Source organism: Streptomyces sp. NPDC086023 (genome assembly GCF_044540325.1).
Taxonomy (GTDB): domain Bacteria; phylum Actinomycetota; class Actinomycetes; order Streptomycetales; family Streptomycetaceae; genus Streptomyces.
Map to the genome: position 1 here is coordinate 1 of NZ_JBITRX010000006.1, position 111,421 is coordinate 111,421.

Genomic DNA, 111,421 nt, shown 5'->3' on the forward strand with positions numbered 1-111,421 from the left:
GAAGCTAAGCCTTTCAGCGCCGATGGTACTGCAGGGGGGACCCTGTGGGAGAGTAGGACGCCGCCGAACAATCATTGTGGGAAAGCCCCGCACCTTCTGGTGCGGGGCTTTTCTGCGTTTCAGGGCCGGTCCGGGGCCGTTTAGGGTCGGGGCATGGGCTATGAACTCGTCATCTTCGACAACGACGGCGTGCTGGTGGACAGCGAGCGGATTTCCAACACGCTCCTGGCTGCCTACCTGACCGAGCTGGGGCACCCCACCAGCTACGAGGACTCCCTGCGCGACTACATGGGTGCCGCCATGCACCGGGTGCACGAGCTCGTCCTCGCGCGGACCGGCCGCCGGCTGCCCGAGGGGTTCGACGACACGTTCCACGCGCGCGTCTTCGCCGCCTTCGAGCGCGAGTTGGAGGCCGTGTCCGGGGTGCGGGAGATGCTCGACGGGCTGCGCGCGGGCGGGACGGCGTACTGCCTCGCCTCCTCCGGAAGCCACGAGCGGATCCGGGTCGGCCACCGGAGCGCCGGGCTGACCGGGTACTTCGACGACGCACGCATCTTCAGCGCCGAGGACGTCGGCAAGGGCAAGCCCGCCCCCGACCTCTTCCTCCACGCCGCCGCGAAGATGGGCGTCGCGCCCGAGCGGTGCGTGGTGGTCGAGGACAGCCGGCTCGGTGTTCAGGCCGCGGTGGCCGCCGGCATGGACGTGTACGGGTTCACCGCCATGACCCCCGCCGACCGGCTCGCCGGGGCGACCGGACTCTTCGCTTCCATGGCCGAGCTGCCGAGGCTGCTGAAACTGGCCATGTGATCCATCTACCCACCGGTAGTGGCGAGGCCTACGCTGTGCGGCCATGACAGACGTGCGCCTGCGCCGCGGCCGGGCTTCCCTGGCGGTCAGTTTCTTCGTCCAGGGGGTCACCTTCGCCCTCCTCGTGACGCGGATCCCCGCCATCCAGGACCGGTACGGGATATCCGACGCCCTGCTTCCGGCCTTCCTGGCCGCGGTGCCGATCCTGGCCGGGGTGTCGAGCGTGGCCACCGAGAAGCTCGTGCGCAGGGTTCCGCCCAGCGTCGTGCTGCGGTGGAGCCAGCCGCTCGTGCTGCTCGCGCTCCTCGGGGTGGGCGCCGGATCGCAGATGTGGCACGTGGCCGTCGCGCTCGGCGCCTTCGGGCTGGCGGTCGGCGCCCTGGACGCGTCCATGAACATGCTGGGCGTCAGCCTCCAGCGCGAGTACGGCCGCAGCATCATGCTCGGCTTCCACGCCGCGTACAGCCTCGGCGGCATCGCCGGTGCCTCCGCGGCCTGGGCCGGCGCCCACTGGCACCTGTCGCTGTTCGTCTCCTACCTGCCGGCCGTCGTGCTCCTGCTGCCCGCCGCGCTCGTCGGGTCCCGCTGGTACGTCGACCAGGGCCGGCCCGAGGCGGCCGGCGGGGGCACCGCGGCGGCCGGGTCCTCGGGCGTCGCGTTCAAGCTGCTGCTGCCGCTGTGCCTGGTGATGGCCTGCGCGTACATCGGCGACTCGACCGTCGCGAACTGGAGCGCGAAGTACCTCCAGGACGTCCTGGGCAGCTCCGAGCAGCTGGCCACCGTCCCCTACAACGTCTACATGGTCACCACGCTGCTGGGCCGGGCCGTCGGCGACCTCGGCGTGCGCCGCCTCGGGGCGGTGGCCGTGGTGCGCGGCGGGACGCTGCTCGCCGCCGCCGGCTTCGCGGTCGTGGCCGTCGCCCCCGGGGCTTGGACCGGTATGGCCGGGTTCACGCTGCTGGGCTTCGGGCTGTGCGTGATCGTGCCGCAGACCTTCGCGGCCGCGGGGCGGCTCTTCCCCGGGTCCTCCGACGCCGCCATCGCGCGGCTCAACATCTTCAACTACGTCGGCTTCCTGGTCGGTTCCCCGCTCGTCGGCGCCCTGGGCGACGCGTGGAGCTACCGGGGCGCCATGCTCGTACCGATGGCCCTCGTACTTGTCACACTCGGGTACGCCCGCTCGTTCGGCTCCGAGACCGCCCGATACGGTGGCGGGCATGAGCGGGCGCGCGCTGTTGATGTGGGACGAAGCGGTCACGGGGTATGACTTCGGGCCGAGCCATCCGATGGACCCGGCGCGTCTGGCGCTGACCATGGGCCTGGTACGGGCCTTCGGGCTCGACCGGGAGGTCGAGGTACGGGCGGCCAGGGCGGCCGGTGACTCCACCCTGCGGCTGGTGCACCGCGAGGACTACGTGGCCGCCGTGCGGGAGGTGTCGGCCGACCCCGGCGCCGCCGACGGCTCGTACGGCCTCGGGACCGTCGACGACCCCGCCTTCCACGGCATCCACGAGGCCTCCGCGCTGATCGCCGGGCAGTCCGTGGCGGCCGCCGAGGCGGTGTGGCGCGGCGAGGCCGCACACGCCGTGAACTTCGCCGGCGGGCTGCACCACGCGATGCCGGGCGGCGCTTCCGGGTTCTGCGTGTACAACGACGCCGCCCTCGCCATCGCGCGGCTCCTGGAGCTGGGCGCCGAGCGGGTGGCGTACGTGGACGTCGACGTGCACCACGGGGACGGCGTGCAGGCGGCCTTCTGGGACGACCCCCGCGTGCTGACGGTCTCGCTGCACGAGCACCCCAGGACGCTCTTCCCGCAGACCGGCTGGCCGGAGGAGACCGGCGGTGCGGAGGGCTCGGCGGTGAACGTGGCGCTGCCGGCCGGCACCGGGGACGCGGGCTGGCTGCGGGCGTTCCACGCGGTGGTGCCCGAGGTGCTGGCGGAGTTCCGGCCGCAGGTGCTGGTGACCCAGCACGGCGCCGACACCCACTTCGAGGACCCCCTCGCGCACCTGGCGGTGTCGCTGGACGCCCAGCGGGCCGTGCAGGAGGCCTGCCACGCGCTGGCCCACGAGCACGCCGACGGGCGCTGGCTCGCGCTGGGCGGGGGAGGGTACGCGATCGTGGACGTCGTACCGAGGTCGTGGACGCACCTGGTCGGCATCGCCGCGCACCGGCCCGTGGACCCGGAGACCGCCGTGCCGGCGTCGTGGCGGGAGGCTGCCTACGCGCGGACGCGGCAGTTGGCGCCGGGCCGGATGACGGACGGACGATCCGTCAGCTGGGCGGACTGGGATGCCGGTTACGACCCGGCGGACCGGATCGACCAGGCGATCCTCGCGACCAGGCGGGCCGTCTTCCCGCTGCGGGGGCTGCTGGCCTGAAGGGGGCGCGTCCCGGCCCGGATCGCGGCCGGAAAGAGTTAGGCCAAGCGTGGGCCGTATCCGGTGTTCCGGTGCCGGCACCGGGCCGGTGCGGGAGCATCGAACGGTGTTGAGCACCGCCGCGCTGCGTGCGCATCTGCTGGCCGCCCGGTTGGCCGGGCCCGTGGCGACCTCCCGTGAGGAGAGCCTGCGCAGCTACCGCCTGTTCGCGGCGCGCGATCCGCGGGCGCTGCTCGGGCTGGACCCGGAGTGGGGCTGGGGCGAGGGCGACCTGCTGGCGCTGATGGCCGACAAGTGCGGTGTGTCGGGGGATCCCCGCCACGTGAGCGGCCCGGACGTCATCGATCCGGAGCGGACCCTGGCGGCGCTCGACGCGTTCGCGAGCCGGTTACGGCAGGTGGCGGCGGCGCGGGCACCCGTGTTGTTCGGCACCGGTCATCCGCACCGTCTCCTGGGGTTCTACGTCAGTTTGGCGGAGGCGCTGTCGGCGGCGGGATGTGAAGTCCTCACCCCGGCGCAGGGGTGGGGTGTCGACATGGCGAGCCGGTTCGGCGTACGTCCGTACACCCTCGATTACGTACGGGGTGTCGCCCTCGTGCGGGAACCCGGAGCGCGGCCGCCCGGGAGTGCGACCGGCGCACACACGCACTCGCCGCTCCCGGTTCGGGTCGCCCTGGGGGCCCTGGCCGACTCCGGAGGGCCGCTGCCGGCGCTGGTCGTCGGCGATCACGGATGGGTCTGCGGCGCAGGTCAGCTGGGCTTCGAGGCCATCGGGCTGGCCGACACGGACGACCCGGCGCTGTTCGTCGGCGAGGCCGAGGGGCGGGTGTCGGTGGCCGTTCCGCTTGATGACGCCGTGCGTTCGGACTACTACCGTCCGCTCACTCGCTACTTACTCGATCGGGCGAGTCTCGCGGCCTGAGCCGGTGGCCGCAGCTCCTCTTCCCCACTCGTACCACCCGCCCCTACTCTGGGAGTGAGCGCGCAACGACGAGGAGTAACCGGAGGGGAAGCCGGTGCCCGTCAGGTGCGGAAGGTCAAGGTGTGTCATGGCTGCTGGCGAGAGGCCTCTCAGCGAGGTTCAGTTCCTGACCGTGGCGGAGGTCGCCTCGGTGATGCGAGTGTCGAAGATGACCGTGTACCGCCTGGTGCACAATGGCCATCTGCCCGCGATCCGAGTGGGCCGGTCCTTCCGGGTCCCCGAGAACGCGGTCCACGAGTACCTCCGGGAGTCCTACGTGGGGGTGGAGACGGCCTGACGCCTCCCCTCGGTTAACAGGCTCGGAGCTCGGGCGGGTAGGCTAGGCCGACGTAGGTCGTGTGGGCCCAGACGCCCCGCACCAGTGAAGAGAAGTGAGCGAGGGTAGTCGTGGGCTCTGTTATCAAGAAGCGGCGCAAGCGGATGGCCAAGAAGAAGCACCGCAAGCTGCTCAAGCGCACCCGCGTCCAGCGCCGTAACAAGAAGTAAACGGCGTCTGTACGTGTTCTCCGCGGCCCCTCCACCATCCTTTGGTGGAGGGGCCGCGGTGTATAAGGGCCCAGGGAACGCATGCCCGCGCGGGCCGCTCGCGGCCGCGCGTCCGGCATCGAAGGGGAGGCGCTGATCGTGGGCAAGGTCGTGCTGGTCACCGGGGCCGCCCGGCAGTTGGGCACCCGCTTCGTGCGGCGGATCCAGCGGGACCCGGACGTGGAGCGGGTCATCGGGGTGGACACCGAGGAGCCCGACCGGCGGCTCGGCTCGGCCGTCTTCCTCAAGGCCGACATCAGACAGCCGTCGATCGCGCGGATCCTCGCCGAGCACGCCGTGGACACCGTCGTCCACCTCGCGGTCACCGGCAGCCCCCCGCTGGGCGGCGGCGGCCGGACCTCCGTGAAGGAGGCCAACGTCATCGGGACCATGCAGCTGCTCGGCGCCTGCCAGAAGTCCCCGACGGTCCGCCGGCTGGTCGTGAAGTCGACCACGAGCGTGTACGGGGCCGCGCCGCGCGATCCCGCGGTGTTCACGGAGACCACCCAGCCGAAGGCGCTGCCCGGCGGAGGGTTCGCCAAGGACGCCGTCGAGGTCGAGGGGTACGTACGCGGCTTCGCGCGCCGCAGGCCCGACGTGGCGGTCTGCGTGCTGCGCTTCGCGAACATCCTGGGCCCCCGCGCCGACTCCGCGCTGGCCGAGTTCTTCTCGATGCCCGTGATGCCCACGGTGCTGGGCTACGACCCGCGGCTCCAGTTCGTCCACGAGGACGACGTGGTGGACGTGCTGGAGCTGGCCTCGGGCGAGCCGCGGCGCGGCACGCTCAACAGCGGTACGTTCAACATCGCCGGCGACGGCGTGCTGCTGCTCTCGCAGTGCTCGCGGCGGCTGGGACGCCCGACGGTGCCGCTGCTGCTGCCCGCGGTCACGTGGGTGGGCCAGGCGCTGCACACGGTGGGCTTCGCCGACTTCTCGCCGGAGCAGATCCGGCTGCTCACGCACGGGAGGGTCGTGCAGACCACGCAGATGCGCGAGGTGCTGGGCTTCGAGCCCTCCTACACCACCGCCGAGACCTTCGCGGACTTCGCGCGGAGCCGCGGGCCGGGGCTGCTGCCGCCGGAGGCGCTGGGACGTACCGTCGACCGTCTGAGAGGGGCGCTGTTGTGATGGCGGATGCCAAGGTCATCCCGTTCGACGAGGACCGCGAGCGGCCGCGCAGGGCGCCGCGGCGCGGCCGGCCCGGCGGGCGGCGGGACGGGCGGGAGGCGTCGGCGCCGGTGTCGGTGGTCGCTCCGGAGGTTCCGGAGGAGGAGCCCACGGGCCCCGGCGAGCCCGCGGCGGCGGCCGGGGGAGGCGCTGGGGCGGCGGAGGGCTGGGACCGGCGGATCGCGAGCGGACTGGCCTTCCTGAGGCGCCGTCTGACGGGCGAGTACGAGGTCGACGAGTTCGGCTACGACAAGGAGCTCACCGACCAGGTGCTCATGTCGCTGCTGCGGCCCCTGTACGACGGGTACTTCCGGGTCGAGGTGAAGGGCGTCGAGAACATCCCCGCGGAGGGCGGGGCGCTGATCGTCGCCAACCACTCCGGGACGCTGCCGCTGGACGGGCTGATGCTCCAGGTCGCCGTGCACGACCGGCACCCGGCGCAGCGGCACCTGCGGCTGCTGGCCGCGGACCTGGTGTTCATGCTGCCGGTCGTCAACGAGCTAGCGCGGAAGGCCGGGCACACGCTGGCGTGCGCGGAGGACGCGCAGCGGCTGCTGGAGGCCGGGGAGCTGGTGGGCGTGATGCCCGAGGGCTTCAAGGGGATAGGGAAGCCGTTCGGCGAGCGGTACAAGCTCCAGCGGTTCGGGCGGGGCGGGTTCGTCTCGACGGCGCTGCGCGCGGGTACCCCGATCGTGCCGTGCTCGATCGTGGGGGCGGAGGAGATCTACCCCATGATCGGGAACGCGAAGACGCTGGCGCGGCTGTTCGGGCTGCCGTACTTCCCGGTGACGCCGACCTTCCCGTGGCTGGGGCCGCTGGGGGCGGTGCCGCTGCCGACGAAGTGGACGATCCAGTTCGGGGAGCCGATCCCGACGGACGGGTATCCGCCGGAGGCGGCGGAGGACCCGATGCTGATGTTCAATCTGACCGACCAGGTGCGGGAGCAGATCCAGCACACGCTGTACAAGCTGCTGGTGCAGCGGAGGTCGGTCTTCTTCTGAGTGGCAGGCCGCCTTGGCGGTGTGCCGCGTTGACCGCATGCCGAGGGGTGGGGCGCCGGTTCTCCGGTGCCCCACCCCTCGTGCGTGTCCTACTCCGCGTCCTCCGCTCCCAGGCCCAGGCCCGGGAGGATCCCCGGGAGGATGGGCGGGAGGGTGATGTCCGGCTTCGGGGAGGACGAGGACGTGGCCGGCGGCGTGGTCGTCGACTCCTTGGGCGGGTCGAGCAGGTCGCCCGTACCGCCGCCGAGCAGGCCTTCGGAGTCGTCGTCGCGCGAGTCGCTGGGCGCCGGGCGCTCCGGCGTACGGCCCTGGGCGTCCGGGGACGCCGACGGGGCGGCGTGCCGGCCGCCGGGCTCGGCCCGGCCGGTGCCCTGGTCCGCGCTGCCGCCGCCGGCCGACTTGGCCTGGCGGTGCTGCTCGGGCGTCTTGGGCAGCAGCGACTGCAGCGGCGCGACCTCGTCGTCTATGGCGTCGAAGACCGAGTTCACCTCGTCACCGACGTCGGTGAGCTGGGCGGGCAGCCGCTCGCGCAGCTGTCCCCAGGCCTCGCGGTGCGAGCGGGAGAACGAGGACAGCGCCTGGATCGCGCCCAGGGAGCCGTCCCGCTCGTACTCGGCGTGGAGCAGGCGGTGGCCTTCCTCGGCGTCGTGCTTCATCCCGGACAGCGCGCGCCTGATCTCGCCCAGCGATTCGTGGTCGAGCGCCCCGGACCTGCCGCGCTCCATGAGGCGCCGGGCCTCGTGGAGCCTGGTGGAGGCCTGGTCCAGATAGAGCTCGCCTCGGTCCGAGTCGTCCTCGGCCATACCGAGTTTGAGGTCTTCCATCCCGCGCTTCACGGGGTAGAGCGAGTCACCCGGCAGTGCGTCGGTACTGGCAGCGGCGACTCCGCTGAAGGCCCCCGCGGCCACACCGACGGTGAGACCGCCCGCAGCGATGCCCTTCGACCAGCGGGAGCGGGGCCGCAACTTCCGGAGCGAGGTCGCCCGGTGGGCACCACGGCCGGTCCGCTGTTCGGGCACCTGAGGGTCCGTCGAAGCACCCGCTCCGAAGGTTCCCTCCATCACCATGGTCTCCATGGCGGCCACGAGCTGCGCTCGCTGCACCACCTTGACCTCGGGGTCCAACTCCGGGCGCGGTAGCGCGTCGAGCACGTTCGCCAGGGCCAACATCCGGTCGAAATCAGCCGGTTCAGCCGGGTCGGCAGGCGCGTCGGGCTGCTCGGCCGCCGTCTCCGCGGGATCGGAGAGCGTCCGATCCTCCAGGGCCTGGGCGAAGGCGTTCGCCCGCCGGTGCGCCGAAACGTTCGCGATCACTGGCGGCACCTCCTCTCGTCATGACGATCGACTCTCCTGTGTGTCCGGATGGTTGCCCGGCTTGAGCACATCCACTCTTTCGAGTGAGCGACCGCAGGCAGGGCGTGTCCACAGGGAGTCTGCATTCCGCACAACGAGCGGCGCGGCACTTGGGTTACGGACGAAGGATGATCGGACCACAGCGTCATACAGGGGTCACCGGATGTGAGTTGGGATCAGCGGGCGTCGTCCGGCAGCAGTCGGGCCAGCGTGCGGACGGCCCGGTACTGGAGGGTCTTGATGGCACCCTCGTTCTTGCCCATCACCCTGGCCGTCTCGGCCACCGAGAGGCCCTGCAGGAAGCGCAGCGTCACGCACTCCTGCTGCTGAGGATTGAGTTTCCGTACGGCCTCCAGCAGGGCCGCGTTGGACAGGGACTCCAGGACGGAGTCTTCGGGGCTGCGCTCGACCTCGTTGGCGTCGAGCATCTCGCCGGTGGTCACCTCCAGCCGGAACCGGCTGGACTTGAAGTGGTCGGCGACCAGGTTGCGCGCGATCGTCACGAGCCAGGCACCGAAGTCCCGGCCCTGCCAGGTGAACGTGGAGATGCGGCGCAGCGCGCGCAGGAAGGTCTCGCTGGTGAGATCCTCCGCCGTCGCCTTGCCTCCGACGCGGTAGTAGATGTAGCGGTAGACCGTGTCGCTGTACTGGTCGTACAGCCGGCCGAAGGCCTCGGCCTCGCCGTTCTGGGCACGTTCGACCAGGTCCATCATGCGGGCGCTGTCGCTGTCCGCGGTGGGGCGGCGGGCGGTCGACGTGCTCGCACCGGTGCTGCCCCGGCCTCGTCTGCCCACGGTCGCTCCGCCGTCGGCCAGGGCGTAGCAGGGACCGGCAGGGCCGATTCCGGCGGGGACCGCGGCGGCGAAGGCGGGTACGGCGTACGCGGTGGGGACGAAGCCGCGCAAGTGGCCCAGGACCGTTGCGCGGAGCGTAGCCAGGCCCGAGGCGTCAACCCCGACAGGTGGGTACACGGGACTCCCAGAGGCAGAGCTTCCATCACGTGCAGTGCGGACCGTTGACTCGCCGACCAGTGGTGGGGCGACGGAGAGGGGGGCCCGTATGCGTTTGAGGAGAATAACGCTTCGTACAGGCAGCGCTACACCCAGTTGCTCAAATCATCGATTCCGACACTTCTGTTGCGTGTCGAGGGCATATTCGATCGCTGATAGTGATCGACTGGCGATCACTTCTGTACGCGGAATGCCTGCTTCCAGGGCGTGTTGTGGCCGACTCGAAAGCACCCGTGTGCCCCGCGTGTCCTGCGGGCAGAACCGGGGGAATGCCCGTCGTACGGGCGGTGGCGGCGGGGGTCCGCGCGGCCGCTACCTGCGGCGCCGGTGCAGGGCGACCGCGGCCGCCGTGCCGCCCGCGAGGGCGCCCACCCCGGCCGCCGCGGGGATGCCGACCTTCGCCGCCTTGCGGCCGGTCCGATAGTCGCGCAGCCGCCACTCGTTCGCCCGGGCATGCCTGCGCAGTTTTGTGTCGGGATTGATCGCGTACGGATGTCCGACCAGCGACAGCATGGGGATGTCGTTGTGCGAATCGCTGTACGCGGCGCAGCGCGCCAGGTCCAGGCCCTCGGCGGCGGCGAGGGCGCGTACGGCCTCGGCCTTCGCGGGGCCGTGCAGCGGCTCGCCGACGAGCCTGCCCGTGTAGACGCCCTCGACGGACTCGGCGACCGTGCCGAGGGCGCCGGTCAGGCCGAGCCGCCGGGCGATGATCGTGGCCGTCTCGACCGGGGCGGCCGTGACGAGCCAGACCTTCTGGCCGGCGTCGAGGTGGGCCTGGGCCAGGGCGCGGGTGCCCGGCCAGATCCGCTCCGCCATGTACTCGTCGTAGATCTCCTCGCCGATGGCCATCAGTTCGGAGACGCGGTGGCCCTTGACGATGGAGAGGGCGCTGTCGCGGGCGTCCTGCATGTGCTCGGGGTCCTCGACCCCGGCGATCCGGAACCAGGCCTGCTGCCAGGCGAAGCGGGCGAGTTCGCGGCGCTGGAAGAACTCGCGCTTGTAGAGGCCCCGGCCGAAGTGGAAGATCGCCGCGCCCTGCATGACGGTGTTGTCGAGGTCGAAGAAGGCGGCGGCGCGCTCGTCCCCGGCGACGGGGAACTCCGGTTCCTCCGGTGCCGCCTCGGGGGCCGCGAGCTCGGCGGACTCCGCGTACTGCGCGGAGGTCTTGCGCGCGGCCTCGGCGGAGGCCTCGCCCGCGAGCACGCTCCGCGCGGTCGCGGGGCGGTTACGGCGGGTGAGCCATCCGGGAGCGGCCATAGGGCGAGGATAGCCATTGTGTTCGGGTGTTCCCGAACCGTGCGGAAACGGCTGTGTGAACACTGGCGACATCGGACCGGCCGGTCCGCACCGCGGGCGCCGCGCGAGAATGGCCGTATGAGTCCTCTGCTGCGCCGTAAGGAAAAGAAGGCTCCCGGGGAGCGGATGGTGACGCTCATCGGGAAACCGGGCTGCCACCTGTGTGACGTGGCGCAGGAAGTCGTCGAGAGGGTGTGCGCGGAGACGGGCGCCTCCTGGGAGAAGAAGGACATCACCCAGGACGAGGAGCTCTACCGCAGGCACTGGGAGCAGATTCCGGTGGTCCTGGTCGACGGTGAGCAGCACACCTTCTGGCGGGTGGATCCGGAGCGGCTGCGGAAGGCGCTGGCCGGCTGAGTTCCGGTTCCGGGGCCCGGCGCGCGGTGCGGTTGCCGTTCCGGGCGATGTGAGCGGCATCGGGGGCGTGCCGAAGAGGAGTGTGTTCCGCTTTGCCCCCGTCGGGATGAGGACGCGCGGCGTCGGCCGGTAGTTCCCGCAGCTCGTGGCCGGAACGCGTGACCCCCATCACTTTGGTCGGACAAATTGGACACAATCTTTGTGCACGCGTTCACAAAGACATAGCCTGCTGTCGACGGGGCGGTCATGGGACAAACGACCGCCTGCAGCCCCGCTCATCCCGCAGGAGCATCGTGGCAACTGGCCGAAATCACCGACCGGCGACCCGCAGCCGAGGCATTCCCGAGGCCACTGTCGCCCGGCTTCCGCTGTACCTGCGGGCCCTGACCGCGCTGTCCGAGCGCTCGGTGCCCACGGTCTCCTCGGAGGAGCTCGCCGCGGCCGCCGGGGTCAACTCCGCCAAGCTGCGCAAGGACTTCTCGTACCTCGGCTCCTACGGCACCCGCGGTGTCGGCTACGACGTCGAGTACCTCGTCTACCAGATCTCCCGTGAGCTGGGCCTCACGCAGGACTGGCCGGTCGTCATCGTCGGCATCGGCAACCTCGGCGCCGCCCTGGCCAATTACGGCGGGTTCGCGTCCCGTGGTTTCCGCGTGGCCGCGCTCATCGACGCCGACCCGGCGATGGCCGGGAAGCCGGTGGCCGGAATGCCGGTGCAGCACACCGACGAGCTTGAGAAGATCATCGACGAGAACGGCGTCTCGATCGGCGTCATCGCGACCCCGGCGGGCGCTGCCCAGCAGGTCTGCGACCGGCTGGTCGCCGCCGGCGTCACCTCCATCCTGAACTTCGCGCCGACCGTGCTGTCCGTGCCCGAGGGCGTCGACGTGCGGAAGGTCGACCTCTCCATCGAGCTGCAGATCCTGGCCTTCCACGAGCAGCGCAAGGCGGGCGAGGAGCCGGCGGGCGGTGCCGCGGTGCCTTCCGCCGCCGCCCCGGCCCCTGCTGCGTCCACTTCTGCCGCTCCGGCCACCGCCGCTCCCGCATCCGGCGCGCCGCGTCCCGCCGCCGCCGGCGGTGCCGCGACCGGTGCCGGGCGCAAGGGCGGCGGCCCGGAGGGCGACGTACCGGCGGTGATGCCGGCATGAGTCTGCTCGTCGTTGGGCTGAGCCACCGCAGCGCGCCGGTCAGCGTGCTGGAGCGGGCCGCGCTGACCGCCGACGCCAAGGTGAAGCTGCTGCACGACACGCTGGCGGCGGAGCCGGCCACGGAGGCGGCGGTGCTCGCCACGTGCAACCGGATCGAGCTGTACGCGGACGTGGACAAGTTCCACGCCGGCGTCGCCGAGCTCTCGACGCTGCTCGCGCAGCACAGCGGGGTGGCTCTGGAGGAGCTGACCCCGTACCTCTACGTGCACTACGAGGACCGGGCCGTCCACCACCTCTTCTCGGTGGCGTGCGGGCTGGACTCGATGGTCGTCGGCGAGGGCCAGATCCTGGGCCAGATCAAGGACGCGCTCGCGCTGGGGCAGGAGCTCCACACCGCGGGCCGGCTGATCAACGACCTCTTCCAGCAGGCGCTGCGGGTCGGCAAGCGGGCGCACTCCGAGACCGGCATCGACCGGGCCGGGCAGTCGCTCGTGACCTTCGGCCTGGAGCAGCTGGCCGTGGACGTGCCGGTGGAGGCGTGGGCCGCGGGCAAGCGGGCGCTGGTGATCGGCGCCGGCTCGATGTCCTCCCTGGCCGCGGCGACGCTCGCGCGGGTGGGTGTGGCCGAGGTCGTGGTGGCCAACCGGACCCTGGAGCGGGCCGAGCGGCTCGTCGAGATCCTGGGGGAGAAGATCGCGGCGCGGGCCGTCGCGATGGACTCCGTCGGGCGTGAGCTGACACGAGTCGACGTGGCGGTGTCCTGCACCGGAGCCACCGGGCTCGTCCTCACGGAGGACGACGTGGCCGCCGCCGTCGGTTCCGTCCGCGCGGAGCCCTCCCTCTCCGAGACCGCGGGCTCCGCCCCCGGCCCCCGCACCCCCGGCCCGGTCGTGGCCGCCGATCCCGCCGTCGTCGCGCGGCTGGCCGAGGCCGCCGCGCGGCTCGGGCGCCTCGCCGACGCGGGTGCCGCCCGTACGCTGACGGCCGAAGCCGCCGACGCCGACGCGTGCCCCGTCGACTTCGCCCCCGCGGGAGCGAGCGGGCGGGCCGCCATCGCCGGGGTCGACGCCAGCTCGCTGGAGCTGCACGGGGCGTGGGCCGACCGGGCCGAGGCCGCCGGGCGGCAGCCGGTGCGCCGGGCCGCCGTGCCCGCGCAGGCCGGTGGTGCCGTACGGCTCGCGCTGCTCGACCTCGCCATGCCCCGGGACATCGACGCCGCCGTGCACCGCATCCCCGGCGTGCGGCTCGTCGACATCGAGTCGCTCGCCGAGGCCTCCGCGGACGCCCCCATGGCCACGGACGTGGAGCTCGTCAAGGAGATCGTCGCCGACGAGGTGGCGGCCTTCGGCGCGGCCCAGCGGGCCGCGCACATCACCCCGACCGTCGTCGCCCTGCGCGCCATGGCCGCCGAGGTCGTGGCGAGCGAGGTGGCCCGACTCGACGGCCGGCTGCCCGATCTCGACGAGCGCCAGCGGGCGGAGGTCACCCAGACCGTCCGCCGCGTCGTCGACAAGCTCCTGCACGCGCCCACCGTGCGGGTCAAGCAGCTCGCCAGCGAGCCCGGTGGCGCCGGGTACGCCGAAGCACTGCGGGAACTCTTCGACCTCGACCCGGAGACGGTGGCCGCCGTCAGCCGCGTAAAGAACACAGGACCGGCATCATGAACTCAGCGAACTCAGCCCCTGACCAGAGGCCCCTCAAGCTCGGGACGCGGCGCAGCAAGCTGGCCATGGCCCAGTCCGGGCACGTCGCCGACGCGGTGCGCGCCCTGACCGGCCGGCCCGTCGAGCTCGTGGAGATCACGACCTACGGGGACGTCTCCCGCGAGAACCTCGCGCAGATCGGCGGCACCGGCGTCTTCGTGACCGCCCTGCGCGACGCCCTGCTGCGCGGCGAGGTCGACTTCGCGGTGCACTCCCTCAAGGACCTGCCCACCACGCAGCCCGCGGAGCTGGTGCTGGCGGCCATCCCGCGCCGCGAGGACCCGCGTGACGTCCTCGTGGCACGCGACGGGATGACCTTCGAGCAGCTGCCCGACGGCGCCCGGGTCGGCACCGGTTCGCCGCGCCGCATGGCGCAGCTGAACCACTACGCCCGGCAGCTCGGCAAGAGCATCGAGACCGTCGCCATCCGCGGCAACGTGGACACCCGCATCGGCTTCGTGCGCAGCGGCGAGCTCGACGCGGTGGTCCTGGCCGCCGCCGGCCTCAACCGCGTGGGCATGAGCGCGGAGGTCACCGACTTCCTGTCGGTCGACAACGTGCTGCCCGCCCCCGGCCAGGGCGCCCTGGCCATCGAGTGCACCGCGGACAACGCGGACCTCATCGCCGTGCTCGGAGAACTCGACGACCCGCACACCCGGGCCGCCGTGACCGCCGAGCGTTCCCTGCTCGCCGCCCTGGAGGCCGGTTGCAGTGCACCTGTGGGTGCGCTCGCCGATCTTCTGGCCGACGGCCAGGTTGTCAACGAAATGCGCCTGCGCGGCGTCGTCGGCACCACCGACGGCTCGACGCTGGTGCAGCTGTCCACCACCGGTTCCGTGCCCCAGTCGTACGACGAGGCGCTGGCGCTCGGCCGCGAACTCGCGGACGAGATGCTGGCCAAGGGCGCGGCCGGTCTGATGGGGGAGCGAGCACTTTGAGCCCCACAAGTTCCACCACCTCCGCGCTTCCGGCCGTCGCCGTCCAGGGGCACGTCACCTTCCTCGGTGCCGGCCCCGGCGACCCGGGACTGCTCACGCTGCGCGCCGTCGAGGCGCTCGGCGCGGCGGACGTACTGATCGCGGAGCCCGAGGTGCTCGACGTCGTACGCACGCATGCGCGGGCAAATGTCGACACGCCGCAGCTGACGGTCGCTGACGAGGCGTCAGCAGCCGCCGGTGTGCCGGTGATCCGGGACGCCGCCAATCTTGTCATGGAGGCCGCGCGCTCCGGCAGGCGGGTCGTCCGTGCGGTCACCGGCGACCCCGGCCTCGACGGCAACGCCGCCGAGGAGATGCTCGCGTGCGCCACCGAGGGCATCCCCTTCGAGGTGGTCCCGGGCGTCGCGACGGCCGTCGGCGTGCCCGCGTACGCCGGTGTCCCGCTGCGCGACACGGCCGGCACGGACGTCCGCTTCGTGGACGCCCGCACCGCCAACGCGCGCTGCTGGACCGAGGCCGGCACGAGCGACTGCACGCTCGTGGTGTCCGCGACCCTGGAGACGGTGTCCGCCGCCGCGGCCGAGCTGGTCACGGCGGGCCGCAAGCCCGACACCCCGCTGACCGTCACGGTCGCCGGCACGACCACGCGCCAGCGCACCTGGACGGCGACGCTGGGCTCCATCGCCCAGGTCTTCAAGCAGGGCAAGGTGCTCCCCTCCCCGGAGGGCCACCGCCCGGTGATAGCCGTGGTCGGTGAGCACAGCACGGCCGCCCGCCGCGACGAGCTGGCCTGGTTCGAGTCGAAGCCGCTGTTCGGCTGGCGCGTCCTGGTCCCGCGTACGAAGGAGCAGGCGGCCTCGCTCTCCGACCAGCTGCGCAGCTACGGCGCGGTGCCGCACGAGGTGCCGACCATCGCCGTCGAGCCGCCGCGCACCCCGCAGCAGATGGAGCGGGCGGTCAAGGGCCTGGTCACCGGCCGGTACGAGTGGATCGCCTTCACCTCGGTCAACGCGGTCAAGGCGGTGCGCGAGAAGTTCGAGGAGTACGGGCTCGACGCGCGCGCCTTCGCGGGCATCAAGGTCGCCGCGGTGGGCGAGCAGACCGCCGCCGCGCTGGTCGAGTTCGGTGTGAAGCCGGACCTGGTGCCGAGCGGCGAGCAGTCCGCCGCGGGGCTGCTGGAGGACTGGCCGCCGTACGACCCGGTCTTCGACCCGATCGACCGCGTCTTCCTGCCGCGTGCCGACATCGCCACCGAGACGCTGGTGGCGGGCCTGATCGAGCTGGGCTGGGAGGTCGACGACGTCACGGCGTACCGCACCGTGCGGGCGTCGCCGCCGCCGGCCGAGACCCGCGAGGCGATCAAGGGCGGCGGCTTCGACGCGGTGCTCTTCACGTCGTCGTCGACGGTGCGGAACCTGGTGGGCATCGCCGGGAAGCCGCACAACGTGACGGTGATCGCCTGCATCGGTCCGGCCACGGCGAAGACCGCCGAGGAGCACGGGCTGCGGGTGGACGTCCTGTCGCCCGAGCCGTCGGTCTCGAAGCTGGCCGAGGCGCTGGCGGAGTACGGGATCGCTCGGCGGGAGGCGGCGAAGGCGGCCGGTGAGGCCGTGGCTCGCCCGAGCGAGCGTCGGCCGGGGGCGCGGCGCCGCCGTACGACCTGACGGTCGGGGGCGGGGGCATTCTGAGCTCCCGCCCCGCGGTGTCCCCTCCGGGCTCCGCCCGGGCGCGGTGCCGGGCCCGTGCCGGGTGCGGTGCGGGCCGTTACCGGGTGCGGGTGCGTTGCCCTGCGGGGCTGGTCCCTCCCCCAGCTACCGCTGGGAGGTGCCCCCAACCCGCCCTTCCTCCGTTCCTCCCCCAGCTACCGCTGGGAGGTGCCCCCAGCTCCTCAAACGCCGGAGGGGCTGGATATGCCGGAGGGGCTGCATTTGCCCCGGGGCTGCGGATGGGCTCGCGGCGCGTGGGCCGGGGCGCTGGATTTGCCCCAGGGGCTGGGGATGGGCCCGCGGTGCGGGTGCTGCGGACCCCGGTGGGCGGGAGAAGGGTGGGTAAGGGGAACGTTCCCCGGGGGCGGCGCCTACGCTGGGGGCGACCTGTTGCAAACCCACCCAGAGGCGAACATGAGCGTGTACGGATCCTTCCCCGGCTCGCGGCCCCGCCGCCTGCGCACCACTCCCGCCATGCGCAGGATGGTGGCCGAGACCCGGCTCCACCCGGCCGACCTGATCCTCCCCGCCTTCGTGCGCGAGGGCATCAGCGAGCCCATCGCCATCTCCGCGATGCCGGGCGTGGTCCAGCACACCCGTGACTCGCTGCGGAAGGCCGCCGTCGAGGCGGTCGAGGCGGGCGTCGCCGGGATCATGCTCTTCGGCGTTCCGGCGGACGAGAACAAGGACGCGGTCGGCACGGCCGGCACCGAGCCCGACGGCATCCTCCAGGTCGCCATCCGCGACGTGAAGGCCGAGGTCGGCGACGACCTGGTGATCATGTCGGACCTCTGCCTCGACGAGTACACCGACCACGGCCACTGCGGCGTGCTGGACGCGGACGGCCGGGTCGACAACGACGCCACCCTGGAGCGGTACGCCGAGATGGCGCAGGTCCAGGCCGACGCGGGCGTCCACGTCGTGGGCCCGAGCGGCATGATGGACGGCCAGGTGGGCGTCATCCGCGACGCGCTCGACGAGACCGGCCACGAGGACGTCTCGATCCTGGCCTACACGGCGAAGTACAGCTCCGCCTTCTACGGCCCCTTCCGCGAGGCCGTCGCCTCCTCGCTCCAGGGCGACCGCAAGACGTACCAGCAGGACCCGGCGAACGCCCGCGAGTCCCTGCGCGAGCTGGCGCTCGACCTCGAAGAGGGCGCCGACATGGTCATGGTCAAGCCCGCCGGCCCCTACCTCGACATCCTGTACCGCGTCGCGGAGGCCGTGGACGTCCCCGTCTCCGCGTACCAGATCAGCGGCGAGTACGCGATGATCGAGGCCGCCGCCGAGAAGGGCTGGGTCGAGCGCGACCGGGCCATCCTGGAGACCCTGACCGGCATCAAGCGCGCCGGCGCCGACACGATCCTCACCTACTGGGCCACCGAGGTGGCGGGCTGGCTGCGCAACCAGTAGCCCAGCGGCACGGGCGGGCCGCCCGGAGCGTGCGAGGGCGGCCGTACGGGTGCACGCTGGTATCAGCGGCCCCGGAGGTGATCGCCATGAAGGACGCTGTCGGATGGCACGTCGACCTGGAGTTCCAGGAGGACAGCAAACGCACCCGCGCGGCTGCCCTCGTCCGCCTGCCGGACGGGAGCGAGCTGCGCTCGCACGGCTACGCGAGCCGCCACCCCAGTGACGGCAACCAGCCCAGGGTGGGAGAGGAAGTCGCGGCGGCCCGCGCCCTCAACGACCTGAAGGAACAACTGCTCACCAAGGCGCACGACGAGATCGACGAGGCATCGGGCCGGACCTCCTACCCGATCACCCGCTGACGCGCGTCGGACCGCGGTGCAGACGGACAAGGGTGGAGGCGAGTCCGTCATGTCGGATCACCAGCACATCGGATGGCACGTCGAGACGGAGTTCGAGGACGAAGGCCACCGCACCAGCGCGGCCTGCCTCCTGAGACTCGCCGACGGTACGGAGTTGAAGGCGCGCGGGTACTCCCTGCGCCACCCCTCCGACCCGGAGCAGCTGAGGGTCGGGGAGGAGATCGCCGGCGCGCGGGCGCTGATGGACCTCGCGTCGCAGCTGCTGGAGAAGGCCCATGGGGAGATCGACGAGATGACGGGCAAGCACTCGTACCCGATCAACCGCTGATCGCTCCCCTGGTGGGTGAGGGAAACCGGGACGGCCCGGGCGCGTGCGCCCGGGCCGTTCTCGTACCGGTACCGGTCAGGGGCGGGCGTCCGCCGGGGGTTCGGTGGCGATGGTGGCGGCGGCGTTGTCGCCGTCACCGTTGTGGTGGCCGCCGTTGCCGCCGGATCCGTTGCCGTTGTTGTCGTGCTTGCCGTTGCCGTTGCTCTGCCATTCGATGGCGAAGGCCTCGGTGGCGCCGGTCGGAGCGGCCGCCCCCACGAGCGCGCCCCCCGCCGCGTAGACGCACGGGCTCTTGGTGTTCTTCGGGCAGGGAGCCGTGGCTCCGGCGAAGCCGCGGTGCGGAGTCGGCAGCTGGGGCAGGGTGGACCAGGCGTTCGTGGCCGGGCTGTACGCCTCGAAGGTCCGCAGCGAGTTCGCGGCGTCACCACCGCCCATGGCGTAGACGCAGGTGTTCTTCATGCCGTCTGGGCAGGGGGCGGACGAGGCCGCCAGTTCGTCGCGGGCCGTGGGCATGTCCGGTACGTGCGACCAGGCGTTGCCGGCGGGGCTGTAGACCTCGACCGACTTCAGCTTCCCCGAGTCGTTGCGGCCGCCGATGGCGTACACGCAGGTGCCGTGGTGCTTCGACTTGGCCGGGCACGGTGCCGTGGCCCCGGCGTGGGCCGCGCGCGCGGTGGTGAGGGGAGCGAGCGTGACCCACACGCCCGTCTTGGGGCTGAAGGCCTCCACCGAGGTCAGGTGGGTCTTGAGGTCGAGGCCCAGGCCTCCGAAGACGTACACGCAGGAGCCGCTCAGGCCGAGGCCCTCGGGGCAGGGACCGGTCGCCGAGGCGGCGAGGGTACGAGGCGTCTTCAGGCCCGGCAGGGTGATCCAGGTGTTGGTGGCGGTGCTGTACGCCTCCACGGTCGTGGTTGCGGCGTCGGTGTTGGGCACCACACCACCCGCGGTGTACAGGCAGTCGCCCTGCACCCCGTTCGGGCAGGGGGCGGTGGTCGCCGTGATGCCCTCGCGGGCGGTCGGCATCTCGGGCAGCGAGATCCAGGTGTTGGAGGCGGGGCTGTACGCCTCCAGGACGTCGAACGCCTCGGTGCCGCCGACGGTGTACACGCACGTGCTCGTGAACCCCTGTGGGCACTTCGCAGCCGCCCCGGCCAGATGGGCCCGCGCGGTCGGCATGGGGGGAACGGACACCCACACGCCCTGCGCCGAGGCGGTGGTCGTGGACAGGGCGAGGAAGGGGGCCAGGGCGAGGACGGCGAGCCGTCTCAGGCCCCGGGAGCGGAAGGGATGCATGGGACCTCCACACGCGGCCGATGGTTCGCTACTCACCATCACGCCGGGTGCGCGGAGCGTCGCGCGGAGCGCGGCCGAACGGCTCAGTACCGGGTCCCCTGCGGGGTGCTGCCGGTTCTAGCGGGTGACCCACCCGGTCAGTGCCGCCCACGCGTGGGGTGCGAGCCGCAGCTCGGGGCCACCGGTGATCTTGGAGTCCCGGACGTGGACGGCGGTGGGGCATGTGGCGACCTCGACGCAGTCGCCGCCCTGCTCAGTGCTGTGGCTGGACTTGTGCCAAGCGATGGCGACCTCCAGGCACTGGCCGCCGTCGCTCCCGCTGTAGCTGGACTTGAACCACTTCAGTGCGGTGCTCATAGCTCTCCTAGCAGGCGGTCCAACAGGCCCCGTGTCTCGCCGGGGTTGAGGGCCTGAGTCCGCAGCATCGCATACCGGCGGGCCATGATGCTCACCTCGTCTCCGTCCGCGATGAGCTGGCTGCCGCGCTGGCTTTCGGAGTAGCCGAGGTGTTGGTGGTCGGGGGTCTCCAAGAGCGTGAACGGGCCATCGAGGGCTGAGTGGTTAGGCTGGCTGAGCGGCATCACTTGGACGGAGACGTCAGGGAGTCGTGAGCAGGTGATGAGGTGCTGGAGCAGCTCCGCGTGGACCTCGGGGCCGCCGATCTGGTGGCGTACGACCGGCTCCCAGATGACGAAGCTCAAGGTGGGCGGGGACTCGCGGCGGAGGATCGCCTGCCGCTGTAGACGATCGGAGGTCAGCTCCTCGATCTTCTCGTCGCGGAACGCCGGAACGCGGCACCGGAAGACGGCCCGCGCGTAGTTCTCGGTCTGGAGCAGACCCGGGACGACCTGGTTGTCGTACCAGGAGAGGGCGATGGCCTCCTTCTCGCATCGCATGTACTGCTCGGCCCACTCCGGTACTCGGTCCACGGGCGGCAAGTGGGCCACAGCGGCGGCCAGCACCCCGCCCGTCTTTAGAACGGCGTCCATCCGCTCGGCCACATCCGGCATCAGGGCGCGTCGCCCCTGCTCGATCGAGCCGATCGTCTCCTCGTCCATGCGGAGCCGACCGGCAAGTTCACGTTGCGTCATGTTGTTCGCCCGGCGGAGAACGGCCACCTGTGCCCCCACCATCTTCAGGGCAGTGCCGTTCCTCGGTACGCGTTTCCTCGGCGCCATGAATCCGAACTCCCCACCTGCGCCCGTGCCATGCCCGTACCAACCCGTACCAATGAATGGGTACGGGTCGGCGCACTGTTGGAGCGTAGTCACGCACCGCGACGATCGCCCCGTGAACATCGACACTCAACCCGCCCTGATGAAGGAGCGGTTCTTTCCGCGCTCCCGGCAGACCGTCCGCGCCGCACGGCACTTCGCAGCCGAGACGCTCGATGCGTGGGGCGTCCACGCGCGCCGGTACGACATGCTGCTCTGCCTCAGCGAGCTGGCCACCAACGCCCTGCGCCACGGAGTGCCTCCCGGGCGCGGGTACCGCGTGCGGCTGCTCGGGTACGACGGCGGCGTCCGGCTGGAGGTGCACGACAGCGGGCCCGGGCTGTCCCGGACGCGGGTCGGGGCCGGGATGGGGCTCGTCCTCGTGGCGGCGACCTCGGACCGCTGGGGCGCGGTGCCGAGGTCGCCGGGGAAGACCGTGTGGTGCGAGTTCGACGCGGAGGCGCGGCCGCCGCTACGGGCAGAGCCGGCCCGGCTTGGGGTAGCAGTCGTCCGGCGGGTCGACCGGGCCGCCGGGACGGAAGTTGGACCACCACAACGGGGTGCTGGCGGACGAGTAGACGATGAGGTTGCCCTCGTTCGAGACGGCCAGGTACGCGCCCGGCCGGCCCGCGGTGCCGCTGTTCCACAGCGGCCGCCAGGCGGCGTCGTACGCGACGAGGTTCCCGTCGCCCTGCATGTAGAAGTACGTGCCGACGCCGTACGTGCCGCGGGCGGTCCAGATCGCGGTGCCGTGGTGGTACAGGACCACGTGGCCGTCGGTCTGCTGGACCAGGGACGTGTTCCCGTCGGGCGAGGACCAGGACTGGCCGCGGGTCAGCCCGCTGTTGCCCTGGATGATCGTCTCGGTGCCGTTGACGGTGGCGGTGGCGGCCGTACGGGCCGGCGCACCGGCCGCGTGGGCGGTGGCGGCCCCCAGCCCGGCCGGGGCCAGGGCGAGGACGGCGGTGGCGGTCAGGACCGCCAGTCTGAGGCGGGTTCGGTTCATGCGGACTCCTGTGCGGTGTGATCCGGATGGACGCCGGAAGACTCGCAGCGGAACCGGCGCCGCAGCAGGAGGAATTCGGCCGGGTGCGGATACGTCCGGAAACGCGGACTTGCGGAGGTTCACGCCGCCTGCCGGGGATTTGCGCGGTCAGGCCGCGCACCCGGCCCGCTCACACGTCGAGGATCCCCGCTCGCCGCATCCGCAGTTCGGATCGCACGAGTTCGAGGAGGCGCCCCGACCAGTTGCGGCCCCGGCCGCCGTTGTCGCCCCAGAATTCCGAGGTCATGTCGTCGTAGATCACGGTGGCGTCGTCCGTCGCCAGCAGGATCTCGGCCAGGTCGGGGTGCTGGTCGTACTTGGCGCGCAGCAGGTGCGTCATGACGGCGGTCCGGACGTGCTCCCAGTCCTCGCGACGGGGTGCCCCCGCCGCGAGCGTGCGCGCCGCGAGGGCGTTGTCCGCCGCCGCGACCGTGTGCCGAGCCTCCGGCTCGGCGACCGACAGGGCCCAGTAGGCGTGGGCGACGGAGGGGTAGTCGGAGTCCGCGACCCTGATCGGCGCGGGGTAGTCGTGCCGCAGGCCGAGCCTGCCGGGGTCGGCCACCGGCTCGCGCGGAAACGAGTGGTACAGCTGGACGGCCGGTGCGTGCGGTGCCGCCGGTCCGTCCGCGGGCACCTCGGCAGCCCGCTTGGCCCTCCAGCGGGCCTGCTCCTCGAAGTACGCGAGGGCCCTGTCGTAGCTCTGCTGGGTGACCGTTCCGTCGTACGGGAGGTAGGTCCGGCCACCGGGCCCCGCCACCAGGACGCGCAGCGGCCAGTCCTTGCTGTCCATGTCGCCCAGCGCGAAGCGCCGCTGGGACTCCGGGACGGCCAGGAACGCGGCACGGGCCGCAGCCCGGTTCTCCTCGGTCCGGTCGGCGAGGAAGGCGTCGACGGCGGCCAGGCAGCGGTCGGTCGAGTCGGGCCGCCCGTTCAGCTGGTCGATGGTGTCACGGACCTCGGCGAGCAGCAGCTCGGGCGTGAGCCAGCTCTCCGGCTCGCCGAACTTCCAGTGCGCCAGCTCGTGAGCGGACGCCTCGCCGCCCTCCGGGAGGTTGGTGGCCACCCAGCCGGTGCGCAGCTTCTCCTCGAACTCCTCGACGGTGACCAGGCCCCAGCAGTCGATGAGCCCGTCCGCGTAGATGAAGAGGTCGGTGAGGAAATACTGGCCGCCGTTGCAGATGAAGGCGTGCCGCCAGGTTCCGGGTATGCGGATGCCGTCTGCCGTGCGGTGGGTGGTCCGGTTGCCGATCATGCTGGGATTGTGCCGCAGCGGTCGCCGTGCGGACCGTGATTTTCCTCCGGGGACGGCTCGTCGCGTGACCGCCGTGGCGGAAGTGCAGCGCCGAGGGCGCCGATGCCACCGCCGGCGGTGTCCGGGACCGGTCCCGGGTCGCGGCCTAGACTCCGGGCCATGGGGAATCTGACTGCTGCCGTGATCGAGGACCTCGCGCCCGAGGGCGTGCTGCGGGCCTCGGTCAACCTCGGGAACCCGGTCCTCGCACAGGGCACGCCCGAGGAGCCCGCCGGGATCACCGTGGACATCGCACGCGAGCTGGCCGCCCGGCTCGGGCTGCCGCTGGAGGTGCTCTGCTTCGACGCGGCCCGCAAGTCCTTCGCGGCGATGGCCGAGGGGCGCGCCGACCTCTGCTTCCTGGCCGTCGACCCGGCGCGGGAGGCGGAGGTGGCGTTCACCGCCCCGTACGTGCTGATCGAGGGCGTGTACGCGGTCCCGGCCGAGTCCGCCCTGACCACGGCCGCCGAGGTGGACGCCGACGGCGTGCGGATCGGCGTCAAGGAGGGCTCGGCGTACGACCTGTACCTGTCCCGGGCGCTGGAGCACGCGACCGTCGTACGCGGTGCCGAGGGCGTGGACGTCTTCCGGGAGCAGGGGCTGGAGGCCGGGGCCGGCATCCGGCAGCCGATGACCGCGTACGCGGCCGCGCACCCCGAAGTGCGGCTGCTGGACCAGGCGTTCATGCAGATCAGGCAGGCCGTCGGAACGACCGTGGACCGGCGGCCCGAGACGGTGGCGTGGCTGCGGGCCTTCGTGGAGGAGCTGAAGGCGTCCGGCTTCGTCGCGGACGCGCTGCGGCGGTCGGGGCAGTCGGAGAGCCTTTGCGCCCCGGCGGAGTAGCGGTGCAACGGCCGCGGGGGTGACGGCCATGGCCCCGCCCGCGGTCGTACGGGCAGGGCGGCGGTCACCGGCCGGGGCGGACACCGGGCATCGGCGCGGGCCCGCCCCCGGGGTGTGGGCGGGCCGGGGGCGGGGCCCGGACGGTCGGGCCGGGGCCGGGGCCGGGGCCGGGTCCGGGGCCGGGGTCAGGACCAGGACCCGCCAGGCTGGGGGCGGCGTCAGGCCGGGTCGGGCTGCTGCGGCGCCTCCTTCGTCCTGATCACCGCGAACACCGCGCCCTGCGGGTCGGCGAGGACCGCCATCCGGCCCACCGGCATGTCGAAGGCCGGCGCCAGGACGGTGCCGCCGGCGCGGACCGCCGCGTCCTGCACGGAGTCCGTGTCGTCCACGTGGAAGTACGTCAGCCAGTGCGGCGGAGTGCCCTCGGGGTGCTGGTCCAGGCTCATGATCCCGCCCACCGAGCGGCCGTTGACCTTCAGCTCGGTGTAGCCCTCGCCGCCGGGGATCGTGGACGGGGCGGTGTCCACGGGCAGGATCGCCCGGTAGTAGCCGGCGGCCGCCGCGGGATCGGTGGTCGCCAGCTCGGACCAGACCACCGCGCCGTCCTCGTTGACGACCCCCGCGCCCGGGAACTCCTTCGGCTGCCAGATCCCGAAGACGGCGCCGGTCGGGTCGGCCAGCACGGCCATCCGCCCGAGGTCCATGACGTCCATCACGTCCACGATCACCTTCCCGCCGGCCCGGCCGCTCGCGGCCACCGTGGCGGCCGCGTCGGGGGTGGCGAGGTACGTGGTCCAGGCGGCCGGCGGCGCCGGGTCGGGCACCGTGCCGTCCGGGTTCATCGCCTTCATGATCCCGGCGACCGGCGCGCCCTTGAGGTGGCAGACCGAGTACCCGCCGGTCTCCGGCGGCCCGATCTCGCCCTGCCAGCCGAACAGGTCGCGGTAGAAGTCGAGGGCGGCCTGCTGGTCGGGAACCATCAGGTCGGTCCAGCAGGGTGTGCCGGGCCGGTACGGGCCGGACATGACGGCCACGGGTGCCTCCAGGGAGTGCGGGAACAGGACGCGCCCACCCCTACCCACCCAAACCGCCCGGAACCGACCCGTTCGGGTGGTCCCCCGCCGCCGGGAAGAACGTTCCCCGTGGTCCCCGTCATACCGCGCGGCTCACTGCCAGAAGATCTCCTCGACCACGATCTGCGGCTCCGCCACCCGGGGCAGGAACGTGAACAGCGGCCAGCCGCGGTTGCTGTCGAAGTAGGCCACGTGCGGCCCGCGCGGAGCCGTCGACCTCGCCGGCTCCACGTGCTCCGCCCGGTAGGGGTGGCGGGCCGTGAGCAGCCCGAAGCCCGCTTCACGGAGTGATTCCCGTACGTCCTCGGACAGGCTGATGCGGTACTTCTCGGCTTCCTGCGTGTAGTCCACGGCCCACGGCGGCCCGGTGAACTCCTCGCTCACTCGCCGGGCTCCAGGGTGCGCAGTCCGTGGCGGATGCGGGATGCGTCCTCCAGGAGCTTCCGGGCCGCTTCGGCATCGGTGGCCTCGGCCGCGCGCGCTTCGAGGCCGGCGACGTGCCGGTCGAGCGCGGGGTCCCGGGCGAGGGCGTACTCGCCCCACCAGCGCGCCATGAAGGCCGGGACCGGGGCGATGTCGTAGGCGTCGGCGAGCTGCTCGCGCCACGCGGAGTCGAAGTCGGCCAGCAGCGCCGGGGCGTGGGCCGCGATGGCCGCCCGCAAGGCCTTCGGTGTGTACTCCGGCATCGGGGGCACCGGCCCGGGGGCCGGGGTGGCGGTGGGCATTTCCGGTTCCTCCTCGACGGCGCATCCCACGATAGAGGCCGCGCCCGCTCCGGGGCCGGGGAACGCGGCGACCCCCGGCGCCGGAGCACCGGGGGTCGTCACGTGCGGGCCGTGGAGCGTCAGAGGCGCTCGGGGGTGCGGATGCCCAGGAGGGCCATGCCCTGGTGGAGGGTGCGGGCGGTCAGCTCGGACAGGAAGAGGCGGTTCTCGCCCACCACCAGCTCCGGCTCCGGCTTCACGACCGGGCACTGGTCGTAGAACGTGGTGAACAGCGACGACAGCTGGTAGAGGTACGCCGCCACCTTGTGCGGGGCGTGCTCGGCGGCCGCCTCGGCGATCAGCTCGCCGAACCCGTCCAGGTGCAGGCCCAGGGCGCGCTCGGCCGGGGCCAGCTCCAGCTCCGGGTGGGCCACCGGCTTCCGGTCGCCCGCCCTGCGCAGGATGGACTTGATCCGGGCGTACGCGTACTGGAGGTACACGGACGTGTCGCCGTTCAGCGAGACCATCTGGTCCAGGTCGAACTTGTAGTCGCGGGCGGCGGAGGTGGAGAGGTCCGCGTACTTGACCGCACCGATGCCCACGTACCGGCCGTTCTCGATGATCTCCTGCTCCGTCAGGCCCACCTTGTCGGCCTTCTCGCGCACGACCGCGGTCGCCCGGTCCACCGCCTCGTCCAGGAGGTCCACCAGTCGTACCGTCTCGCCCTCACGGGTCTTGAACGGCTTGCCGTCGGCGCCCAGGACCGTGCCGAACGCCAGCTGCACGGCCTTGACGTCGTCGTTCAGCCAGCCGGCCCGCCGGGCCGTCTCGAAGACCATCTTGAAGTGGAGGGACTGGCGGGCGTCCACGACGTAGATCAGCTCGGTCGCCTTCAGGTTCGTCACCCGGTCGCGGATCGCCGACAGGTCGGTCGCCGCGTAGCCGAAGCCGCCGTCCGACTTCTGGACGATCAGCGGGGTCGGGTTGCCGTTCGGGCCCTTGTACTCGTCGAAGAACACGCACAGCGCGCCGTTCGAGCGGACCGCGACGCCCGACTCCTCCAGCAGCCGGCAGGTCTCCACCAGCATGTCGTTGTAGCCGGACTCGCCGACGATGTCCTCGTCCTGGATGTCCATGTCCAGCTTGTCGAAGACCGAGTAGAAGTAGATCTTCGACTCGTCCACGAACCGCTGCCACAGCGCGAGGGTCTGCTCGTCGCCCGCCTGGAGGTCCACCACCCGGGCCCGCGCCCGGGTCTTGAACTCCTCGTCCGCGTCGAACAGCGCCCGCGAGGCCTTGTACAGGCGGTTGAGGTTCGACATGGCCTCCTCGCCGGACGCCTCGGCGTCCGACCCGGCGGCCTTGTGGTCCAGCTCGTGCGGGTGCTCGATCAGGTACTGGATGAGCATGCCGAACTGGGTGCCCCAGTCGCCGATGTGGTGCCGCCGGACCACCGTCTCACCGGTGAACTCCAGGATCTCGACCATCGCGGCACCGATCACCGCGGACCGCAGGTGGCCGACGTGCATCTCCTTCGCCACGTTCGGCTGCGCGTAGTCGATCACCGTGGTGCCGGCGTCCGGGTTCAGCGGCACGCCGAGCCGCGCGTCCGCGTACCGCGCCGCCAGCGTCTCGACGATCGCCTTGTCGGAGACCGTGATGTTGAGGAAGCCGGGGCCCGAGACCTCGACCTCGGCCAGCACGTCGCCCTTGTCCAGGCCCTCGACGACCGCGGTCGCCAGCTCGCGCGGGTTGGCCTTCGCCTTCTTCGCGAGCGCCAGGATGCCGTTGGCCTGGAAGTCGGCCCGGTCGCTTCGTCGCAGCAGCGGGTCGGCGGCACCGGCCTCCGGCAGGGCGGAGACGAGTGCGTCCGCGACGCGCTGGTTGACGTTCGAAGCGAGGGAAGGGACCGAGGCCATGGGCTGCCGTTCCTGTCAGTGAGTACGGGACTGCGCGTGGTGCGTACGTATACGCCCAGCGACACGAGTATCCCACGCGGCCGCGACCCACCTCCCGGGATAAAAAGCAACCCCGGGGGGCGGGCTTCCGTCTGGGAGAATGTTCCCAGCCAGTTCCAGAACCAGATAGCCAGATAGAAGGACGTGTCGTGGCTCAGAGCGCCCCAAGCAGCACCGAGACCGACTGGGTCTCCCGTTTCGCGGACGAGGTCATCGCCGAGGCGGAGCGGCGTGCGCCGGGCAAACCTGTCGTCGTCGCGTCCGGTCTGTCCCCCTCCGGCCCGATCCACCTCGGCAACCTCCGCGAGGTCATGACCCCGCACCTGGTCGCCGACGAGGTCCGCCGCCGCGGGTACGAGGTCCGCCACGTCCTCTCGTGGGACGACTACGACCGCTACCGCAAGGTCCCCAAGGGCATCCCCGGCGTCACCGAGGAGTCCCACGGGCAGCACATCGGCCGCCCGCTGACCGCCGTGCCGGCGCCCGAGGGCTCCGAATACCCCAACTGGGCCGAGCACTTCAAGGCCGCCATGGTCGAGTCGCTGGCCGAGCTGGGCGTCGAGTACGACCCGATCAGCCAGACCGAGCAGTACACCACCGGCGTCTACCGCGAGCAGGTGCTGTTCGCGATGAAGCACCGCGGCGACATCGACGCCGTGCTCGCCCAGTACCGCACCAAGCCCAAGGCCGCCAAGAAGTCCCAGAAGCCGGTCGACGAGGCCGAACTGGAGGCCGCCGAGGGCTCCGGCGCCGCGGGCGAGGACGACGGCAGCACCGAAGGCTCGGAGTACTTCCCGTACAAGCCCTACTGCGGCGAGTGCAACAAGGACTTCACCAAGGTGCTGTCCTACGACGACGACAGCACCGAGCTGACCTACGTCTGCACCGAGGACCAGTTCACCGAGACCGTCAAGCTGTCCGAGTTCAACCGCGGCAAGCTGGTCTGGAAGGTCGACTGGCCCATGCGCTGGGCCTTCGAGGGCGTCGTCTTCGAGCCCTCCGGCGTCGACCACTCCTCGCCCGGCTCGTCGTTCCAGGTCGGCGGCCAGATCGTGCACATCTTCGGCGGCGAGCAGCCGATCGGCCCGATGTACGCGTTCGTCGGCATCAGCGGCATGGCCAAGATGTCCTCCTCGAAGGGCGGCGTCCCCACCCCGGCCGACGCCCTGAAGATCATGGAGCCGCAGCTGCTCCGCTGGCTGTACGCCCGCCGCAAGCCCAACCAGTCCTTCAAGATCGCCTTCGACCAGGAGATCCAGCGGCTGTACGACGAGTGGGACAAGCTGGAGGGCAAGGTCGCCGACGGCACCGTCCTGCCCGCCGACGCCGCAGCCCACTCCCGCGCCGTCCGCGTCGCCTCCCACGAGCTGCCGCGCACCCCGCGCCCGATGCCGTACCGGACCCTCGCGTCCGTCGTCGACATCACCGCGGGCCACGACGAGCAGACCCTGCGCATCCTCTCCGACCTGGAGCCGGAGAAGCCGCTGGCCTCGCTCGACGAGGTCCGGCCGCGCCTGGACCGCGCCGAGAACTGGATCACCACCCAGGTCCCGGCCGACCAGCGCACCCTGGTGCGCGACGAGCCGGACACCGAGCTGCTCGGCTCCCTCGACGACGACGGCCGCCGCTCCCTGGAGCTGCTGCTGGAGGGCCTGGACAGCCACTGGTCGCTCGACGGGCTGACCACGCTGGTCTACGGCGTGCCGAAGGTGATGGCCGGCCTCGACCCCGAGGCGAAGCCGACGCCCGAGCTGAAGGTCGCCCAGCGGCAGTTCTTCGCCCTGCTGTACCGCCTGCTCGTGACCCGCGAGACCGGCCCGCGCCTGCCCACCCTGCTGCTCGCCGTCGGGGCGGACCGGGTGCGCAAGCTGCTGGGCGCCTAGCCGCCGCGTACGGCCCGCGCAACGCGGAAGGGCCGGTTCCCCGCTGGTGCGGGGGACCGGCCCTTCCCGTTGTGCCGAGGGTGCGGGCTACGCGATGTGCTCGTTCTCCAGCTCGGTCTGGTAGCGCTGCTTCAGGTACGGCTGCATGCGCCGGATCAGCGGAAGGCTCCGCGGGTGCGTGACGCCGTGGATGTCCGCGAGGTGTATGTCGAGGGCCTCGGGCGACGGGAAGTTGTTGTGCTCGTCGACGAAGGCGCGGAACGCCTTGTACGCCAGCTCCTTGAACTCCGCGTCACCGGGCTGCTCGGGCTGCCCGGCGGGCTCGGCCGGATCCTGCGGGGCGCCCTGCGGGCCCGCGGCGGCCGGACCGGCCTGGGCCTGCGCCGCGGTGTCCTCCGCGCGCGGGGCCGGGATCGGGAGCTCGGTCTGCTGCTGGTCGGCCGCCGGGTCCGGGCCCGCCGGGGGCGCGACCGGGTGGGGCGCCAGGCCGTCCACGAACTGCGGGTTGTACGCGCCCTCGTACGTCGCCTGCGGAGCCACCGGGGCCGCGAACCACGAGCTGTTGTGCGCGGCCGGCATCTGCGTCGGGTCCACCGGCACGAGCGGCTCGGCGGTCGGGGCGTACGGGGTCATGCCCGGCGCCATGCCCTGGCCCGGGTTCGGGTACGGCTGCGGCTGCTCGGGAAGGCCCTGCTGCGGGATCCCAGGGAGCCGCCCCTGAACGGCCTGCCGGGCGTCCGCGCCCTGCCGGGGGTACGGGAAGACATCCGCGCCCGCCTCGGCCGCCTGGACGGGCTGCTGCGGGCCCTGCGGGGCCTGCTGCCCCTGCACCGGGCCGGCGCCCTGGGGGGCACCCGGCACCTGCGGGCCGCCCGCGGCCTGCACCTGCCCCGCACCCTCAGCCCGGCCGGCACCCTGCACCGCGGCCTCCTCGGCCACCGGCTCCGGATGCGGCAGCCCCTGCGGACCGTCACCCGGCACCCGCACGCCCTGCGCCGGGTCCTGGGGTCCGGCGGCCGGGGGTGCCGGGTTTCCGGTGCCCGGTCCGGCCGGCGGCAGCTCCGCGACCTCCGCCGGTGCCGCCACGGCCTGCGCCGGAGCCGGCCGAGCCGCCGCGGCCAGCGCCGGCTGCGGGGCGGGCGGCAGCAGCACCGGATCGATGCCCGCGGCCGCCAGGCCCTCCGGCGCGGTCTGTGCCAGCGGTACGCCGATGCGTGCCAGTCGCAGTGGCATCAGGGCTTCCACCGGGGCTTTGCGCCGCCAGGCGCGCCCGTAGCGTGCCTGCAGTCGTGCCTGGTAGATCAGCCGGTCCTGTTCCATGCCGACGGCCTGCTCGTAGGAGCGCAGCTCCCACAGCTTCATGCGGCGCCACAGTTTGAACGTCGGCAGCGGTGAGAGCAGCCAGCGGGTGATGCGTACGCCCTCCATGTGCCGGTCGGCCGTGATGTCGGCGATCCGGCCCACCGCGTGGCGGGCCGCTTCCACGGTCACGACGAACAGGACGGGGATGACCGCGTGCATGCCCACGCCCAGCGGGTCGGGCCAGGCGGCCGCGCCGTTGAAGGCGATGGTGGCCGCGGTCAGCAGCCAGGCCGTCTGCCGCAGCAGCGGGAACGGGATCCGGATCCAGGTCAGGAGCAGGTCCAGGGCCAGCAGCACGCAGATGCCCGCGTCGATGCCTATCGGGAAGACCAGCGAGAAGTCCCCGAACCCCTTCTTCAACGCGAGCGCGCGCACGGCGGCGTACGACCCCGCGAAACCGATACCCGCGATGACCACGGCGCCCGCGATCACGACGCCGATGAGTATCCGGTGCGTACGAGTCAGCTGCATCGCGGCCACCCGCGACCCCTCCCTTGTCGAGCCTGGCGCGCACAGCCTGGCACATGCGCGCCGTCCGGGCGCCTCTCGGGGACCACTTGGGGCCGGCTCGGGACTGCCCGTAACCGGCCCGGAACTGCATGGAACCGGACGGGGCCCGTCCGGCCCCGTCCCGCTGCTCTGTCGGTACTGCCTGTCGGTACTACTTGTTGGCGGTCGCCACGGACGCGGCGGCCTCCTTGGCCGCGGCGACCGCGCCCTGGAGGAGCTTCGCCGGGTCCGGCGCCTTCATGCCCTCGTAGGACGCGCCGTTGTAGTCGAGCGTGATCACGACGTTCTCCGTGCGGGCCACGACCGTCTGGTTGAAGAAGTCCACCTGCTTCTTCGCCGAGGAGGTGATCGTCGTCGCCTCGTCACCGATGCCGGCGGCGGCCTGGGCCTTCACGCCCGTCGCGCCCTCGGCGGTCTTCGCCGCCTCGACCTGCTTCGCGTACTGCTCGGCCGCCCGCTTGTTGCCGCTGCCGAGGGTCTCGTGCGAGTCGTAGCGCGCCATGGAGATCGCCAGCCAGCGGTACTCCGAGCCCTTCAGGCCGTTCTCGTCGAGACCGTTCCAGGAGCAGGTGGCGCGGCTGGTCAGGTCGTTCGACTTGGCCGACGTGCCGTCCTTGTCCTTGGCCTCCGGCACGAGCGTGTCGACCGTCTTCTGCACGATCGCCTTGCACGGCTCGGGCAGCTTGGCGAAGGCGACCTTCTCCAGGGTCGGCGTGGGCTTGGCGCTCGGCGACGAGGCCGAGGACGCGCCGGACTGCTTGCCGCCGTCACCCTCCGAACCGGAACCGGAGCCGGAGTCCGAGGAGCAGCCGGAGACGGCGAGGACCACCGGGACGGCAGCGCAGGCGAGAACGCGGGTGAAGCGCGAGGCTGATCGGTGCATGGTTCCTTCACTCAATGGCTTGCGGGACCCGGCAACGGTAGCCCGATCGGGTGGCGGGCTGCTGTGCGTGGCGTCACGCCGGTCCGGTCACTCGCTCAGCGCGTCGGCCAGTCCGGCCGCCAACTCCCTTGCCCTGTCCTGGGTTTCCTCGGCGTCCGGGGTGGCCGACGGGGCGGTCGGCTGCACCGTGTAGTCCACGATGACGATCACATTGGACGACCGGAACACCAGGTGGACCGTGCGGGCCTGCGAGGTCGACCCGCCCGGTGCGAGCCGGTCCTCCAGGAAGGCGTCCTCCCCGAGGTCGTCCAGGGCGCGGGAGCCGAGGGCGGGGCCGCCCGACGGCGTACCGGAGGGCGTGCCGGCCGACGCCGCGGGGCCTCCGGAGGCCGTGGGGCCGCCGGACCCGGCCGTGCCGGAGGACGGTGCGCCCGCCGAGGGGGCCCCGGGGGACGGCGCCCCCGACGGCGTCCCGGCGGACGGGCTCCCGCTCGCCGTCGCGGCCGGCACGGGCAGGTGGGCCGCGGCGAGCAGGCGGTCGTACACCTGCCGCGCCTTGTCGTCGTCGCTGGTGGCGGGGTCGTACGAGACCACCCGCTCGTAGCCGACGAAGAGCAGCCGGGTCGCGTCGCCCGACGCGGCCTTCCAGCGGCAGCCGATGCGCCGGTCGCCGTCGTACGAGACGTCGGCCCGGCCCGCGTAGAGCTGGTCGCGCTGCTCCGACGTGAGGGAGGCCGCGGCCGGCAGCATCGCCTTCAGCCGCCGCGCGTCGACGGAGGAACAGGGCTCCGGGAGGCTGCGGTACCTCCCCGGTTCGGCGGCCGCGTTCGACTCGCCCGGCTTGGGGTCCGTACCCGATCCGTCGGTCCCCGGGCCGGCGCTGCAGCCCGCGGCGAGCGCGGTCAGCACCGCCACGACGGGGGCGAGGGCCGTCCGTCGTCGCACGTGGCGTCGCACGTCGGGGCCTCCCTTCGGCAGTAAAAGCGGTTGCCGCGCGATGGCGGCAGGCGGACACAATGTCTATCGCACGCACCGCTGCCGACGCCGGTCCGATGTCTCATTCGGCCCCAAGAGCGAGGCTTTTGCGTTTTCCAGACTTATGAAGCATTCCGGGGGAATGAAGACGTTATGTCGTATGTAGAGGTTCCGGGGGCGAAGGTTCCCATCCGCATGTGGACGGATCCGGCGACGGTCGAGGACGTCGCGATGCGTCAGCTCCAGAACACGGCGACCCTGCCGTGGATCAAGGGCCTGGCCGTGATGCCCGACGTGCACTTCGGCAAGGGTGCGACGGTCGGCTCGGTGATCGCGATGAAGGACGCCGTCTGCCCGGCGGCGGTGGGCGTGGACATCGGCTGCGGCATGTCGGCGGTCAAGACCTCGCTGACGGCCAACGACCTCCCCGGAGACCTCTCCCGCCTCCGCTCGAAGATCGAGCAGGCCATCCCGGTGGGCGCGGGCATGCACCGCGACCCAGTGGACCCGGACCGGCTGTACGGGTTCGGGGGGTCGGCGGGGCTGGACGACCTCTGGCAGCGCTTCGACTGCGTCGCGGACTCGGTGAAGTTCCGGCGGGAGCGGGCGAGCAAGCAAATCGGAACCCTCGGCTCCGGAAATCACTTCGTTGAACTCTCAACTAGTGAGACGGGGGACGTGTGGCTCATGTTGCACTCGGGTTCCCGGAACATCGGTAAGGAACTGGCCGACCATCACATCGGCATCGCGCAGTCGCTGCCGCACAACCAGAACCTGGTGGACCGCGACCTCGCGGTGTTCATCGCGCAGACCCCGCAGATGGGCGCCTACCGGAGTGACCTGTTCTGGGCGCAGGAGTACGCGAAGTACAACCGCGCGATCATGATGAGCCTGCTGAAGGAAGTCGTCCGCCGCGAGTTCCGGAAGGCGAAGGTCTCCTTCGGGCAGGAGATCAGCTGCCACCACAACTACGTCGCGGAGGAGCGGTACGACGGGATGGACCTGCTGGTCACCCGCAAGGGTGCAATCCGCGCCGGCAGTGGTGAGTACGGGATCATTCCTGGCTCGATGGGCACGGGCTCGTACATCGTGAAGGGTCTCGGCAACGAGAAGTCCTTCAACTCGGCGTCGCACGGCGCCGGCCGCAGGATGAGCCGCAACGCGGCGAAGAAGCGGTTCTCGACGCGCGACCTGGAGGAGCAGACCCGCGGTGTCGAGTGCCGCAAGGACTCGGGCGTGGTGGACGAAATCCCTGGCGCGTACAAGTCGATCGAGCAGGTCATCGGGCAGCAGACCGACCTGGTCGAGGTCGTGGCGAAGCTGAAGCAGTTCATCTGCGTCAAGGGCTGAGCGGAATGAGGGGGGTGCCGCACCGCGGCACCCCCCTCATTCCGCTGTCGGCTATCCAGCCGGCCAGGGCCCGCCGCCGGTGCGCAGGCGCCAGGAGCGCTGGCGGCAGGCGGACTCGGAGCGGCCGAGCTCGGATGCGGCAATTGCGGGGTCGGCGACTTCCAGCAGGCGCCGATCCTCGGCCACCGTCCAGCGGCGGCGCGCTTCCTGCATCTTCATCGTGGCCGGTCGAACCCAGGACGAAAGCGTGGCGGCCGCCGTCCGCTTGCGGGTGAGTGACAGACAGCCCGGGTAGTACAGGTCCGCCGCCAATTGCTGCGCCGCCTCTTTGGTGTAGAGGATGTTGTAGACGCCGTCACGCGAGTTGCGCCTGGTCAGGCGCTCGGCGCCGGTGACCTGCTGTGCGTAGCTGGACAGGCAGGCGCTGATGGCCGTACTCGAAGTGGTCAGTGAGACGAACGGGAAGCCCTGGCCTGTGTGGCCGACGGAACCGTCGGCGTCGATGACGCCGCGCAGATAGTCGCGGCGCGCGAAATTGCACCGTGGCGGTGCGATCGTCGTGGATTTTCGGCCGTAGGGAACGCCGAGCTCGTTCAGCGTGGTCCTGGCTTCCAGGGCGTGCAGGGACCACTTGGCGGAATGGTGCTCTGTCGCGAAATTCGTGCTGCGCACACGCTTGGTGATGGAGCTGGGGTAGGGGGTCAGCCCCTGGAACTCCTCCAGGAGCTCGATGTCGCGGACGCTCACCTCGACGGTGAGACTGCCGCGTTGGCGGGACTGGGCGGAGAGGTGTCCGTCGGCCTGGATGAAGCCGAACATGTAGGCGTAGCGCGGGTCTTGGAGGTCCATGAAGCGCGGCGTGGCGCTAGGGTCCTGTTCAGCCATGAGGAAGTCTCGTTTCCTTCGTCGGTGAGGCCCTCGGCCGGGATGGGAGTCCCGGTCGGGGGCCGTTTTGCTGAGGCTGAAATTAGGTCGCGGCGGGAGGTCTTTCGGGTCGTTCGTGTGCGCTTCGCTCGAACGGGTGGCGGAATCGCCTGTTCCTCATTTGCCGGTCAACTCGGCAGGGGTTGACCGGAGTTGTTGGTCTAGACCAGGGTGTGCGGCATGTGGAGAACTCGTGCTCTGGTGGGGTTGTTGGCGGCCGGTGTGATGGCCGTGGGGGTGGGTGGTTCCGCGGTCGCGGGGACCGGGCTGCCGCCCGTGGTGTCCCGGGTGCCCACGGCCGAGAAGGTCGTGTTCATCACCGTCGACGACGGCTGGTACCACGATCCGGCGGTGGCGCGGACGCTGGTCGAGAAGCGGGTGCCGGCCTCGCTGTTCCTGCTGCCGGGGGCGACGTCGTACGACACCGCGTACTTCACCGGGCTCGTCGAGCAGGGGCGGGTGAAGGTGGAGAACCACACCGTGAACCACCCCGACCTGACCACGCTCGACGCGGCCGGCAAGGACGCCGAGGTGTGCGGGGCCGGGGAGCAGTTGCAGGCGGTGTTCGGGCGGGAGCCGAAGCTGCTGCGGCCGCCGTACGGGGCGTACGACGACGACGTGCGGCTGGCCGCGAAGGCCTGCGGGGTGAAGGCCCTGGTGACGTGGACGCACGACTTCACGACCTGGGGCGACGTGCCGCCGCCGGTGCCCGCGCTGGAGGCCGGGGACATCGTGCTGCTGCACTTCACGCCCACGCTGGCGGCGGATCTGCAGCGGGCCCTGGACGCGGCGAGGGCCGCGGGGCTGAAACCCGCGGCCCTCATGCCGGCGCTGAAGGACGCCGGGCTGGTGCCCTGATCCCGGGGCGCCTGCCTACAGCTCCCGGTGGACCTTGGTGTTCGAGGCCTGGGCGCGGGGGCGGACCACCAGGAGGTCGATGTTGACGTGGGAGGGGCGGGTGACGGCCCAGGTGATCGTGTCGGCGACGTCGTCGGCCGTGAGCGGCTCCGCCACTCCCGCGTAGACCTTGGCGGCCTTCTCGGTGTCGCCGCGGAATCGGGTGGTCGCGAACTCGTCGGTCTTGACCATGCCGGGGGCGATCTCGATGACGCGGACGGGCTGGCCGACGATCTCCAGGCGGAGCGTTTCGGCGAGGACGCGGGCGCCGTTCTTGGCCGCGACGTAGCCGGCGCCGCCCTCGTAGGTGGCGTGGCCGGCGGTGGAGGAGAGGACCACGACCGTGCCGTCGCCGCTCGCGACGAGGGCGGGCAGCAGGGCCTGGGTCACGTGGAGGGTGCCGATGACGTTGACCTCGTACATCGTGCGCCAGTCGGCCGGGTCGCCGGTGGCGACGGGGTCGGCGCCGAGTGCTCCGCCCGCGTTGTTGACCAGGACGTCGCAGCGCTGGAGGGAGGCGGCGAAGGCGTCCACGGCGGCGCGGTCGGTGACGTCGAGGGCGTGTGCGGTGGCCTGGTGGCCGGCGGCGGTGAGCTCCTTGGCGAGGGCCTCGATGCGGTCGGCGCGGCGGGCGGTGAGGACCACGTGGTACCCGGCGGCGGCGAGCTGCCGGGCGGTGGCGGCGCCGATTCCGCTGCTGGCTCCGGTGATGACGGCCGTGCGGGTGCTCATGGACGCTCCTCGTTCCAGGGGTGGTGCGGGCGGATCGCGCAGGTGGTCGATTACCTGCCGGTCGGGGCCAGCATAGGCGCGCCTGGATGGGGGAGCGGCGCGACCACGATCGGGTGGTGATCCGATGAGCCGATCTTCCGCGTTCCTACCGTGCGGTGCATGCGCACAGGGCGAATGGTGGCAGTGGGCGGCGCGCGGGTCGCGGCCGCGGTGATGGTGCTCGGGGCGGTGGCGGGTCCGGCCCGGGCGGTGCCGGTGGCCGCGGCACCGGCGGAGGCGGACGTCGCGTACCACGGGCAGGTGTCCCTGGCGGCGGGGCTGCTGGGGATTTCGCTGCTGCCGGAGAACCACGGGCCGGCGGCGCTGGTGAACGCGACGGTGCGGCTGCGGCTGTCGGTGCCGCTGGCGGACGCGCAGCAGCTCGCGGCGGGGTGTGCGCGGGCCGGCGAACGGGTGCTGGTGTGCGAGACGGGAGCGCTGCCGGTGAGCGGCAAGGGCCGGCGGATCGAGGTGGCGCTGGTGCTGAAGGAGCGCCCGGCGGAGGCGGTGGTGCGGATCGACACCTGGTGGAACGGGGGTGCGGTCGACTCCGACCTCAAGAACAACGAGCATGCGGTCCTGGCGCTGGACACGGGGGACTCGTACGTCTTCTGAGGCGGTCGGCCGGCCGGCTGGTGCCCGGGGCGCGGGGTCCGGTGGGTTCCGGGCCCCGTGCCCGGCTGCCGGGCCCGCGTGTGGCTAGCGCAGCCAGCGGCCGAGGGCCGTGCGGACCGTCGCCGGGTCCGGTTCGCGTTCGGCCCAGGCGATGTGGCCGTCGGGCCTGATCAGGGCGCAGGCGCGCCGTGCGTCGGACCAGTGGGCGTGCCGGACGGCCGGGGTGCCGGGGCCGAGGGTGGTGCCGGGCGGGGTGATCAGGACGAAGCCGCCGTCGCGCAGCAGCTCGTACAGGCGGCCTTCGGCCAGTACGAGGTCGGGGGCGCGGCGGCCCGAGGGGCGCTGCTCGCCGGGGGCCGGCGGGTACGCGATGCCGATGCCGCTGATCATGCCGGTGGCCCGGTCCACGGCGGGCCGGAGGGTGCTGACGGCGGCGGCGGCGAGGTCGCGGGCGGCTTTGCGGATCCGGCCGCGGGCCATGGCCAGGCGGATCATGGCGCCGCTGCTGCGCAGGACGGTGCGGCCGACGGGGTGGCGTTCGGCGTGGTAGCTGTCGAGCAGGGCCTCGGGGTCGGGGGTGGTGCCGAGCAGGGCGGCGGCGAGCTTCCAGGAGAGGTTGGCGGCGTCCTGGAGGCCGGTGTTCATGCCCTGGCCGCCGGCGGGGGAGTGGACGTGGGCGGCGTCGCCGGCGAGGAAGACGCGGTCCTGGCGGTAGGCGGGGACCTGGCGTTCGTCGCTGTGGAAGCGGGAGAGCCAGCGTGCGTCGTGCATGCCGAAGTCGGTGCCGAGGGCGGCGCGGGCGATCTCCTTGACCTCGTCGAGGCCGACGGGTTCGGTGTCGGCGACCTGGTGTTCCCGCAGCCAGCCCATGACGCGGTACCAGCCGTCGCCGAAGGGGGCGATGAAGGCGAAGGCGTCGCCGGTGCCGTTGACGGTGACGGTGGAGGCGGGTTCCTCGGCGAGGCGGACGTCGGCCAGGACCATGGACCGGATCACGGAGTCGCCGGGGAAGGGGAGGCCGAGTTCGCGGCGTACGGTGCTGCGCACGCCGTCGGTGCCGACCAGGTAGCGGGCGGTGAGGGTGGTGCGGGTGCCGTCGGGGCCCTGGAGGTCGGCGCTGACGGCGTCGGGCCGCTGGCGGAGGCGGAGCAGGGCGGTGCCCTCGCGGAAATCCACACCTGTGGACAGTGCGCGGCGGTGGAGCAGGTGCTCGACCTCGTACTGCGGGGTGATGAGGAGGTAGGGGAAGCGGCTGGGGAGTCCGCCGAGTTCGAGCGGGGTGCGGCCGAAGAGGGCCAGGCGGCGGACCTGCCGGCCGGTTTTGACGAGTTCGTCGGCGAGGTCGCGGGCGTCGAGGAGTTCGAGGGTGCGGGCGTGGACGCCGAAGGCCCGGGTGAGGTTGCGGTCGTGGTGCGGGCGGCGCTCGGAGAGGGTGACGCGCAGTCCGGCCGCGGCGAGGTCGCCGGCCAGCAGGAGGCCGGTGGGGCCGGCGCCGACGACCAGGACGTCGGTGTCGGTGGCGGTCCCGGCGGTGGTGCCGGGGTCCGCCGCGGTTCCGTCGGGTGCGGTGGTCATGGGACGTGGTCCTCCCCTGGTCGACGTGCGGTCTGGTCGCGCGTACCCGGGGATCCCTGCCCAGCCGCGGGTGGTTCAGGCGGCCCGGTCTCCGAATTCGTCGAGGGCGTCGGTGACGATGCGCTCCAGCCGGGCGTGGTGGGCGCCCCGCCAGTAGACGCGTTCGCAGTCGGAGCACTGGGCGAAGACGTCGTAGGTGCGGTGCGTGCCGTGTTCGAGGCGGTCGCCGACGGAGTCCTTGTCGGCCTCGTGCAGCGGGCCGTTGCAGGCGGTGCAGCGGGTCCACGGGGCGAGGGCGGGGGCGAACCGGCCGAGGACGTCGCGGAGTTGCTCGTCGGGGCGGTCGCTGTAGACGTACGCGCCGGCCCAGATCTCGCGGCGGCGCAGCAGGCCGCGGTCGCGGGAGAGCAGGACGCGGCGTTCGGCGGCGGAGCGGGCGGCGAGCGCGGGGTCGCCGATGTCCTCGTTCTCGTACGCGGCGTCGACGCCCAGCAGCCTCAGCCGGCGTGCCAGCGTGCCGAGGTGGACGTCGAGGAGGAAGCGGAGGGGGGCGCCGGGCACCTGCTGGGGGCGGGTGACGCCCTGGACCTCGACGGATTCGCCGGCGCGGGGCACGTGGGAGGCGGGGACCTCGTGGCCGTCGACGAGGAGGCGGCCGACCTCGGTGAGCGGGACGCCCGCGGACTCGACGACGTGGCCCAGGCTGGAGGAGCCGTCGGTGACGGTCCTCGTGCGGGCGGCGCGGCGTTCGGGCGCGGCGAAGAGGTGCAGCTCGGGCGCGAGGGTGAGGTGGATCTCCGGACCGTTCACGGGCCCAGCATGCCACCGGGGGCGGGGGGCGGCCGAGGGATTTACGCGGTGCCTGCGGCCTGCGCGGCGGCGTCGTAGGTCTCGCGGGAGGCGAGGACCTCCTCGATGTGGTTCTCCGCCCAGTCCTTCACGGCGCTGAGCAGGCAGGCCAGGTTGCCGCCGAGGGGGGTCAACTCGTAGTCCACGCGCACCGGTACGGAGGCGGTGACGGTGCGGGAGACGAGGCCGTCGCGCTCCAGGGAGCGGAGGGTCTGGGTGAGCATCTTCTGGCTGACGCCTGGGATGGTGCGGCCGAGGTCGCTGTAGCGCATGGGTCCGGTGGCGGCGAGGGCGCTGACGATCAGGCTGACCCACTTGTCGCTGATGCGGGCCAGGAGCCGGCTGGTCGGGCACTCCTTGAGGAAGGCGTCGTAGGCGTGGCGGGCCGCCTCGCGGCGGGCGGTGGCGGTCTGCGTGGCCATGGCTCCTACCTCCGGGTGGGGTACGCACCTTGAAGTGCGTACTTACCAAAAGAGAGTACCTCTCCATACGTTAGTGCGCAGAGGAAAGAGCGAAACGAAACGCGAACCAGCGCGAAGGAAGAGGGAGAGTCATGCGAGCGGTCATCGTGAACGGTTTCGGCGGTCCCGAGGTCCTGGAGGTCGTGGAGACCGCGGTGCCGGAGCCGGCGGCGGGCCAGCTGCGGGTGCGGGTGACGGCCACGGCCGTGAACCCGGTCGACACCGCCGTGCGGGCCGGGATCTTCGGCGGCGCCGGGCAGCCGGTCGGCTTCGGCTGGGACGTGGCGGGCGAGGTCGACGCGGTCGGTGCGGAGGTGACCGGCTTCGCCGCCGGCGACCGCGTGGTCGGCCTGCACTACGGGGCGGTGAAGCCGCTGGGCGCGCACGCCGAGTACGTGGTGCTGGACGCCGGCGCGGTGGCGGCCGCCCCGGCGAGCGTGGACGACGTACGGGCCGCGGTACTGCCGCTGAGCGGCCTGACGGCGGCCCGGGCCGTGGCGCAGCTGGGGCTGCCGGCCGGGTCCTCGGTGCTGGTCACCGGCGCGGCCGGGGTGGTCGGCGGGCTGGCGGTGCAACTGGCCGCGCGGGCGGGTCTGGTGGTGACGGCGCTGGCCGGTGCCGGGGACGAGGAACTCGTACGGTCGCTGGGCGCGGCGCACTTCGTGCCGCGCGACGGCGAGCCGGCCCCGGTGGACGGGGTGCTGGACACGGCGGTGCTGGGGGAGCGGGCGCTCGGGTACGTGAAGGACGGGGGCGTCTACGTGGGCGTCCACCCCGGGGCCGCCCCGGCCGCGGTGCGCGGGATCCGGGTGGAGGAGCAGGAGGTCGCCGCGGACGGCGCCCACCTCGCGGAGCTGGCCGCACTGGTGGATGCCGGGGCGCTGGACCTGCGGGTGGCCCGTACGTACCCGCTCGACGCGGCCGCCGAGGCGCACGCCGAGCAGTCCAAGGGCGGGGTGCGGGGGCGGCTGGTGCTGGTCCCGTAGTGGCCCCGGGGCCGGGGTGCGGGGACGGGGCGCGGGTGCGGGATCCGCGCCCCGTCCCGGGCCGTGTCTTCCGGATCAGGCGAGGCCGGCCTGATCCGGAACGGACGGCCGGCCCTCCAGCAGGTCGTACCGCCAGTCGTTGCTCGGGTGCCAGTGGCCCGGCGGGTACTCGAAGTCCGTGGTGCCCATCAGCGTGAACCCGGCCTTGCGGCAGACGGCGTTGGACGCAGGGTGGTCGGCGCCGGGGAAGGCGTGCAGGTGGCGGCGGTCGCCGTGGGCCCGCGCATGCGCGATCAGGGCCCTGGCGGCGGCCACGGCGAGGCCCCGGCCCTGGTGCTCGGGAAGGATGCCCCAGCCGGTCTCGTACACCTCCTCGCCCTGCCACTCGCGCGGCCAGAAGCCGATCGAGCCGACCGTCTCGCCCGACTCCGCCACCCGCACGGTGAACATCCGCCCGGCCTCCGGGGCGGCGGCGCTCATCGCGAGGTACCTGCGGTGCCGGTCGGCGAGCTTGGCCGCCGTCTCCGGGCCGCCGAGGTGCTCGGTCATGGCCGGTTCGTTCTTCCGCTCCAGCAGCCGGAAGTCGCCTTCGGCCCAGGGCTCCAGTCGCAGCGGTGTGTCCATCGGGCCACCGTAAGGTCCGTCACTGACAGGCGTGCGGTCCCGGGCTACGCTCTGCCGACCGTCGGGGCGGGAGGTGCGGGGCGGATGTACCAGTGGGTGCTGGCCGGGGTGAGCGGGGCGGCGTTCGTGGGGGCGCTCGTGCTGTTCGCACGCCCCCGGAACGTCAAGGAGCGGCTGGCGGCCGCCGCCGGTGTTCTGGTGTTCGGCACCGAACTGGCCAAGCACCTGCCCCGGGCACTCGGCGCGAGCGCCGCGGCCCGGGACGCCTGGGAACTGGCCGCCGCCGTCACCCAGGTCCTCGGCGCCCTGACCGCCCTGTCCGTCCTGGCCGTCCGCCGGACGCGCCGCCGACGCGCCGCGCGCGGCTGAGCCGCCCGCGCCGGAGCCTACGGTTCCGGCATGAGCGACAACCGGCACAGCATCGGATCCCTGCTCGGGGCGGCGGCCGCGCGGGCCGTGCCCGTCGTACGGGGCGTGGACGAGCGGCAGCTCGGCGGGGCCACGCCCTGCTCCGGGTACGACGTGGGCGAGCTGCTGAACCACTTCTTCGACGTGGTCGTCAACTTCACCGAGCTGGCCCGGAAGCGGCCCAGTGCCTTCGCCGAGAAGCCCGACTACCTCGGCACCGGCGACTGGCGCGAGCGCTTCGCCGACGAGGCCGACCGGCTGGTCGCCGCCTGGTCCGCGCCCGGCGCCGAGGACGGCACCACCGGTCACGCGAACCAGCCGGCCCGCGTGGTCGGCCGCATGGTGCTGCTCGACATGACGGTGCACGCCTGGGACCTGGCCCGCGCCACCGGCCAGGAGTTCAGCCCGGACCCGGACGCCGTGGACGAACTCGCCGGGGTGATCGGCGACATGGCGCCGGCCGCCCGCGACGCCGGGATGTTCGACGAGCCCGTCGAGCCCCTGCCCGAGGACGACCGCTTCGAGCGGCTGCTCGCCGCCACCGGCCGCGACCCCCACTGGGCCTGAGCCCGGGCCCCGCCTACGCCTCCAGCACCAGCAGGAACTCGTCCGTCTCCGCGCCCCGCCCGTGTGCCCAGTTCCGCTCGGTGCCGGTCACGACGAACCCGCACTTCTCCAGGACCCGCACCGAGCCGGAGTTGTCGCACGCGGCCCGTGCGTGCAGCGGCCGCTCCGGCACCAGCTCCAGCAGCCGCCGCAGCGCCGCCGTGGCCACCCCCCTGCCCCAGTGCTCGCGCAGCACGCGGTAGGTCACCGAGCGCTCCTCCGGCGGCCCGAAGACCCCGGCCTGCCCGAGCAGCGTGCCGTCCCCGTCGGTGATCGTGTACATCAGGACCCCCGGGTCGGCCCGCAGCCGCTCCGCGCGGGCCCGGTAGGCCTCCCAGTCGGCCGGCTCGGCGCGCGTGAAGGCCGCCATGCGGTTCGACTCCGGGTCGAGGTAGTCGGTGTAGAGCGGCGGCAGGTCGCTGTCGCGGACCTCGCGCAGGATGATGTCGTCGGCCATGCCGCCAGCGTAGGGGCGGCCACCGACACTCCTCCGGTCAGCGGGCGCCCACGGCGGGAGAGGTCTCCGGGTGGGCCGGCCTACGGCCAGACCAGGCAGTACGGCTGGTGGCCGGCCTCGTGCAGGCGGTGGGAGAAGTCCTGCCACTCGTGGAGCAGCTGGTAGACGTTGAAGGCGTCGCTCGGGCCCCCGCGGTCCGGGACGGTGGACCAGATGAAGGCGGCGGCGCCCACCGACTCCTCGCCGATGTCCCGCAGCGGGTCGACGACGGTCATCGGGAGCTTGACCACGGCGTAGTCGGGGTGGAGCACGACCAGCTCCAGCGGGGGCACCTTGTGCAGGGGTATGCCCTCGATGCCGGTGAGGACCATCGCGGCGACGGTCTCCGGCTTGATCTTGGTGAACATGCCGCCCATGCCGAGCTCGTCCCCGCCGAGCTCCTCGGGCCGCATCGTCATGGGCACGCGCGCGGCCGTGGCCCCGTCCGGCGCGCCGAAGTACTTGTAGGTCACGCCCATGCCGCGGCCCCCGATCGTGGTGCCGGAATCGGGGCCCTCCGGGCCCGGCAGCGACACCTCGGGGGTGTCGGACTGCTCGGCGGTGTGGCGTCGGTGCCTGCCCCGGCGGCGTGCTTCACGGGCTTCACGGGCGCGCTTGGGGTCCAGGCCGTCCGTACCCTCGCCCGGTCCACCACCGCGTTGCATATCTCCACCCGACTGCTCTACCGGCCGCCCGGACCCCACCGTGCAGCCTGATCATCATGGCAGTGACCTCCCCCACGGCACGACGGTGAAACACGAAGCGCAAACACCTGTCCGCAAGACGGTCCGGGGCTCTGACACCATGGCTGATGTGAGCTACCCATACCAGGCCCCAGTTTCGCAGACTCTTTTCGACCGGGCGGCAGTCGTGACCCCCGGCGGCGTGAACTCTCCCGTCCGTGCCTTCAAGGCAGTGGGCGGTACGCCCCGGTTCATGGTGTCCGGTACCGGTCCGTACCTCACCGACGCCGACGGGCGCGAGTACGTCGACCTCGTGTGCTCCTGGGGGCCCATGATCCTCGGGCACGCCCACCCCGAGGTCATCGCGGCCGTGCAGGAGGCCGTCGCGCGCGGCACCTCCTTCGGCACGCCGGGTGAGGGCGAGGTCGCCCTGGCCGAGGAGATCGTCGCCCGGATCGAGCCGGTCGAGCAGGTGCGCCTGGTGTCCTCGGGCACCGAGGCGACCATGTCCGCGATCCGGCTGGCCCGCGGCTTCACCGGCCGCGCCAAGGTCGTGAAGTTCGCCGGCTGCTACCACGGCCACGTGGACGCGCTGCTGGCCGCGGCCGGCTCGGGTCTGGCCACCTTCGCGCTGCCGGACACCCCGGGCGTGACCGGCGCGCAGGCGGGCGACACGATCGTCCTGCCGTACAACGACCTGGACGCCGTGCGGGCGGCCTTCGCGGCCCACCCCGGCGAGATCGCCTGTGTGATCACCGAGGCCGCGCCCGGCAACATGGGCGTCGTGACCCCGGCCCCGGGCTTCAACCAGGGCCTGGCGGACCTCTGCCGAGAGAACGGCGCGCTGTACATCTCCGACGAGGTCATGACCGGTTTCCGCACCTCGCGAGCCGGCTGGTACGGGGTCGACGGGGTCCGTCCGGACCTGATGACCTTCGGCAAGGTCATGGGCGGCGGCTTCCCCGCGGCGGCCTTCGGCGGCCGCGCCGACGTCATGGCGTTCCTGGCTCCCGCGGGCCCGGTCTACCAGGCGGGCACGCTCTCCGGGAACCCGGTCGCGACGGCCGCGGGCCTGGCGCAGCTGCGGCTGCTCGACGAGGCGGCGTACACGAAGGTGGACGCGGTCTCCCGGGAGATCCAGGACCTGGTGACGGGCGCGCTGGCCAAGGAGGGCGTGGCGCACCGGCTGCAGACCGCCTCCAACATGTTCTCGGTGTTCTTCACCGCGGACGAGGTGCGGAACTACGACGAGGCCAAGCGCCAGGAGTCCTTCCGCTTCACCGCCTTCTTCCACTCGATGCTGGCGCAGGGCGTCTACCTGCCGCCGTCGGCCTTCGAGTCCTGGTTCGTCTCGACGGCGCACGACGAGCAGGCCGTGGAGCGGATCGCCGCGGCCCTGCCGGCTGCCGCCCGTGCCGCCGCGGAGGCCACCGATGAGCAGTGACGAGATCACCGTCGTCCACCTGATGCGCCACGGCGAGGTGCACAACCCGGACGGCGTGCTGTACGGCCGCCGCGGCGGCTACCACCTGTCGGAGCTGGGCCGCCAGATGGCGGACCGGGTGGCGGAGCACCTGGAGGGCCGCGACGTCACGTACGTGGTCGCCTCCCCGCTGGAGCGGGCCCAGGAGACGGCCGCGCCGATCGCGAAGAGCCACGGGCTGGACCTCGCGACGGACGAGCGGCTGATCGAGGCCGCCAACGTCTTCGAGGGCAAGACCTTCGGCGTCGGCGACGGCGCGCTGAAGAAGCCGGGCAACTGGAAGCACCTGACGAACCCGTTCAAGCCGTCCTGGGGCGAGCCGTACATCGAGCAGGTCGTACGGATGATGGGCGCCCTGGAGGCGGCACGCGACGCCGCGCGCGGGCACGAGGCGGTGGCGGTCAGCCACCAGCTGCCGATCTGGATCGTGCGCAGCTTCGCGGAGAAGCGGCGGCTGTGGCACGACCCGAGGCGCCGTCAGTGCACGCTGGCGTCGCTGACCTCCTTCACGTACCGGGGCGACAGGCTGGTCTCGGTCGGGTACAGCGAGCCGGCCCGGGACCTGGTGCCGGCGCATCTGCTGGCCGGCGCCAAGCCGGTGAAGGGGAAGTCGAAGGCGTTCGGCGCCTGACGGCCGGGCCCGTTCGTCACGGATTTGGCGAAATAAATACGGGCCGCGCGGGAACCACCGTGTCGAGGCATCCGCTCTAGCTAATTGTCCGTTTATATGGACTGGCTGTGGGCTTGCTGAGGGACGGGGACGGTGACATGCGCGAATTCAGTCGACGGGGTGCGCTGGGGCTGGGACTTGGAGCTGCGGCCGCGATGGGTGTCGCGGGATGCAGTTCCGGTGGAAAGGCCGGCTCCGGCAACCTCGGCCCCCTGAAGGACCGGTCGCCGAAGCCGAGCGAGCCGGCCGCGAAGCCGATAGGCGACGGCTCGACCGCGGACACCGGCCCCCAGCCCCACCAGCCGCCGAAGCCGGTGCCGCTGCAGCCGGGCGAGACGCCGCCGCAGTTCGTGGTGTTCAGCTGGGACGGCGCGGGAGAGGTCGGCAACGGCCTGTTCCCGCGGTTCCTGAAGGTCGCCAAGGACCACGGCGCGGCCATGACCTTCTTCCTCTCCGGCATCTATCTCCTGCCCGAGTCCAGGAAGAGCCTCTACAAGCCGCCGAACAATCCGGTCGGCGCCTCGGACATCGGATACCTCACCGACGACCACGTCCGCGAGACCATCAGGAACGTCCGCCAGGCCTGGCTCGACGGCCACGAGATAGGCACGCACTTCAACGGGCATTTCTGCGGCGGATCCGGCTCCGTCGGCCGCTGGACCGGCGCCGACTGGCAGAGCGAAATAGACCAGGCCGTGTCCTTCGTCACCAACTGGCGGACCAACACCGGATTCACCGACCTGGAGCCGCTGCCCTTCGACTACCGCAAGGAACTGGTCGGCGCCCGCACGCCCTGCCTGCTGGGCCAGGAGAACCTGCTGCCCACCGCGGAGAAGCTGGGCTGGCGCTACGACGCCTCCTCGCCCGGCGGCACCCAGGTCTGGCCGAAGAAGAAGGGCGGCATATGGGACCTGCCGCTGCAGGCTCTGCCGTTCCCCGGGCACTCCTTCGAGGTGCTGTCCATGGACTACAACATCCTGGCCAACCAGTCGAAGAACACCACCCGAGGCGTCCCCGCCAACTACCCGGGCTGGCGTACCCAGGCCACCGGCACGTACGTCAACGGCTTCAGGCGCGCGTACGAGACGAACCGCGCGCCCCTCTTCATCGGCAACCACTTCGAGCAGTGGAACGGCGGCATCTACATGGATGCCGTGGAAGAGGCATTGAAGGCAATGGCGGACAAAAAGGACGTACGCCTCGTGTCCTTCCGGCAGTTCACCGACTGGCTCGACGTCCAGTCCCCGGCCGTCCTCGCCAAGCTCCAGGGACTCGGCCCTGGTCAGGCCCCCGCCGGCGGATGGGCCGGCTACACGAAGACGGCCTGACGCCCCCTCTGGGCACCCGCCCCCTCGGGGGGCGCGGAAGATCCACAAAACGCCCATGCGAAACTTTTCACATGAGCCTTAGCCGCGCCCCCCGACGCCGCTCGACCAGCGGCCGCGCACTCCTGCTGACCGCGGTGACCCTCGCCGGCGGCCTGACCCTGACGGCCTGCGGCGACGGGAGCGGCGGCTCCTCCGGTTCCGGCGGCACCAACTACGTGCAGGGCAGCGGCGGCATCCAGACCGTGGCCAGGGCCGAGCGCCAGCCCGCCCCCAAGCTCGACGGCGAGACCGTCGCCGGGGACCGGCTCGACGTCTCCTCCCTCAAGGGGAAGGTCGTCGTGCTGAACGTCTGGGGCTCCTGGTGCCCGCCCTGCCGGGCCGAGGCGCCGCACTTCGCCAAGGTCTCCAAGGAGCTCCAGGGCAAGGGCGTGGAGTTCGTCGGGCTCAACACCCGCGACTCCTCCAAGCAGCCCGCCGTCGAGTTCGAGAAGAACTTCGGCATCACCTACCCCAGCCTGTACGACCCGATCGGCAAGCTGATCCTGCGCTTCCCCAAGGGCACGCTCAACCCGCAGTCCATCCCCTCCACGATCGTCCTGGACAAGGACGGGAAGATCGCGGCCCGCTCCCTCCTCGCGGTCAACGAGGAGCAGCTCCGCAAGATGATCGACCCCGTGCTCGCGGAGAAGTGACATGAGTACGACCGACAAGACGGCCGGCACCGGCACCGGCGGCGGCGCCGCCCCCGGCACCGACGACGCCGGCCTCGGCGACGCCGCGTCCCAGCTCTCCACCGCCCCCCTGGAGGACGCCCCCGGCGCACCCGCGGGCATCGGCGTCATCGGCTGGGCCCGCTGGTTCTGGCGGCAGCTGACCTCCATGAGGGTCGCCCTGATCCTGCTCTTCATGCTCTCCCTGGGCGCCATCCCGGGCTCCCTCGTCCCCCAGAACAGCGTCGACCTGCTGAAGGTCGCCGCCTGGAAGGACGAGCACCCCAAGCTGACGCCGGTCTACGAGAAGCTCCAGCTCTTCGACGTCTACAGCTCGGTGTGGTTCTCCGCGATCTACATCCTGCTCTTCGTCTCCCTGATCGGCTGCATCGTCCCGCGCACCTGGCAGTTCGTCGGCCAGCTCCGCGGCCGTCCGCCGGGCGCCCCCAAGCGCCTGAACCGGCTGCCCGCCTACACCACCTGGCGCACCGAGGCCTCTCCCGAGGACGTGCTCGACGCGGCCGGCACCGTCCTGAGGCAGCGCCGCTTCCGGGCCCACACCCTCGGCACCGCGGTCGCCGCCGAGAAGGGCTACCTGCGCGAGGCCGGCAACCTCGCCTTCCACATCGCGCTGATCGTGATGCTGGTCGCCTTCGCCTGGGGCCGGCTGTTCTTCTCCGAGGGCGGCAAGCTCGTCCTCAAGGGCGGCGGCTTCTCGAACACGCTCACCCAGTACGACGACTTCAAGTCCGGCAGCCTCTTCGACTCCGACAGCCTGCCGCCGTTCAGCTTCGTCCTGGACGAGTTCGACGCGACGTACGAGCGCACCGGCCCCCAGAAGGGCACCCCGCGCGACTTCAAGGCGTACGTCACCTACAGCGAGGGCGCCGACGGCGCCCCGAAGAAGGCCGAGATCCAGGTCAACAAGCCGCTGGAGATCGACGGCTCGAAGATCTACCTGCTCGGCCACGGGTACGCCCCGGTCATCTCGGTGACGGACGCGCGGGGCAAGGTCGTCTTCAAGGACGCCGTCCCGATGCTGCCGCAGGACGGCAACCTCACCTCCACCGGCGCCGTCAAGGTCACCGACGGCTACCGCGACAAGGACGGCAAGAAGGAGCAGCTCGGCTTCTCCGGCGTCTTCGTCCCCACCTTCGCGGGCGCCGGCAAGGGCACGATGTTCTCCCAGTACCCGGGCCTGGACTACCCGGCCCTGGCGCTGACCGGCTTCCACGGCAGCCTCGGCGTGGACTCCGGCCTGCCGCAGAACGTGTACCAGCTGAACACGTCCAAGATGAAGCAGTTCAAGGACAAGGACGGCAACCCCTTCGCCGTCCGCATGCTGCCCGGCGAGTCGATGAACCTGCCGGACGGCGCGGGCACCGTGAAGTTCGAGGGCATCGGCCGCTGGGCCACCTTCTCCGTCACCCACCAGCCCGGCAGCGGCCTCGCCCTCGCGGGCGCCGTCGCCGCGATCCTGGGCCTGGCCGGCTCCCTCTTCATCCAGCGGCGCCGGGTCTGGGTCCGGGCCGTCGCCGGACCCGACGGCGTCACCGTCGTCGAGATGGCGGGCCTCGGCCGCAGCGAGTCCGCGAAGCTCCCCGAGGAGCTGGCCGAGCTGGCCCTCACGCTGAACGGCCTGGCGCCCACCGCGCCCGGGGCCCCGGAAGACCCCGAGGCACCGGAAGACCCCGAGGCACCTTCAGAAGAACCTGCCGAAGCACCCGTCGAAGGAGAGCGCGGATGACGCAGCTCGCAGTCGCCGCCAACGAGAACCTGGCGCACATCAGCAACGTGCTGATCTATTCGTCGATGGCGGTCTACACGCTCGCCTTCTTCGCCCACATCGCCGAGTGGACCTTCGGCAGCCGCAGCAAGGTCGGCCGCACCGCGGCCGCCCTCACCGGCGGCGCAGCGCGCACCGCCGCCGCCCGGGGCGCCGCCCCCGCGGTGCAGGTGAAGACCAAGGGCGGCGGCACCGCCGTCCTGGAACAGCCCAAGGTCGTCACCCGGGCCGCCTCCGGCACCCGTGACGTCCCCGACGGCCCCGGCGCGGCCGGCGGCACCGAGCAGGGCGACCTGTACGGGCGGATCGCGGTCTCCCTGACCACCCTCGGCTTCCTCGTCGAGGCCGCCGGCGTGGTCGCCCGCGCGCTGTCCGTGCAGCGGGCCCCCTGGGGCAACATGTACGAGTTCTCGATCACCTTCTCCACGGTGGCCGTCGGCGCGTACCTGGTCCTGCTCGCGCTCAAGAAGAACGTCCGGTGGATGGGCCTGATGCTCGTCACCACCGTGCTGCTCGACCTCGGCATCGCCACCACCTGGCTCTACACCGACAGCGACCAGCTGGTCCCGGCCCTGCACTCGTACTGGCTGTACATCCACGTCTCCACCGCGATCATCTGCGGCGCGGTCTTCTACATCGGCGCCGTCGGCACCGTGCTGTACCTCTTCCGCGACTCGTACGAGGCGAAGCTGGAGCAGGGCGGCAAGCCGGGGAGGTTCGCCACCTCGGTGCTGGAGCGGCTGCCCTCGTCCGGCTCGCTCGACAAGTTCTCGTACCGCATCAACGCGGCCGTCTTCCCGCTCTGGACCTTCACGATCATCGCGGGCGCGATCTGGGCCGGCGACGCCTGGGGCCGCTACTGGGGCTGGGACCCCAAGGAGGTCTGGTCCTTCGTCACCTGGGTCGCGTACGCCTGCTACCTGCACGCCCGCGCGACCGCAGGATGGAAGGGCCGCAAGGCCGCCTACCTGGCGCTCTTCGCCTTCGCCTGCTGGATCTGGAACTACTACGGCGTGAACATCCTGCTCAGCGGCAAGCACTCGTACGCCGGCGTCTGAGCCGCCGCACCCCGGGGCACCGCCCCGGGGTGCGCCCTCACCTGTACGGAGTAACGCTGGTGCCATGGCCACATCGACGTCCGTGATCGGACACCGCACCAGCACCTCCCGCGACGGCGGGTTCGTGATCCAGTTCGAGGTGCGGCTGCCCCACGGGTACGAGCAGGTGTGGGCCGCCGTGTCGACCGCCGCCGGACTGCGCGGCTGGCTCGCGCGGGCGGACGTCCTGGAGCGCCGGCTGGGCGGCGCGGCCACCCTGACCTGGCCCGGCGGCGGACCCACCGTCCAGGGACGCGTCACCGCCTGGGACGTGGAGCGCGTGGCCGAGTACACCGTGACCGGGTACGGGCGGATCCGCCTCCACCTGGAGGCGGCAGGCCCCGAGGCCACCCTGCTGCGCTTCACCAACGAACGCCGCGGCACCGACGCGGACCGGCTCGACGCCCTGGCCGCCTGGCACGAGCACTTCGAACGCCTCGCGGAGGCCCTCGACGGCCACCCCGTGGACTGGATGACCTGGACACCGGCCCGCCGGCGGGAACTGCGCGCGTACTACGCGGCCGGCTAGAACCCGTACGCCGGACGCTGAGGTCAGACCTCGTCCTCGTTGCGCCGCTTCTTCTCCTCGTCCAGCGACTTGAGGAAGTCCGGGTTGTCGTCCGGCGCCACCCACCGCTGCCGGCCGCCGCCCGCGCCGAAGCCGCCGGAGGCCACCCGCTTCTTGCCCGCCACCAGCCACACCACGGGGCCGACGATCGAGAACAGCAGGATGATGATCACCCACACCACCTTGGGCAGGTGCCTGACCTCGTCCTCGGGGGTGTTGAGGCAGTCGATGAAGGTGTAGATGGTCAGCGCGAGGATCAGCAGGAACGGCAGGTAGCGCAGCACGGTGTGGTCCGATCCCCGAAAGACGGCGTCGGGCCCGCGGTCGGGCCCCGGTGACGCTTCCAGGGTAGTGCGTGGCGGATACTGGCCTGCATGGCTTACGACGATCTCCGCTCGCTGCTCCGGGCCCTGGAGCGGGAGGGCGACCTCAAGCGCATCAAGGCCGAAGTCGACCCGTACCTGGAGGTCGGGGAGATCGTCGACAGAGTGAACAAGGCCGGCGGCCCGGCCCTGCTCTTCGAGAACGTCAAGGGCTCCGACATGCCCCTGGCGATGAACGTCTTCGGCACCGACCGGCGGCTGCTCAAGGCCCTCGGCCTGAAGTCCTACGGCGAGATCAGCGAGAAGATCGGCGGGCTGCTCAAGCCCGAGCTGCCGCAGGGCTTCATCGGCGTCCGCGAGGCCTTCGGCAAGCTCGGCTCGATGGTGCACGTGCCGCCGAAGAAGGTGAAGGGCGACTCCGCGCCCGTCCAGGAGGTCGTGCTCACCGGCGACGACGTGGACCTGGACCGGCTGCCGGCGCTGTTCACCTGGCCCAAGGACGGCGGGTCCTTCTTCAACCTCGGCCTGACGCACACCAAGCACCCCGAGACGGGCGTGCGGAACCTGGGCCTCTACCGCCTCCAGCGCCACGACAAGCGCACCATCGGCATGCACTGGCAGATCCACAAGGACAGCCGCAACCACTACGCGGTCGCCGCCAAGCGCGGCGAGCGGCTGCCGGTCGCGATCGCCTTCGGCTGCCCGCCGGCCGTCACGTACGCCTCGACCGCGCCGCTGCCCGGCGACATCGACGAGTACCTCTTCGCCGGCTTCGTCGCCGGCAAGCGGATCGAGATGGTCGACTGCAAGACCGTGCCGCTCCAGGTCCCGGCCAACGCCGAGGTCGTCGTCGAGGGCTGGCTGGAGCCGGGCGAGATGCTCCCGGAGGGTCCCTTCGGCGACCACACCGGCTTCTACACGCCGCAGGAGCCGTTCCCCGCACTGAAGATCGACTGCATCACCATGCGCAGGCGCCCGCTGCTGCAGTCCATCGTGGTCGGCCGCCCGCCGACCGAGGACGGGCCGCTGGGCCGGGCCACCGAGCGGTTCTTCCTTCCGCTGCTGAAGATCATCGTCCCGGACATCGTGGACTACCACCTGCCCGAGTCGGGCGGCTTCCACAACTGCGCGATCGTCTCGATCGACAAGAAGTACCCGAAGCACGCGCAGAAGGTCATGCACGCCATCTGGGGCGCCCACATGATGTCGCTGACCAAGCTGATCGTCGTCGTGGACGCCGACTGCGACGTGCACGACCTCCACGAGGTGTCCTGGCGCGCCCTGGGCAACACCGACTACTCCCGCGACCTGACCGTCGTCGAGGGGCCGGTGGACCACCTGGACCACGCCTCCTACCAGCAGTTCTGGGGAGGCAAGGCGGGCATCGACGCCACGAAGAAGCTGCCGGAGGAGGGCTACACCCGGGACGGCGGCTGGCCGGACATGGTGGAGTCCGACCCGGCCACGGCGGCCCTGGTGGACCGCCGCTGGAAGGAGTACGGCCTGTGACCACGGCCGCGGTCCCGGCGCAGCCGGGACGCACCAGGGCGTTCCTGCGGCTGGTGATGATCGAGCACTCGGTCTTCGCCCTGCCCTTCGCCTACATCGCCTCGCTCACCGCGATGTTCCAGGTGGACCGCACCGTCCACTGGGCCGAGCTGCTGCTGGTGACGGTCTGCATGGTGGGCCTGCGGACCTTCGCGATGGCCGCCAACCGGATCATCGACCGCGAGATCGACGCGCGGAACCCGCGTACGGCCGGCCGCGAGCTGGTGACCGGCGCCGTGACCGTGCGGTCGGCTTGGACGGGCGCGGGCATCGCGCTGGTCGTCTTCCTGGGGGCGGCCGCGCTGCTGAACCCGCTGTGCCTGGCGCTGGCCCCGCTGGCCGTGGTGCCGATGGTGGTCTACCCGTACGGCAAGCGGTTCACGAACTTCCCGCACGCCATCCTGGGCCTGGCCCAGGCCATCGGGCCGGTCGGCGCCTGGCTGGCGGTGACCGGCGAGTGGTCGTGGGACGCGGTGATCCTGGGTCTCGCGGTGGGCGTGTGGATCGGCGGCTTCGACCTGATCTTCGCCTGCCAGGACGTGCAGGCGGACCGCGCCGAGGGCGTGCTGTCCGTGCCGGCGCGCTTCGGCATCCCCGCCGCGCTGTGGGGCGCGCGGGCCTGCCACGTCGTCACGATGGGGCTGTTCGTCTGGTACGCGCTGGCCACGGACGCGGGCGCGTGGTTCTGGGCGGGCCTGATCATCGTGGCCGCGGCTTTCGGGTACGAGCACTCGATCGTCACCCCGCGGGACCTGTCGAGGCTGAACCGGGCCTTCTTCACGGTGAACGGTTTCATCGGGATCGCGCTCTTCGTGTGCGCGCTCGCGGACCTGCTGGTCCGGGGACTGACGCTTTAGGCTCGGGGTCATGACAGACGGCAAGCGCACCCCGTGGGTGGTCGGGGTCTCCGGGGCGTCCGGCACGCCGTACGCGGCTTCGGTGCTGCGCGGTCTGCTCGCCGCGGGGGAGAGTGTGGACCTCGTGGTGAGCCGGGCCTCCCGGCTCACCCTTCTGGACGAGACCGGCATCGCCTTCCGGGACGCGCACTGGCGCGAGGACCTGGGGGAGTGGCTGGCGCGGGGCGCCGACGGGAAGCCGGACACCTTCGACGTGCGGGACGCGCTGGACGACGTACGGCACTGGTCGGCGGGCGATCTGGCCGCGGGGCCGTCCTCGGGCTCGTACCCGGTGAAGGGGATGCTGATCGTGCCGGCGTCCACGGCCTGCGTGGCCGGGGTGGCGCTGGGGCTCTCGAAGGACCTGCTGCAGCGGACGGCGAGCGTGACGCTCAAGGAGCGGCGCCGGCTGGTGGTCGCGGTGCGGGAGACCCCGCTGAACGGGCAGACGCTGAGGCATCTGGTGACGCTGGACGAGGCGGGCGCCGTGGTGCTGCCCGCCTCTCCGGCGTTCTACGCGGGTGCGACGCACATCCAGGATCTGGTGGACTTCGTCGCGGGGCGGGTGCTGGACGCGGCAGGGGTGCCGCACCGGCTGTACCGCCGCTGGGAGGGAGAGCTGGGCCGGGGGTCCCCCCGGCCGTAGCGGTCTCCGGTCGTGGTGGGCTAGCGCTTCTTGGCGGCGCGGGGCGCGCGGGTCTTGTCCGCGCGGTGCGCTGCTGCCGGCTGGTGGGCACGCGAGCGGTTGGCCAGCTCCTGCAGCTGTCGCATGTGAGCGTAGGCCATCTCGATCGTGTACACGGGTAACCACTCCTGAAAGATCGTCTTTGATCTGTTGAAAGATTCACAGGGTGTCGACCCTGTGTGCCTTAGATTCTATACGTAAACTCGCGGGATCGCTGAACAATAGAAGGGTCCAGGTACATGGACGCGGTGGATAGGCAGCTCATCCAGGCACTCAGGGAGAACGGTCGGGCCTCGTACGCCGAGCTCGGCCGCCTCGTCGGCCTCTCGGGCCCCAGCGTCACCGACCGGATCAACCGCCTGGAGTCGGCCGGTGTGATCACGGGCTACCGCGCGACGGTCAACGCGGCCTCGCTCGGGCTGGGCGTGACGGCGCTGATCGGCATCTCGCTCTCGGACGCGGCCGACCACGAGGACGTGGCGCGGCGGCTGCGCGACCTCGCGGAGATCGAGGACTGCTGGTTCATCGCCGGCGACGACTCGTTCATGCTCAAGGTCCGCGCGAGCGACGTCGACGGCCTGGAGAAGATCATCCGGAAGCTGTCCGGCACCAAGGGCGTCTCCCGCACCCGCACCACCATCGTGCTCTCGACCAAGTGGGAGAACCGGGTCGGCGACCTGCCCGAGGAGGGCTGAGAGTACGGTTGGGTCGGGTTGCAGGACACATAGAGGAGGCGACCGCAGCATGGATGCTGGGCTCAAGCGCGAGCTGGAGGAGAAGGTCCGCTCCGGCGAGCGGCTGACGCGTGAGGACGGCATCGCCCTCTACGAGTCGGACGACCTGGCCTGGCTCGGCGGGCTCGCCCACGAGGTGCGCACGCGCAAGAACGGCGACGTCGTGCACTTCAACGTGAACCGCCACCTCAACATGACCAACGTGTGCACGGCTTCGTGTGCGTACTGCTCGTTCCAGCGCAAGCCGGGCGAGAAGGACGCGTACACCATGCGCATCGAGGAGGCCGTCCGCCTGGCCAAGGCCATGGAGAACGACCACCTCACCGAGCTGCACGTGGTCAACGGCCTGCACCCGAACCTGCCGTGGCGCTACTACCCGCGCTCGCTGAAGGCCCTGAAGGAGGCGCTGCCGAACGTCTCGCTGAAGGCCTTCACCGCCACCGAGATCCACCACTTCGAGACGATCTCGGGGCTGAGCGCGAGCGAGATCCTGGACGAGCTGATCGACGCGGGTCTGGAGTCGCTGACCGGCGGCGGTGCGGAGATCTTCGACTGGGAGGTCCGCCAGCACATCGTCGACCACCGGACCCACTGGGAGGACTGGTCGCGCATCCACCGCCTCGCGCACGAGAAGGGTCTGAAGACCCCGTGCACGATGCTCTACGGGCACATCGAGGAGCCGCGCCACCGCGTGGACCACGTGCTGCGGCTGCGCGAGCTCCAGGACGAGACCGGCGGCTTCCAGGTCTTCATCCCGCTGCGGTACCAGCACGACTTCGTGGACATGAAGGACGGCAAGGTCCGCAACACGCTCCAGGCGCGGACGACGATGGCCACGGGCGCGGAGGCGCTGAAGACCTTCGCGGTCTCGCGCCTGCTGTTCGACAACGTGCCGCACGTGAAGGTCTTCTGGGTGATGCACGGCGTGCAGACCGCCCAGCTGGCGCTCCAGCACGGCGCGGACGACATGGACGGCTCGGTGGTCGAGTACAAGATCACCCACGACGCCGACAACTACGGCACGCCGAACAAGCTGACGCGTGACGACCTGCTGGACCTGATCCGCGAGGCCGGCTTCCGCCCGGTCGAGCGCAACACCCGGTACGAGATCATCCGCGAGTACCCGGGTCCGGACGCCTCGCTGCGTGAGTCGCCGCAGCCGATGCGCGTCTGACGCCGCCCGGGCTGTGGGAAGGGCCCCGTTCCGCGATCCGGGACGGGGCCCTTCGCTGCTCGCGCGCTGTCAGCTGTAATGGATACCCTCTCGGTATGACCCTTACGTTCACGCTGGACCCGAAGGTCGACCCCGCGCTCCACCAGGGCATCCTCGACCTGTGGACGGACGTCACCAACGCGGGCGGCGCCGTCGGCTTCGTCCCGCCGGTCGTGCCGGACGACATCCGCCCGCAGCTCGTGCGGCAGCTGGCCCAGCTCGCGGACGGCGGCGCCCGGCTGCTGGTCGGCCACGACGAGGACGGCCGGGTGGCCGCGACCGCCTTCCTGACCCTGAACAGCCACCGGCTGATGACGCACTGGCTGTGGCTCTACACGGTGATGGTCCACCCCCGCCACCAGGGCCGGGGCTACGGCCGGGACCTGCTGGCGGCCGCCGCCGACGCGGCCCGCACGGTCGGGGGCATCGAGGCGATCAGGCTGACGTGCCGCGGGGGCATGGACCTTGAGCGCTTCTACGCCGCGTGCGGCTACAAGGAGGTCGGCCGCGTCCCGTCCGCGATCCGGGTGGCCCCGGGAGACGACCGGGACGACATCACGATGCTGCTGCCGCTCGCCTGAGGGCCCCCGGGGCCCACGAACGGGTCGCCCTGCTCCACACGATCCTGGAGCAGGGCGACCGTGCGAGGCCGACCCCCAGCGGGCGGCACACCGCACCGGGGCCGGTACACGGCGTGGAGCGGACGAACCCTCAGCGGGCGCCGGTCGTACGTTCCCCGGGCCGGGGGAGCGAGTGAGGGAGGGAGAGCGGTACGGGTCGGGGGCCGGCCGCGGGTTCGCCGTACGGGTTGCCGTCGCCGTCCCCGGTCACCTTGTAGGGGCTTCCGCCGCGACCCGTCCCGTCGTCCTCTCCGGCCGGGCGGCGCAGGACCGGCCACCACAGGGAGCGGCCCAGGAGCGCGGCCAGCGCCGGGACCAGGGCGATGGAGAGGACGAAGGCGGAGAGCAGGATGCCCAGGGCCGTCGCGAAACCGATTTGCTGCGTGGCCGGGGCCGGGTTCACCGCCAGGCCCGCGAAGGAGGCGGCCAGGACCAGGCCCGCCGAGGCGATCGCCGGGGCGGTGTGCCGCACGGCCCGCGCCACGGCGACCCGCGCCGGGCCCGGGCGGGCCATCTCCTCGCGGATGCGGTCCGTCACCAGGATGTTGTAGTCGGTGCCCAGCGCCACCACGAACAGGAACAGCACCAGCGGCAGCGTGAAGTCCACGCCGGGCCGCCCCAGTCCGTGCTGGAAGACCAGCGTCGAGGCTCCCAAGGTGGCCGCGAAGCCCAGGCCCACCGCCAGCATCAGCACCACCGGTGCCAGCAGGCTGCGCAGCAGCAGGAAGAGGATCACGGCGATGAGCGCCGCCGCCACGGGGAACACCACCTTCAGGTCCTCGTCGACGGCCACCGCCACATCGGCGAACACCGCCGCCGTACCGCCCACGTGCGCCTTCGTACCCGGCGGCCGGTGGGCCGCGACCGCCTCCCGCACCGGACCGGACACCAGGCCACGGGCCTCCCGCCCCAGCGGGTCCGCGTCGAGGAAGAGGTCGATGCGGGCGGCCCGCCCGTCCCGGCTCAGCACCGGCGGGGCCACCTGGCCGACGCCCTCCACCGTGCCGAGGGCCCGGGCCATCCCCTCCAGCCCGGCCGGGTCCACCGGGCCGCCGCCCACCGCGGTGACGAACACCCCGGCCGGGTCGGACACGCCCGCGGGCAGGCTCTCGGCGATCTCCGCGGCGGTCTTCGCCGCGGCCGTCCGTTCCTCCCCGGCGGCCCGGCCGCCGTAGTCCATCCGCATGCCGGCCGTCCCGGCGGCCAGTGCGCCGAGCACCGCCACGCACACCAGGACCAGCGCCGCGGGCCGCCGCACCGTCCAGGTGCCGGTCCGGGCCGCGGCCCCGCCCCGTGCCGGCCGGTCCAGGGAACGCGAGGGCCAGAACATCCGCCGCCCGCACACCGCGAGCAGCGCCGGCAGCAGCGTCAGGCTGCCCAGCAGCATCACCAGCACCGAGACCGCGATCGCCGGGCCCAGCACCCGGAACTGGCCGAACGTGGCCACACCGAGCGTCGCGAACGCCGCGACGATCGTCAGCGCCGCCGAGGTGATCGCCGTACCCACCCGGCCCGCGACCAGCGCGGCCGCCTCCCGCCCCGACTGCTCCGGATGCTCCCGCAACTGCTCACGGAACCGGAACAGGAGGAACAGGAAGTAGTCCACACCGATCCCGACCAGCACCACGTTGATCAGTCCGGGGGTGGAGGGCGCCAGCCGGATCCCGCTCAGCAGCGCCCCGAGCACCACCGTCCCCATGGCGGCCCCGCCGATCACCGTGACAGCGACCAGCGGCAGCAGCGCGGCGAGCACGCTCCGGAAGACCAGCACGTGGAGCAGCACGATCAACCCGACCATCACGAGGCCCACCACCGTCGACCGCGTCTTCTCCGCGTCCTGGTCGTCCACCGTCGACGCCAGCCCCCCGGTGAACCCGGTCCGCAGCCCCGCCGCCTCGAACTCCGCCCGGGCCTGGTCCCGGAATGCCCGGTACGTGGACTGCACCCCGGGGTCCGCGGGATTGCCCTTCAACTCCACGGACAGCAGCCGCAGCCTGCGGTCCGGAGACGTCAGTGCGGGCGTCACGCGGGGGCGCTGCGAATGGTCCTCGGTCAGCAGCGGCGGGGTGTCCTTGTCCCGCGGCATCGCGATCCACCGCCGGGAAAGCTCCGCCGCCCGACCGTCGATGCGACGCTCGTCGGCGGGGGCCAGCGCCGCCCCGTCCCCTCGGGCCACGAGCACCGTCAGGGGCTCCACGTCCGGCCGCGCCCCGAAGTGCCGTTCGGCCACCTCCAGAGCCGCCGCCGAGTCGTACCGTTCGGGCAGGAAACCGCCGGTGCCGGGCTGCGAGGCCCGGAAGACGAACGCCTGCCCCAGGATCGTGAGGGCGATGCCGAGCACCGCCCACAGGGCGATGACCTTCCACGGACTTCGCGTCGAGAAGCCGGTCAGAGCGCGGATCAAGGGACCTCCGTACGTACGTTCCGCCCACCGGACCGGCTGGCGGTTCCGGGCAGATCCCGGACTGCTCCCAGACCATCAGCGGACGGGCCCCGGATCATCGGCGCGCAGGAGGAGCCCGGGTACGGGACTCCGGTCCGCGGTACCCCTCCCGACCAGGACCGGAGTACTGGTCCGCCCTCCGCCTCCGGTAGGACGCAGCCCCCGCCCGGCCGGGGAGAATGGAGGTTCCCGCCCCCGCCGCGAGTGCCTCCGGGCACCGGCGGGGCGGCGCAACGGGTGGGCGAGAGCGGGACGGAGCGGACACGGCATGCCGGTACGGGGCGGGAGCACGAGCGGGGACTCCGGCGCGGGCGGGGACGCGGCCCCGAGCCCGGGTGCGGGCGGCGGTACGAGGCCGGGCACGGAACCGGCGTCAGCGGGAAGCCCCACGGGCACGGGAGCCACCGCCGGAGGTGCCGCACCCGCCCTCGCGGAGCCGGCCTGGGACCGCGGGGACGCCCTGGTCGCCATCGGTGCGGCGGCCGTCGATCTGGTCGGCTACTCGCTGGGCGCAGCCGACCAGGGCCGGCCCCTGACCCTGGCCGGCTGTGCCCTGCTGGTCCTGGCGGCCCTGTGCCTCGTCCTCCGCCGCACCCGTCCGCTCACCGCCCTGGCCGGAGTGCTCGGCCTCGGCGTGCTCCTCAACTTCGCGACCCCGCTCCAGGGCCACTTCACCGCCGCCCTGGCCGTCGCCCTGTACGCCGTGGCCCGGCAGCTCCCGCCGCGCCGGTCCCTCCCGGCGGCGGCCGTGACCGTACCGGCCTCCCTGGTCGGCCTGTCCGGCGGGCTCTTTGATCCGGCCGCCCTCGGCAACCCGCTGGCGACGGCCCTGGTGACCGGTGCGGGTGTGCTGATGCGCCGCCGGGCCGAGGAGGCCGCCGCGCACCGGCTGCTGCTGGCCGAGGCCGCAGTGGCCGCCGAACGCCGCCGCATCGCCCGCGAACTGCACGACATCGTGGCCCACCACATCACCACCATGCAGCTGATGGCCGGCGGCGCCCGCGTCAACCTCGCCCGGGACCCGGGGGCCGCCCGCGAGGCCCTGGTCACCCTGGAGGGTTCCGGCCGGACGGCGCTGCGAGAGATGCGGCAGCTCCTGGACGTCCTGCGCGCCGGGGAGGAGCCCGAGACCGGCCCGCCCGCCGCACCCCAGCCCGGCACCGCCGACCTCGAAGGGCTCGTCGCGGAGGCCCGGCGGTCCGGCACGGACACGGAACTCACCGTCGACGGGCCGGTCCGCACCCTCCCGCCGAGTGTCGGCCTGACCGCCTTCCGCGTGGTCCAGGAAGCCCTCACCAACACCCGCAAGCACGCGGCGGGCGGCGCCCGCGCCCGGGTCCGGCTCGCCTACGGTGCCGGACACGTCACCGTCGAGGTCCATGACGACGGTGCCGGACGCACCGCGCACCACGTCACCGACCCGGGCCCAGCCGCTCCGGCAGGCCCCGGCCCCTCCGTCCGCCCCTCCGTCCGCCCCTTCAGGACCCCGGGATACGGTCTGATCGGAATGCGTGAACGCGTCGCCCTTCTCGGCGGCACCCTGGAGACGGGACCGGACGGCACCGGCGGCTACCGGGTCACCGCCCGCCTCCCGGCCGCCGCCGACGAGGACGGTACGGACCGCGAGGCTGCGTGACCCCCTTCCCGCGGACGGGACCGCAACGCGCCGCCCGCCGCACCCGACCACGCGCCACCGCCGCACAGGTACCGGAAGGACCACCCCGATGATCCGCGTGCTGATCGCCGACGACCAGCCGCTCGTTCGCCGCGGCCTGGCCCTCATCCTCGCCCCCGAACCGGACGTCGAGGTCGTCGGCGAGGCCGGGGACGGCGCCGAGGCCGTCGCCCGCGCCCGCGAACTCCGCCCCGACGTCGTCGTCATGGACATCCGGATGCCCGTCCTCGACGGCGTCGGCGCCACCGCCGCGCTCTCCGAGGCCCTCCCCGACTGCCGGGTCCTGGCGCTGAGCACCTTCGACATGGACGAGTACGTGGTCGCGGCCCTGCGCGCCGGCGCCTGCGGCTTCCTCCCCAAGGACACCTCCCCGGAGGAACTGCTCGCGGCCGTCCGCACAGTCCACACCGGCGAGGCGGCCGTCGCCCCGCGTCTGCTCACCCGCCTGATCTCCACGTACGTCCGCGCCTCGCGGCCCGCCACGGCCCCGCCCCCCATCGGCCCGGCCGCCGTGGACCTCACCCCCCGCGAACGCGAGATCTGGCGCCTCATCGCCGGCGGCCTCGACAACGCCGAGATCGCCGCCGCTCTCGGCCTCAGCATCTCCACGGTCAAGAACCACATCACCGGCCTCTTCACCAAACTGTCCGTCCGCGACCGCGCCCAGGCCGTCATGGCTGCCTACGAATCCGGCCTGGTCACCCCCACCCGGCCCGCGTCCCCGTCCTGACGGCGCCCGCGCCGCCGCACCATGGCATCGAGCCGGAGCGGGTGTGCGCCGGTGAGTGCGGCCGCTCGCGCAAGTGCCCTCGCCGCCCTGCGGCTGGTTCCGGCCGGGGACCCCCGCCGGACTTGTCCGTAGACGCGGCGTGCTTCACTGGACGGGCACGACCCTCCGTACGTCAGAGAGAGAAGGCTCGCCGTGGCCCTGAAGCCGAGTGCCGCCGCCCGATACACCGCGATGCGGCTTGGCATCTTCGTCGGGTGCTTCTTCGCCGTGTGGGGTCTGGTCCGGCTCCGCGTGCTGCCCGCCGGTCTCGGCGACTCCAACCTGATGTGGGTCGTGCTGCTGGCGCTGGTGATCTCCGCGCCGCTGTCCTTCGTGCTGCTGCGCAAGCAGCGTGACGAGATGTCCGCCCAGATCAGCGGCCGCGTCGACGGCGTGAAGGACCGGCTCGCCGCCAACCGCAGCCAGGAGGACGCGGCCGACGACGCCGCCCGCGCCGGCTCGTAGCCCCGGGGGCCCGCACGAAGGCCCGTAAGCGGCTCGTAAGTTACGTCACACGCTCGACGCGCCCCGTCGCCGAGGAGTCACCTCCTCGGCGGCGGGGTTTTGTCGTTTTCCGGGGGGAGTTGGGACGGGATGGCGCCTATGCGAAGTTGTTCGATCATCAACTGTCTGAAAGTGAGCCTTTGAGGATCTCAAAGTTCAGGTGTTAGCTTTACCGGGCCAAAACCGTCAGTAGCAGTAGTCGGAGTGTGTCCGTTGTCAGCGATCTCCAAGACCGCATCGAAAGTCCCGTTCTGGGTCCAGATCGTCGCCGGTCTGGTGCTCGGCGTCCTGCTGGGCTGGCTCGCCCGCAGCCAGGACATCGGCTGGCTCTACACGACCCTGGAGAAGGTCGGCGACATCTTCGTCCAGCTGCTGAAGCTGGCCGTCGCGCCGCTCGTCTTCTTCGCGATCCTGGTGTCGATCACCAACCTGCGGAAGGTGAACAACGCGGCCCGCCTCGCGTCGCGCACCCTCCTCTGGTTCATGATCACCTCGCTGATCGCGGTGGCCATTGGCCTCGCCATCGGCCTGCTCACCAACCCCGGCGCCGGCACCGGCCTGACGCCGAAGGACGGCGGGCTGCCGAAGCACACCGGCTCCTGGATCGACTTCCTCACCGGCATCGTGCCAAGCGACGTCATCACCCCGTTCACCGAGCTGAACGTCCTGCAGATCGTCTTCATGGCCGCAGTCGCCGGCATCGCCGCCCTCCAGCTGGGCGAGAAGGCCGCGCCGATCCTGAGCCTGGCCGAGTCCGTCCTGGAGCTCCTCCAGAAGGCGCTGTGGTGGGTCATCCGGCTCGCCCCGCTCGGCACCGTCGGCCTCATCGGCTACGCCATCGCCGACTACGGCTGGGACCTGATCGGCAAGTACGCGACCTTCACCGCCGACGTCTACATCGGCTGCGCGCTCGTGCTGTTCGGCGTCTACCCGCTGCTGCTCGCGACCGTCGCCAAGGTCAACCCGCTCCAGTTCTTCAAGGGCGCCTGGCCCGCCATCCAGCTGGCCTTCGTGTCGCGCTCCTCGGTCGGCACCATGCCGGTCACCCAGAAGGTCACCGAGCGCCTCGGCGTACCGAAGGAGTACACCTCCTTCGCCGTCCCGTTCGGCGCCACCACCAAGATGGACGGCTGCGCCGCCATCTACCCGGCGCTGGCCGCGATCTTCATCGCGCAGATCTTCGACGTGCCGCTGAACGTCGGCGACTACCTGCTGATCGCCTTCGTGTCGGTGGTCGGCTCCGCCGCCACCGCCGGCCTCACCGGCGCCACGGTCATGCTGACCCTGACCCTCTCGACGCTGGGCCTCCCGCTGGAGGGCGTCGGCCTGCTGCTGGCCATCGACCCGATCCTGGACATGATGCGCACCGCGACGAACGTCGCCGGTCAGGCGCTGGTGCCGGTCGTGGTCGCGGCCCGCGAGGGGATCCTCGACAGGGATGTGTACGCCAGGGCCACGGCCTCCCCGGTCGACGCCCCGGTGGCCGACACGGCCGAGCAGAAGGCCACCGCCCCGGCCGCGGCCTGACCCCGAACCCTCCGGCTCGCCGCAGCCCCCGTCCCCTGCCGGGCGGGGGCTGCGGCGTACCCGGAGTGGGCCCAGCCCTCCTGGACCGGGGGATAGGCTCCGGCCCATGGCTGAGTTCTTGCAGGTGTCGACGGCGACGGAAGACCGGTCGTCGGCCGAGGCGTTGGCGCGTTCGACGGTCTCCGCCCGGTTGGCGGCGGGGGCGCAGATCGTCGGTCCCGTGCTGTCGGCCTTCTGGCACGAGGGGGAGTTCGGTACTGGGGAGGAATGGCAGCTCCTGTTCAAGATCCGCGCGGACCGGTACGCGGACCTGGAGCGGCACCTGTTGGACCAGCACCCGTGGAAGAACCCCGAGATCACGGCAGTGCCGATCGTGGCCGGCTCGGCGGCGTACCTGCGCTGGGTGTCCGCGACGACGGCACCGGAAGCGCAGGACTGACCGACTCAGGCTCCGGCCTGTTCCAGGACATCGGCCACCGCGGACACGGCCCGGTAGCCGCTCAGCCTGCTGAGGGCCGGTGTGATCCGCTGCCGCGGGCGCACCGACGCGACACCGGATGAGAGGTCGAGCGCTCGCCCGATGACGCGAGCGGACTCCTCAACCTCTCCTGCCGAGAGGTACGCCTCTGCCAACCACGTCAGGTACAAGCTCTTGTCGCGGGCATGGGTGTCGTCGTACCCCTGCAGAGCCCTCTCCAAGGCGGGTACGGCCCGGAGTGGTCGCCCGAGTTCGGTCCAGCACCGCCCTGTCATGATCAACAGCTCGGTCTCGTCCACCCACGAGGACCAGTCCGGCTGCACCTCGTCGCGGTTCTCGCCGAGTGCCTGCTGGGCGCTGCTGAGAGCGGCCTCGGTCTGTCCGGCATCGCCGGTGAGGGCATGGGCCCAAGCGCAGCGCTCGTGAAGGAGGGCGCGCACCGTGGACGGAGTCTCCGGCCCGGCGGTTCGGCAGGAGCGGGTGGCGATGTCCACTCCCGCCTTCCGGTCGCCGTCGCTGCGCTGGTAGGCCAGGAAGGCGAGGGCGTTCGCCGCCAAAGACTGGTCACCGGCCTTTCTGGCGGCGGTGTGGCTGGCCTCGTAGAGGCTCCTCGCCTCTGTCTGCTTGCCGCTGTCGAACGCTGCCCACCCTGCCTGCTGCGCTTGCTCCGCCAGGACGGACAGCAGCTCGCGCCCCGTTTCCTCGGTGTAACTGGCCTCGCGCAGGATGCCCTTGGTGGCTTGGTACTCCCCGACGTACACCCGGAAGGTGTCACCGCCGCCAAGGATGTCGTCCAAGCGGCGCAGACGTGCCGTGCGCTGCCTGAGCTTCTCCGGGAGTCCGTGGGACACCCGTCCGGCCGTTCCAAGGGGCTGGAGGCCGGACAGGCCCACGGCCAGGCCGGTACCGGCCGTTGCTCGGACGAAGTCTCTGCGGTCCACTGCGTCCCCTCCTCCCGTCGCGCCCGCGGCGGCGCGCTCGGCCAGGGGGAGGGGTTGACCTGTCTCCCACCAACGGGGGGCGAGGCCGAGCAGGTGCCCGGGGATGCGCAAGGCATCGGCGATCGTGACGACCTTGTCGAAGGTCGTCACGCTGCCCCCACCGCGCGCCAGCAAGCCGACTCGTTCAGGTTTCATGTCGCATGCAGCTGCGATTTTCGAATAACTGATTCTCGCCTCATCGCGGGCAAGCCGGAAGACGCTGCCGAAATCGTGGGCCGCGATCGCCGCCCGCATCTCGGGTCGGTTCAAGAGCGCGGATGGTAGCGCGGTGCACGGCTGCTGTGTGGTCATCAGATGCCCATCAACGCCTGTCGGTGGCAGTGTGCTGCTCAGACTTGTACGGCAGGTTACCCATCACGGGGATACCCGCGTGGGGGAAGTCAGGGCACCGGCGCAGCAAGAGAGTTGGAGTGACAGACCCCCGCGACCGCGCGAACGGTCCGGGGGCGTGGCCAACGCTTCTGGGAGCGTCAACGTGCTGCACTTTATCGCCCTGCTTTTGACGCCGCTGCTGCGTCTTCTCCTTCCGCCGACGGGCCGCCACCGAGCTGCCCCACGCGGTGTCGCCCGGCTGCGCCGTCAGCGGCGTCGGGTGCTGGTCCTCGCGACGTACGGGATCGACCTGGGGCCGCGCTTCATCCACGGGCGGGAGGTCGCCCGATGAGCGAAGTGGTCCACCGCTGGAGGCGTGAGCCGCGCTCCGTCCCGCTGGCTCGTGCCGAGCTGCGCAAGGCGCTGAGTGACTGGGGGCTGGCCGCCCTGGAGGGTGACGCTCTGGTCGTGCTGTCGGAGCTGGTGACCAACGCGGTGCGGCACGCGAAGGGGCCCGGTGACCGGAAGATCGAAACCCGGTTCTCGCTGACTGCGCATGGAGTCCGGATTGAGGTTCACGATGCGTGTGCGGCGAGTCCTGAGGTGTCAGTGCCGGACGTTGCCGAGAACAGGGGGAGAGGCCTGTTCGTGGTCTCTTCCCTGGCGGACCGCTGGGCGGTCGGCGAACGGGAAGGCGTCGGCAAGCGGGTCTGGGTTGAGCTGTGGGCTCCTGCGCTGGGTGGTGAACGCCGTGAGGGGTAGCAGGATCATGGCGCTGCGCGTGCGGTCCGGCGACCTGGTGTGGGTCCAGAAGGAGTGGCGGCAAGTCCGCTGTGTACGTGACGACCGGTTCGCGACCGGGACCGCTGCCGTCGTCCTGATCTTCAGGCGGGGTGCACCGTGGCGGCTCCGGGCGGCGGACGTGGTGGAGGTGCGGCGGTGAGCGCCCGGGTCGTGGTGCCGGTTGCCGTCGACACCCCGGCGGATCGGATGGTGACTCCGGATCGCAGGGGCAGTGGGCCGATCGTGGAGGTTGAGTGCACCACCTGCCTCAAGGGCTCCGGCGCGGTGGATGACGAGCTGACCGTGACCGCCTGGTGCGTGGCGCATGCCCGGCGCGAGGGGCACACAGGCTTCCGGCGGATCGTGACCGACTTCCTGCGGGTGATGCTGTCAGAGCCTCCGCGGCGGTCTGACTGAAAGCGTGGTGAGCGAGCAGCGGCGGAGCCCCGGCCTTCAAGGCCGGGGCCCCGTGGGGTCGTCAGTCGTGCTGTATGCAGACCGAAGGCGACAGATTCGCCACGGCCTCGGCCTCCCCGGTCGACGCCCCGGCGGACGCTGGCGCCGAGCCGAAGGCCCCGGTCCCGGCCACCGCCTGACGCGCCGGCCCGGTACGGCCCGCCGCCGCCCCCGCCCTTCGGGCGGGGGCGGCGGCTTTTGCGTCCCGGGGTCCGGTCGTCAGTCGCCCCAGGTGACCGCACATTCGGGCGGTGCCGGGTAGATGGTGATGCAGACCTTGGGCTCGTGGTGCTTCTTGTGGTGGTGGTGCTTGTGGTGATGGTGCTTCTTGTGGTGGTGGTGCTCGCCGTGGTCGTCGTGGTGGGCGACGGCCGTGGCGGTCTGTGACGGGGCCGGGGAGGCGAAGGCGGTGGTCGGGAGGAGTGCGCCTCCGGCGACCAGGGCCGCCGAGACCAGGCCGGTCCTGAGTCCGAACCTGCGCCGGGTGCGGCTGGTGGGGGCGGTGCGGGCGGTGTGGGAGGGGGTCATGGGGTGTCCTTCCTGGAGGGGTTGGGGGGCACCTCCAGTGGGCCCGATCCGGGGGCCCCGGGTCATGTCGCGAGAAGACGTGACTTGACGTGCGGGGCGGGTGGTGCAGGCGGTGTGGAGGGGTTCGGTGGGGTTCGCGGGCGTCCGGGAAGGGTTCGCGGGAGGTGTGCGCGGGGGCTGGGCAGGGGATGTACCCGAGAGTAAATTACCGGCGGTAACACCTCCCCACGTGCCGAGGAGTACCCGTGTCCGAATTGCTGGTCGAGCCGGTCAAGACCGTGGTCGAGCGGGTGGTCCGGGAGGTGTACGTGCCGCCGCTGGCAACCCCGCCGCAGAGTGGCTCTCTCGGTGACATCCCCTTCCTCAACGCGGCCGAGGACCCGCAGGCGCCCGTACTCGCGCGCAAGCAGCCGGACGGCAGCTGGCAGGACGTGCCCGCCGCCGAGTTCGCGGCCGAGGTGCTCGCCGTGGCCAAGGGCCTCGTCGCCCAGGGCCTGGAGTGGGGCGACCGCCTCGCGATCATGGCGCGTACGACGTACGAGTGGACCCTCCTCGACTTCGCCGCCTGGGCCGCCGGCCTGATCACGGTGCCGATCTACCCCACCTCCTCCGCACTCCAGACCCGCTGGATCATCCAGGACTCCGGCGCCGTGGCCTGCGTCGTCGAGGACACCGCCCAGGCCCGGCTGATCAGCGGCGAACGCTCCCGGCTGCCCGGCCTCACCCACCTGTGGGAGTTCGACACCGGCGCCATCGCTCAGCTGGTCCGCGCCGGCCGGGCCGTACCCGACGTGGCCGTCCTCGCGCGCCGCGCCCACACCACCCCCGAGTCCGTGGCCACCCTGATCTACACCTCGGGCACCACCGGCACCCCCAAGGGCTGCGTGATCACCCACGGCAACTTCTTCGCCGAGGTCGACAACGCCGTCGAGCTGCTGCACCCCGTTTTCAAGTCGGTCAGCAAGGACCCCGCCTCGACCCTGCTCTTCCTGCCCCTGTCCCACGTCTTCGGCCGGATGGTCGCCATCGGCTGCATGCGGGCCCGCGTGAAGCTCGGCCACGCCCCCAGCATCCAGACCGAGGAACTCCTGGCCGACCTCGCCGGGTTCCGGCCGACCTTCCTGCTCGCCATCCCGTACGTGCTGGAGAAGGTCTACAACACCGGCCGCGCCACCGCCGAGAGGATGGGCCGCGCCGCGTCCTTCGACCGGGCCGCCCGGATCGCCCGGCGGTTCGGCGAGGGCGGCCGCCCCGGCCTCGGCCTGCGCGCCGCCCACGCCCTGTACGACCCGCTGGTCTACCGGCGGATACGGGCCGCCCTCGGCGGTCGCGTCCGGTACGTCATCAGCGGCGGCTCCCCCCTCGGCCCCCGCCTCGCCGCCTTCTTCGGCGGCGCCGGAGTGGAGGTCTTCGAGGGGTACGGGCTGACCGAGACCTGCGGCGCGAGCACGGTCACCCCGCCCCTCCGGCCCCGCCTGGGCACCGTCGGGTGGCCGCTGCCCGGCACCGCCGTGCGCATCGCGGCGGACGGCGAGGTGCTGCTGCGCGGCGGGCACGTCTTCGGGGGCTACTGGGATTCCGCGACCCACACCGTCGTACCGGCCACCGACCGCGAGCACTGGTTCCCCACGGGGGACATCGGCGAGCTCGACGCCGACGGCTACCTCAGCATCACCGGCCGCAAGAAGGACCTCCTCATCACCTCCGGCGGCAAGAACGTGGCCCCGGCCCCGCTGGAGGACTTCCTGCGCGCCCACCCGCTGGTCGGCCAGTGCATGGTGGTCGGCGACAACCGCCCGTACATCACCGCGCTCATCACGCTGGAGCCCGACGGGTTGCAGCACTGGCGGCAGATGCGGAAGAAGCAGCACGTGCGGCTGGCGGAGCTGGTGCACGACGAGGAGCTGCGCGCCGACCTCCAGCGGGCCGTGGACGAGGCGAACCTGCTGGTCTCCCAGGCCGAGTCGATCCGCCGCTTCACCGTGCTGCCGGTGGACTTCACGGAGCAGAACGGCTGCCTCACGCCCTCGCTGAAGCTGCGGCGGGCGGCGATCGGGCGGGCCTTCGAGAAGGAGATCGACGCGCTGTACCGGCGCTGAGGGGGCCGGCGGGGTACGGGCGTACGGGCCGCGGCGGGGTACCGGCGTACGGACCGCGGCTGAGTGCGGGCGTACGGGCGCCGGCCCGGTGGTGGGTCGGCGCGGCGAAGCTCCGGGCGTCCGGCGGGTGCCCCCGGCGTGGCCGGGCGGGGTGCGGGTGTCACCCGTATGGTGGTCCGGGGGCGGGCACACCCTGGGAGGTGCCATGCAGCACCGGCCTCGACCGGTCCTCCTCCTCGTCGCCGCGCTGGCGGCGGGAGCGCTCGGAGCTGCGCCCGGCCCGGGTGCGGCCGCCGCCGCCGACGACGGCCCGGACCGCTTCCGCTCGCAGGAGATCGCCTGGGCCGAGTGCCCCGAGCAGGGCCCGGCCGAGATGCGCTGCGGCACGCTCACCGTTCCGCTCGACCACGCCGACCCCGCCAAGGGCACCGTCGACCTGGCCGTGTCCCGCATCCCCGCCACCGGCAAGGCCCGCCGGGGCAGCCTGGTCTTCAACTTCGGCGGCCCCGGCGCCCCCGGGGTGGCCCTGCTCGGCGAACACGTCCGGGAGTTCGCGGATCTGGGCGAGGCGTACGACCTGGTGGCCTTCGACCCGCGCGGGGTGGGCCGCAGCGAACCCGTCAGCTGCGGCGGCGCGCTGGACGCGGCGGGGGTGGGCGACACCGACGTGGCCCGGGTGGAGTCCCTCCGCACCGTGTGGAAGGAGTGCCAGGCCAACTCGGGCCCGGTCCTGCCGTACGTCGGTACGGTCAACGTCGCGCGGGACCTGGACGTGCTGCGCGAGGTGCTGGGCGAGCGGAAGCTCGACTACCTCGGCTTCTCGTACGGCACCCGGATCGGCGCCGTCTACGCGAAGCTCTTCCCGGACACCACGGGCCGGATGGTCCTCGACGGCGTCGACACGCTCACCGAACCCCTCACCGAGCAGGCCCTGGCCACCGCGCAGGGCCAGCAGCAGGCGCTGGACAACTTCCTGACCTGGTGCACCCACCAGAACCACTGCGTGTACGGGACCAACGCGCGCACCGCCAAGGAGCGGGTGCCCGCCCTGGTCCGGCGCCTCGACGCGGAACCGCTGGTCGGCTACGACGGTTCGTACGTCACCGGTCAGGACGCCGCCTGGGCCATCGCGCTCGGGCTGTACTCGAAGGACGACTGGCCGCGGCTGGCGGACGCGCTGCGGATGGCCGAGGCCGACCGGGATCCGACCGGGCTGCTGATGCTGGGCGGGCCCATCGGGCCGGATCCGGATCCGGATCCGGATCCGGAGCCGGAACCGGAACCGAGTGAGGAGACGGTGCCGGGCGAAGAGTCCGCGCCGGCCGAAGAGTCCGCGCCGGCCGAGGAGACCGCCCCGGGGACGGGCCAGGAGCCCGGGCGACCCGAGCCCGGGCGGCCCGAGCCGGGGCGGCCCGAGCCCGGGCGGCCCGAGCCCGGCGCCTTCCCGTGGGCCCGGGCGCCGCGCGCGTCCTACGACGCGTACGGCATTCCGCCCGACAACATGGCGGCCGCCCTGATCGCCGTGAACTGCGCCGACGACCCCGACCGGGTCGGCGCCGGCGGCGCGGGCCGGGTGCTGGCGGAGATGAGGGCGCTGGAGGCGGAGTTCCGGAAGGCCTCGCCGGTCTTCGGGCCCGGCCAGCTCTCCACCGTGCTGTCCTGCTACGGCCGCCCCGCGGGCACCGACTTCGTCCGCGAGCTGCGCCGCACGGCCGGCCCGCCGCTGCTGCTCGTCGGCACCCGGGGCGACCCGGCCACCCCGTACCGCTGGACCGAGGAGACGGCCGCCCGGCTGGGCCGGACCGTGGTGCTGGACCACAAGGGCGAGGGCCACGTGGCCTACCGGGCCTCGCCGTGCGTGCGCGAGCGGATCAACGCGTTCCTGGTCGACGGCTCCCTGCCGCACGGGACGCGCTCCTGCCCCGCCGGTGAGTGACCGGCGGGGCGGACGTTCCGTACCGGGGGCGGAAACCCCGTACCGGTGTCAGCAGTTGCCGGCGGCCGCGCGGCCCGCGAAGCGGTCGGCCAGCCAGTTCCCCGCCTCGACGGCCTCGGTGATCACGCCGCTCACGTGCTCGCCGACCCACACGGTCTCCCAGTGCACGTTCGCGCCCTTCGCGCACCAGTCGGTGCGCAGCTGCCTGCCCACCGCGTAGGGGATCAGCTCGTCGCCCAGTGCGTGGTACTGGTACACGGGCGCCGCGGGGGCGGTGCGGCCGAGCTTCGACTGGTTCAGACGGGCCTGCCAGTCCTGCTGGTAGAGCGGGTTGGAGGTGGTGAGGTCCGAGATCTTCTTGAAGGAGCCGGCCACCGAGTCGATCGCGACGCAGTTCTCCTTGAAGAAGGAGACCAGCGCCCTGCCGGCCGGGTTCAGGTACGAGTCGAGCCGCAGCTCGGGGAAGGCCGCGTCCTGTCCGGCCGCCGCCATGAAGATCAGGCCCGAGCCGTAGCTGCCGTTGTTGAAGTCCGCGACCTTGAGCAGGTCGGCCGGGACACCGCCGGCGGCCGTGCCCTTCACCTTGAGCTCGGGCGCGTACGAGCCGTGCAGTTCGGCGGCCCAGGAGGCGGCCTGCCCGCCCTGCGAGTAGCCCATGATGCCGACCGGCCCGTCCTTGGAGAGGCCCGCCGCGGTGAGCCGCTGCGCGGCGCGGGCCGCGTCGAGCATGGCGTGGCCGGCCGAGGGGCCGACGGTGTACGTGTGGTCGCCGGGGGTGCCGAGCCCCTCGTAGTCGGTGACGGCCACGGCCCAGCCGCGCAGGGTGAGCTGCTGGATGAGGTTGGCCTCCATCGCGGTGCCGTACGGGAGGTTGTTGCTCGGCGCGCAGGAGTCGCCCATGCCGACGGTGCCGACGGCGTACGTGACGAGGGGGCGGGGGCCGGTGCGGCCGTCCTGGGGGACGATGACGGTGCCGGAGACGACGTTGGGGGCGCCGTCTGCGGTGGTCGAGCGGTAGTGGATCTTCCAGGCCCTGGTGTCGGTCCACTGGCCGGGCAGCGGGTGGAAGGCGGAGGGGGCGACTCCGACCAGGTCGCCGGGTGCGCCGGCGGTCTCCTGGGCGACGCCGGTCGCGGACTCCTGAGCGGCGTCGGTCGCGGACGCCTGGGCGACGTCCGAGGCGGCGGCGGTGCCGGCGGGGACGGCGGCCGACAGGGCCAGGACGACGGCGGCGGTGAGGGCGGTGTTGCGGATGCGCATGGGCGGCTCTCCCAACGGTCCCGTGTGGGGGTAGGTGTGGGCACGGTAGTGACCGACCGGTCGGGATGGCGCTGACCCGGCAGCTCAGCTTTCCTGGCCGGGGGTCGCAGCGCTTGTGAGGCGGGTGCCGGGTGCGGTAGAAACGCGCCACTCGATTGGCGTGTTCATGCCTCTCGGTTGAGCTCTTCCACGCCTGCTTGGGGGCCGTCGTGTCGGTACGCGGAGAGAAGCTGAAGGGGCGGGCCACGCTCAGCCTGGTCCTGGTGGTGATCGCGGCCGCCGTCCTCTTCCTCATCGGCAGCGCCTCGCAGCAGCCGGCCGGCTGGGGCGCCGCGTACGCCTTCGGCAGGCCGGTGACCCTCGAACTCCCCACCACCTGCGGCACGGAGACCATCGGCTCGGGCCGCACCACCAGCGCCTGCAAGGGCACGAAGTGGACCGCCGACGGCCGGGAGCACACCGGCACCCTGTACGCCTACCGCGACCAGATCGACGACAGCGGCTCCGCCCTGACTTTCAAGGGCGAGGCCCGTGCCCTCTTCGACCGCGCCTACGGAGAACCGGCCGCCTGGCTCACCTGGGTGCACGTCGGCGCTGTCGGCCTCGCCGCGCTGGCGGTGCTGATCCTGCTGGTCGGCCTGCTGCTGGCGGCGGTGCCTGGGCGGCGGCGCTGACTCCGCCCCCGGGGGCCTCCGGGCCGCTCCCGGAGGCCATCCGGTAGGCGCCCGGCGTGGTCCCCGTCCAGCGGCGGAAGGCGCGGTGGAAGGCGGTGTCCTCGGAGAAGCCCAGCCGCGCCGCCAGCTCCGCGATCGGCTCGCCGCTCTCCACCAGCCCGGCGATCGCCGCGTCGCGCCGCACCCGGTCCTTGAGCTGCTGGAACGAGGTTCCCTCGCCCTGGAGCCTGCGCCGCAGCGTCGCCGGGCTGACCGCCAGCCGTCCCGCCACCTCGCCCAGCGCCGGCAGCCGCGGTGAGCCCCGCAGCTCCTGCGTGAGGACCCGGCGCACCTGCTCCGCGACCGTGGTCCCGTACTCCGGCCGGCCCAGCAGGTCGAACGGCGCGCGGCGCAGCAGCGCGTCCAGCTCGGCTTCGTCGCGCACCAGCGGCGCGGTCAGCCAGTGCGCGTCGAAGACCGCGCCCGTGCGCGGCCGGCCGAAGCGCACCGGGCAGTCGAAGAGCACCTCGTACTCGTCCCCGTGGGGCGGCCGCGGGTACGCGAACTCCGTGTACGCGAGCGGGATGCGGCGGCCCACCATGAAGCAGCACAGCCGGTGCCAGATGGCCAGCACGCACTCCGTCAGGAACCGCTCGCCGTCCCAGGCGAAGTCGTTGCGCACCGCCAGCCGTGCCTCGTCCCCGGTGACGTCGAGGCTGAGGTCGGGGCCGCCCGGGAACAGCCCGTAGAAGGCGACCCCGCGCCGGATCGCCGCGCCCAGGTCCCGGCAGCCGAGGGAGGCGTGGCACATCATCGCGAAGGTGCCGGGACGGCTCGGCGTGCCGCCCAGGCCCAGGAACTCGTCCTGTGTCTCGCGGTACAGGCCCCGGAACAACCGGGCGAACTGCGTGGCCGTCACGCGCGCCCGGTCGTCGGAGAGCAGCAGCGGCGGGATCTGCGCCGCCTGGAGCAGCGGCAGGGTCTCGATGCCGCTGCGGTGCGCGCCCGCGAGCACGGCCCGCACGTGGTGCACGGTGATCGTCCGCCTCCCCATGCTCCGACGGTAGCCCCAATGAGCGCTGGGGTCAGCGGGGCTGACGCTTCCGGTCATGCCCCTCCGGCGGTGCGGCTGCCTAGCGTCGGTGTCCTCGGATGCGCGGACGGGGAGGACGGGCCATGACTGCTGACCGGCCGGAGACGCTGGCGGTGTTCACCGAGTGGACGGCGGAGCGGTACGGGGCCGAGACCGCCCTGCGGTTCCGGCGCGACGGGGAGTGGCGGACGCTCTCCTACGCGGGACTGCGCGACACCGTACGGGAGCTGGGCCGGGGCCTGGCCGGCCTCGGCGTGGCTCCGGGGGAGCGGGTGGCGGTGCTGGCGGAGACCCGGCCCGAGTGGACGTACACGCACTTCGCCGTGCTGGCGGCCGGCGCGGTGCTGGTGCCCGTCTACCCGACGGCCGGTGAGGAGGAACTGGCCTGGGTGCTGGGCGACTCCGAGGCCGTGGCCGTGGTCTGCGAGGACGCGGCGCAGGCGGACCGGGTGACCGCGCTCCGCGCGAAGCTGCCGCGGCTGCGGGACGTGATGCTGATGGGGGAGCGTCTGCCGCGGGCGTCCGCCGGCGAACTGGCGGCGCGGGCGGCGGCGGTGCGGCCGGGGGACGACGCCGCCATCGTCTACACCTCCGGTACGACCGGCCCGCCCAAGGGCTGCCGTCTCACGCACGGGAACCTCGGCGCGGTGCAGGACGCAACGCTCCCGCTGGTCGCCGGCGGGCCGGGCGACTCCACCTACCTCTACCTGCCGCTGGCCCATCTCCTCGCGCAGCTGATCCAGTTCACCACCCTCCTGGAGGGCGGGGAGCTGTGCTACTACGGCGGGCGGATCGAGGACGTGGTGGCCGAGCTGGCGGAGGCCAGGCCGACCCATCTCCCTTCCGTGCCAAGGCTGTTCGAGAAGCTGCACGCCGTGGTGCTGGGGCTGGCGGAGGCCGGGGAGGGCGGCCGGGCGCGCTTCGAGGAGGCGGTGCGGCTGGGCGTACTGGAGGCGGAGGGGCGCCTGCCGGCGTCCTCCCGCGAGGCGTGGCGGGCCGCCGAGGAGTCCCTCTACGCCCCGGTCCGGGCGGCCTTCGGCGGCCGGCTGCGCTGGGCCCTCACGGGCGGGGCGCCGATCGACCCGGCCACGCTGGACTTCCTGCGGGCCTGCGGGATCCGGGTGTTCGAGGGGTACGGGATGACGGAGTCGGGGGGCGTGATCTCGCTCAACCATCCCGGGGCGGTGCGGTACGGGACGGTGGGGCGCCCGGTGCCGGGCTGCGAGGTGCGGATCGAGGCGGACGGGGAGGTGCTGGCGCGGGGCCCGATGGTGTTCCCGGGCTACCACGCGAACCCGGCGGCGACGGCGGAGGCGCTGGACGCCGAGGGATGGCTGCGGACAGGGGACCTGGGCGAACTGGATGAGGACGGCTTCCTGCGCATCACGGGCCGCAAGAAGGAGCTGATCATCACCTCCGCCGGCAAGAACCTCACCCCATCGGAGGCGGAGTTCGCCGTCCAGCGCTCCCGCTACGTCTCGCGGGCCGTCATGATCGGCGACCGCCGCCCGTACCCGGTGGCCCTGATCACCCTGGACCCGGTGGAGGTCGGGGCCTGGGCGGCCCGGGAGGCCGTGGACCCGGGACCGGACCCGTCGGCCCACCCGGCGGTCCGAGCCCTGGTCGAGGAGGCGGTGGCCACGGCGAACGAGGGCCTCTCCCGCCCCTCCCGCATCCGCGCATTCCGCATCCTGCGGGACGACTTCACGATCGCCGACGGCACCCTCACCCCGACCCTGAAGCTCCGCCGGTCGGCGATCGCCACCCGCTACGCGAGCGAGATCGCCGCCCTGTACGGGGAGGAGGAGTGAGCCGCCTCCGCCCGCACCCGCCCTGCGTCCCGCCGGCCGCCCGCACCCGCCCTGCGTCCCGCCGGCCGCCCGTGCCCGGCCGACGGCCCCGGCCGCCCCGCACGGCCGGTCACCTCCGGCGCGCCACCTCTTGGAGCCGTTCCAGCTCCATGAGGTGCGTGCTCAGCCGCACGGCCGTACCGCCCGAGGTGTAGAGGACGGTCCCGGTGACGGCGAAGGGGAGCGAGACGACCAGGACGCCCAGGAGTTCGGTCGTGTCGCGCCGCAGCCGGCAGGCCTCGTCCGGCCACGGGGCCAGGCCGGAGCGGTCCAGGGCGACGCGCGCGGGGCACTCGACGTCCTCCCCGTCGTAGGCCGCCTCGTACGGGACGAACAGCTGGTACGCGAGCCAGAACCAGCTCAGGAACGCGAGGGACAGCAGCCCGAGCCCCCACGCCTGCCGTCGGCCGGACCGGTCCCGGAAGGCGTCGGCGAAGGCGAGCGGATGCGTCATGACGTGGTCCTCCCCTGTGGCGACTCCCGAAGGTACCCCGGGCTCTCCTCCCCCGGGGGAGGAGAGCCGCGGGCGACCGTCGCCGGGGCCTCAGCGGGGCGGGAGCCGGTCGTACGTCTTGAAGGTGTAGGTCGCTGAGAAGGTGAGCGAGTTCCCGGTCGCCGCGGGCAGGCCCAGGCGCCTGTTCACCAGCCGGCCCAGCGGGCCGCAGCTCTCGGCGGCCGGGGCGGTGAAGGTGTCGTCCTTCGCATCGAAGGCGATGACCGGAGGGTTCGTCGAAAGCCACCGGGAGCCGCCCACGCGCTGCAGGCGTATCTCCAGCGGCTCGTCGCCGCCGCCTATCACGCAGTCCCGCGGCAGCAGCGGACTCTGGACGCGGAAGCGCAGGGTGAACAGCCCCATGCTGCTGCCGACGGAGTAGAAGTCGGACCGGCCGCCGTACTCCGGCCGGAGGGACAGCGAGAACAGCGGGTGCCCGGCCTCCCCCGTGCGGTCCAGGAGCCCGCCCGGGACCTCCGTGGGCCCGCCGCGCAGCGCACCCCAGACCTGCCCCCTGCTCCCGTCCGGCATCGGCCCCTCGGCATGGGTGACGGTCATCGGCGCGAGCTCCGGTATCCGTCGGCTCCCGAGGTCCAGCGCCCCCGTCGCCGTGAGCACCTCGCACTTCCAGCTGCTCGCGTCGACCCCGGCCGGGATCGCCGGGCAGTCGCCGAAGTCGTACACGGGTGCCGCTGAGGGCGCCGCCGCCACGGGCGACGCCGGGGGTGCCGCCATCGCGGGTGCGGCCGCCACGGCGACGGCGGCGGCGGTGAGCGCGGCCGCGGCGGTTCCCGCGGCCACACGACGGGCGGTGGACGAGCGCTTCTCGGCTGTGGTCTCCATGCCGTCCAGGCTGGCCGCCCGACCACCCCCGGGCCCACCGGGAATCCCCCCAGCCGTCCCTGACCCGCCCCTGACCCCACGTCAGGGGCGCAGCCCTGAAGCCGGTTCCCCCCGTCAGGACTTGAGGGTGTCGTCCACCAGCTTCCTCCAGGCGTCCACCGTGATCGACTTGATCCCGTCGCCCGACGAGACCTCCAGCTTCCTGCCGTCCAGGTACACCGCCGGCGTGCCCTTCTCGCCGCTCTCGTAGAAGGCCTGGCCGACCCTGTCGACCCACGGCATGTACGTCAGTTCCTTCACCGCCTTGTTGAAGGCGGGCGTGCGCAGTCCGGGGACCTGGTCCGCCAGCTCCAGCAGGGTGGCGGTCGAGCCGAACTTGTCGTCCTTCTCCTCCGCCGGGTGGTTCGCGTACAGAACCTGGAGGTAGTCCATGAACTTCTCCGGGCTCTCGTTGACCGCCGCGCCCAGCGCGTTCAGCGCCCGCTTCGAGCCCTTGCCGCCGAGGGCGCCGTCCAGGAAGGTCGCGAAGCGGTACTCGATCCGGTACGTGCCCGCGTCCGCCTGCTCCTTGAAGGTCTTCCCGAGGCCCTGCTCGGCGCCCGCGCAGTAGGGGCAGCGCGGGTCCAGCCACATCGTGAGGGTGTGCTTCGCGTCCGCCCTGCCGTACGGGACGACCGCACCGTCCTTGCCGGACGTGTGCGCCGGCCGGACGAACGGCTTGCCGCCCGCTTCCGATTCGCCGGAGTTGCCGGGAGCGCTGGCGGCGTACACCCCGACCCCGACGGCGAGGGCGAGGACCGCGACGACCGAGCCGCCGACGACGAGGCGGCCGCGCAGCCGGGCCCTGCGCACCTCGGCCTCGCGCTCGGCCTTCAGGCGCTCGCGTGCCTCGCGTCGCAGGTCGTCCTTCTTGGCCATGACTTCGGGGTTCCTTTCGGCGGGCGGGGTCGGTCGACCCCCACCTGAGTCTAGAGAGCCTCCGGCGGTACATACCCGGGCCTTTGGTGCATGCCCGGCATGGCCATTGGTCCCAATTGCCCAGCCCGTCACGGGTAGTCCGTATGCGGGCCGAACGACTGCCCTATCAGGCAGGCGTCGGACAGGTGAACAGGGCGTCATAAAGGTGAGGGGGGACGGCGAGTCGTCCTGCGAGACCTGATAGACAGTCCATATTCACGGCTGAATCGGCCCGCACGCCTTGGGGGGAAAGCCGCACTGTGAAGCCTCTACGCCGTCATGTCATCAGTACGTCGCGCAAGGTGCTGTGCACCGCCGCGCTCGCGGCCAGCCTGACCACTGCCGCGGTCGTGGGAAACCCGCCGACTGCCGATGCCGGGGAGTCCGCACCGACCCCCGACAGCCCGCAGGCGCAGGACCGCGGCAACGCCCGCCTCGACCTGCCCGACCTGGTCACCGACCCGCCGCCGCCCGCCGGCGCGCCGCAGGGCAGCACCGGCATACCCGGAACCGCCCTCGACGCGTACAAGCGCGCCGCCACCTCCGTGGCCGCCGCGCTGCCGAACTGCCACCTCCCGTGGGAACTCGTGGCCGGAATCGGGCGCGTGGAGTCCGTGCACGCCTCGGGCTACGGCCTGAAGACGGACGGCTCGACCACCAAGCCGATCCGCGGCCCCCGCCTGGACGGCAACGGCTTCGCGCGCATCACCGACACCGACAAGGGCCTCTTCGACGGGGACACGGAGTACGACCGCGCCGTCGGCCCGCTCCAGTTCATCCCCTCGACCTGGGCCTCCTGGGGCGCCGACGGCAACGCCGACGGCACGCGCGACCCCAACAACATCTACGACGCCGCGCTCGGCGCCGGCCTCTACCTCTGCGCCGGCGACCGTGACCTGGCGCGTGCGCAGGACCTCGACAAGGCGGTACTGAGCTACAACAACTCCCGCGAGTACGTGAACACCGTGCTCAGCTGGATGCGGCAGTACCAGAAGGGCGGGGTCGGCATCCCCAACCCGCCCGTCGTGAACGTCCCCCCGACGCCCACGCCGACGCCGATCACCCCCTCCCCGGGCCCGCGGCCGAACCCGCACACCCCGACCACGCCGGAGAAGCCGAAGCCGGACCCGAAGCCCAAACCGGACCCCAAGCCGAAGCCGCCCGCGGCGACGGTGGCCGGCCTGGACCGCCTCGGCGAGGAGCGGATCACCGCCGAGGCCGGTACGCAGTTCAGCGTGACGCCGCAGGTCAAGGCGCGCCTCAGTGACAACAAGCCGGCGGTCCGCGAGGTCGTGCTGTTCGAGATCGAGGGCGACACCTCCGGGACCGTCTTCGCCGGCGGCAAGACCCACGTGGTGGTCCGCACGAACGCCGACGGCATCGCCACCGCCCCCGCCCTCACGGCGGGCGAGAAGGCCGGCGACAAGGCCGGAGCCTTCACGCTGCGCGCGACCCTGTACGGGACCCGCGAGTTCACGGTGCGGTTCCAGGGCGCGGTCACCCCGAAGCCGAAGCCGGTCGCGGACAAGCTGACCCGGGTCGGCGAGGACGCGGACAAGGCGCTGGTCGCCACGGCCGGCCAGGAGCGCTTCGCGCAGAGCGTGAGCATCCAGGCCACCGCCAAGGACCAGGCCCTGGCCGGTACGAAGCTGACGGCCGCCATGGTCGTGAAGGACGCGGACGGCAAGTGGGTCACCGCGGAGTCGGGCCCGTTCTTCAAGAGCACCGACGCCGCCGAGGGTGAGGTCAAGCGGGTCCGCTCCCTGGAGCTGGCCCCGACGGACGAGAACGGCCGCATCCTCCTCCCGGAGATCTACCTCCCGGAGAGCGTCGAGCCCGGCACCTACCACCTCCGCCTGACCACGGCCGAGGGCGTGGAACTCGTCCTGGCGCTCACGGTCGACCCGAAGCCGGAATCCACCACCCCGGAACCGGCCAACCCTTAGGACACGGCACAACGGCGGGAGCCCCGCACCCCGTCCGGGGTGCGGGGCTCCCGCCGTTCTCCCGTCAGCCGAGCCCCTTGATGGTCGTCCAGCCGGACCCTACGGCCGTGGGTGCCCCGTGGGTGGTCGCCCCGCCGGGGTAGTACCGCAGCTCGCCACCGCTGGTGGCCGCCCAGAAGTCGGGGGTGGCTGTGCCGCTCACGTTGGGGCCGCCGAGGATGAGCGGCATGCTCGCACGTGCCCACCCACCCGTGCCGTAGACCTCGTCCTGGCCGCTGCCGGAGTCCGCCGCCTGACCGAGCGATCCCAGGTCGACCCCGCCCCCGGCGGCGGGCTTCCCGTGGCGCAGCAGCAGGCCCCGGCCGGTCGTCGACACCCCGCACGTTCAGAAGTACCTGCGGAACGAGCCCCCCAACGGCAAGGTCTTCCCCTACCAGGAGGACATCGCCACGCCGACGGGGCCGGACGACCTGCCTCCCTTCGGATGCTGAGGGGGGGTCAGGATGACGCATGGAAGTGGACGCACGCGTGAGCGGAAGCGAGGCGATGCAGTGGACCCCCGCGGGCTGCCGCAGCTGTCGGAATGGGTGATGGGGGAGGAGGCCGGCGGGTACCACCTGCAGGGCTTCATGTCAGCCAACGTCGCGGTCGCCGAGGCGGTTGCCCTCGCCGACCTCTACTGGCCGGAATTCGTCGAGTATCGCGACTGCGTCTTCCTCGGATTCAGATTCGACCAGCGTGGTGTCGACGAATGGCATGACCGGCTCCCGGGCGACCCGAGGGCGGTAGAGGCGGTCGTCAACCATGTCCACCTGTGGGACTACTTCGTGCTCGCCTCGGACCCCGAATACGCCGCGCTGCCCGGCCTGGCGGAGCGCATCGCCGCCATGTGGCGGGCAGCGGCGCGGGCCGCCTTCCCCGACCGGCGGTTCGATGTCGTCGTCTCGGACGGTTCCGGCGACTACGGCCCGACGCTGAGCATGACCGGAATCTGATACAGCCGTTCCGGACCTGCGCCCGGCCGGATCCCGGACCTGCCGTACGGACGGCCCCGCCCCCGCGAGGGGCGGGGCCGTCCGCCGTTTCTCTGTCCCCGCCTGGGGGCAAAGGCAGGGGCCCCGTCCCTCGCTCGTCGCGAGGGCGGGGCCCCTTGGGTACTGCTATCCGACCGCGATCCGGTCGGGCCGGGCAACTTAGGCCACGGTCACGTTCTCGGCCTGCGGACCCTTCGGGCCCTGCGTGACGTCGAAGTTAACGGTCTGGTTCTCCTCGAGGGAGCGGAAGCCAGTCGCGTTGATCGCGGAGTAGTGGACGAAGACATCCGGGCCGCCGCCGTCCTGGGCGATGAAGCCGAAGCCCTTTTCAGCGTTGAACCACTTCACGGTTCCGGTAGCCATAAGCCCTCCTTGGGCCAAAGGGTTGCCCTGCTCCAGAACCTGCTAAGAAGTCTGAAAACTACAAAAGCCTGCGGGTTACATGCTCCGCAGGCTCTGTACTGCAAGGGAAACCAAACTGCAACTTGCGTCGAGCCTAGCACGCAGAGTGTGCAGAAGGGTAGAGGGAAAGATCACGTCACCCGGACGTTTGACACCCCTCCAAGAGGCTGACGCGAGGGCGGCGGCTAGTCTCGCGATGTGGACGCCAATCGCAGCCGGCCCCGGGTCGGCCACATTCAGTTCCTGAACTGCCTGCCCCTCTACTGGGGCCTGGCCAGGACCGGCACGCTGCTGGACCTGGAGCTGACGAAGGACACCCCCGAAAAGCTCAGCGAGCGCCTCGTGGCGGGGGAGCTGGACATCGCTCCCATCACCCTCGTCGAGTTCCTGAAGAACGCCGACGAGCTGGTGGCCTTCCCCGACCTCGCCGTCGGGTGCGACGGGCCCGTGATGTCCTGCGTGATCGTGTCCCAGGTGCCCCTGGAGCACCTGGACGGCGCCCGCGTCGCACTGGGGTCCACGTCCCGCACGTCCGTGCGGCTGGCGCAGCTGCTGCTGGCCGAGCAGTACGGCGTACGGCCCGACTACTACACCTGCCCGCCCGACCTGGGGCTGATGATGCAGGAGGCCGACGCGGCGGTGCTGATCGGGGACGCCGCCCTGCGCGCCTCCCTCCACGACGCGCCCCGGCTCGGCCTCACCGTCCACGACCTGGGGCTCATGTGGAAGGACTGGACCGGGCTGCCCTTCGTCTTCGCCGTCTGGGCCGCCCGCAGGGACTACCTGGAGCGCGAGCCGCAGGTGGTCCGCAAGGTCCACGAGGCCTTCCTCGCCTCCCGTGACCTCTCCCTCGAAGAGGTCACGAAGGTGGCCGAGCAGGCCGCCCGCTGGGAGGCCTTCGACGCCGAGCTGCTGGAGCGGTACTTCACCACGCTCGACTTCCGCTTCGGCCCCGAGCAGCTCGCCGGCGTGAAGGAGTTCGCGCGACGGACGGGGGCCGGGGACGCCCGCGTGGAGCTGCTCGCCCCCTGAGGTCCGGGGCCCCGCCGGACCCCGGCGGGGCCGCTCCGCATACCGCCCGGTATGTCCCGTAGGAGGCTCTTCGTGGAGTCCTCGGCGTAATTCCTGATGAATTTCCGGAGAATCCGCCCGGGGATTCCGCGCGCAGCGTTCAAAGGGCGTCCGCGCGCTTCTCCTGATTGTCGTGGACGCGTCGCGATTCGCGCTCCCGGCGGAGTGCCGCGCGGGGGCGGTCTCGGGCACCCGGCGGTGAGCGCGGTGAATTCCCCCGGCGGGCGAGATCGGTCGCGGAGAACGGTCCGACGCGGGTGCGGGAAGCGGGCCGGGAAGGGGTCGCGGGAATTCGCCCGCCGGCCCGGTTCACCGGTTCGGCCGCCCGGGAACTTCCGTACGCGGCTAGGGTGCTGGCGACACCGGGCCGCGTGGCCCGGACTTCACGGGGGACCGGCAGGGAGGCACCCATGCATCCGCTCGACGCGGGGGATCCGCGGGCCATCGGTGCGTACCGGCTGCTCGGCAGGCTGGGCGCGGGCGGAATGGGGCGCGTCTACCTCGGCCGCAGCGCGGGCGGCCGGACGGTCGCGATCAAGAGCGTCCACCCGCACTTCGCCCTGGACGACGAGTTCCGGGCGCGGTTCCGGCGCGAGGTGGAGGCCGCGCGCCGGGTGGGCGGCGAGTGGACCGCCCCGGTGCTGGACGCCGATCCGGACGCCTCCGTCCCGTGGGTGGCCACCGGGTACGTGGCCGGGCCCTCCCTGGACCGGGCCGTCGCGGCGCACGGCCCCCTGCCCGAGGCCTCGGTACGGGCGCTGGGCGCGGCCCTCGCGGAGGCGCTGGCGGCGGTGCACGCGCTGGGGCTGGTCCACCGGGACGTGAAGCCCTCCAACGTGATGCTGACCCTCGACGGACCCCGGCTGATCGACTTCGGGATCGCGCGGGCCACGGACGGCACCGCCTCGCTGACCTCCACCGGGGTGTCGATCGGCTCGCCGGGCTACATGTCGCCCGAGCAGATCGTGGGCAAGGGTGCCACGGCCGCGGCGGACGTGTTCTCGCTGGGCGCGGTGCTGGCGTTCGCGGCGTCCGGGCACCCGCCGTACACCGGGGACAACTCGGCCACCCTCCTCTACAAGGTGGTGCACGAGGAGCCGGACCTGGAGCGGGTGCCGGCGGGCGGGCTGCGCGAGCTGGCCGCGGCCTGCCTGGCGAAGAACCCTTCCGACCGGCCCGCCCCCGCGCAGGTCGCCGCCGTGCTCGCCCCGCAGGGGGCGTCCGCGGCCGTGGGTCCCGGCTGGCTGCCGGCGGTGCTGGTCGAGGAGATCTCCCGGTCGGCGGTGCGGCTGCTGGACCTGGAGGCCGACCCGACCACCGGTTCCGCTTCCCCTTCCGTTTCCTCCTCTGCCTCCTCTTCCGATGCCGCGGGCCCCGGCGCCGTCCCCGTGGCCGACGCGGTGCCGGGTGCCGCGCCGGCGTACGGCGCCCCCGGCCCGGGTACGGACACCGGTGCGGGGTCCGGCTCGGTGCCGACCGGGTACGGGTCCGGCGCCGTGCCCACCGGGTACACCTCCGGAGGCTTCGGGCCGCCGGACCCCTCGTACGGGAAGGGCGAGCCGTACGCCGCGGGCGGCACGTACGGCGGCCCGAGCCCCGTGCCCGGCATCCCCGCCCCGCGCGAGGCCGAGGGCGGCACCCGCTTCACGGTGACCGCCCGGGCCGGCCGGCGGGCCAGCTGCACGGTGGCCCTCGCGGTCGCGGGCGCACTGGCGGCGGTGACGGTGGGCGGGTACTTCCTGACCGACCTGTTCCCCGGCAGTGCCAAGGGGAAGGACAGCGCGAACGAGCCCGGCGGGGGCAAGACCGGCCCCAGCGTCTCGGCGGCCGCGACCCCGCCGACCGGCGGGCCGAGCAAGGACGCCGGGAGCCGAGACTCCGTCCCCGAGGCCCTCACCGGCACCTGGAAGGGCACGGTGACCACCAAGAACTTCGGCGTGCCCGTGGACTTCCAGATCACCATCAGCGCCGGCAAGGTCGGCGAGGTCGTCGGCCGGGACAAGTCGGTGCTCGACCTGCTGGGCACGCAGTACGACTGCAGCGGCGAGTGGAAGCTGGCCGCGGCCACCGACCGCTCCCTCGTCCTCGACACCGCGGGCGGCACCAACCCCCACCCCGGGATCTGCGCCGAGGGCTCGCCGAACGAGCGCTTCACCCTCAACGCGAACGGCACGCTGCACTACGCGTCGGGCGACGCCGCCGCCGGGAAGCCGGAGGGCGACCTGACCCGAGAGCGATGAGGGGGCTGGCGTAGGCTGGATCGGTCCGAACCCCTTGACACCGCCGAAAGGTGAGGCACCGGTGACCGACCAGGCCGCTCTCCAGTCTGTCCTCGATCGCGCCGCCGAGGGGGGCCGGATCTCCGCCGAGGAGGCGCTGGACCTCTACCGGCACGCCCCGCTGCACGCGCTGGGCCAGGCGGCCGACGCCGTGCGCCGCCGCCGCTACGCCGGTACGGAGCACATCGCGACGTACATCATCGAGCGGAACATCAACTACACCAACGTCTGTGTGACGGCGTGCAAGTTCTGCGCCTTCTACGCGGCCCCCAAGGACACGAAGAAGGGCTGGTCCCGCGACCTCGACGACATCCTGCGCCGCTGCGCGGAGACCGTCGAACTGGGCGGCACGCAGATCATGTTCCAGGGCGGGCACCACCCGGACTACGGCGTGGAGTACTACGAGGAGCACTTCTCCGCGATCAAGAAGGCGTTCCCGCAGCTGGTCATCCACTCCCTCGGCGCGTCCGAGGTCGAGCACATGGCCCGGATCTCCGGGGTCTCCGCCGAGGAGGCCATCAAGCGGATCCACGCCGCGGGCCTGGACTCCTTCGCGGGCGCCGGCGCCGAACTCCTGCCGGAGCGGCCGCGCAAGGCGATCGCGCCGCTGAAGGAGTCCGGCGAGCGCTGGCTGGAGATCATGGAGATCGCCCACGGCCTGGGCGTCGAGTCCACCTCCACCATGCTGATGGGCACGGGCGAGACGAACGCCGAGCGCATCGAGCACATGCGCATGATCCGCGACGTGCAGGACCGGACCGGTGGCTTCCGGGCCTTCATCCCGTACACGTACCAGCCCGAGAACAACCACCTGAAGGGCCGGACGCAGGCCACGGTCTTCGAGTACCTGCGGATGATCGCCATCGCGCGGCTGTACCTCGACAACATCGCGCACATCCAGGGCTCCTGGCTGACCGTCGGCAAGGAGGCCGGGCAGCTGGCGCTGCACTACGGCGCCGACGACCTCGGTTCGATCATGCTGGAGGAGAACGTCGTCTCCTCGGCCGGTGCCAAGCACCGCTCGAACCGCCAGGAGATCATCGACCTGATCCGCAAGGCGGGCCGGGTGCCGGCGCAGCGCACCACCACGTACGAGCACGTCGTGGTCCACACGGACCCGGCGGACGACCCGGTCGACCACCGCGTGGTCTCCCACATCTCGTCCACGGCCATCGAGGGCGGCACGGCCCACCCGGAGCTGAAGCTCCTCGACGCGAACGCGAACTGAGGCGGTCGGGCGGTGCGTACGCTGCACGCGGCGCCGCTGGTGCTGCCGGTGGGGGCACCGCCCGTGCCCGACGGGGCGGTGCTGGCCGAGGGCGACCGTCTGGTGGCCGTCGGGCCGCAGGCCGAGCTGGCCGAGGCGTACCCGACGGCCCGGATACGGGAGTGGCCCGGCGTGATCACGCCGGGTCTGCGGCAGCCGCGGGCCGGGTGGCTGCTGCGGCACTGCTACTTCCCCGACCCGCGGGAGGCCGAGCTGCTGGGTACGGAGCCGCTGCCGCCCACGGAGACGGCCCGGCTGGCGCCGGACGCGTCCCGGATGGGCGGGAGCGTGCGGCGCGGGCTCCAGCAGATGCTCCGGTACGGGACCACCGCGGTGGCCTTGCCGGCGGGGGATCCGCTGCTGGGGGCGCCGGTGGCGCGGCTGGGGATGCGGGTGGTTCCGGCGGCGGATTCCGAGGCGGATTCGGGCCTTCCTGCCGGTGTCCCGGCCCTGGACCCGCTGGCGGGGGTCGGGTCGCTCGCCGACGCGGTGCACGCTCCGCTGGTGGTCGGGGGGCCGGCGGACTTCGCCGTCTTCGACGCCGGGGACGAGCAGGCGCTGGTGGCGCGCGGCGCCGGTACGTGTGTGGCCACGGTGCTGGGCGGCCGCCTGCTGTTCCGCGGCCGCTAGCTCCGCCTTCCCTGCGGGGCGGTACCCCACCCCACCCTTCTCCCGTTCACCGGGGCGGGCCCCGGACCCCTTCGCCCTCAAGCGCCGGGCGGGCTGGGCGCGCGTCAATTCGTGAGGGTCCTCGTCGTCCCCTCGTGTGTGGGTACTGTCGTATCCGGGACTGTGTACGACACCCGCGTCCACACTCGCGTTCATGGGAGCAGTGATGGCGACATCCGGTCGAAGCGTGCAGGCCTCCGAGGACAACTGGATGTTCCCGCCTGCAGAGGGCTGGACGTTCGACCAGGTCAAACACCTCGACCTCCCCTTCGAATGGGAACTCGTGGACGGAGTCGTGGTGGTCCGGGGCCAGACCAAGCTGTGGCACAACGTCGTGCGTGACAAGATCGCGCGGCATCTGGAGGTAGCCAGGACCGGGCCGTTCGAGGTGGTCACCGAGCAGTGTGTGCTCTACGACGACCACAACACCCCGAAACCCGACGTGATCGTCTATGACCCCACCGGCCTGGACTTCTTCGACCTGGAGTGTGTCCCCGTCGACAAGCTCGCCCTGGCGGTGGAGGTCGTTTCACCGGGCTCTCGCCAGGACGACCGGGTGCGCAAGCCCGCCCTCTTTGCGAGTGCGCTGGTTCCGTACTACTGGCGGGTGGAGATCGGTCGCGACCGCAGCCTGGCCGTCCACGAGTTCTGGCTGCACCACCGGCACCGCGAATACATCGAGGCCCCGGAGACGCCGGTGCACCGGAAGGTGCTGGTTACGGAGCATCCGTATCCGCTCGAGATCGACCTGCGCACCCTGCTCGGCTTCGGGCGACCGCATACCGGCACAATGGGCACGTGACCCGAGCCTCCCTGGACAAGCAGCCGCACGAAGTCGCCTCCATGTTCGACGGCGTCGCGGCGAACTACGACATCACCAACGACGTGCTCTCCCTCGGCCAGGCCCGGCTCTGGCGCAAGGAGGTCGCCAAGGCGGTCGACGCGCGGCCCGCGCAGAAGGTGCTCGACCTTGCCGCCGGCACCGCCACCTCCTCGCTGCCCTTCGCCGCCACCGGCGCGTACGTCGTCCCCTGCGACTTCTCCCTCGGCATGCTCCGCGAGGGCAAGAAGCGCCACCCCCACCTGCCCCTCACGGCGGGCGACGCGACGAAGCTGCCCTTCAAGGACGACGTCTTCGACACCGTCACGATCTCCTTCGGGCTGCGCAACGTGCAGGACACCGAGGGCGCGCTGCGCGAGCTGTACCGGGTCACCAAGCCCGGCGGCAAGGTCGTCATCTGCGAGTTCTCGCAGCCGACCTGGGCTCCCTTCCGCACCGTCTACACCGAGTACCTGATGCGCGCCCTGCCCCCGGTGGCCCGGGCCGTCTCCAGCAACCCCGACGCGTACGTCTACCTCGCCGAGTCCATCCGCGAGTGGCCGGACCAGCCCGCGCTGGCGCAGCTGCTCCAGAAGGCCGGCTGGTCCTCCGTGGCCTGGCGGAACCTGACCGGCGGCATCGTGGCCCTGCACCGCGGCACCAAGCCCGCCGAGTAGCTCCGGGTACGTGGCCGTGGACTACCAGGGCGTGCTGGAGGAGATCGCCCGCGACGTCGCCCCGCTGATCGGCAGCGGCGAGCCCGCCGCGTACATCCCAGCGCTCGCCGACGTCGACCCGAAGCGCTTCGGCATGGCCGTGGCCGACCTCGACGGGAACGTGTACGGGGTGGGGGACTGGCGCACGCCGTTCTCCGCGCAGTCCATCACCAAGGTCTTCACCCTCGCCCTGGTCCTCGCGCACGGCGGCGACAGCGTGTGGGAGCACGTCGGCCGGGAGCCGTCCGGCAACCCCTTCAACTCCCTGGTGCAGCTGGAGTACGAGAACGGCATCCCGCGCAACCCGTTCATCAACGCGGGCGCCCTCGTCGTCACCGACCGGCTGCAGACCTGGACCGGCGACGCGAGCAGCGAACTCCTGGAGTTCCTGCGGCGCGAGAGCGGCAACCCGGAGCTGGCCTTCAACGCGGAGGTCGCCGGGTCGGAGTCCGAGCACGGCGACCGCAACGCGGCCCTGGCCCACTTCATGGCCAGCTACGGCAACATCGCCAACCCCGTGCCGGCCCTGCTCGACCACTACTTCTGGCAGTGCTCGATCGAGACCAGCTGCGCCGACCTGGCCCTCGCCGCCCGGTTCCTGGCCCGCCACGGGCTGCTCGCCGACGGCTCCCGCCTGCTGACCCGCAGCGAGGCCAAGCAGGTCAACGCGGTGATGCTGACCTGTGGCACGTACGACGCGGCGGGCGAGTTCGCGTACCGGGTCGGGCTGCCCGGCAAGAGCGGGGTCGGCGGCGGGATCGTCGCCGTGGTGCCCGGGCAGTGCACGCTGTGCGTGTGGAGCCCGGGACTGGACGAGCGCGGCAACTCCGTCGCTGGTGTGGCCGCCCTCGACCGCTTCACGACCCTGACCGGACTCTCCGTCTTCTGAGTTCCGAGGCCTCCGAGGTCCGGGACCTCAGAGCGCCAGCGTGAAGCGGTGGCCCTGGCGGCCCCGGGTGCCCAGCGGGAAGGTCTCCGCCAGCTCCATCCCGAGTCTGCGCGCCACCGCGATCGACCGGGTGTTGGCCGCGTCCACCATCGCCACCACCTCGGGTACGCCCGCCGCGCGCACCCGGTCGAGGGTCTCCAGCGCCGCCGCGGTGACGTACCCCTTGCCCCAGTACGGGCGGGCCAGCCGCCAGCCGATCTCTATGCGGCCCACCGGGCCCCAGTCCCGGGGCCAGGGCTGGGCACCGGTGAAGCCGATGACCTCGCCCGCCGCGTCGAGCATCGTCCAGAAACAGAAGCCCAGCTGGGCGTCGTGCATGCGCTGCCGCGCGGTCAGCTCCTCGTACACCGACAACTCGGCCGGGGCCCCGCCCTGGAACTCCATGACCTCCGGATCGGCGAACACGCGGTGCCAGGCGTACGCGTCCTCCTCGGTCGGCACGCGCAGCTGGACGGCGGGGAGCAGCTTGGTCATGGTCGGCCCTTCTCGGTGTCGATCGCGGTTCGCTGCATAGACTGCCCATGTCCCGTGCCTTCGGCACGCAGAAATTTCGAGCCTCCGGGAGATCACGCAGTGACCGAGCCCCTCTCCGAGCACACCGCTGATGTGATCGTCGTCGGAGCCGGACCCGCCGGCTCGACCACCGCCTACTACCTGGCCAAGGCCGGACTCGACGTCCTGCTGCTGGAGAAGACCGCCTTCCCGCGCGAGAAGGTCTGCGGCGACGGGCTCACCCCGCGCGCCACCAAGCAGCTCGTGGCCATGGGCATCGACATCTCGGAAGAGGCCGGCTGGCTGCGCAACAAGGGCCTGCGCATCATCGGCGGCGGGGTGCGGCTGGAGCTGGACTGGCCCGAGCTGGCCTCGTTCCCCGACTACGGACTCGTCCGCAAGCGCGACGACTTCGACGAGCAGCTGGCCCGGCAGGCGCAGAAGGCCGGCGCGCGGCTGTACGAGCGCTGCAACGTGGGCGAGCCGATCCGGGACGCGCGGACCGGGCACATCACGGGCGTGCACGCCAAGCTCGGCGAGGAGAAGACGGCCGTCACCTTCCACGCGCCGCTGGTCGTGGCCGCGGACGGCAACTCCTCCCGTCTGTCGCTGGCGATGGGCCTGCACCGGCGCGAGGACCGCCCGATGGGCGTGGCCGTGCGCACGTACTTCAACTCGCCCCGGCACGACGACGACTACCTGGAGTCCTGGCTGGAGCTGTGGGACCGGCGCGGCCCGCAGGACCGGCTGCTGCCCGGCTACGGCTGGATCTTCGGCATGGGCGACGGCACGTCCAACGTCGGCCTCGGCATCCTCAACTCCTCCTCCGCCTTCCGCGAGCTGGACTGGCGCGAGGTGCTCAAGGCCTGGTGCGCCTCGATGCCGGAGGACTGGGGCTACACGCCGGAGAACATGACGCACCCGATCCGGGGCGCGGCGCTGCCGATGGCCTTCAACCGGCAGCCGCACTACACCAAGGGCCTGCTGCTGGTGGGCGACGCGGGCGGCCTGGTCAACCCGTTCAACGGCGAGGGCATCGCGTACGCCATGGAGTCCGGCCAGATCGCGGCCGACGTGATCGTGCAGGCGCACGCCCGGGCCACGCCGGCCCAGCGCGAGCTGGCGCTGCACAACTACCCGAAGGTGCTCAAGGAGACCTACGGCGGCTACTACACGCTGGGCCGCGCCTTCGTGAAGCTGATCGGCAACCCGAAGGTCATGAAGATCGCCGCCCAGCGCGGTCTGACCCACCCGATGCTGATGCGCTTCACGCTGAAGATGCTGGCCAACCTGACCGACCCGACGGGCGGCGACGCGATGGACCGCATCATCAACGGCCTGAGCAAGGTGGCCCCGAAGGCCTGACCGCCGCCCAGCCCCTTGCGTCTCCGCCGCTGACCGCCCCGCTCTCGGGCGCGGTCAGCGGCGGAGTGCTTCCGCGGGGGTGATGCGGGCGGCCCGGGCGGCGGGGTAGAGGCCGGCCAGGAGGCCGGTGGCCAGGCCGGCCAGGGGCGCGGCGGCCACCGTGCCGAGGTGCAGGACCGGGGTCCACTCGCGTACGACGGCGACGGCGACCACCGTGAGGACTCCCAGGGACGTGCCCACCAGGCCCCCGAGCGCGCCGAGGGCGGCGGACTCGGTGAGGAACTGGGCGGCGATGTGCCGGCCCCGGGCGCCCAGCGCGCGCCGCAGCCCGATCTCCGGGGTGCGCTCCAGGACCGCGACGAGCGTGGTGTTGGCGATGCCGACCGCGCCGATGACCAGGCAGACGCCGGCGAGCAGCAGGAAGAGCGAGCCGAGGTCCGAGGTCACGCTCGACCGCAGCAGCCGGGGGTCCGGCGGCGGCACGGCCCTGAGGTGCTCGGGGTGGTCGGGACGCAGCGCGGTCGGGGCCAGCCGCGCGACCTGCCGCGCCGCGCCGAGTTCGGTGGCGATCAGCATGCGGGCCGCGCCGGGTGCGGGCGGCCCCCACAGCTCCTCCGCGGTCGAGCGGGGCACCTGCACCGCGAGCAGGGTGTCGGGCTGCCGCCGTACGTCGGCCAGGACGCCGGCCACCACGAACGGCTCGCCGTCGATCCGGATGGCGGGGCGCGTCGAGAGGGTGCCGATGCCGAGCCGGTCCGCGACGCCGGGGCCGATGACGGCCACGCGCTGCCGGGTGCGCTCGGCGAACTCGTCGTACAGGCGGCCCTCGCGCAGCCGGGGGACGGTGGCCCGCAGCGCGCCGGGCGACACGGCCAGTACGGCTGCGCCGCCGGGGGAGGCGTCCAGCCGTACGGGCCACCAGACGCCGGCGTCGCGGATGCCGGCCAGCCGTGCGAGGCGGCGCTCGGCGTCGGCGGGGAAGCCCGGGCCGGCGAACTCGTCCTGGCGGGCGGCGACGTCCTCGACGGTCACCTCGGTGGCGGTGAGGGAGTTGAAGCGGCCGTCGATGCGGGCCGAGAGGGTGGCGGTCAGGCCGAGCACGGCGACGAAGCTGCCGACGCCGAGGACGGTGCCGAGCGCGGTGAGTGCGGCGCGGCCGGGGCGGCGCAGGATGCCGGCGAGCGCCTCGGAGAGGGTGTCGCGGGGGGAGAGGCGGGTGCGGGGGGCGGGGCCGGGCTCGGGGCCGGTTTCGGGGATGGGGACGGGGCCGGGTTCGTGGCTCACGCGTGGACCTGGCCGTCGCGGATGGTGAGGGTGCGCCCGGCGCGGGCGGCCACCTCCCGGTCGTGGGTGATGACCAGCAGGGTGAGTCCGGCCGCGTGGAGTTCGTCCAGCAGGGCCAGGACGGAGGCGGCGTTCTCCGAGTCCAGGTTGCCGGTGGGCTCGTCGCAGAGCAGCAGGGAGGGGCGGCCCGCCAGGGCGCGGGCGATGGCGACGCGCTGGCGCTCGCCGCCGGAGAGGTGCCCGGGGGTGGCGTCGGCGCGGGGCGAGAGGCCGACGCGCGAGAGGGCCTCCGCCGCGCGGGCCAGGCGCTCGGCGCGGGGTACGGAGGTGTAGAGCATGGCGAGGGCGGTGTTCTCCAGGGCGGTGCGGTGGGGGAGCAGGTGGAAGGACTGGAAGACGAAGCCGATGCGGCGGCCGCGCAGGGCGGTGCGGGAGCGGTCGGGGAGGGCGGCGGTGTCGATGCCGTCGAGGAGGTAGCGGCCGCGGGTGGGGGTGTCGAGCAGCCCGGCGACGTTGAGGAACGTGGACTTCCCGGAGCCGGAGGGGCCGACGACGGCGACGAACTCGCCCCGGTTCACGGTGAGGTCGCACTCCTTGAGCGCCTCCACGGGCGGCGGCCCGGGGTAGGTCAGGGCGACGCCGCGGAACTCGATGACGGGCGGCGGGGCGGGGTCGGGGGCGGCGGTCACGAGGGCGGGGCTCCCGCGTCCGTGCCGGTGCCGGTGCTGGTGCCGGTGCCCGTGCCCGTGCCGGTGCCCGGCGCGGCCGTGCCGGTGATGACCCGGGCGCCGGGCTGAAGGGTGGCCGGGGCGACGGGCTCGATCTCCACGTACCCGTCGCCGGTGGTGCCCGTGCGCACCTCGATGCGGTGCCGGGTGCCGGCGCGGTTGACGGTCGTGACCGACGTGAGGCCGTCCGCGCCCGAGGACACGGCGGTGACGGGGACGACGAGTGCCGGGCCGCCGGTGGTGGCCGCCTCGACGGTCAGTCGTACGTCCTGGCCCGTGAGGGCTGCGGGCAGCGGGCGGTCGGGGCGGACCAGCATCCGGTACCCGAGGTCGACCGCGGGCGCCGGGAGCCGGCCCTCGCCGGCGGGGGCCTGGGCGTCCGGGGGCGTGCCGGTGGAGCGTTCGGCGGCGACCAGCGTGACCTTGCCGGGCACCTCGGCGCCGGTCAGCTCGGAGGAGACCCGTACGGGGAGGCCGGGGCGCAGGAGCCGGTGCTTGTCGTCCCTGAGGTAGGCCTCGACGAGGAGTTCGCCGGAGGTGAGGGTGAGCAGGGTGCCGGTGACGGGGGAGCCGACGGTCGCGCCGACGCCGCTGACCCGGGCGGGGAAGGCCCGCAGGAACACCACCTCGGCGGCCGGCAGCATCGGCCCGTCGGCGGCCTCGGCGGCGGCGAGTTCGGCGCGCGCCTCGGCCAGCGCCACCCGCGCCCGCGCCAGTTCCCTCCCGGGGAGGGTGCTGACGGGCGGGCCGGCCCCCGGCTTGGGTCCCGGTGTGGGCGCGGCGGCGAGCTCGCCCGGCGCCGCGGCCGGCACCTCTTCCCTCCCCGGCACGCCATGGGGCGCAGGGTGGGCCCCCGGAGCCGAGGGCCCGGGCCCGTCCGGCCGTCCGGCGCCGGGGCACGCGGCGCCCTCCGTGCCCCCGATGACCGCCGCAGCGGCCGCGGGGCTCAGCGCCGTGCCCGCGAGCGCCCTGCCCGGGTACGGCTCACCGGTGGCGCGGCCACCGGTCTCCGGCACGCCCCGGCCGGGCCGTACCGCGCCGAGGCGGGCCGCGGTGGGAGACGGGGCCTGCACCCCGTCCGTCCCGCCGGGCGGTACCGCGGCACCCCGCTTCGCCGCGGCCGCCGCCGCCTCCGCGTCCTCCAGGGCCCAGGTCGCCTCGCGGACGGCCGTGCGGGCGGTGCGTACGCGGTCGGCCCCGTCGGGGGCGGCCGGGAGCGGGGGGTAGCCCAGGGCGCGGTACAGGGCGGCGAGGGCGGTCTTCGTGCCCGGGCCGAAGTGGCCCCGCGGATCGCGCCCGGTGGCGTGACCCAGCTCGCGCAGGGCGTCCTGGAGCTGCGCCACGTCGTCCCCCGTGGCGCCGGGCCGCAGGTCCCGGTACACCGGCAGGGCTCCCCGCAGCGCGACGACCGGCCGCCCCGAGACCTCGGCCACCACCCGCCCCGCGGTCACCGGCGCCCCGGCGGCGAACGGCAGCCGGGTCACCACCGGCCGCCCCTCACCCTGGGGGGCGACGGGCACGCTCTGCCCGGCGACCACGGTGCCGCGCATCACCACCGTCTCGGCCAGCACCCGGCGTTCGACCTCCGCGGTCAGCACCCCCTGGGCCGGTGGCCCGGTCTCCGCAGCGAGCTGGGCCGGGGACTTCACGAAGGCGGTGCTCAGCAGCCCGCCGGCCGTCATCAGGGCGGCCCCGGCGGCGACCCCGTAGACCACACGCCGCCCCCGTGCGAGCGCACTCATCCCCGGCCGAGCCCCTTCACGCAGAGCTGCATCTTCTCCGCGTGCTCCGTCTTCAGGCTGCGCAACTGGTCGCGGGTGAGCCCCCGGTCGTCGAACTCCCCGGTGACCGGGTCGGGATCGGGGTACCAGGTGACGCCCTCGCGGCGCATGCAGGCGGTCTCCCCACGGGCCTCGGCCATCCGCGAGGGAGAGGCGGGCGACGGCTTCGGATCGGGCGGGAGTTTGTCCTTGCAGGCCTCCTGGGCCGCGAGGACCTTCTCCATCGGCTGGGTTTTGTCCACGCGCGGAGCACCGTAATCCGTGTGCCAGATCTTCACGCCCTGCTCTTTCAGACAGTCGTGGTATGCGATCTCTTCGGCCGACGGCGGCGGGCTGTCGCTCTCGTCCGGTTCCTTTTCGCCGGTGCACGCGGCGAGCGAAAGGGACATAAGCAGAAAGGGGGCGACAATCCGCAGCCGCATGGGGGTGCTTCGCATGAACGTGCACCCTATGAGCGGCCCCGGAGCCAACACAGATGACTATCGGCCAACCCGGAAGGTGTCCTTGTGCGCCGCCGTCCCACCGCCTTTTAATCCCGGGTCGGCAGTGCTCTGCTGCCGCCCCAAAAACCCCCAACGGTGAGGAATGCGCGATGAACCGGACACTTCGCAGACTCGCTTCCGCTTCCGTCACGGCCGCCGCCCTGTGCGCCGCGGCGCTGTCCACCGCCGCGCCCGCGTCGGCCTACGCCAAGGACGGCTACCTGGAGGTGGAGGAGTTCGGCCTGTACTACAGCACGGGAGGCACCGGCTGTGTATTCGACCTCTCCGGCTCGGACAACAATTTCACCGACAACAAATTCCGCGGACCTTCCGGCTGCTACGGATACGGCACGACTGCCAACGACAATACGGAGTCCTACCGGAACCGCGACGTGGTGACCTGGCAGGTGTGGACGGACGTGTACTACGACGGGAGCCTCGGCTACATCCCGAAGGGATACGGCGGCGACGCGTCCCTCACTTTCAAGAACAAGATCAGCTCCTCGAACTACTCCTTCTCGTGAGGAGGTTCTTCGCCGCCGCCCTCGCCGCCCTCGCGGCCGTCGCACTGACCGGCTGCTCGCATTCCGGCGACGGCGGGGAAAGGGCCGTCCCGGAGCCGGAACTCGGCACCGTGGCCGTCAACCCCGCCACGGCCTCCATCGCCCTCCCCCTGGACGCGTACCAGGACAGCGCGGAGGAGAACCGCCGGATGGACGCGGTCCAGGACCGGCTCATCGTGCGCTGCATGGCCCGGTTCGGGTTCACGTACCAGCCGCCCGTCGCCACGCGCGCGCCCACCGCGGGCGGAGCGGCGGACCGGCACCAGTACCTCTTCGGGCTGGCCGACCCCCGGTACGCGGCCGCCCACGGGTACGACAAGGACGCGGGCCGCCCCGAGCCGCCCAAGCCCCGCGCGCCCCGCCTCAGCGACAGCGCCCACACGGTGATGTACGGCGAACGGCCGGGCGCGCGGGGGCAGGCGGGACCGGACCCGCGGACCCAGGAGGAGGCCGAGCGGGCCGACAGCGGCCTCGCGGTCGGCGGGCAGCGCGTGCCGCCGGGCGGCTGCCAGCGGGAGAGCTACCGCAGGCTCTACGCCCCCGCGAAGGACAGCGTCGACCTGCTGTACGCCTTCGGGCTGACCTCGGAGGCGCACACCCGCGCCCAGCAGGACTCGCGGGTGCGGGCGGTACTGGCGAAGTGGTCGGCCTGCATGGGCAGGGCGGGTTATCCGGGCATCGGGAGCCCGTACGAGGTCGTGCAGGAGCTGGGGCTCGCCGCGGACCGGGGCGGTCCCCGGGCGGTGCGCGCCGCGGTGGCGGACGTGGCCTGCAAGCGCGAGGTGAACCTGGTGGGCGTCTGGGCCGCGGCCGAGGCGGCGTACCAGCGGCGGCTGGTCGAGGAGCACGCCGAGACGCTCGCGCTCTACAAGCGGCAGCGGGAGGAGCGCTTCAGGCTGGCGGCCACGCTGTCCTGACGGGCCGAGGCAGGACACGAGCCGGCGGCCGCGCACCCGGCCGCCGGGGCAGGACGAAGGGCCGGTACTCCACCCCCGAGCGGGGGAGTACCGGCCCTTCGCCGTGCCGTGGGCGCGTGCGTCAGAGGACGCGCACCGCGCCGGACGGGCGGTCCCAGTCGAGCGACCGCTCGACGACGCCCGTGCTGGGGTTCTGCGCGCCGACGAACTTGCCGCCGCCGACGTAGATGGCCACGTGGTACGCGCTGCCCGCGCCGCCCCAGTAGACGATGTCGCCGGCCTGGAGGTTGCTCAGCGAGACCTGGGTGCCGTACGTGGACTGCGACTGCGAGGTGCGCGGCAGGGTGATGCCGGCCTGCCGGTACGCGGCCTGGACCAGGCCGGAGCAGTCGTACGCGGAGGAGCCGGTGGCGCCCATGACGTAGGCCTTGCCGACCTGGGCCAGGGCGAAGTTCACGATCGCGGCGGCCGAACCGGTCGCGGTGGAGCGCTTGGCGGTGCCGGAGGCCTTCGCCGCGCCGCCCTCGTCCGAGGAGCCCGACAGGGTGGTGCGCGTGGCGGTGCGGGAGGCGCGCTCGGCGGCGGCGCGGCGCTCGGCCTCCTGCTCGGCCTTCTTCTCTGCCTCGGCCTCCGCGCGCGCCTCGGCCTTGGCCTTCTTGGCGGTGGCGGCGGCGCTCTTCTCGGCGGCGAGCTCCTGGGCGTTCAGCTCGCTGTCGAGGGCGGCCGCGCGGGTGGCGTCGGCGGACTTGGTGACCGCGGAGGAGACGTCGGCGGCCAGGTCCAGGTTGAGGACCGGCATTTCCAGGGTCTCGGTCACGGGCTCGGCCTGGGACGCCGCGCTCGCGGATCCGGCCATCGCCAGGGTGCTGAGGACGCCACCGGCAACTCCGGCGCGGACCGCGAGCTTCGAGGCGCTGCGGCGGGGCTTCCGGTGGCTGGGTATGTGAGCGGTGATGGACATGAAGACAACCGCTATCAGCCGTTCGCGGTTCCCTTCAAGAAACGTGGTCTCCGCCACAGTTGAGAGCGAAACGTGCGAATCGGGCGCGCCGCGCGGCTTATTGACGCCGTAACGGACGAATCGGACGCCCCCTCACAAGCCTGTGATCAAGGGTTTTCAGCAATACGCCCCAATTGCCCCGACGCCTACCATCACCCCGGACGGATGGCCAAGCCCCCTTTCGCTGGCGCGAATCGGGCGTGGCGCAGGTCACAGGAACATCACGCCCGGGGCTCGTGAACGGATGCACGTGTCCACTCGCGTACGCGACCCTTCCCCCGACCGAGGGAAGCGGATTCCTATATCACCCGAGCCCCGGGGCCGCCAATTTGCTTGCAGTGGCCACCATTTGATAGTGCGACCAGGCTCCTACCTGCGGTAACGACCTCGGATGTCACCTTTGGTGATCACTTCGGTGCTTCACGTATGAAGATCACCGCTCATCCGACTTCATGATCGTTCGTCAGGTGGTGGAGATCACAAACTCGGTCTCGTACCCCGTGTCGCAGATCACAGAGGAGCAGGCATAGGATGCGGGGCAGTCCGGCTTGTGAACTGCCTCACATGTACGCGATCTTCGCGAGGCGGGACTCGCCCAGCACCGCTGGGAGGGCTCTCCGGCCGGCGTGCGGTCCAACGGTCAAGGACGACTGGAAGGAGCGAGGAGCGTGAATGCCTACGCGCCCATCCTCGTGCTCGGCGCCCTCGGGGCAGGGTTTGCGATCTTCTCCGTGGTCATGGCCACGCTAATCGGCCCCAAGCGGTACAACCGGGCGAAGCTGGAAGCGTACGAGTGCGGCATCGAGCCCACCCCCACGCCGGCGGGCGGCGGCCGCTTCCCCATCAAGTACTACCTGACGGCGATGCTCTTCATCGTCTTCGACATCGAGATCGTCTTCCTCTACCCCTGGGCGGTCACCTTCGACGCCCTGGGGATCTTCGGGCTCGTGGAGATGCTGCTCTTCGTGCTCACCGTCTTCGTCGCCTACGCCTACGTGTGGCGGCGCGGCGGCCTGGAATGGGACTGAGGGGCACACACATGGGACTCGAAGAGAAGCTGCCGAGCGGCTTCCTGCTGACCACCGTCGAGCAGGCCGCCGGCTGGGTGCGCAAGGCCTCCGTCTTCCCGGCGACCTTCGGCCTGGCCTGCTGCGCCATCGAGATGATGACCACGGGCGCGGGCCGCTACGACCTCGCCCGCTTCGGCATGGAGGTCTTCCGCGGCTCCCCGCGCCAGGCCGACCTGATGATCGTGGCCGGCCGGGTGAGCCAGAAGATGGCGCCGGTGCTGCGCCAGGTCTACGACCAGATGCCGGCCCCGAAGTGGGTCATCTCCATGGGCGTCTGCGCCTCGTCCGGCGGCATGTTCAACAACTACGCGATCGTCCAGGGCGTCGACCACATCGTCCCGGTCGACATCTACCTGCCCGGCTGCCCGCCCCGGCCCGAGATGCTGATGGACGCCATCCTCAAGCTCCACCAGAAGATCCAGACTTCCAAGCTCGGTGTGAACCGAGAGGAAGCGGCCCGCGAGGCGGAGGAGGCGGCCCTCAAGGCGCTCCCCACCATCGAGATGAAGGGGCTGCTCCGGTGAGCGAGACCCGCGAACCCAATCCCGACAAGGACATCTCCGCGCAGAACCTGCCCGGCCAGCGCGGCGACCACGGCGAGGAGATCCGCGTCCAGCACGGGATGTTCGGCGCCCGCAACGGCGGCGACACCACCGGCTACGGCGGGCTCGTGCGCTCCGTACGGCTGCCCGGCCCGGCCACCCGCCCGTACGGCGGCTGGTTCGACGAGGTCGCCGACGAACTGGAGGGCGCCCTGGAGGAGCAGGACCTGCTCCCGGACAACGCCATCGAGAAGACCGTCGTGGACCGCGGCGAGCTGACCTTCCACATCGCGCGCGAGCACCTCGTCCAGGTGGCCCGCACCCTGCGCGACGACCCCGCCCTGCGCTTCGAGCTGTGTACGGGCGTCTCCGGCGTCCACTACCCGCACGACAAGGGACGCGAGCTGCACGCCGTCTACCACCTGCGCTCGCTCACCCACGGCCGGCTGCTCCGGCTGGAGGTCTCGGCCCCCGACGCCGACCCGCACGTCCCCTCGCTCGTCGCGGTCTACCCGACCAACGACTGGCACGAGCGCGAGGCCTACGACTTCTTCGGGCTCGTCTTCGACGGCCACCCGGCCCTCACCCGGATCATGATGCCGGACGACTGGCAGGGCTTCCCGCAGCGCAAGGACTACCCCCTCGGCGGCATCGCCGTCGAGTACAAGGGCGCCCAGATCCCGGCTCCGGACCAGCGGAGGTCGTACAGCTGATGTCTACCGCCAACCACTCCGCGTCCCGCGAGACCACCGAGGGCACCGTCTACACGGTCACCGGCGGGGACTGGGACGAGATCGTCCAGTCCGCGGCCAGGGCCGACGACGAGCGCATCGTCGTCAACATGGGACCGCAGCACCCCTCCACTCACGGCGTGCTCCGCCTGATCCTGGAGATCGAGGGCGAGACCGTCACCGAGGCCCGCTGCGGAATCGGTTACCTGCACACCGGCATCGAGAAGAACCTCGAATTCCGGAACTGGACGCAGGGCACCACGTTCGTGACGCGCATGGACTACCTGACGCCGTTCTTCAACGAGACGGCGTACTGCCTCGGTGTCGAAAAGCTCCTCGGCATCACCGAGCAGGTCCCGGACCGCGCCTCCGTCATCCGCGTCCTGCTGATGGAGCTCAACCGGATCTCCTCCCACCTGGTGTGCATCGCCACCGGCGGCATGGAGCTCGGCGCCACGACGATCATGATCTACGGCTTCCGGGACCGCGAGCTGATCCTCGACATCTTCGAGCTGATCACCGGCCTGCGCATGAACCACGCGTTCGTCCGCCCCGGCGGCCTCGCCCAGGACCTGCCCCCGGGCGCCGTCGACCAGCTCCGCGACTTCGTGAAGACCTTCAAGAAGAACCTGCCGGAGTACGACAAGCTCGCCACCGGCAACCCGATCTTCAAGGCCCGCATGCAGGACGTCGGCTACCTCGACCTGGCCGGCTGCATGGCGCTCGGCGCCACCGGCCCGATCCTGCGCTCCGCCGGCCTGCCGCACGACCTGCGCAAGACCGACCCCTACTGCGGCTACGAGAACTACGAGTTCGACGTGCCGACCACCGAGACCTGCGACTCCTACGGGCGGTTCCTGGTCCGGCTGGAGGAGATGCGCCAGTCCCTGCGCATCGTCGAGCAGTGCCTCGACCGCCTGGAGCCCGGCCCGGTCATGGTCGCCGACAAGAAGATCGCCTGGCCGGCGCAGCTCGCCATGGGCCCCGACGGCCTCGGCAACTCGCTCGACCACATCAAGAACATCATGGGCACCTCCATGGAGGCCCTCATCCACCACTTCAAGCTGGTGACCGAGGGCTTCCGGGTCCCGCCCGGCCAGGCCTACGCCGCCGTCGAGTCCCCCAAGGGCGAGCTCGGCGTACACGTGGTCTCCGACGGCGGCACCCGCCCCTACCGGGTCCACTTCCGCGACCCGTCCTTCACCAACCTGCAGGCCATGGCAGCGATGTGCGAGGGCGGCCAGGTCGCCGACGTCATCGTCGCCGTCGCCTCCATCGACCCCGTGATGGGAGGCGTCGACCGATGACAGACGTTTCGCTCGGCATGCCGCAGCTCCCGGCACCCGACTACCCCGCCGAGGTGCGCGCCCGGCTGGAGGCGGACGCCCGGGAGGTCATCGCCCGCTACCCCGGCAGCCGCTCCGCGCTGCTGCCGCTGCTGCACCTGGTGCAGTCGGAGGAGGGCCACGTCACGCGCACCGGCATCCGGTTCTGCGCCGAGGTGCTGGGCCTGACCACCGCCGAGGTCACCGCGGTCGCCACCTTCTACACGATGTACCGGCGCAAGCCCTCGGGCGAGTACCAGGTCGGCGTCTGCACCAACACCCTGTGCGCGGTCATGGGCGGCGACGCGATCTTCGACGAGCTCAAGAGCCACCTCGGCGTCGGCAACAACGAGACCACCGAGGACGGCAAGGTCACGCTGGAGCACATCGAGTGCAACGCGGCCTGCGACTTCGCGCCCGTCGTGATGGTCAACTGGGAGTTCTTCGACAACCAGACCCCCGAGTCCGCCAAGGCCCTGGTCGACGACCTGCGCGCCGGGCGCCCCGTCGAGCCGACCCGGGGCGCGCCGCTCTGCACGTACAAGGAGACCGCCCGGATCCTGGCCGGGTTCCCCGACGAGCGCGAGGGCGCGGTCGAGGCGAGCGGCGGCGCCGGCCCCGCCTCCCTGGTCGGCCTGCGGATCGCCCGCGGCGAGACCCCGCACACGCCGATCGTCCACCCGCGCGGCGAGACCACGACCGAGGGAGGGGAGTGATGACCGTGTCCACCCAGGGAAGCCAGGGCGACACCTCCCAGCCGGAGGCCGGGGGCGGGACCAGCCCGGACAAGCTGCTCGCCCCGGTGCTCTCCGCCTTCTGGGACGACCCCCGCTCCTGGACGCTGGAGACCTACCGGCGGCACGACGGGTACGAGGGGCTGCGCAAGGCCCTCGCGATGTCGCCCGACGACCTCATCGCGTACGTCAAGGACTCCGGTCTGCGCGGCCGCGGCGGCGCCGGCTTCCCCACCGGCATGAAGTGGCAGTTCATCCCGCAGGGCGACGGCAAGCCGCACTACCTGGTGGTGAACGCGGACGAGTCCGAGCCGGGCACCTGCAAGGACATCCCGCTGCTCTTCGCCAACCCGCACTCGCTCATCGAGGGCATCGTGATCGCCTGCTACGCGATCCGCTCCGAGCACGCCTTCATCTACCTGCGCGGCGAGGTCGTCCCCGTCCTGCGCCGGCTGCACGAGGCGGTCCGCGAGGCCTACGAGGCCGGCTACCTGGGCGAGAACGTCCTCGGCAGCGGCCTGAACCTCGAACTCACGGTGCACGCGGGCGCCGGCGCGTACATCTGCGGCGAGGAGACCGCGCTGCTCGACTCGCTCGAAGGGCGTCGCGGCCAGCCCAGGCTGCGTCCTCCCTTCCCCGCGGTCGAGGGCCTCTACGCCTGCCCCACCGTGGTGAACAACGTCGAGTCCATCGCCTCGGTTCCCGCGATCCTGAACCGCGGCAAGGACTGGTTCAAGTCGATGGGCACCGAGAAGTCCCCCGGCTTCACGCTGTACTCGCTCAGCGGGCACGTGGCCAACCCGGGCCAGTTCGAGGCGCCCCTCGGCATCACCCTGCGCCAGCTGCTCGACATGAGCGGCGGCATGCGGCCCGGCCACCGGCTGAAGTTCTGGACGCCGGGCGGCTCCTCCACCCCGATGTTCACGGACGAGCACCTCGACGTCCCGCTCGACTACGAGGGCGTGGGCGCCGCCGGCTCGATGCTCGGCACCAAGGCCCTCCAGTGCTTCGACGAGACCACCTGCGTGGTGCGGGCCGTCACCCGGTGGACCGAGTTCTACGCCCACGAGTCCTGCGGCAAGTGCACGCCCTGCCGCGAAGGCACGTACTGGCTGGTGCAGCTGCTCCGCGACATCGAGGCCGGCAAGGGCGTGATGTCCGACCTCGACAAGCTGAACGACATCGCCGACAACATCAACGGCAAGTCCTTCTGCGCGCTGGGCGATGGCGCCGCCAGCCCCATCTTCTCCTCGCTCAAGTACTTCCGCGCGGAGTACGAGCAGCACATCACGGGCAAGGGCTGCCCCTTCGACCCGGCGAAGTCGACCCTCTGGGCCGACACGGAGGTGACCGCATGACCGTGACCAGCAACGCCCCGGCCGGCGGCGGACCGGCGGTGCCCCCCGAGGACCTGGTGTCGCTGACCATCGACGGCGTCCGGCTGTCGGTCCCCAAGGGCACCCTCGTGATCCGCGCCGCCGAGCAGATCGGCGTCGAGATCCCGCGGTTCTGCGACCACCCGCTGCTCGACCCGGCCGGCGCCTGCCGCCAGTGCATCGTGGAGGTGGAGGGCCAGCGCAAGCCCATGGCCTCCTGCACCATCACCTGCACCGACGGCATGGTCGTGAAGACCCAGCTCACCTCGCCCGTGGCCGACAAGGCGCAGCGCGGCGTGATGGAGCTGCTGCTGATCAACCACCCGCTGGACTGCCCGGTCTGCGACAAGGGCGGCGAGTGCCCCCTGCAGAACCAGGCGATGTCCCACGGCAACGCCGAGTCGCGCTTCGAGGGCCGGAAGCGGACCTACGAGAAGCCGGTGCCGATCTCCACGCAGGTGCTGCTCGACCGCGAGCGGTGCGTGCTGTGCGCGCGGTGCACCCGGTTCTCGAACCAGGTGGCCGGCGACCCGATGATCGAGCTGGTCGAGCGCGGTGCGCTCCAGCAGGTCGGCACGGGCGAGGGCGACCCGTTCGAGTCGTACTTCTCCGGCAACACCATCCAGATCTGCCCGGTGGGCGCGCTGACCTCGGCCGCGTACCGGTTCCGCTCCCGCCCCTTCGACCTGGTCTCCTCGCCGAGCGTCTGCGAGCACTGCGCCGGCGGCTGCGCCACCCGCACCGACCACCGGCGCGGCAAGGTCCTGCGCCGGCTGGCCGCCGAGGACCCGGAGGTCAACGAGGAGTGGGTGTGCGACAAGGGGCGGTTCGGCTTCCGGTACGCGCAGCGTCCGGACCGGCTGACCACGCCCCTGGTGCGCGACGACGCGGGCGTGCTGCGCGAGGCGAGCTGGCCCGAGGCGCTGGAGGCCGCGGCGCGCGGGCTGGCGGCCGCGCGGGGCCGGGCCGGTGTGCTGACCGGCGGGCGGCTGACGGTCGAGGACTCCTACGCGTACGCCAAGTTCGCGCGGGTCGTGCTCGACACCAACGACATCGACTTCCGGGCGCGCGTGCACTCGGCGGAGGAGGCGGACTTCCTGGCCGCCACCGTCGCGGGCCGCGGCCGGGACCTGTCCGGCACGGGGGTCACGTACACCGCGCTGGAGCAGGCACCGGCGGTGCTGCTGGTGGGCATCGAGTCCGAGGAGGAGGCGCCGGGAGTCTTCCTGCGGCTGCGCAAGGCCTGGCGCAAGCGCAAGCAGCGGACCTTCGCGCTGGCGCCGTTCGCGACCCGCGGCCTGGCCAAGGCGGGCGGCACGCTGCTGCCGGCCGCGCCGGGCACCGAGCCGGAGTGGCTGGCCGCGCTGGCCTCCCGTACCGGCCTGGAGGAGGACGGCGGCGCGGCGGCCGAGGCGCTGCGCGCGGCGGGCTCGGTGATCGTGGTCGGCGAGCGGCTCGCGGCCGTGCCCGGCGGGCTGACCGCCGCGGTACGGGCGGCCGCCGCGACCGGTGCCGAGCTGGTGTGGATCCCGCGCCGGGCCGGCGAGCGGGGCGCGGTCGAGGCCGGCGCCCTGCCGTCGCTGCTGCCGGGCGCGCGGCCCGCGACCGACCCGCGGGCGCGCGACGAGGTCGCGGCGGTCTGGGGTCTGGAGGAGCTGCCGCACCGGTACGGCCGGGACACCGGCCAGATCCTGGAGGCGGCCGCCACCGGTGAGCTGGGCGCGCTGCTGGTCGCGGGCGTCGAGGTGGCGGACCTGCCGGACCCGGCGCGGGCCCGGGAGGCGCTGGCCGAGGCGTTCGTGGTCTCGCTGGAGCTGCGGCCGAGCGAGGTGACCGAGCGGGCCGACGTGGTCTTCCCGGTGGCCGCGGTGGCCGAGAAGGCGGGCGCCTTCCTCAACTGGGAGGGCAGGCTGCGGCCGTTCGAGGCCGCGCTGAAGCCGGACCAGATGACCCGCCGGCTGGCTCCGGGCGACGCCCGGGTGCTGCACATGCTGGCCGACGAGGCCGGGTACGGGCTCGGGCTGGCCGACGTGACCGCGGCCCGCCGGGAGCTGAGCCGGCTCGGCACCTGGTCCGGCGAGCGGGCGGCCGAGCAGTCCACGGACCCCAGGCCGCTGCCGCGTCCGGCAGCCGGCGAGGCGGTCCTGGCGGGCCACCGGCTGCTGCTCGACCTCGGCCGGCTCCAGGAGGGCGACGAGGCGCTGGCCGGCACCCGGCACGCGGCGAACGCCCGCCTCTCGGCGGCCACGGCGGCCGAGACCGGTGTGAAGGACGGCGACCTGCTGTCCGTCACCGGCCCGGCCGGGACCGTCGAACTGCCCCTGCTGGTCACCGAGATGCCGGACCGCGTGGTCTGGCTCCCGCTGAACTCGGCCGGCCGCGGAGTCCTCTCGGACGCCGGTGCCGCGCCGGGCGACCTGGTCCGCATCGGCCCGTCGCTTCCGGCGGCCGAGGTCAGCGACACGACGCCGGAGGTCCGAGCGTGAACGCTTCCGCTCCGTCGCCCGCAAGGGCCCGCAGCACCTCCGCCCCGTCGGCCGGCACGTTCTCCGCCGTCCCCCTCGGAGCCCGGGGCCGGTGGCCCCGGGAGTCCCGTAACCACGTCCTCCGGCCGGGCACGGTCCCGGCCCCCGCACGGGAGGTGCGAGCGTGACACACCTCGCCCAGTTCGCGGCGCAGCCGCACGTCCTCGCGGCCGAGGACCTCTCCCTCTTCGGCACCGACCCCTGGTGGCTGGTCGCCCTCAAGGCGGTGTTCTGCTTCGCCTTCCTGATGGTGACCGTGCTCTTCTCCATCGTGTGGGAGCGCAAGGTCGTCGCCTGGATGCAGCTGCGCATCGGCCCCAACCGGCACGGCCCCTGGGGCCTGCTCCAGTCGCTCGCCGACGGCGTCAAGCTGATGCTGAAGGAAGACGTCATCGTCAAGCGGGCCGACAAGGTGGTCTACGTCCTGGCCCCGATCATCGCGGCGATCCCGGCCTTCATGGCCATCGCGGTGATCCCCTTCGGCCCGGCCGGCAACGAGGTCTCCATCTTCGGCCAGCGCACCACGATGCAGCTGACCGACCTGCCGATCGCGATGCTGTACGTCCTCGCGGTGGCCTCGGTCGGCATCTACGGCATCGTGCTGGCCGGCTGGTCCTCCGGGTCGACGTACCCGCTGCTGGGCGGTCTCCGCTCGTGCGCGCAGATGATCTCGTACGAGATCGCGATGGGCGCGGCCTTCGCCTCGGTCTTCCTGTACTCGGGGTCGATGTCGACCTCGGCGATCGTCGAGGCGCAGGCGGACCGCTGGTACATCGTGCTGCTGCCGGTGTCCTTCATCATCTACGTCGTCACGATGGTCGGCGAGACGAACCGCGCCCCCTTCGACATGCCGGAGTCCGAGGGCGACCTGGTCGGCGGCTTCAACACCGAGTACAGCTCGATCAAGTTCGCCCTGTTCATGCTGGCCGAGTACGTCAACATGGTCACCGTCTCGGCGGTGTCGGTCACCCTGTTCCTGGGCGGCTGGCGGGCCCCTTACCCGATCAGCTCCTTCTGGGAGGGCGCCAACCACGGCTGGTGGCCGCTGCTCTGGTTCGTGATCAAGGTCCAGCTGCTGCTGTTCTTCTTCATCTGGCTCCGCGGCACGCTGCCCCGCGTCCGCTACGACCAGCTGATGAAGCTCGGCTGGAAGGTGCTGATCCCGGTCTCGGTGGTCTGGCTGATGCTGGTCGCCAGCGTGCGGGCGCTGCGCAACGAGAACTACGACTTCGGCGACATCGTGCTGTACGTCGGCAGCGGGGTGGTGGCGATCCTCCTGCTGTCCTTCGTCGCCGACCTCTTCCGCGACCGCAAGGCGAAGTCCGGTGCCGCCGCGGCCGGGAAGGCCGCGGCGGAGGAGCCCTTCGACGCGATGGCGGGCGGGTTCCCCGTACCGCCCAAGCCGGGGCAGACGCTTCCGCCGGTACCGCGCCGCCGCCCCCGGCACGAGCGCGAGCTGATCGTCAGCGGCGGATCCAACTCCGACAGTGACCGAGAGGAGGGTGCTGAGAATGCCTGAATCCGAGGAGAAGTGGCAGAACCCGGTGGCCGGCTTCGGCGTGACCTTCAAGGCCATGTTCAAGAAGCGGCTCACCGAGCAGTACCCGGAGCAGCAGAAGACCACCGCTCCGCGCTTCCACGGGCGGCACCAGCTCAACCGCCACCCGGACGGTCTGGAGAAGTGCATCGGGTGCGAGCTGTGCGCCTGGGCCTGTCCCGCCGACGCGATCTACGTGGAGGGCGCGGACAACACGGAGGAGGAGCGCTACTCCCCGGGTGAGCGGTACGGCCGCGTCTACCAGATCAACTACGCCCGCTGCATCCTGTGCGGGCTGTGCGTCGAGGCGTGCCCCACCCGGGCGCTGACCATGACGAACGAGTTCGAACTGGCCGACGCGAGCCGCGAGTCGCTCATCTACACCAAGGAGCAGCTGCTCGCCGGGCTGACCGAGAACATGGTCGAGGCCCCGCACGCGATGTACCCGGGCACGGACGAGCAGGACTACTACCGCGGTCTGGTCACGGGCGCGGCTCCGGGTACGGAGCGCCAGCCGGCCGTGTCGAAGGGGGAGGGCCCGCAGGAGGCCGCCTCCGACTTCGGGCCCTCGGAGCCCGCCTCGGAGAAGGTGGTCGGCCGATGAGCGCCACCGCCGCCGCCGGGCTCACGATGGCCGCCGAGTCGCTGACGTCGACCGGCGAGGCCGTGCAGTTCTGGGTGCTGGGCACCGTCGCGGTGATCGGTGCGCTGGCCACCGTACTGATGAAGAAGGCCGTGCACAGCGCGCTGTCGCTGGCCGGGACGATGATCATCCTGGCGGTGTTCTACCTGGCCAACGGCGCGTACTTCCTGGGCGTCGTGCAGGTCATCGTCTACACCGGCGCGATCATGATGCTCTTCCTCTTCGTGGTCATGCTCGTCGGCGTCACGGCGGCGGACTCGCTGAAGGAGACGCTCAAGGGGCAGCGCTGGCTCGCCGCCGCCTGCGGGCTCGGCTTCGGCATCCTGCTGATCGCGGGCATCGGGAACGCCTCGCTGAAGTCCTTCAACGGTCTCGGCCGGGTCAACTCCGGCGGGCACGTGGAGGCCCTCGCGGAGCTGATCTTCACCAAGTACGTCTTCGCCTTCGAGATCACCGGCGCGCTGCTGATCACGGCGGCCGTCGGCGCGATGGTCCTCACCCACCGGGAGCGCACCGAGCGGGCCGCCACCCAGCGCGAGCTGGCCGAGCGCCGCGTACGCGAGGGCACGCAGGTCCCGCCGCTGCCGGCGCCCGGCGTGTACGCCCGGCACAACGCGGTGGACATCGCCGGTCTGCTGCCGGACGGCACCCCGTCCGAACTGACCGTCAGCCAGACCCTGCGCGCCCGCGGCCAGATCCGGGACGTCTCCACGGAGGCCCTGGAGGACCTGAAGGCGCTGGAGCAGCGGTCGGCCGACCGGCTGGGCCGGGAGTCCGGCATCGCGCCCGGCCCCCGGTCGGGCCGTGAGGAGGCGTCCAAGTGAACCCCGTCAACTACCTCTACCTCGCCGCCCTGCTCTTCACCATCGGCGCGGCCGGGGTGCTGATCCGGCGGAACGCGATCGTGCTGTTCATGTGCGTGGAGCTGATGCTCAACGCCTGCAACCTCGCGTTCGTCGCCTTCTCGCGGATGCACGGCAACCTCGACGGCCAGATCATCGCGTTCTTCACGATGGTCGTCGCCGCCGCGGAGGTCGTGGTCGGCCTGGCGATCATCGTGTCGCTCTTCCGTACCCGCCACTCGGCCTCGGTCGACGACG

111 protein-coding genes and 2 pseudogenes (1 of these 113 cut by a window edge) are annotated in these 111,421 nt (G+C 72.3%); 73 read left to right on the forward strand and 40 right to left on the reverse strand.

The window, feature by feature from the left end; all coding sequences use genetic code 11:
- Positions 1–153 precede the first annotated feature (153 nt).
- From ACIF6F_RS13620 to ACIF6F_RS13655, 8 genes are all read left to right on the forward strand, one after another.
- The gene (locus ACIF6F_RS13620; protein WP_399945591.1) at positions 154–807 is read left to right on the forward strand and encodes an HAD family hydrolase; all 654 of its coding nucleotides are present in this window, start codon (positions 154–156) and stop codon (positions 805–807) included.
- A gap of 43 nt (positions 808–850) precedes the next feature.
- On the forward strand, positions 851–2,074 hold the full coding sequence (locus ACIF6F_RS13625; RefSeq protein WP_399945594.1) for an MFS transporter: 1,224 nt from the start codon (positions 851–853) through the stop codon (positions 2,072–2,074).
- Positions 2,025–3,188, forward strand: coding sequence for an acetoin utilization protein AcuC (locus ACIF6F_RS13630; RefSeq protein ID WP_399945597.1), 1,164 nt, complete (start codon positions 2,025–2,027; stop codon positions 3,186–3,188). The genes ACIF6F_RS13625 and ACIF6F_RS13630 overlap by 50 nt, the downstream gene beginning before the upstream one ends.
- Positions 3,189–3,294: 106 nt before the next feature.
- Positions 3,295–4,110 (forward strand): phosphatase, encoded by an 816-nt coding sequence (locus ACIF6F_RS13635; protein WP_399945600.1) that lies wholly within the window; start codon positions 3,295–3,297, stop codon positions 4,108–4,110.
- Positions 4,111–4,237: 127 nt separating this feature from the next.
- Complete coding sequence (locus ACIF6F_RS13640; protein WP_158939552.1) at positions 4,238–4,447, forward strand: helix-turn-helix domain-containing protein; 210 nt, start codon at positions 4,238–4,240, stop codon at positions 4,445–4,447.
- 110 nt (positions 4,448–4,557) lie between these two features.
- On the forward strand, positions 4,558–4,656 hold the full coding sequence (locus tag ACIF6F_RS13645; RefSeq protein ID WP_003948845.1) for a 30S ribosomal protein bS22: 99 nt from the start codon (positions 4,558–4,560) through the stop codon (positions 4,654–4,656).
- Positions 4,657–4,794: 138 nt separating this feature from the next.
- Complete coding sequence (locus tag ACIF6F_RS13650; protein ID WP_399946504.1) at positions 4,795–5,823, forward strand: NAD-dependent epimerase/dehydratase family protein; 1,029 nt, start codon at positions 4,795–4,797, stop codon at positions 5,821–5,823.
- On the forward strand, positions 5,823–6,863 hold the full coding sequence (locus ACIF6F_RS13655) for a lysophospholipid acyltransferase family protein (RefSeq protein WP_399945604.1): 1,041 nt from the start codon (positions 5,823–5,825) through the stop codon (positions 6,861–6,863). The genes ACIF6F_RS13650 and ACIF6F_RS13655 overlap by 1 nt, the downstream gene beginning before the upstream one ends.
- An 89-nt stretch (positions 6,864–6,952) precedes the next feature.
- Here ACIF6F_RS13655 and ACIF6F_RS13660 read toward each other — a convergent pair whose 3' ends face one another.
- From ACIF6F_RS13660 to ACIF6F_RS13670, 3 genes are all read right to left on the reverse strand, one after another.
- Positions 6,953–8,176 carry a DUF5667 domain-containing protein gene (locus ACIF6F_RS13660; protein ID WP_399945607.1) on the reverse strand — a complete coding sequence of 408 codons (1,224 nt, stop codon included), beginning with the start codon at positions 8,174–8,176 and terminating at the stop codon, positions 6,953–6,955.
- A gap of 215 nt (positions 8,177–8,391) precedes the next feature.
- Complete coding sequence (locus tag ACIF6F_RS13665) at positions 8,392–9,186, reverse strand: ECF subfamily RNA polymerase sigma factor, BldN family (protein ID WP_399945610.1); 795 nt, start codon at positions 9,184–9,186, stop codon at positions 8,392–8,394.
- 351 nt (positions 9,187–9,537) lie between these two features.
- The gene (locus ACIF6F_RS13670) at positions 9,538–10,482 is read right to left on the reverse strand and encodes an HAD family hydrolase (protein ID WP_399945612.1); all 945 of its coding nucleotides are present in this window, start codon (positions 10,480–10,482) and stop codon (positions 9,538–9,540) included.
- 117 nt (positions 10,483–10,599) lie between these two features.
- Between ACIF6F_RS13670 and ACIF6F_RS13675 the strand changes: the two genes are divergently transcribed.
- From ACIF6F_RS13675 to ACIF6F_RS13710, 8 genes are all read left to right on the forward strand, one after another.
- Positions 10,600–10,878, forward strand: coding sequence for a glutaredoxin family protein (locus ACIF6F_RS13675; protein ID WP_399945613.1), 279 nt, complete (start codon positions 10,600–10,602; stop codon positions 10,876–10,878).
- Between the two features lie 293 nt (positions 10,879–11,171).
- A complete protein-coding gene (locus tag ACIF6F_RS13680; protein WP_399945616.1) occupies positions 11,172–12,026 on the forward strand; it encodes a redox-sensing transcriptional repressor Rex in 855 nt (284 codons plus the stop codon).
- Positions 12,023–13,690 carry a glutamyl-tRNA reductase gene (locus tag ACIF6F_RS13685; RefSeq protein WP_399945618.1) on the forward strand — a complete coding sequence of 556 codons (1,668 nt, stop codon included), beginning with the start codon at positions 12,023–12,025 and terminating at the stop codon, positions 13,688–13,690. Before ACIF6F_RS13680 ends, ACIF6F_RS13685 begins: the two co-directional genes overlap by 4 nt.
- On the forward strand, positions 13,687–14,667 hold the full coding sequence (hemC, locus tag ACIF6F_RS13690; RefSeq protein WP_399945621.1) for a hydroxymethylbilane synthase: 981 nt from the start codon (positions 13,687–13,689) through the stop codon (positions 14,665–14,667). The genes ACIF6F_RS13685 and hemC overlap by 4 nt, the downstream gene beginning before the upstream one ends.
- Positions 14,664–16,331 (forward strand): uroporphyrinogen-III synthase, encoded by a 1,668-nt coding sequence (locus ACIF6F_RS13695; RefSeq protein ID WP_399945624.1) that lies wholly within the window; start codon positions 14,664–14,666, stop codon positions 16,329–16,331. Before hemC ends, ACIF6F_RS13695 begins: the two co-directional genes overlap by 4 nt.
- 456 nt (positions 16,332–16,787) lie before the next feature.
- Positions 16,788–17,786, forward strand: a complete 999-nt coding sequence (gene hemB, locus ACIF6F_RS13700; protein ID WP_399945626.1) for a porphobilinogen synthase — start codon at positions 16,788–16,790, stop codon at positions 17,784–17,786.
- 86 nt (positions 17,787–17,872) lie between these two features.
- Complete coding sequence (locus ACIF6F_RS13705) at positions 17,873–18,145, forward strand: DUF1876 domain-containing protein (protein WP_399945629.1); 273 nt, start codon at positions 17,873–17,875, stop codon at positions 18,143–18,145.
- Between the two features lie 49 nt (positions 18,146–18,194).
- On the forward strand, positions 18,195–18,473 hold the full coding sequence (locus tag ACIF6F_RS13710; RefSeq protein WP_399945632.1) for a DUF1876 domain-containing protein: 279 nt from the start codon (positions 18,195–18,197) through the stop codon (positions 18,471–18,473).
- Between the two features lie 357 nt (positions 18,474–18,830).
- Here the strand turns inward: ACIF6F_RS13710 and ACIF6F_RS13715 are convergent.
- The 3 genes and pseudogenes from ACIF6F_RS13715 to ACIF6F_RS13725 form a co-directional block, all read right to left on the reverse strand.
- A pseudogene (locus ACIF6F_RS13715) lies at positions 18,831–19,805 on the reverse strand (Kelch repeat-containing protein); the annotation flags it as partial.
- A 78-nt stretch (positions 19,806–19,883) separates the two neighbouring features.
- The gene (locus ACIF6F_RS13720; protein WP_399945635.1) at positions 19,884–20,123 is read right to left on the reverse strand and encodes a DUF397 domain-containing protein; all 240 of its coding nucleotides are present in this window, start codon (positions 20,121–20,123) and stop codon (positions 19,884–19,886) included.
- On the reverse strand, positions 20,120–21,064 hold the full coding sequence (locus ACIF6F_RS13725) for a Scr1 family TA system antitoxin-like transcriptional regulator (RefSeq protein WP_399946506.1): 945 nt from the start codon (positions 21,062–21,064) through the stop codon (positions 20,120–20,122). Before ACIF6F_RS13725 ends, ACIF6F_RS13720 begins: the two co-directional genes overlap by 4 nt.
- A 19-nt stretch (positions 21,065–21,083) precedes the next feature.
- Here ACIF6F_RS13725 and ACIF6F_RS13730 point away from each other — a divergent pair.
- Positions 21,084–21,425: pseudogene (locus ACIF6F_RS13730) on the forward strand (ATP-binding protein); the annotation flags it as partial.
- A 27-nt stretch (positions 21,426–21,452) separates the two neighbouring features.
- Here the strand turns inward: ACIF6F_RS13730 and ACIF6F_RS13735 are convergent.
- Together ACIF6F_RS13735 and ACIF6F_RS13740 are read right to left on the reverse strand one after the other, a co-directional pair.
- Positions 21,453–21,986, reverse strand: coding sequence for a hypothetical protein (locus ACIF6F_RS13735; protein WP_399946558.1), 534 nt, complete (start codon positions 21,984–21,986; stop codon positions 21,453–21,455).
- Positions 21,987–22,155: 169 nt separating this feature from the next.
- Complete coding sequence (locus ACIF6F_RS13740) at positions 22,156–23,277, reverse strand: NADAR family protein (protein WP_399945638.1); 1,122 nt, start codon at positions 23,275–23,277, stop codon at positions 22,156–22,158.
- A gap of 159 nt (positions 23,278–23,436) precedes the next feature.
- Between ACIF6F_RS13740 and ACIF6F_RS13745 the strand changes: the two genes are divergently transcribed.
- A complete protein-coding gene (locus ACIF6F_RS13745; RefSeq protein WP_399945641.1) occupies positions 23,437–24,159 on the forward strand; it encodes a transporter substrate-binding domain-containing protein in 723 nt (240 codons plus the stop codon).
- A gap of 218 nt (positions 24,160–24,377) precedes the next feature.
- Here ACIF6F_RS13745 and ACIF6F_RS13750 read toward each other — a convergent pair whose 3' ends face one another.
- The 4 genes from ACIF6F_RS13750 to argS all read right to left on the reverse strand — a co-directional run bounded on the left by ACIF6F_RS13750 (position 24,378) and on the right by argS (position 27,855).
- Complete coding sequence (locus tag ACIF6F_RS13750; protein ID WP_399946508.1) at positions 24,378–25,184, reverse strand: VOC family protein; 807 nt, start codon at positions 25,182–25,184, stop codon at positions 24,378–24,380.
- Between the two features lie 141 nt (positions 25,185–25,325).
- Positions 25,326–25,616 carry a hypothetical protein gene (locus tag ACIF6F_RS13755; RefSeq protein ID WP_399945644.1) on the reverse strand — a complete coding sequence of 97 codons (291 nt, stop codon included), beginning with the start codon at positions 25,614–25,616 and terminating at the stop codon, positions 25,326–25,328.
- Positions 25,613–25,957, reverse strand: coding sequence for a DUF6247 family protein (locus ACIF6F_RS13760; protein ID WP_399945646.1), 345 nt, complete (start codon positions 25,955–25,957; stop codon positions 25,613–25,615). Before ACIF6F_RS13760 ends, ACIF6F_RS13755 begins: the two co-directional genes overlap by 4 nt.
- Positions 25,958–26,076: 119 nt before the next feature.
- Positions 26,077–27,855, reverse strand: coding sequence for an arginine--tRNA ligase (argS, locus tag ACIF6F_RS13765; protein WP_399945649.1), 1,779 nt, complete (start codon positions 27,853–27,855; stop codon positions 26,077–26,079).
- Between the two features lie 188 nt (positions 27,856–28,043).
- Here argS and lysS point away from each other — a divergent pair, with 188 nt between their 5' ends.
- Complete coding sequence (lysS, locus tag ACIF6F_RS13770; protein ID WP_399945652.1) at positions 28,044–29,777, forward strand: lysine--tRNA ligase; 1,734 nt, start codon at positions 28,044–28,046, stop codon at positions 29,775–29,777.
- Positions 29,778–29,864: 87 nt separating this feature from the next.
- Here lysS and ACIF6F_RS13775 read toward each other — a convergent pair whose 3' ends face one another.
- The 3 genes from ACIF6F_RS13775 to ACIF6F_RS13785 form a co-directional block, all read right to left on the reverse strand.
- Entirely contained in the window at positions 29,865–31,619 is a 1,755-nt protein-coding gene (locus ACIF6F_RS13775) for a DUF2637 domain-containing protein (protein WP_399945656.1), read from the reverse strand.
- A gap of 181 nt (positions 31,620–31,800) precedes the next feature.
- The gene (locus ACIF6F_RS13780; protein ID WP_399945658.1) at positions 31,801–32,532 is read right to left on the reverse strand and encodes a DUF3558 domain-containing protein; all 732 of its coding nucleotides are present in this window, start codon (positions 32,530–32,532) and stop codon (positions 31,801–31,803) included.
- Between the two features lie 87 nt (positions 32,533–32,619).
- Entirely contained in the window at positions 32,620–33,489 is an 870-nt protein-coding gene (locus ACIF6F_RS13785) for a DUF3558 domain-containing protein (protein WP_399945661.1), read from the reverse strand.
- Between the two features lie 171 nt (positions 33,490–33,660).
- Between ACIF6F_RS13785 and ACIF6F_RS13790 the strand changes: the two genes are divergently transcribed.
- Positions 33,661–34,857 (forward strand): RtcB family protein, encoded by a 1,197-nt coding sequence (locus ACIF6F_RS13790; RefSeq protein ID WP_399945664.1) that lies wholly within the window; start codon positions 33,661–33,663, stop codon positions 34,855–34,857.
- Positions 34,858–34,908: 51 nt separating this feature from the next.
- On the opposite strand, the gene ACIF6F_RS13795 is transcribed toward ACIF6F_RS13790, so the two are convergent.
- Entirely contained in the window at positions 34,909–35,742 is an 834-nt protein-coding gene (locus ACIF6F_RS13795) for an LAGLIDADG family homing endonuclease (protein ID WP_399945667.1), read from the reverse strand.
- A gap of 219 nt (positions 35,743–35,961) precedes the next feature.
- On the opposite strand from ACIF6F_RS13795, the gene ACIF6F_RS13800 reads away from it, so the two are divergent.
- Entirely contained in the window at positions 35,962–36,639 is a 678-nt protein-coding gene (locus ACIF6F_RS13800) for a polysaccharide deacetylase family protein (protein ID WP_399945670.1), read from the forward strand.
- A gap of 15 nt (positions 36,640–36,654) precedes the next feature.
- Here ACIF6F_RS13800 and ACIF6F_RS13805 read toward each other — a convergent pair whose 3' ends face one another.
- Positions 36,655–37,410 (reverse strand): SDR family NAD(P)-dependent oxidoreductase, encoded by a 756-nt coding sequence (locus tag ACIF6F_RS13805; protein ID WP_399945673.1) that lies wholly within the window; start codon positions 37,408–37,410, stop codon positions 36,655–36,657.
- 159 nt (positions 37,411–37,569) lie between these two features.
- Here ACIF6F_RS13805 and ACIF6F_RS13810 point away from each other — a divergent pair, with 159 nt between their 5' ends.
- Complete coding sequence (locus ACIF6F_RS13810; RefSeq protein ID WP_399945676.1) at positions 37,570–38,064, forward strand: hypothetical protein; 495 nt, start codon at positions 37,570–37,572, stop codon at positions 38,062–38,064.
- Between the two features lie 84 nt (positions 38,065–38,148).
- Here ACIF6F_RS13810 and ACIF6F_RS13815 read toward each other — a convergent pair whose 3' ends face one another.
- From ACIF6F_RS13815 to ACIF6F_RS13825, 3 genes are all read right to left on the reverse strand, one after another.
- Complete coding sequence (locus ACIF6F_RS13815) at positions 38,149–39,639, reverse strand: FAD-dependent monooxygenase (protein WP_399945678.1); 1,491 nt, start codon at positions 39,637–39,639, stop codon at positions 38,149–38,151.
- 75 nt (positions 39,640–39,714) lie between these two features.
- A complete protein-coding gene (locus ACIF6F_RS13820) occupies positions 39,715–40,449 on the reverse strand; it encodes a Mut7-C RNAse domain-containing protein (RefSeq protein WP_399945681.1) in 735 nt (244 codons plus the stop codon).
- A 41-nt stretch (positions 40,450–40,490) separates the two neighbouring features.
- Entirely contained in the window at positions 40,491–40,910 is a 420-nt protein-coding gene (locus ACIF6F_RS13825) for a winged helix-turn-helix transcriptional regulator (RefSeq protein WP_399945684.1), read from the reverse strand.
- A gap of 131 nt (positions 40,911–41,041) precedes the next feature.
- Here ACIF6F_RS13825 and ACIF6F_RS13830 point away from each other — a divergent pair, with 131 nt between their 5' ends.
- Positions 41,042–41,935 carry an NADP-dependent oxidoreductase gene (locus tag ACIF6F_RS13830; protein ID WP_399945686.1) on the forward strand — a complete coding sequence of 298 codons (894 nt, stop codon included), beginning with the start codon at positions 41,042–41,044 and terminating at the stop codon, positions 41,933–41,935.
- 75 nt (positions 41,936–42,010) lie between these two features.
- Here the strand turns inward: ACIF6F_RS13830 and ACIF6F_RS13835 are convergent, their stop codons facing one another.
- Positions 42,011–42,559 (reverse strand): GNAT family N-acetyltransferase, encoded by a 549-nt coding sequence (locus ACIF6F_RS13835; RefSeq protein ID WP_399945689.1) that lies wholly within the window; start codon positions 42,557–42,559, stop codon positions 42,011–42,013.
- Between the two features lie 84 nt (positions 42,560–42,643).
- On the opposite strand from ACIF6F_RS13835, the gene ACIF6F_RS13840 reads away from it, so the two are divergent.
- Complete coding sequence (locus tag ACIF6F_RS13840) at positions 42,644–42,928, forward strand: hypothetical protein (protein ID WP_399945692.1); 285 nt, start codon at positions 42,644–42,646, stop codon at positions 42,926–42,928.
- A 30-nt stretch (positions 42,929–42,958) separates the two neighbouring features.
- A complete protein-coding gene (locus tag ACIF6F_RS13845) occupies positions 42,959–43,534 on the forward strand; it encodes a TIGR03086 family metal-binding protein (protein WP_399945695.1) in 576 nt (191 codons plus the stop codon).
- A gap of 13 nt (positions 43,535–43,547) precedes the next feature.
- Here the strand turns inward: ACIF6F_RS13845 and ACIF6F_RS13850 are convergent, their stop codons facing one another.
- A complete protein-coding gene (locus ACIF6F_RS13850) occupies positions 43,548–44,030 on the reverse strand; it encodes a GNAT family N-acetyltransferase (protein ID WP_399945698.1) in 483 nt (160 codons plus the stop codon).
- Positions 44,031–44,110: 80 nt separating this feature from the next.
- Positions 44,111–44,734: a hypothetical protein gene (locus ACIF6F_RS13855; protein ID WP_399945700.1), complete on the reverse strand. Its 624-nt coding sequence runs from the start codon at positions 44,732–44,734 to the stop codon at positions 44,111–44,113.
- Positions 44,735–44,873: 139 nt separating this feature from the next.
- On the opposite strand from ACIF6F_RS13855, the gene hemL reads away from it, so the two are divergent.
- The 7 genes from hemL (at position 44,874) to ACIF6F_RS13890 (ending at position 52,355) form a co-directional block, all read left to right on the forward strand.
- Complete coding sequence (gene hemL, locus ACIF6F_RS13860; protein ID WP_399945703.1) at positions 44,874–46,196, forward strand: glutamate-1-semialdehyde 2,1-aminomutase; 1,323 nt, start codon at positions 44,874–44,876, stop codon at positions 46,194–46,196.
- Positions 46,186–46,866, forward strand: a complete 681-nt coding sequence (locus tag ACIF6F_RS13865) for a histidine phosphatase family protein (protein WP_399945706.1) — start codon at positions 46,186–46,188, stop codon at positions 46,864–46,866. The genes hemL and ACIF6F_RS13865 overlap by 11 nt, the downstream gene beginning before the upstream one ends.
- 137 nt (positions 46,867–47,003) lie before the next feature.
- The gene (locus ACIF6F_RS13870; RefSeq protein WP_399945709.1) at positions 47,004–48,233 is read left to right on the forward strand and encodes a hypothetical protein; all 1,230 of its coding nucleotides are present in this window, start codon (positions 47,004–47,006) and stop codon (positions 48,231–48,233) included.
- Positions 48,234–48,304: 71 nt separating this feature from the next.
- Positions 48,305–48,925, forward strand: a complete 621-nt coding sequence (locus ACIF6F_RS13875) for a TlpA family protein disulfide reductase (RefSeq protein ID WP_399945712.1) — start codon at positions 48,305–48,307, stop codon at positions 48,923–48,925.
- Position 48,926: 1 nt separating this feature from the next.
- Positions 48,927–50,690, forward strand: a complete 1,764-nt coding sequence (locus ACIF6F_RS13880; RefSeq protein WP_399945714.1) for a cytochrome c biogenesis protein ResB — start codon at positions 48,927–48,929, stop codon at positions 50,688–50,690.
- Positions 50,687–51,787, forward strand: a complete 1,101-nt coding sequence (ccsB, locus tag ACIF6F_RS13885; RefSeq protein WP_399945717.1) for a c-type cytochrome biogenesis protein CcsB — start codon at positions 50,687–50,689, stop codon at positions 51,785–51,787. Before ACIF6F_RS13880 ends, ccsB begins: the two co-directional genes overlap by 4 nt.
- A gap of 64 nt (positions 51,788–51,851) precedes the next feature.
- Positions 51,852–52,355, forward strand: a complete 504-nt coding sequence (locus ACIF6F_RS13890; RefSeq protein ID WP_399945720.1) for an SRPBCC domain-containing protein — start codon at positions 51,852–51,854, stop codon at positions 52,353–52,355.
- Between the two features lie 23 nt (positions 52,356–52,378).
- On the opposite strand, the gene ACIF6F_RS13895 is transcribed toward ACIF6F_RS13890, so the two are convergent.
- A complete protein-coding gene (locus tag ACIF6F_RS13895) occupies positions 52,379–52,678 on the reverse strand; it encodes a PLD nuclease N-terminal domain-containing protein (RefSeq protein ID WP_399945723.1) in 300 nt (99 codons plus the stop codon).
- A 90-nt stretch (positions 52,679–52,768) separates the two neighbouring features.
- On the opposite strand from ACIF6F_RS13895, the gene ACIF6F_RS13900 reads away from it, so the two are divergent.
- The 6 genes from ACIF6F_RS13900 (at position 52,769) to ACIF6F_RS13925 (ending at position 58,374) form a co-directional block, all read left to right on the forward strand.
- Positions 52,769–54,226 carry a menaquinone biosynthesis decarboxylase gene (locus ACIF6F_RS13900; protein WP_399945727.1) on the forward strand — a complete coding sequence of 486 codons (1,458 nt, stop codon included), beginning with the start codon at positions 52,769–52,771 and terminating at the stop codon, positions 54,224–54,226.
- Positions 54,223–55,122 (forward strand): menaquinone biosynthesis prenyltransferase MqnP, encoded by a 900-nt coding sequence (gene mqnP, locus ACIF6F_RS13905; RefSeq protein WP_399945730.1) that lies wholly within the window; start codon positions 54,223–54,225, stop codon positions 55,120–55,122. Before ACIF6F_RS13900 ends, mqnP begins: the two co-directional genes overlap by 4 nt.
- Before the next feature lie 10 nt (positions 55,123–55,132).
- Positions 55,133–55,807, forward strand: a complete 675-nt coding sequence (locus ACIF6F_RS13910) for a UbiX family flavin prenyltransferase (protein ID WP_399945732.1) — start codon at positions 55,133–55,135, stop codon at positions 55,805–55,807.
- Between the two features lie 278 nt (positions 55,808–56,085).
- Positions 56,086–56,541, forward strand: a complete 456-nt coding sequence (locus ACIF6F_RS13915; protein WP_399945735.1) for an Lrp/AsnC family transcriptional regulator — start codon at positions 56,086–56,088, stop codon at positions 56,539–56,541.
- A gap of 49 nt (positions 56,542–56,590) precedes the next feature.
- Positions 56,591–57,754, forward strand: a complete 1,164-nt coding sequence (gene mqnE, locus ACIF6F_RS13920; RefSeq protein ID WP_399945738.1) for an aminofutalosine synthase MqnE — start codon at positions 56,591–56,593, stop codon at positions 57,752–57,754.
- A gap of 95 nt (positions 57,755–57,849) precedes the next feature.
- A complete protein-coding gene (locus ACIF6F_RS13925) occupies positions 57,850–58,374 on the forward strand; it encodes a GNAT family N-acetyltransferase (protein ID WP_399945741.1) in 525 nt (174 codons plus the stop codon).
- A 130-nt stretch (positions 58,375–58,504) separates the two neighbouring features.
- On the opposite strand, the gene ACIF6F_RS13930 is transcribed toward ACIF6F_RS13925, so the two are convergent.
- On the reverse strand, positions 58,505–60,817 hold the full coding sequence (locus tag ACIF6F_RS13930) for an MMPL family transporter (protein ID WP_399945744.1): 2,313 nt from the start codon (positions 60,815–60,817) through the stop codon (positions 58,505–58,507).
- Between the two features lie 307 nt (positions 60,818–61,124).
- On the opposite strand from ACIF6F_RS13930, the gene ACIF6F_RS13935 reads away from it, so the two are divergent.
- From ACIF6F_RS13935 to cutA, 5 genes are all read left to right on the forward strand, one after another.
- The gene (locus ACIF6F_RS13935) at positions 61,125–62,492 is read left to right on the forward strand and encodes a sensor histidine kinase (protein WP_399945747.1); all 1,368 of its coding nucleotides are present in this window, start codon (positions 61,125–61,127) and stop codon (positions 62,490–62,492) included.
- An 88-nt stretch (positions 62,493–62,580) separates the two neighbouring features.
- Positions 62,581–63,261 (forward strand): response regulator, encoded by a 681-nt coding sequence (locus tag ACIF6F_RS13940; RefSeq protein WP_399945750.1) that lies wholly within the window; start codon positions 62,581–62,583, stop codon positions 63,259–63,261.
- Positions 63,262–63,492: 231 nt separating this feature from the next.
- On the forward strand, positions 63,493–63,765 hold the full coding sequence (locus ACIF6F_RS13945; RefSeq protein ID WP_399946510.1) for a DUF4229 domain-containing protein: 273 nt from the start codon (positions 63,493–63,495) through the stop codon (positions 63,763–63,765).
- A gap of 243 nt (positions 63,766–64,008) precedes the next feature.
- On the forward strand, positions 64,009–65,331 hold the full coding sequence (locus tag ACIF6F_RS13950) for a dicarboxylate/amino acid:cation symporter (protein ID WP_399945752.1): 1,323 nt from the start codon (positions 64,009–64,011) through the stop codon (positions 65,329–65,331).
- 106 nt (positions 65,332–65,437) lie between these two features.
- Positions 65,438–65,770: a divalent-cation tolerance protein CutA gene (cutA, locus tag ACIF6F_RS13955; RefSeq protein ID WP_399945755.1), complete on the forward strand. Its 333-nt coding sequence runs from the start codon at positions 65,438–65,440 to the stop codon at positions 65,768–65,770.
- Between the two features lie 5 nt (positions 65,771–65,775).
- On the opposite strand, the gene ACIF6F_RS13960 is transcribed toward cutA, so the two are convergent.
- Positions 65,776–67,059 (reverse strand): XRE family transcriptional regulator, encoded by a 1,284-nt coding sequence (locus ACIF6F_RS13960; RefSeq protein ID WP_399945758.1) that lies wholly within the window; start codon positions 67,057–67,059, stop codon positions 65,776–65,778.
- 411 nt (positions 67,060–67,470) lie between these two features.
- On the opposite strand from ACIF6F_RS13960, the gene ACIF6F_RS13965 reads away from it, so the two are divergent.
- The 3 genes from ACIF6F_RS13965 to ACIF6F_RS13975 are packed head-to-tail and all read left to right on the forward strand — an operon-like array spanning position 67,471 to position 68,322.
- Positions 67,471–67,884, forward strand: a complete 414-nt coding sequence (locus ACIF6F_RS13965) for an ATP-binding protein (protein ID WP_399945761.1) — start codon at positions 67,471–67,473, stop codon at positions 67,882–67,884.
- Positions 67,874–68,065 carry a hypothetical protein gene (locus ACIF6F_RS13970; RefSeq protein WP_399945764.1) on the forward strand — a complete coding sequence of 64 codons (192 nt, stop codon included), beginning with the start codon at positions 67,874–67,876 and terminating at the stop codon, positions 68,063–68,065. Before ACIF6F_RS13965 ends, ACIF6F_RS13970 begins: the two co-directional genes overlap by 11 nt.
- Complete coding sequence (locus tag ACIF6F_RS13975; protein ID WP_399945766.1) at positions 68,062–68,322, forward strand: hypothetical protein; 261 nt, start codon at positions 68,062–68,064, stop codon at positions 68,320–68,322. The genes ACIF6F_RS13970 and ACIF6F_RS13975 overlap by 4 nt, the downstream gene beginning before the upstream one ends.
- 258 nt (positions 68,323–68,580) lie before the next feature.
- Here ACIF6F_RS13975 and ACIF6F_RS13980 read toward each other — a convergent pair whose 3' ends face one another.
- Entirely contained in the window at positions 68,581–68,889 is a 309-nt protein-coding gene (locus ACIF6F_RS13980; protein ID WP_399945769.1) for a hypothetical protein, read from the reverse strand.
- A gap of 245 nt (positions 68,890–69,134) precedes the next feature.
- On the opposite strand from ACIF6F_RS13980, the gene ACIF6F_RS13985 reads away from it, so the two are divergent.
- Both ACIF6F_RS13985 and ACIF6F_RS13990 read left to right on the forward strand, forming a co-directional pair.
- Entirely contained in the window at positions 69,135–70,988 is a 1,854-nt protein-coding gene (locus ACIF6F_RS13985) for an AMP-dependent synthetase/ligase (RefSeq protein WP_399945772.1), read from the forward strand.
- A gap of 205 nt (positions 70,989–71,193) precedes the next feature.
- Positions 71,194–72,924 (forward strand): alpha/beta fold hydrolase, encoded by a 1,731-nt coding sequence (locus ACIF6F_RS13990; protein WP_399945773.1) that lies wholly within the window; start codon positions 71,194–71,196, stop codon positions 72,922–72,924.
- A 48-nt stretch (positions 72,925–72,972) separates the two neighbouring features.
- On the opposite strand, the gene ACIF6F_RS13995 is transcribed toward ACIF6F_RS13990, so the two are convergent.
- Positions 72,973–74,184: a lipase family protein gene (locus ACIF6F_RS13995; RefSeq protein WP_399945776.1), complete on the reverse strand. Its 1,212-nt coding sequence runs from the start codon at positions 74,182–74,184 to the stop codon at positions 72,973–72,975.
- A gap of 209 nt (positions 74,185–74,393) precedes the next feature.
- Here ACIF6F_RS13995 and ACIF6F_RS14000 point away from each other — a divergent pair, with 209 nt between their 5' ends.
- Positions 74,394–74,858 (forward strand): hypothetical protein, encoded by a 465-nt coding sequence (locus tag ACIF6F_RS14000; RefSeq protein ID WP_399945779.1) that lies wholly within the window; start codon positions 74,394–74,396, stop codon positions 74,856–74,858.
- Here the strand turns inward: ACIF6F_RS14000 and ACIF6F_RS14005 are convergent.
- The gene (locus ACIF6F_RS14005) at positions 74,758–75,891 is read right to left on the reverse strand and encodes an AraC family transcriptional regulator (protein WP_399945781.1); all 1,134 of its coding nucleotides are present in this window, start codon (positions 75,889–75,891) and stop codon (positions 74,758–74,760) included. The genes ACIF6F_RS14000 and ACIF6F_RS14005 overlap by 101 nt on opposite strands.
- 122 nt (positions 75,892–76,013) lie before the next feature.
- On the opposite strand from ACIF6F_RS14005, the gene ACIF6F_RS14010 reads away from it, so the two are divergent.
- Positions 76,014–77,741 carry an AMP-dependent synthetase/ligase gene (locus ACIF6F_RS14010; protein ID WP_399945783.1) on the forward strand — a complete coding sequence of 576 codons (1,728 nt, stop codon included), beginning with the start codon at positions 76,014–76,016 and terminating at the stop codon, positions 77,739–77,741.
- 109 nt (positions 77,742–77,850) lie between these two features.
- Here ACIF6F_RS14010 and ACIF6F_RS14015 read toward each other — a convergent pair whose 3' ends face one another.
- The 3 genes from ACIF6F_RS14015 to ACIF6F_RS14025 all read right to left on the reverse strand — a co-directional run bounded on the left by ACIF6F_RS14015 (position 77,851) and on the right by ACIF6F_RS14025 (position 80,034).
- Positions 77,851–78,234, reverse strand: a complete 384-nt coding sequence (locus tag ACIF6F_RS14015) for a hypothetical protein (RefSeq protein WP_399945785.1) — start codon at positions 78,232–78,234, stop codon at positions 77,851–77,853.
- A 90-nt stretch (positions 78,235–78,324) separates the two neighbouring features.
- The gene (locus tag ACIF6F_RS14020) at positions 78,325–79,116 is read right to left on the reverse strand and encodes a hypothetical protein (RefSeq protein ID WP_399945788.1); all 792 of its coding nucleotides are present in this window, start codon (positions 79,114–79,116) and stop codon (positions 78,325–78,327) included.
- 114 nt (positions 79,117–79,230) lie between these two features.
- On the reverse strand, positions 79,231–80,034 hold the full coding sequence (locus ACIF6F_RS14025; protein WP_399945789.1) for a thioredoxin domain-containing protein: 804 nt from the start codon (positions 80,032–80,034) through the stop codon (positions 79,231–79,233).
- Between the two features lie 299 nt (positions 80,035–80,333).
- Between ACIF6F_RS14025 and ACIF6F_RS14030 the strand changes: the two genes are divergently transcribed.
- Positions 80,334–82,019: a lytic transglycosylase domain-containing protein gene (locus ACIF6F_RS14030; protein WP_399945792.1), complete on the forward strand. Its 1,686-nt coding sequence runs from the start codon at positions 80,334–80,336 to the stop codon at positions 82,017–82,019.
- 64 nt (positions 82,020–82,083) lie between these two features.
- Here ACIF6F_RS14030 and ACIF6F_RS14035 read toward each other — a convergent pair whose 3' ends face one another.
- Positions 82,084–82,395: a hypothetical protein gene (locus tag ACIF6F_RS14035; RefSeq protein ID WP_399945795.1), complete on the reverse strand. Its 312-nt coding sequence runs from the start codon at positions 82,393–82,395 to the stop codon at positions 82,084–82,086.
- Positions 82,396–82,570: 175 nt separating this feature from the next.
- Between ACIF6F_RS14035 and ACIF6F_RS14040 the strand changes: the two genes are divergently transcribed.
- The gene (locus ACIF6F_RS14040; protein ID WP_399945798.1) at positions 82,571–83,014 is read left to right on the forward strand and encodes a hypothetical protein; all 444 of its coding nucleotides are present in this window, start codon (positions 82,571–82,573) and stop codon (positions 83,012–83,014) included.
- 198 nt (positions 83,015–83,212) lie between these two features.
- Here ACIF6F_RS14040 and ACIF6F_RS14045 read toward each other — a convergent pair whose 3' ends face one another.
- Complete coding sequence (locus tag ACIF6F_RS14045; protein ID WP_399945801.1) at positions 83,213–83,416, reverse strand: cold-shock protein; 204 nt, start codon at positions 83,414–83,416, stop codon at positions 83,213–83,215.
- A gap of 237 nt (positions 83,417–83,653) precedes the next feature.
- Here ACIF6F_RS14045 and ACIF6F_RS14050 point away from each other — a divergent pair, with 237 nt between their 5' ends.
- The 7 genes from ACIF6F_RS14050 to ACIF6F_RS14080 all read left to right on the forward strand — a co-directional run bounded on the left by ACIF6F_RS14050 (position 83,654) and on the right by ACIF6F_RS14080 (position 91,166).
- Entirely contained in the window at positions 83,654–84,487 is an 834-nt protein-coding gene (locus tag ACIF6F_RS14050; RefSeq protein ID WP_399945804.1) for a menaquinone biosynthetic enzyme MqnA/MqnD family protein, read from the forward strand.
- A gap of 449 nt (positions 84,488–84,936) precedes the next feature.
- Positions 84,937–86,766 (forward strand): protein kinase, encoded by a 1,830-nt coding sequence (locus ACIF6F_RS14055; RefSeq protein ID WP_399945807.1) that lies wholly within the window; start codon positions 84,937–84,939, stop codon positions 86,764–86,766.
- 61 nt (positions 86,767–86,827) lie between these two features.
- The gene (gene mqnC / locus ACIF6F_RS14060) at positions 86,828–88,033 is read left to right on the forward strand and encodes a cyclic dehypoxanthinyl futalosine synthase (RefSeq protein ID WP_399945810.1); all 1,206 of its coding nucleotides are present in this window, start codon (positions 86,828–86,830) and stop codon (positions 88,031–88,033) included.
- Positions 88,034–88,045: 12 nt separating this feature from the next.
- Entirely contained in the window at positions 88,046–88,702 is a 657-nt protein-coding gene (locus tag ACIF6F_RS14065) for an imidazolonepropionase-like domain-containing protein (RefSeq protein ID WP_399945812.1), read from the forward strand.
- 193 nt (positions 88,703–88,895) lie between these two features.
- Entirely contained in the window at positions 88,896–89,543 is a 648-nt protein-coding gene (locus tag ACIF6F_RS14070; protein ID WP_399945815.1) for a Uma2 family endonuclease, read from the forward strand.
- Entirely contained in the window at positions 89,540–90,238 is a 699-nt protein-coding gene (locus ACIF6F_RS14075; RefSeq protein WP_399945818.1) for a demethylmenaquinone methyltransferase, read from the forward strand. The genes ACIF6F_RS14070 and ACIF6F_RS14075 overlap by 4 nt, the downstream gene beginning before the upstream one ends.
- A 16-nt stretch (positions 90,239–90,254) precedes the next feature.
- Positions 90,255–91,166 carry a glutaminase gene (locus ACIF6F_RS14080; protein ID WP_399946512.1) on the forward strand — a complete coding sequence of 304 codons (912 nt, stop codon included), beginning with the start codon at positions 90,255–90,257 and terminating at the stop codon, positions 91,164–91,166.
- A gap of 27 nt (positions 91,167–91,193) precedes the next feature.
- Here the strand turns inward: ACIF6F_RS14080 and ACIF6F_RS14085 are convergent, their stop codons facing one another.
- Complete coding sequence (locus ACIF6F_RS14085) at positions 91,194–91,700, reverse strand: GNAT family N-acetyltransferase (RefSeq protein WP_399945821.1); 507 nt, start codon at positions 91,698–91,700, stop codon at positions 91,194–91,196.
- A 99-nt stretch (positions 91,701–91,799) separates the two neighbouring features.
- Here ACIF6F_RS14085 and ACIF6F_RS14090 point away from each other — a divergent pair, with 99 nt between their 5' ends.
- Positions 91,800–93,083: a geranylgeranyl reductase family protein gene (locus ACIF6F_RS14090; protein WP_399945824.1), complete on the forward strand. Its 1,284-nt coding sequence runs from the start codon at positions 91,800–91,802 to the stop codon at positions 93,081–93,083.
- A gap of 54 nt (positions 93,084–93,137) precedes the next feature.
- Here the strand turns inward: ACIF6F_RS14090 and ACIF6F_RS14095 are convergent, their stop codons facing one another.
- From ACIF6F_RS14095 to ACIF6F_RS14110, 4 genes are read right to left on the reverse strand one after another with little or no spacing between them, the layout of a single operon-like run.
- Entirely contained in the window at positions 93,138–94,367 is a 1,230-nt protein-coding gene (locus ACIF6F_RS14095) for an ABC transporter permease (RefSeq protein WP_399945826.1), read from the reverse strand.
- Positions 94,364–95,056 (reverse strand): ABC transporter ATP-binding protein, encoded by a 693-nt coding sequence (locus ACIF6F_RS14100; protein WP_399945829.1) that lies wholly within the window; start codon positions 95,054–95,056, stop codon positions 94,364–94,366. The genes ACIF6F_RS14095 and ACIF6F_RS14100 overlap by 4 nt, the downstream gene beginning before the upstream one ends.
- Positions 95,053–96,837 carry a peptidoglycan-binding protein gene (locus ACIF6F_RS14105; RefSeq protein ID WP_399945832.1) on the reverse strand — a complete coding sequence of 595 codons (1,785 nt, stop codon included), beginning with the start codon at positions 96,835–96,837 and terminating at the stop codon, positions 95,053–95,055. The genes ACIF6F_RS14100 and ACIF6F_RS14105 overlap by 4 nt, the downstream gene beginning before the upstream one ends.
- Positions 96,834–97,313: a hypothetical protein gene (locus ACIF6F_RS14110; RefSeq protein ID WP_399945835.1), complete on the reverse strand. Its 480-nt coding sequence runs from the start codon at positions 97,311–97,313 to the stop codon at positions 96,834–96,836. The genes ACIF6F_RS14105 and ACIF6F_RS14110 overlap by 4 nt, the downstream gene beginning before the upstream one ends.
- A gap of 155 nt (positions 97,314–97,468) precedes the next feature.
- Between ACIF6F_RS14110 and ACIF6F_RS14115 the strand changes: the two genes are divergently transcribed.
- Positions 97,469–97,882 carry a peptidase inhibitor family I36 protein gene (locus ACIF6F_RS14115; RefSeq protein ID WP_399945838.1) on the forward strand — a complete coding sequence of 138 codons (414 nt, stop codon included), beginning with the start codon at positions 97,469–97,471 and terminating at the stop codon, positions 97,880–97,882.
- The gene (locus ACIF6F_RS14120; protein WP_399945841.1) at positions 97,879–98,838 is read left to right on the forward strand and encodes a hypothetical protein; all 960 of its coding nucleotides are present in this window, start codon (positions 97,879–97,881) and stop codon (positions 98,836–98,838) included. The genes ACIF6F_RS14115 and ACIF6F_RS14120 overlap by 4 nt, the downstream gene beginning before the upstream one ends.
- Before the next feature lie 121 nt (positions 98,839–98,959).
- Here the strand turns inward: ACIF6F_RS14120 and ACIF6F_RS14125 are convergent, their stop codons facing one another.
- The gene (locus ACIF6F_RS14125) at positions 98,960–99,799 is read right to left on the reverse strand and encodes a C40 family peptidase (protein WP_399945844.1); all 840 of its coding nucleotides are present in this window, start codon (positions 99,797–99,799) and stop codon (positions 98,960–98,962) included.
- Between the two features lie 707 nt (positions 99,800–100,506).
- On the opposite strand from ACIF6F_RS14125, the gene ACIF6F_RS14130 reads away from it, so the two are divergent.
- The 11 genes from ACIF6F_RS14130 to nuoK form a co-directional block, all read left to right on the forward strand.
- A complete protein-coding gene (locus ACIF6F_RS14130) occupies positions 100,507–100,866 on the forward strand; it encodes an NADH-quinone oxidoreductase subunit A (RefSeq protein ID WP_003992243.1) in 360 nt (119 codons plus the stop codon).
- Between the two features lie 11 nt (positions 100,867–100,877).
- Positions 100,878–101,432 carry an NADH-quinone oxidoreductase subunit B family protein gene (locus tag ACIF6F_RS14135; RefSeq protein WP_365105674.1) on the forward strand — a complete coding sequence of 185 codons (555 nt, stop codon included), beginning with the start codon at positions 100,878–100,880 and terminating at the stop codon, positions 101,430–101,432.
- Positions 101,429–102,163 carry an NADH-quinone oxidoreductase subunit C gene (locus ACIF6F_RS14140; protein ID WP_399945847.1) on the forward strand — a complete coding sequence of 245 codons (735 nt, stop codon included), beginning with the start codon at positions 101,429–101,431 and terminating at the stop codon, positions 102,161–102,163. The genes ACIF6F_RS14135 and ACIF6F_RS14140 overlap by 4 nt, the downstream gene beginning before the upstream one ends.
- Positions 102,163–103,488, forward strand: coding sequence for an NADH-quinone oxidoreductase subunit D (locus ACIF6F_RS14145; protein ID WP_399945850.1), 1,326 nt, complete (start codon positions 102,163–102,165; stop codon positions 103,486–103,488). Before ACIF6F_RS14140 ends, ACIF6F_RS14145 begins: the two co-directional genes overlap by 1 nt.
- Entirely contained in the window at positions 103,485–104,222 is a 738-nt protein-coding gene (gene nuoE / locus ACIF6F_RS14150) for an NADH-quinone oxidoreductase subunit NuoE (protein ID WP_399945853.1), read from the forward strand. Before ACIF6F_RS14145 ends, nuoE begins: the two co-directional genes overlap by 4 nt.
- Positions 104,222–105,598, forward strand: a complete 1,377-nt coding sequence (nuoF, locus tag ACIF6F_RS14155) for an NADH-quinone oxidoreductase subunit NuoF (RefSeq protein WP_399945855.1) — start codon at positions 104,222–104,224, stop codon at positions 105,596–105,598. The genes nuoE and nuoF overlap by 1 nt, the downstream gene beginning before the upstream one ends.
- Complete coding sequence (locus ACIF6F_RS14160; protein WP_399945858.1) at positions 105,595–108,102, forward strand: NADH-quinone oxidoreductase subunit G; 2,508 nt, start codon at positions 105,595–105,597, stop codon at positions 108,100–108,102. Before nuoF ends, ACIF6F_RS14160 begins: the two co-directional genes overlap by 4 nt.
- Before the next feature lie 163 nt (positions 108,103–108,265).
- Positions 108,266–109,660 (forward strand): NADH-quinone oxidoreductase subunit NuoH, encoded by a 1,395-nt coding sequence (gene nuoH / locus ACIF6F_RS14165; RefSeq protein WP_399945860.1) that lies wholly within the window; start codon positions 108,266–108,268, stop codon positions 109,658–109,660.
- A complete protein-coding gene (nuoI, locus tag ACIF6F_RS14170; RefSeq protein WP_399945863.1) occupies positions 109,653–110,282 on the forward strand; it encodes an NADH-quinone oxidoreductase subunit NuoI in 630 nt (209 codons plus the stop codon). Before nuoH ends, nuoI begins: the two co-directional genes overlap by 8 nt.
- Positions 110,279–111,145 carry an NADH-quinone oxidoreductase subunit J gene (locus ACIF6F_RS14175; protein ID WP_399945866.1) on the forward strand — a complete coding sequence of 289 codons (867 nt, stop codon included), beginning with the start codon at positions 110,279–110,281 and terminating at the stop codon, positions 111,143–111,145. Before nuoI ends, ACIF6F_RS14175 begins: the two co-directional genes overlap by 4 nt.
- Positions 111,142–111,421, forward strand: partial view of an NADH-quinone oxidoreductase subunit NuoK gene (gene nuoK, locus ACIF6F_RS14180; protein WP_045946785.1) — the 5' portion only. Its footprint extends 20 nt past the window's final position; 280 of the gene's 300 nt are visible here — the first part of the coding sequence; it begins with the start codon at positions 111,142–111,144; the stop codon falls past the right edge of the window. Before ACIF6F_RS14175 ends, nuoK begins: the two co-directional genes overlap by 4 nt.

Coding starts and splice junctions, on each gene's coding strand:
- ccsB (WP_399945717.1), top strand. CDS start 50,687: ATGACGCAGCTCGCAGTCGCCGCCAACGAGAACCTGGCGCACATCAGC.
- ACIF6F_RS13830 (WP_399945686.1), top strand. CDS start 41,042: ATGCGAGCGGTCATCGTGAACGGTTTCGGCGGTCCCGAGGTCCTGGAG.
- ACIF6F_RS13655 (WP_399945604.1), top strand. CDS start 5,823: ATGGCGGATGCCAAGGTCATCCCGTTCGACGAGGACCGCGAGCGGCCG.
- ACIF6F_RS14125 (WP_399945844.1), bottom strand. CDS start 99,799: ATGTCCATCACCGCTCACATACCCAGCCACCGGAAGCCCCGCCGCAGC.
- ACIF6F_RS13870 (WP_399945709.1), top strand. CDS start 47,004: ATGCGCGAATTCAGTCGACGGGGTGCGCTGGGGCTGGGACTTGGAGCT.
- ACIF6F_RS13880 (WP_399945714.1), top strand. CDS start 48,927: ATGAGTACGACCGACAAGACGGCCGGCACCGGCACCGGCGGCGGCGCC.
- ACIF6F_RS13935 (WP_399945747.1), top strand. CDS start 61,125: ATGCCGGTACGGGGCGGGAGCACGAGCGGGGACTCCGGCGCGGGCGGG.
- ACIF6F_RS14085 (WP_399945821.1), bottom strand. CDS start 91,700: ATGACCAAGCTGCTCCCCGCCGTCCAGCTGCGCGTGCCGACCGAGGAG.
- ACIF6F_RS13780 (WP_399945658.1), bottom strand. CDS start 32,532: ATGCACCGATCAGCCTCGCGCTTCACCCGCGTTCTCGCCTGCGCTGCC.
- ACIF6F_RS13750 (WP_399946508.1), bottom strand. CDS start 25,184: ATGTCCGGCCCGTACCGGCCCGGCACACCCTGCTGGACCGACCTGATG.
- ACIF6F_RS14045 (WP_399945801.1), bottom strand. CDS start 83,416: ATGGCTACCGGAACCGTGAAGTGGTTCAACGCTGAAAAGGGCTTCGGC.
- cutA (WP_399945755.1), top strand. CDS start 65,438: ATGGCTGAGTTCTTGCAGGTGTCGACGGCGACGGAAGACCGGTCGTCG.
- ACIF6F_RS13915 (WP_399945735.1), top strand. CDS start 56,086: ATGGACGCGGTGGATAGGCAGCTCATCCAGGCACTCAGGGAGAACGGT.
- mqnE (WP_399945738.1), top strand. CDS start 56,591: ATGGATGCTGGGCTCAAGCGCGAGCTGGAGGAGAAGGTCCGCTCCGGC.
- ACIF6F_RS13810 (WP_399945676.1), top strand. CDS start 37,570: ATGCGCACAGGGCGAATGGTGGCAGTGGGCGGCGCGCGGGTCGCGGCC.
- ACIF6F_RS13760 (WP_399945646.1), bottom strand. CDS start 25,957: ATGCCCACCGCCACCCCGGCCCCCGGGCCGGTGCCCCCGATGCCGGAG.
- ACIF6F_RS13890 (WP_399945720.1), top strand. CDS start 51,852: ATGGCCACATCGACGTCCGTGATCGGACACCGCACCAGCACCTCCCGC.
- ACIF6F_RS13835 (WP_399945689.1), bottom strand. CDS start 42,559: ATGGACACACCGCTGCGACTGGAGCCCTGGGCCGAAGGCGACTTCCGG.
- ACIF6F_RS13735 (WP_399946558.1), bottom strand. CDS start 21,986: ATGAACCGAACCCGCCTCAGACTGGCGGTCCTGACCGCCACCGCCGTC.
- ACIF6F_RS13640 (WP_158939552.1), top strand. CDS start 4,238: ATGGCTGCTGGCGAGAGGCCTCTCAGCGAGGTTCAGTTCCTGACCGTG.
- ACIF6F_RS13710 (WP_399945632.1), top strand. CDS start 18,195: ATGTCGGATCACCAGCACATCGGATGGCACGTCGAGACGGAGTTCGAG.
- ACIF6F_RS13850 (WP_399945698.1), bottom strand. CDS start 44,030: ATGGCCGACGACATCATCCTGCGCGAGGTCCGCGACAGCGACCTGCCG.
- argS (WP_399945649.1), bottom strand. CDS start 27,855: ATGGCCTCGGTCCCTTCCCTCGCTTCGAACGTCAACCAGCGCGTCGCG.
- ACIF6F_RS13995 (WP_399945776.1), bottom strand. CDS start 74,184: ATGCGCATCCGCAACACCGCCCTCACCGCCGCCGTCGTCCTGGCCCTG.
- ACIF6F_RS13805 (WP_399945673.1), bottom strand. CDS start 37,410: ATGAGCACCCGCACGGCCGTCATCACCGGAGCCAGCAGCGGAATCGGC.
- ACIF6F_RS13940 (WP_399945750.1), top strand. CDS start 62,581: ATGATCCGCGTGCTGATCGCCGACGACCAGCCGCTCGTTCGCCGCGGC.
- ACIF6F_RS13875 (WP_399945712.1), top strand. CDS start 48,305: ATGAGCCTTAGCCGCGCCCCCCGACGCCGCTCGACCAGCGGCCGCGCA.
- ACIF6F_RS14015 (WP_399945785.1), bottom strand. CDS start 78,234: ATGACGCATCCGCTCGCCTTCGCCGACGCCTTCCGGGACCGGTCCGGC.
- hemB (WP_399945626.1), top strand. CDS start 16,788: ATGAGCGTGTACGGATCCTTCCCCGGCTCGCGGCCCCGCCGCCTGCGC.
- nuoF (WP_399945855.1), top strand. CDS start 104,222: ATGACCGTGTCCACCCAGGGAAGCCAGGGCGACACCTCCCAGCCGGAG.
- ACIF6F_RS13965 (WP_399945761.1), top strand. CDS start 67,471: ATGAGCGAAGTGGTCCACCGCTGGAGGCGTGAGCCGCGCTCCGTCCCG.
- ACIF6F_RS14055 (WP_399945807.1), top strand. CDS start 84,937: ATGCATCCGCTCGACGCGGGGGATCCGCGGGCCATCGGTGCGTACCGG.
- ACIF6F_RS13990 (WP_399945773.1), top strand. CDS start 71,194: ATGCAGCACCGGCCTCGACCGGTCCTCCTCCTCGTCGCCGCGCTGGCG.
- ACIF6F_RS14145 (WP_399945850.1), top strand. CDS start 102,163: ATGTCTACCGCCAACCACTCCGCGTCCCGCGAGACCACCGAGGGCACC.
- ACIF6F_RS13845 (WP_399945695.1), top strand. CDS start 42,959: ATGAGCGACAACCGGCACAGCATCGGATCCCTGCTCGGGGCGGCGGCC.
- ACIF6F_RS13675 (WP_399945613.1), top strand. CDS start 10,600: ATGAGTCCTCTGCTGCGCCGTAAGGAAAAGAAGGCTCCCGGGGAGCGG.
- ACIF6F_RS14110 (WP_399945835.1), bottom strand. CDS start 97,313: ATGCGAAGCACCCCCATGCGGCTGCGGATTGTCGCCCCCTTTCTGCTT.
- ACIF6F_RS13795 (WP_399945667.1), bottom strand. CDS start 35,742: ATGGCTGAACAGGACCCTAGCGCCACGCCGCGCTTCATGGACCTCCAA.
- nuoI (WP_399945863.1), top strand. CDS start 109,653: ATGCCTGAATCCGAGGAGAAGTGGCAGAACCCGGTGGCCGGCTTCGGC.
- ACIF6F_RS13800 (WP_399945670.1), top strand. CDS start 35,962: ATGTGGAGAACTCGTGCTCTGGTGGGGTTGTTGGCGGCCGGTGTGATG.
- ACIF6F_RS14020 (WP_399945788.1), bottom strand. CDS start 79,116: ATGGAGACCACAGCCGAGAAGCGCTCGTCCACCGCCCGTCGTGTGGCC.
- ACIF6F_RS13945 (WP_399946510.1), top strand. CDS start 63,493: ATGCGGCTTGGCATCTTCGTCGGGTGCTTCTTCGCCGTGTGGGGTCTG.
- ACIF6F_RS13670 (WP_399945612.1), bottom strand. CDS start 10,482: ATGGCCGCTCCCGGATGGCTCACCCGCCGTAACCGCCCCGCGACCGCG.
- ACIF6F_RS14105 (WP_399945832.1), bottom strand. CDS start 96,837: ATGAGTGCGCTCGCACGGGGGCGGCGTGTGGTCTACGGGGTCGCCGCC.
- nuoE (WP_399945853.1), top strand. CDS start 103,485: ATGACAGACGTTTCGCTCGGCATGCCGCAGCTCCCGGCACCCGACTAC.
- hemC (WP_399945621.1), top strand. CDS start 13,687: ATGAACTCAGCGAACTCAGCCCCTGACCAGAGGCCCCTCAAGCTCGGG.
- ACIF6F_RS13790 (WP_399945664.1), top strand. CDS start 33,661: ATGTCGTATGTAGAGGTTCCGGGGGCGAAGGTTCCCATCCGCATGTGG.
- ACIF6F_RS13745 (WP_399945641.1), top strand. CDS start 23,437: ATGGGGAATCTGACTGCTGCCGTGATCGAGGACCTCGCGCCCGAGGGC.
- ACIF6F_RS13840 (WP_399945692.1), top strand. CDS start 42,644: ATGTACCAGTGGGTGCTGGCCGGGGTGAGCGGGGCGGCGTTCGTGGGG.
- ACIF6F_RS13725 (WP_399946506.1), bottom strand. CDS start 21,064: ATGTTCACGGGGCGATCGTCGCGGTGCGTGACTACGCTCCAACAGTGC.
- ACIF6F_RS14175 (WP_399945866.1), top strand. CDS start 110,279: ATGAGCGCCACCGCCGCCGCCGGGCTCACGATGGCCGCCGAGTCGCTG.
- ACIF6F_RS14070 (WP_399945815.1), top strand. CDS start 88,896: ATGGGAGCAGTGATGGCGACATCCGGTCGAAGCGTGCAGGCCTCCGAG.
- ACIF6F_RS13740 (WP_399945638.1), bottom strand. CDS start 23,277: ATGATCGGCAACCGGACCACCCACCGCACGGCAGACGGCATCCGCATA.
- ACIF6F_RS13900 (WP_399945727.1), top strand. CDS start 52,769: ATGGCTTACGACGATCTCCGCTCGCTGCTCCGGGCCCTGGAGCGGGAG.
- ACIF6F_RS14115 (WP_399945838.1), top strand. CDS start 97,469: ATGAACCGGACACTTCGCAGACTCGCTTCCGCTTCCGTCACGGCCGCC.
- ACIF6F_RS13630 (WP_399945597.1), top strand. CDS start 2,025: ATGAGCGGGCGCGCGCTGTTGATGTGGGACGAAGCGGTCACGGGGTAT.
- ACIF6F_RS13910 (WP_399945732.1), top strand. CDS start 55,133: ATGACAGACGGCAAGCGCACCCCGTGGGTGGTCGGGGTCTCCGGGGCG.
- hemL (WP_399945703.1), top strand. CDS start 44,874: ATGGCTGATGTGAGCTACCCATACCAGGCCCCAGTTTCGCAGACTCTT.
- ACIF6F_RS13855 (WP_399945700.1), bottom strand. CDS start 44,734: ATGCAACGCGGTGGTGGACCGGGCGAGGGTACGGACGGCCTGGACCCC.
- ACIF6F_RS14025 (WP_399945789.1), bottom strand. CDS start 80,034: ATGGCCAAGAAGGACGACCTGCGACGCGAGGCACGCGAGCGCCTGAAG.
- ACIF6F_RS13620 (WP_399945591.1), top strand. CDS start 154: ATGGGCTATGAACTCGTCATCTTCGACAACGACGGCGTGCTGGTGGAC.
- ACIF6F_RS13980 (WP_399945769.1), bottom strand. CDS start 68,889: ATGACCCCCTCCCACACCGCCCGCACCGCCCCCACCAGCCGCACCCGG.
- ACIF6F_RS13685 (WP_399945618.1), top strand. CDS start 12,023: ATGAGTCTGCTCGTCGTTGGGCTGAGCCACCGCAGCGCGCCGGTCAGC.
- ACIF6F_RS14135 (WP_365105674.1), top strand. CDS start 100,878: ATGGGACTCGAAGAGAAGCTGCCGAGCGGCTTCCTGCTGACCACCGTC.
- ACIF6F_RS13720 (WP_399945635.1), bottom strand. CDS start 20,123: ATGAGCACCGCACTGAAGTGGTTCAAGTCCAGCTACAGCGGGAGCGAC.
- ACIF6F_RS14160 (WP_399945858.1), top strand. CDS start 105,595: ATGACCGTGACCAGCAACGCCCCGGCCGGCGGCGGACCGGCGGTGCCC.
- ACIF6F_RS13825 (WP_399945684.1), bottom strand. CDS start 40,910: ATGGCCACGCAGACCGCCACCGCCCGCCGCGAGGCGGCCCGCCACGCC.
- ACIF6F_RS13815 (WP_399945678.1), bottom strand. CDS start 39,639: ATGACCACCGCACCCGACGGAACCGCGGCGGACCCCGGCACCACCGCC.
- ACIF6F_RS13925 (WP_399945741.1), top strand. CDS start 57,850: ATGACCCTTACGTTCACGCTGGACCCGAAGGTCGACCCCGCGCTCCAC.
- ACIF6F_RS14005 (WP_399945781.1), bottom strand. CDS start 75,891: ATGGGGAGGCGGACGATCACCGTGCACCACGTGCGGGCCGTGCTCGCG.
- ACIF6F_RS13705 (WP_399945629.1), top strand. CDS start 17,873: ATGAAGGACGCTGTCGGATGGCACGTCGACCTGGAGTTCCAGGAGGAC.
- ACIF6F_RS13865 (WP_399945706.1), top strand. CDS start 46,186: ATGAGCAGTGACGAGATCACCGTCGTCCACCTGATGCGCCACGGCGAG.
- ACIF6F_RS13625 (WP_399945594.1), top strand. CDS start 851: ATGACAGACGTGCGCCTGCGCCGCGGCCGGGCTTCCCTGGCGGTCAGT.
- ACIF6F_RS14010 (WP_399945783.1), top strand. CDS start 76,014: ATGACTGCTGACCGGCCGGAGACGCTGGCGGTGTTCACCGAGTGGACG.